101 protein-coding genes and 1 tRNA gene (2 of these 102 only partly in view) are annotated in these 113,695 nt (G+C 68.2%); 58 read left to right on the top strand and 44 right to left on the bottom strand.

The window, feature by feature from the left end:
- The 3 genes from BAMB_RS13770 to BAMB_RS13760 all read left to right on the top strand — a co-directional run.
- Nucleotides 1-1,223: the 3' portion of a gamma-glutamyltransferase family protein gene (locus BAMB_RS13770; protein ID WP_011657854.1), read on the top strand. 418 nt of this gene lie to the left of the window's left edge; only the last 1,223 of its 1,641 coding nucleotides appear in the window; its start codon lies beyond the left edge, outside the window; the stop codon is at nt 1,221-1,223.
- Nucleotides 1,224-1,537: 314 nt separating this feature from the next.
- Entirely contained in the window at nt 1,538-2,365 is an 828-nt protein-coding gene (locus BAMB_RS13765; protein WP_011657853.1) for a ferritin-like domain-containing protein, read from the top strand.
- 66 nt (nt 2,366-2,431) lie between these two features.
- Nucleotides 2,432-2,941 carry a hypothetical protein gene (locus BAMB_RS13760; RefSeq protein WP_011657852.1) on the top strand — a complete coding sequence of 170 codons (510 nt, stop codon included), beginning with the start codon at nt 2,432-2,434 and terminating at the stop codon, nt 2,939-2,941.
- Here the strand turns inward: BAMB_RS13760 and BAMB_RS13755 are convergent.
- From BAMB_RS13755 to BAMB_RS13745, 3 genes are all read right to left on the bottom strand, one after another.
- Nucleotides 2,935-4,377, bottom strand: coding sequence for a DEAD/DEAH box helicase (locus tag BAMB_RS13755; RefSeq protein WP_011657851.1), 1,443 nt, complete (start codon nt 4,375-4,377; stop codon nt 2,935-2,937). The genes BAMB_RS13760 and BAMB_RS13755 overlap by 7 nt on opposite strands.
- A 129-nt stretch (nt 4,378-4,506) precedes the next feature.
- The gene (locus tag BAMB_RS13750; protein WP_006757973.1) at nt 4,507-5,805 is read right to left on the bottom strand and encodes a c-type cytochrome; all 1,299 of its coding nucleotides are present in this window, start codon (nt 5,803-5,805) and stop codon (nt 4,507-4,509) included.
- A 19-nt stretch (nt 5,806-5,824) separates the two neighbouring features.
- Nucleotides 5,825-6,589 carry a c-type cytochrome gene (locus BAMB_RS13745; protein WP_041489853.1) on the bottom strand — a complete coding sequence of 255 codons (765 nt, stop codon included), beginning with the start codon at nt 6,587-6,589 and terminating at the stop codon, nt 5,825-5,827.
- Between the two features lie 380 nt (nt 6,590-6,969).
- Between BAMB_RS13745 and BAMB_RS13740 the strand changes: the two genes are divergently transcribed.
- Nucleotides 6,970-7,902: a CopD family protein gene (locus BAMB_RS13740; protein ID WP_011657850.1), complete on the top strand. Its 933-nt coding sequence runs from the start codon at nt 6,970-6,972 to the stop codon at nt 7,900-7,902.
- Nucleotides 7,903-8,062: 160 nt separating this feature from the next.
- Here the strand turns inward: BAMB_RS13740 and dgoD are convergent, their stop codons facing one another.
- Complete coding sequence (dgoD, locus tag BAMB_RS13735) at nt 8,063-9,211, bottom strand: galactonate dehydratase (RefSeq protein ID WP_006751313.1); 1,149 nt, start codon at nt 9,209-9,211, stop codon at nt 8,063-8,065.
- 133 nt (nt 9,212-9,344) lie between these two features.
- Here dgoD and BAMB_RS13730 point away from each other — a divergent pair, with 133 nt between their 5' ends.
- Nucleotides 9,345-10,049, top strand: a complete 705-nt coding sequence (locus BAMB_RS13730) for a FadR/GntR family transcriptional regulator (protein ID WP_041491394.1) — start codon at nt 9,345-9,347, stop codon at nt 10,047-10,049.
- A 27-nt stretch (nt 10,050-10,076) separates the two neighbouring features.
- Here the strand turns inward: BAMB_RS13730 and BAMB_RS13725 are convergent, their stop codons facing one another.
- A complete protein-coding gene (locus BAMB_RS13725) occupies nt 10,077-10,325 on the bottom strand; it encodes a DUF1272 domain-containing protein (RefSeq protein WP_011657848.1) in 249 nt (82 codons plus the stop codon).
- 153 nt (nt 10,326-10,478) lie between these two features.
- Here BAMB_RS13725 and BAMB_RS13720 point away from each other — a divergent pair, with 153 nt between their 5' ends.
- Complete coding sequence (locus BAMB_RS13720; RefSeq protein WP_011657847.1) at nt 10,479-10,826, top strand: GFA family protein; 348 nt, start codon at nt 10,479-10,481, stop codon at nt 10,824-10,826.
- A 34-nt stretch (nt 10,827-10,860) separates the two neighbouring features.
- Here the strand turns inward: BAMB_RS13720 and BAMB_RS13715 are convergent, their stop codons facing one another.
- From BAMB_RS13715 to BAMB_RS13695, 4 genes are all read right to left on the bottom strand, one after another.
- Nucleotides 10,861-13,968, bottom strand: coding sequence for a transglycosylase domain-containing protein (locus BAMB_RS13715; RefSeq protein WP_011657846.1), 3,108 nt, complete (start codon nt 13,966-13,968; stop codon nt 10,861-10,863).
- 266 nt (nt 13,969-14,234) lie between these two features.
- A protein-coding gene (locus BAMB_RS34900; protein WP_085963142.1) for an IS3 family transposase occupies nt 14,235-15,595 on the bottom strand; the annotation gives its coding sequence in 2 pieces (ribosomal slippage) (nt 14,235-15,133 and nt 15,133-15,595; 1,362 coding nt in all).
- 66 nt (nt 15,596-15,661) lie between these two features.
- Nucleotides 15,662-16,549 carry a LysR family transcriptional regulator gene (locus tag BAMB_RS13700; RefSeq protein ID WP_011657845.1) on the bottom strand — a complete coding sequence of 296 codons (888 nt, stop codon included), beginning with the start codon at nt 16,547-16,549 and terminating at the stop codon, nt 15,662-15,664.
- 289 nt (nt 16,550-16,838) lie between these two features.
- On the bottom strand, nt 16,839-17,759 hold the full coding sequence (locus BAMB_RS13695; RefSeq protein WP_011657844.1) for a LysR substrate-binding domain-containing protein: 921 nt from the start codon (nt 17,757-17,759) through the stop codon (nt 16,839-16,841).
- Between the two features lie 221 nt (nt 17,760-17,980).
- Between BAMB_RS13695 and BAMB_RS13690 the strand changes: the two genes are divergently transcribed.
- From BAMB_RS13690 to BAMB_RS13675, 4 genes are all read left to right on the top strand, one after another.
- Nucleotides 17,981-19,297, top strand: a complete 1,317-nt coding sequence (locus BAMB_RS13690) for an MFS transporter (RefSeq protein WP_011657843.1) — start codon at nt 17,981-17,983, stop codon at nt 19,295-19,297.
- Between the two features lie 32 nt (nt 19,298-19,329).
- Nucleotides 19,330-20,802, top strand: coding sequence for an amidase (locus BAMB_RS13685; RefSeq protein ID WP_011657842.1), 1,473 nt, complete (start codon nt 19,330-19,332; stop codon nt 20,800-20,802).
- A gap of 113 nt (nt 20,803-20,915) precedes the next feature.
- Nucleotides 20,916-22,118: a porin gene (locus BAMB_RS13680; RefSeq protein WP_011657841.1), complete on the top strand. Its 1,203-nt coding sequence runs from the start codon at nt 20,916-20,918 to the stop codon at nt 22,116-22,118.
- A 127-nt stretch (nt 22,119-22,245) separates the two neighbouring features.
- Nucleotides 22,246-22,530 (top strand): PAAR domain-containing protein, encoded by a 285-nt coding sequence (locus tag BAMB_RS13675; protein WP_011657840.1) that lies wholly within the window; start codon nt 22,246-22,248, stop codon nt 22,528-22,530.
- Between the two features lie 43 nt (nt 22,531-22,573).
- On the opposite strand, the gene BAMB_RS13670 is transcribed toward BAMB_RS13675, so the two are convergent.
- Nucleotides 22,574-22,885 (bottom strand): cupin domain-containing protein, encoded by a 312-nt coding sequence (locus tag BAMB_RS13670; RefSeq protein ID WP_011657839.1) that lies wholly within the window; start codon nt 22,883-22,885, stop codon nt 22,574-22,576.
- A 59-nt stretch (nt 22,886-22,944) separates the two neighbouring features.
- Nucleotides 22,945-23,628: a DJ-1/PfpI family protein gene (locus tag BAMB_RS13665; protein WP_011657838.1), complete on the bottom strand. Its 684-nt coding sequence runs from the start codon at nt 23,626-23,628 to the stop codon at nt 22,945-22,947.
- Between the two features lie 114 nt (nt 23,629-23,742).
- On the opposite strand from BAMB_RS13665, the gene BAMB_RS13660 reads away from it, so the two are divergent.
- Both BAMB_RS13660 and BAMB_RS13655 read left to right on the top strand, forming a co-directional pair.
- Nucleotides 23,743-24,711: a GlxA family transcriptional regulator gene (locus BAMB_RS13660; RefSeq protein ID WP_011657837.1), complete on the top strand. Its 969-nt coding sequence runs from the start codon at nt 23,743-23,745 to the stop codon at nt 24,709-24,711.
- 187 nt (nt 24,712-24,898) lie between these two features.
- Complete coding sequence (locus BAMB_RS13655; RefSeq protein ID WP_011657836.1) at nt 24,899-25,870, top strand: LysR family transcriptional regulator; 972 nt, start codon at nt 24,899-24,901, stop codon at nt 25,868-25,870.
- Nucleotides 25,871-25,979: 109 nt separating this feature from the next.
- Here BAMB_RS13655 and BAMB_RS13650 read toward each other — a convergent pair.
- From BAMB_RS13650 to BAMB_RS13635, 4 genes are all read right to left on the bottom strand, one after another.
- Nucleotides 25,980-26,056: transfer RNA gene (locus BAMB_RS13650), tRNA-Met, on the bottom strand.
- A gap of 117 nt (nt 26,057-26,173) precedes the next feature.
- Entirely contained in the window at nt 26,174-27,832 is a 1,659-nt protein-coding gene (locus BAMB_RS13645; RefSeq protein ID WP_011657835.1) for an MFS transporter, read from the bottom strand.
- 240 nt (nt 27,833-28,072) lie between these two features.
- On the bottom strand, nt 28,073-29,626 hold the full coding sequence (locus BAMB_RS13640) for a sensor histidine kinase (RefSeq protein ID WP_011657834.1): 1,554 nt from the start codon (nt 29,624-29,626) through the stop codon (nt 28,073-28,075).
- A 16-nt stretch (nt 29,627-29,642) separates the two neighbouring features.
- Nucleotides 29,643-30,371, bottom strand: a complete 729-nt coding sequence (locus tag BAMB_RS13635; RefSeq protein ID WP_041491392.1) for a response regulator transcription factor — start codon at nt 30,369-30,371, stop codon at nt 29,643-29,645.
- Between the two features lie 186 nt (nt 30,372-30,557).
- Between BAMB_RS13635 and recA the strand changes: the two genes are divergently transcribed.
- The 9 genes from recA to BAMB_RS13590 all read left to right on the top strand — a co-directional run bounded on the left by recA (nt 30,558) and on the right by BAMB_RS13590 (nt 39,723).
- A complete protein-coding gene (gene recA / locus BAMB_RS13630) occupies nt 30,558-31,637 on the top strand; it encodes a recombinase RecA (protein ID WP_011657832.1) in 1,080 nt (359 codons plus the stop codon).
- Entirely contained in the window at nt 31,637-32,518 is an 882-nt protein-coding gene (recX, locus tag BAMB_RS13625; protein ID WP_011657831.1) for a recombination regulator RecX, read from the top strand. The genes recA and recX overlap by 1 nt, the downstream gene beginning before the upstream one ends.
- 145 nt (nt 32,519-32,663) lie before the next feature.
- A complete protein-coding gene (locus BAMB_RS13620) occupies nt 32,664-33,272 on the top strand; it encodes a DUF2889 domain-containing protein (RefSeq protein ID WP_011657830.1) in 609 nt (202 codons plus the stop codon).
- A gap of 68 nt (nt 33,273-33,340) precedes the next feature.
- Nucleotides 33,341-34,507, top strand: a complete 1,167-nt coding sequence (sucC, locus tag BAMB_RS13615; RefSeq protein WP_006755512.1) for an ADP-forming succinate--CoA ligase subunit beta — start codon at nt 33,341-33,343, stop codon at nt 34,505-34,507.
- Between the two features lie 69 nt (nt 34,508-34,576).
- The gene (sucD, locus tag BAMB_RS13610; protein WP_006477916.1) at nt 34,577-35,458 is read left to right on the top strand and encodes a succinate--CoA ligase subunit alpha; all 882 of its coding nucleotides are present in this window, start codon (nt 34,577-34,579) and stop codon (nt 35,456-35,458) included.
- Nucleotides 35,459-35,616: 158 nt separating this feature from the next.
- Nucleotides 35,617-36,321: a TerC family protein gene (locus BAMB_RS13605; RefSeq protein ID WP_041491266.1), complete on the top strand. Its 705-nt coding sequence runs from the start codon at nt 35,617-35,619 to the stop codon at nt 36,319-36,321.
- A 97-nt stretch (nt 36,322-36,418) separates the two neighbouring features.
- Nucleotides 36,419-37,015: a pilin gene (locus tag BAMB_RS13600; protein ID WP_006749939.1), complete on the top strand. Its 597-nt coding sequence runs from the start codon at nt 36,419-36,421 to the stop codon at nt 37,013-37,015.
- Nucleotides 37,016-37,177: 162 nt separating this feature from the next.
- The gene (locus tag BAMB_RS13595) at nt 37,178-38,956 is read left to right on the top strand and encodes a PglL family O-oligosaccharyltransferase (protein WP_011657828.1); all 1,779 of its coding nucleotides are present in this window, start codon (nt 37,178-37,180) and stop codon (nt 38,954-38,956) included.
- A 416-nt stretch (nt 38,957-39,372) separates the two neighbouring features.
- On the top strand, nt 39,373-39,723 hold the full coding sequence (locus BAMB_RS13590; RefSeq protein WP_011657827.1) for a TonB family protein: 351 nt from the start codon (nt 39,373-39,375) through the stop codon (nt 39,721-39,723).
- A 75-nt stretch (nt 39,724-39,798) separates the two neighbouring features.
- On the opposite strand, the gene BAMB_RS13585 is transcribed toward BAMB_RS13590, so the two are convergent.
- The 6 genes from BAMB_RS13585 to moaC form a co-directional block, all read right to left on the bottom strand.
- Entirely contained in the window at nt 39,799-41,007 is a 1,209-nt protein-coding gene (locus BAMB_RS13585) for a hypothetical protein (RefSeq protein ID WP_011657826.1), read from the bottom strand.
- A 30-nt stretch (nt 41,008-41,037) separates the two neighbouring features.
- Complete coding sequence (locus BAMB_RS13580; protein WP_041491265.1) at nt 41,038-42,315, bottom strand: WD40/YVTN/BNR-like repeat-containing protein; 1,278 nt, start codon at nt 42,313-42,315, stop codon at nt 41,038-41,040.
- Between the two features lie 100 nt (nt 42,316-42,415).
- Nucleotides 42,416-43,567 carry a beta propeller repeat protein gene (locus BAMB_RS13575; RefSeq protein WP_041491264.1) on the bottom strand — a complete coding sequence of 384 codons (1,152 nt, stop codon included), beginning with the start codon at nt 43,565-43,567 and terminating at the stop codon, nt 42,416-42,418.
- 79 nt (nt 43,568-43,646) lie between these two features.
- The gene (locus BAMB_RS13570) at nt 43,647-44,513 is read right to left on the bottom strand and encodes a hypothetical protein (protein WP_011657823.1); all 867 of its coding nucleotides are present in this window, start codon (nt 44,511-44,513) and stop codon (nt 43,647-43,649) included.
- Complete coding sequence (locus BAMB_RS13565; protein ID WP_041491263.1) at nt 44,506-47,193, bottom strand: type VI secretion system Vgr family protein; 2,688 nt, start codon at nt 47,191-47,193, stop codon at nt 44,506-44,508. Before BAMB_RS13565 ends, BAMB_RS13570 begins: the two co-directional genes overlap by 8 nt.
- 113 nt (nt 47,194-47,306) lie before the next feature.
- Nucleotides 47,307-47,795: a cyclic pyranopterin monophosphate synthase MoaC gene (gene moaC / locus BAMB_RS13560; RefSeq protein WP_011657821.1), complete on the bottom strand. Its 489-nt coding sequence runs from the start codon at nt 47,793-47,795 to the stop codon at nt 47,307-47,309.
- A gap of 240 nt (nt 47,796-48,035) precedes the next feature.
- Here moaC and BAMB_RS13555 point away from each other — a divergent pair, with 240 nt between their 5' ends.
- A complete protein-coding gene (locus BAMB_RS13555) occupies nt 48,036-49,730 on the top strand; it encodes a M48 family metalloprotease (protein WP_006749965.1) in 1,695 nt (564 codons plus the stop codon).
- Between the two features lie 30 nt (nt 49,731-49,760).
- Here the strand turns inward: BAMB_RS13555 and BAMB_RS13550 are convergent, their stop codons facing one another.
- From BAMB_RS13550 to BAMB_RS13525, 6 genes are all read right to left on the bottom strand, one after another.
- On the bottom strand, nt 49,761-50,378 hold the full coding sequence (locus BAMB_RS13550) for a DUF2946 family protein (protein WP_011657820.1): 618 nt from the start codon (nt 50,376-50,378) through the stop codon (nt 49,761-49,763).
- The gene (locus BAMB_RS13545; RefSeq protein WP_011657819.1) at nt 50,371-51,408 is read right to left on the bottom strand and encodes a hydrolase; all 1,038 of its coding nucleotides are present in this window, start codon (nt 51,406-51,408) and stop codon (nt 50,371-50,373) included. Before BAMB_RS13545 ends, BAMB_RS13550 begins: the two co-directional genes overlap by 8 nt.
- A 33-nt stretch (nt 51,409-51,441) precedes the next feature.
- Nucleotides 51,442-51,888, bottom strand: coding sequence for a nuclear transport factor 2 family protein (locus BAMB_RS13540; RefSeq protein WP_006749968.1), 447 nt, complete (start codon nt 51,886-51,888; stop codon nt 51,442-51,444).
- A 115-nt stretch (nt 51,889-52,003) separates the two neighbouring features.
- On the bottom strand, nt 52,004-53,041 hold the full coding sequence (gene waaF, locus BAMB_RS13535) for a lipopolysaccharide heptosyltransferase II (protein ID WP_041491262.1): 1,038 nt from the start codon (nt 53,039-53,041) through the stop codon (nt 52,004-52,006).
- A 136-nt stretch (nt 53,042-53,177) separates the two neighbouring features.
- Entirely contained in the window at nt 53,178-53,372 is a 195-nt protein-coding gene (locus BAMB_RS13530; RefSeq protein WP_006749970.1) for a zinc-finger domain-containing protein, read from the bottom strand.
- A 50-nt stretch (nt 53,373-53,422) separates the two neighbouring features.
- Complete coding sequence (locus tag BAMB_RS13525) at nt 53,423-54,346, bottom strand: branched-chain amino acid transaminase (RefSeq protein WP_006749971.1); 924 nt, start codon at nt 54,344-54,346, stop codon at nt 53,423-53,425.
- 207 nt (nt 54,347-54,553) lie between these two features.
- Between BAMB_RS13525 and BAMB_RS13520 the strand changes: the two genes are divergently transcribed.
- From BAMB_RS13520 to BAMB_RS13510, 3 genes are all read left to right on the top strand, one after another.
- Entirely contained in the window at nt 54,554-55,309 is a 756-nt protein-coding gene (locus BAMB_RS13520) for an AzlC family ABC transporter permease (protein ID WP_011657816.1), read from the top strand.
- Nucleotides 55,306-55,629, top strand: a complete 324-nt coding sequence (locus BAMB_RS13515) for an AzlD domain-containing protein (RefSeq protein WP_006749973.1) — start codon at nt 55,306-55,308, stop codon at nt 55,627-55,629. The genes BAMB_RS13520 and BAMB_RS13515 overlap by 4 nt, the downstream gene beginning before the upstream one ends.
- Before the next feature lie 280 nt (nt 55,630-55,909).
- Complete coding sequence (locus BAMB_RS13510; protein WP_011657815.1) at nt 55,910-57,106, top strand: phosphoglycerate kinase; 1,197 nt, start codon at nt 55,910-55,912, stop codon at nt 57,104-57,106.
- A 157-nt stretch (nt 57,107-57,263) separates the two neighbouring features.
- Here BAMB_RS13510 and BAMB_RS36095 read toward each other — a convergent pair whose 3' ends face one another.
- A complete protein-coding gene (locus BAMB_RS36095) occupies nt 57,264-57,392 on the bottom strand; it encodes a hypothetical protein (RefSeq protein ID WP_256097633.1) in 129 nt (42 codons plus the stop codon).
- On the opposite strand from BAMB_RS36095, the gene pyk reads away from it, so the two are divergent.
- The 6 genes from pyk to BAMB_RS13480 all read left to right on the top strand — a co-directional run bounded on the left by pyk (nt 57,391) and on the right by BAMB_RS13480 (nt 64,213).
- Nucleotides 57,391-58,827, top strand: coding sequence for a pyruvate kinase (gene pyk / locus BAMB_RS13505; RefSeq protein ID WP_011657814.1), 1,437 nt, complete (start codon nt 57,391-57,393; stop codon nt 58,825-58,827). The genes BAMB_RS36095 and pyk overlap by 2 nt on opposite strands.
- A 296-nt stretch (nt 58,828-59,123) precedes the next feature.
- Nucleotides 59,124-60,188, top strand: a complete 1,065-nt coding sequence (fba, locus tag BAMB_RS13500) for a class II fructose-bisphosphate aldolase (RefSeq protein WP_011657813.1) — start codon at nt 59,124-59,126, stop codon at nt 60,186-60,188.
- A gap of 221 nt (nt 60,189-60,409) precedes the next feature.
- Nucleotides 60,410-61,300 carry a phosphoribosylaminoimidazolesuccinocarboxamide synthase gene (locus BAMB_RS13495; protein ID WP_006749977.1) on the top strand — a complete coding sequence of 297 codons (891 nt, stop codon included), beginning with the start codon at nt 60,410-60,412 and terminating at the stop codon, nt 61,298-61,300.
- A 66-nt stretch (nt 61,301-61,366) separates the two neighbouring features.
- Nucleotides 61,367-61,888 (top strand): 5-(carboxyamino)imidazole ribonucleotide mutase, encoded by a 522-nt coding sequence (gene purE / locus BAMB_RS13490; RefSeq protein WP_011657812.1) that lies wholly within the window; start codon nt 61,367-61,369, stop codon nt 61,886-61,888.
- 88 nt (nt 61,889-61,976) lie between these two features.
- On the top strand, nt 61,977-63,173 hold the full coding sequence (locus tag BAMB_RS13485; RefSeq protein WP_011657811.1) for a 5-(carboxyamino)imidazole ribonucleotide synthase: 1,197 nt from the start codon (nt 61,977-61,979) through the stop codon (nt 63,171-63,173).
- Between the two features lie 11 nt (nt 63,174-63,184).
- Nucleotides 63,185-64,213 carry an L-threonylcarbamoyladenylate synthase gene (locus BAMB_RS13480; RefSeq protein WP_011657810.1) on the top strand — a complete coding sequence of 343 codons (1,029 nt, stop codon included), beginning with the start codon at nt 63,185-63,187 and terminating at the stop codon, nt 64,211-64,213.
- 89 nt (nt 64,214-64,302) lie between these two features.
- Here the strand turns inward: BAMB_RS13480 and BAMB_RS13475 are convergent, their stop codons facing one another.
- The 3 genes from BAMB_RS13475 to dacB form a co-directional block, all read right to left on the bottom strand.
- Nucleotides 64,303-65,439 carry an SGNH/GDSL hydrolase family protein gene (locus tag BAMB_RS13475; RefSeq protein WP_011657809.1) on the bottom strand — a complete coding sequence of 379 codons (1,137 nt, stop codon included), beginning with the start codon at nt 65,437-65,439 and terminating at the stop codon, nt 64,303-64,305.
- 95 nt (nt 65,440-65,534) lie between these two features.
- Nucleotides 65,535-66,449 carry a sterol desaturase family protein gene (locus BAMB_RS13470; protein WP_006749982.1) on the bottom strand — a complete coding sequence of 305 codons (915 nt, stop codon included), beginning with the start codon at nt 66,447-66,449 and terminating at the stop codon, nt 65,535-65,537.
- A 246-nt stretch (nt 66,450-66,695) separates the two neighbouring features.
- Entirely contained in the window at nt 66,696-68,234 is a 1,539-nt protein-coding gene (dacB, locus tag BAMB_RS13465) for a D-alanyl-D-alanine carboxypeptidase/D-alanyl-D-alanine endopeptidase (protein WP_041491261.1), read from the bottom strand.
- 181 nt (nt 68,235-68,415) lie between these two features.
- Between dacB and BAMB_RS13460 the strand changes: the two genes are divergently transcribed.
- The 6 genes from BAMB_RS13460 to BAMB_RS13435 all read left to right on the top strand — a co-directional run bounded on the left by BAMB_RS13460 (nt 68,416) and on the right by BAMB_RS13435 (nt 73,796).
- Complete coding sequence (locus tag BAMB_RS13460) at nt 68,416-69,078, top strand: response regulator (protein WP_011657807.1); 663 nt, start codon at nt 68,416-68,418, stop codon at nt 69,076-69,078.
- 3 nt (nt 69,079-69,081) lie between these two features.
- Nucleotides 69,082-70,419, top strand: a complete 1,338-nt coding sequence (locus BAMB_RS13455; protein ID WP_011657806.1) for an ATP-binding protein — start codon at nt 69,082-69,084, stop codon at nt 70,417-70,419.
- Nucleotides 70,420-70,537: 118 nt separating this feature from the next.
- Nucleotides 70,538-72,022, top strand: coding sequence for a DegQ family serine endoprotease (locus BAMB_RS13450; protein WP_011657805.1), 1,485 nt, complete (start codon nt 70,538-70,540; stop codon nt 72,020-72,022).
- A 94-nt stretch (nt 72,023-72,116) separates the two neighbouring features.
- On the top strand, nt 72,117-72,563 hold the full coding sequence (locus BAMB_RS13445; protein WP_006749987.1) for a carboxypeptidase-like regulatory domain-containing protein: 447 nt from the start codon (nt 72,117-72,119) through the stop codon (nt 72,561-72,563).
- 136 nt (nt 72,564-72,699) lie between these two features.
- Nucleotides 72,700-73,059: a DUF427 domain-containing protein gene (locus BAMB_RS13440; protein WP_011657804.1), complete on the top strand. Its 360-nt coding sequence runs from the start codon at nt 72,700-72,702 to the stop codon at nt 73,057-73,059.
- A gap of 29 nt (nt 73,060-73,088) precedes the next feature.
- On the top strand, nt 73,089-73,796 hold the full coding sequence (locus BAMB_RS13435) for an SRPBCC family protein (RefSeq protein ID WP_011657803.1): 708 nt from the start codon (nt 73,089-73,091) through the stop codon (nt 73,794-73,796).
- 56 nt (nt 73,797-73,852) lie between these two features.
- Here the strand turns inward: BAMB_RS13435 and BAMB_RS13430 are convergent, their stop codons facing one another.
- Entirely contained in the window at nt 73,853-74,854 is a 1,002-nt protein-coding gene (locus tag BAMB_RS13430) for a helix-turn-helix domain-containing protein (RefSeq protein ID WP_011657802.1), read from the bottom strand.
- A 152-nt stretch (nt 74,855-75,006) separates the two neighbouring features.
- Here BAMB_RS13430 and BAMB_RS13425 point away from each other — a divergent pair, with 152 nt between their 5' ends.
- A complete protein-coding gene (locus tag BAMB_RS13425; protein WP_011657801.1) occupies nt 75,007-75,660 on the top strand; it encodes a cysteine hydrolase family protein in 654 nt (217 codons plus the stop codon).
- A gap of 122 nt (nt 75,661-75,782) precedes the next feature.
- On the opposite strand, the gene BAMB_RS13420 is transcribed toward BAMB_RS13425, so the two are convergent.
- Nucleotides 75,783-76,424, bottom strand: coding sequence for a TetR family transcriptional regulator (locus tag BAMB_RS13420; RefSeq protein WP_011657800.1), 642 nt, complete (start codon nt 76,422-76,424; stop codon nt 75,783-75,785).
- A 398-nt stretch (nt 76,425-76,822) separates the two neighbouring features.
- Here BAMB_RS13420 and BAMB_RS13415 point away from each other — a divergent pair, with 398 nt between their 5' ends.
- From BAMB_RS13415 to BAMB_RS35340, 4 genes are all read left to right on the top strand, one after another.
- Complete coding sequence (locus tag BAMB_RS13415; protein WP_011657799.1) at nt 76,823-78,121, top strand: efflux RND transporter periplasmic adaptor subunit; 1,299 nt, start codon at nt 76,823-76,825, stop codon at nt 78,119-78,121.
- A 15-nt stretch (nt 78,122-78,136) separates the two neighbouring features.
- Nucleotides 78,137-81,337 (top strand): efflux RND transporter permease BpeB, encoded by a 3,201-nt coding sequence (gene bpeB / locus BAMB_RS13410; RefSeq protein ID WP_011657798.1) that lies wholly within the window; start codon nt 78,137-78,139, stop codon nt 81,335-81,337.
- A complete protein-coding gene (locus tag BAMB_RS13405; protein WP_011657797.1) occupies nt 81,337-82,860 on the top strand; it encodes an efflux transporter outer membrane subunit in 1,524 nt (507 codons plus the stop codon). Before bpeB ends, BAMB_RS13405 begins: the two co-directional genes overlap by 1 nt.
- 85 nt (nt 82,861-82,945) lie before the next feature.
- Nucleotides 82,946-83,113, top strand: coding sequence for a hypothetical protein (locus tag BAMB_RS35340; RefSeq protein ID WP_158380528.1), 168 nt, complete (start codon nt 82,946-82,948; stop codon nt 83,111-83,113).
- Here BAMB_RS35340 and BAMB_RS13400 read toward each other — a convergent pair.
- The gene (locus BAMB_RS13400) at nt 83,107-84,483 is read right to left on the bottom strand and encodes a nucleobase:cation symporter-2 family protein (RefSeq protein ID WP_011657796.1); all 1,377 of its coding nucleotides are present in this window, start codon (nt 84,481-84,483) and stop codon (nt 83,107-83,109) included. The two genes, BAMB_RS35340 and BAMB_RS13400, sit on opposite strands and share 7 nt — an antisense overlap.
- A gap of 449 nt (nt 84,484-84,932) precedes the next feature.
- On the opposite strand from BAMB_RS13400, the gene BAMB_RS13395 reads away from it, so the two are divergent.
- The gene (locus tag BAMB_RS13395; protein WP_011657795.1) at nt 84,933-86,399 is read left to right on the top strand and encodes a xylulokinase; all 1,467 of its coding nucleotides are present in this window, start codon (nt 84,933-84,935) and stop codon (nt 86,397-86,399) included.
- 90 nt (nt 86,400-86,489) lie between these two features.
- Here the strand turns inward: BAMB_RS13395 and BAMB_RS35335 are convergent, their stop codons facing one another.
- Entirely contained in the window at nt 86,490-86,642 is a 153-nt protein-coding gene (locus tag BAMB_RS35335; protein ID WP_158380529.1) for a hypothetical protein, read from the bottom strand.
- On the opposite strand from BAMB_RS35335, the gene fghA reads away from it, so the two are divergent.
- Nucleotides 86,641-87,489, top strand: a complete 849-nt coding sequence (gene fghA / locus BAMB_RS13390) for an S-formylglutathione hydrolase (protein ID WP_011657794.1) — start codon at nt 86,641-86,643, stop codon at nt 87,487-87,489. The genes BAMB_RS35335 and fghA overlap by 2 nt on opposite strands.
- A 107-nt stretch (nt 87,490-87,596) precedes the next feature.
- Here fghA and BAMB_RS13385 read toward each other — a convergent pair whose 3' ends face one another.
- From BAMB_RS13385 to BAMB_RS13370, 4 genes are read right to left on the bottom strand one after another with little or no spacing between them, the layout of a single operon-like run.
- The gene (locus BAMB_RS13385) at nt 87,597-88,379 is read right to left on the bottom strand and encodes a metal ABC transporter permease (protein ID WP_011657793.1); all 783 of its coding nucleotides are present in this window, start codon (nt 88,377-88,379) and stop codon (nt 87,597-87,599) included.
- Nucleotides 88,372-89,262, bottom strand: coding sequence for an ABC transporter ATP-binding protein (locus BAMB_RS13380; RefSeq protein WP_011657792.1), 891 nt, complete (start codon nt 89,260-89,262; stop codon nt 88,372-88,374). The genes BAMB_RS13385 and BAMB_RS13380 overlap by 8 nt, the downstream gene beginning before the upstream one ends.
- 13 nt (nt 89,263-89,275) lie before the next feature.
- Nucleotides 89,276-90,190, bottom strand: coding sequence for a metal ABC transporter solute-binding protein, Zn/Mn family (locus tag BAMB_RS13375; protein ID WP_011657791.1), 915 nt, complete (start codon nt 90,188-90,190; stop codon nt 89,276-89,278).
- Nucleotides 90,191-90,239: 49 nt separating this feature from the next.
- On the bottom strand, nt 90,240-90,701 hold the full coding sequence (locus BAMB_RS13370) for a Fur family transcriptional regulator (RefSeq protein ID WP_011657790.1): 462 nt from the start codon (nt 90,699-90,701) through the stop codon (nt 90,240-90,242).
- Nucleotides 90,702-91,030: 329 nt separating this feature from the next.
- Here BAMB_RS13370 and BAMB_RS13365 point away from each other — a divergent pair, with 329 nt between their 5' ends.
- From BAMB_RS13365 to BAMB_RS13330, 8 genes are all read left to right on the top strand, one after another.
- Nucleotides 91,031-91,807 carry an L-iditol 2-dehydrogenase gene (locus BAMB_RS13365; protein ID WP_011657789.1) on the top strand — a complete coding sequence of 259 codons (777 nt, stop codon included), beginning with the start codon at nt 91,031-91,033 and terminating at the stop codon, nt 91,805-91,807.
- Nucleotides 91,808-91,879: 72 nt separating this feature from the next.
- Nucleotides 91,880-92,836, top strand: coding sequence for a sugar kinase (locus BAMB_RS13360; RefSeq protein ID WP_041491391.1), 957 nt, complete (start codon nt 91,880-91,882; stop codon nt 92,834-92,836).
- Nucleotides 92,824-94,182 (top strand): D-tagatose-bisphosphate aldolase, class II, non-catalytic subunit, encoded by a 1,359-nt coding sequence (locus tag BAMB_RS13355; RefSeq protein WP_011657787.1) that lies wholly within the window; start codon nt 92,824-92,826, stop codon nt 94,180-94,182. Before BAMB_RS13360 ends, BAMB_RS13355 begins: the two co-directional genes overlap by 13 nt.
- A 95-nt stretch (nt 94,183-94,277) precedes the next feature.
- On the top strand, nt 94,278-95,603 hold the full coding sequence (locus tag BAMB_RS13350) for an ABC transporter substrate-binding protein (protein WP_011657786.1): 1,326 nt from the start codon (nt 94,278-94,280) through the stop codon (nt 95,601-95,603).
- A 102-nt stretch (nt 95,604-95,705) separates the two neighbouring features.
- Nucleotides 95,706-96,653: a carbohydrate ABC transporter permease gene (locus BAMB_RS13345; RefSeq protein ID WP_006759345.1), complete on the top strand. Its 948-nt coding sequence runs from the start codon at nt 95,706-95,708 to the stop codon at nt 96,651-96,653.
- Nucleotides 96,650-97,501, top strand: coding sequence for a carbohydrate ABC transporter permease (locus BAMB_RS13340; RefSeq protein WP_011657785.1), 852 nt, complete (start codon nt 96,650-96,652; stop codon nt 97,499-97,501). Before BAMB_RS13345 ends, BAMB_RS13340 begins: the two co-directional genes overlap by 4 nt.
- Nucleotides 97,498-98,211, top strand: a complete 714-nt coding sequence (locus BAMB_RS13335) for an HAD family hydrolase (protein ID WP_011657784.1) — start codon at nt 97,498-97,500, stop codon at nt 98,209-98,211. The genes BAMB_RS13340 and BAMB_RS13335 overlap by 4 nt, the downstream gene beginning before the upstream one ends.
- A gap of 74 nt (nt 98,212-98,285) precedes the next feature.
- Entirely contained in the window at nt 98,286-99,395 is a 1,110-nt protein-coding gene (locus BAMB_RS13330) for an ABC transporter ATP-binding protein (protein WP_011657783.1), read from the top strand.
- 13 nt (nt 99,396-99,408) lie between these two features.
- On the opposite strand, the gene BAMB_RS13325 is transcribed toward BAMB_RS13330, so the two are convergent.
- Entirely contained in the window at nt 99,409-100,293 is an 885-nt protein-coding gene (locus tag BAMB_RS13325; protein ID WP_011657782.1) for a LysR family transcriptional regulator, read from the bottom strand.
- A 113-nt stretch (nt 100,294-100,406) separates the two neighbouring features.
- On the opposite strand from BAMB_RS13325, the gene BAMB_RS13320 reads away from it, so the two are divergent.
- The gene (locus BAMB_RS13320; RefSeq protein WP_011657781.1) at nt 100,407-101,603 is read left to right on the top strand and encodes a serine hydrolase domain-containing protein; all 1,197 of its coding nucleotides are present in this window, start codon (nt 100,407-100,409) and stop codon (nt 101,601-101,603) included.
- Nucleotides 101,600-102,826, top strand: a complete 1,227-nt coding sequence (locus BAMB_RS13315) for an MFS transporter (RefSeq protein WP_011657780.1) — start codon at nt 101,600-101,602, stop codon at nt 102,824-102,826. Before BAMB_RS13320 ends, BAMB_RS13315 begins: the two co-directional genes overlap by 4 nt.
- Nucleotides 102,827-102,839: 13 nt before the next feature.
- Here the strand turns inward: BAMB_RS13315 and BAMB_RS13310 are convergent, their stop codons facing one another.
- The 4 genes from BAMB_RS13310 to BAMB_RS13295 all read right to left on the bottom strand — a co-directional run bounded on the left by BAMB_RS13310 (nt 102,840) and on the right by BAMB_RS13295 (nt 108,011).
- Entirely contained in the window at nt 102,840-103,796 is a 957-nt protein-coding gene (locus BAMB_RS13310; RefSeq protein WP_041491260.1) for a sugar-binding transcriptional regulator, read from the bottom strand.
- 112 nt (nt 103,797-103,908) lie between these two features.
- Nucleotides 103,909-105,390 carry a xylulokinase gene (gene xylB / locus BAMB_RS13305; protein WP_011657778.1) on the bottom strand — a complete coding sequence of 494 codons (1,482 nt, stop codon included), beginning with the start codon at nt 105,388-105,390 and terminating at the stop codon, nt 103,909-103,911.
- Between the two features lie 130 nt (nt 105,391-105,520).
- Nucleotides 105,521-106,915: a D-arabinitol 4-dehydrogenase gene (dalD, locus tag BAMB_RS13300; RefSeq protein ID WP_011657777.1), complete on the bottom strand. Its 1,395-nt coding sequence runs from the start codon at nt 106,913-106,915 to the stop codon at nt 105,521-105,523.
- Between the two features lie 175 nt (nt 106,916-107,090).
- Nucleotides 107,091-108,011, bottom strand: a complete 921-nt coding sequence (locus tag BAMB_RS13295) for a LysR family transcriptional regulator (RefSeq protein ID WP_011657776.1) — start codon at nt 108,009-108,011, stop codon at nt 107,091-107,093.
- Between the two features lie 99 nt (nt 108,012-108,110).
- Here BAMB_RS13295 and mdlC point away from each other — a divergent pair, with 99 nt between their 5' ends.
- The 4 genes from mdlC to BAMB_RS13275 all read left to right on the top strand — a co-directional run.
- On the top strand, nt 108,111-109,718 hold the full coding sequence (gene mdlC / locus BAMB_RS13290; RefSeq protein ID WP_011657775.1) for a benzoylformate decarboxylase: 1,608 nt from the start codon (nt 108,111-108,113) through the stop codon (nt 109,716-109,718).
- 29 nt (nt 109,719-109,747) lie between these two features.
- Entirely contained in the window at nt 109,748-111,199 is a 1,452-nt protein-coding gene (locus tag BAMB_RS13285) for an aldehyde dehydrogenase (RefSeq protein ID WP_011657774.1), read from the top strand.
- Between the two features lie 13 nt (nt 111,200-111,212).
- Entirely contained in the window at nt 111,213-112,157 is a 945-nt protein-coding gene (locus BAMB_RS13280; protein WP_011657773.1) for a ketopantoate reductase family protein, read from the top strand.
- 259 nt (nt 112,158-112,416) lie between these two features.
- Nucleotides 112,417-113,695 carry the 5' portion of an MFS transporter gene (locus BAMB_RS13275; RefSeq protein WP_011657772.1) on the top strand. Its footprint extends 119 nt past the window's final position, so only the first 1,279 of its 1,398 coding nucleotides appear in the window; its start codon is at nt 112,417-112,419; its stop codon lies beyond the right edge, outside the window.

Here is a 113,695-nt window from a genome sequence, read left to right as displayed (position 1 = left end):
TCGCGGACCTCCTTGAGCCGGCGATCGAGCTTGCCGAGCGCGGCTATTCGGTGTCGCCGATCGTCGCGCACAAGTGGGCGGCCGCGGTGCCCGAGCTGCAGGGGCTGCCGGGCTTCGCCGATACCTTCATGCCGCGCGGGCGCGCGCCGCTCGTCGGCGAGCGCATGTGCCTGCCGGGCCATGCGCGCACGCTGCGCACGCTCGCGAAGGACGGCCCGCGCGCGTTCTACGAGGGCGCGCTCGCCGCGCAACTCGCGGTGTTCGCGCGCGAAGGCGGCGGCGCATTGACCGAAGCCGATCTGCACGGCTACCGCCCGGAATGGGTCGAGCCGATCGGCAAGCGCTTCGGCCGTCACACGATCCACGAGATCCCGCCGAACGGGCAGGGCATCGCCGCGCTGATCGCGCTCGGGATCGCCGAGCACGCGGGCGTGACCGAATGGCCCGTCGATTCGGTCGACTCGCAGCACCTGCAGATCGAGGCGATGAAGCTCGCGTTCGCGGACGTCTATCGCTACGTCGCCGATCCGCGTGCGATGGAACTGACGCCCGAACAGATGCTCGACGACGCGTATCTCGCCGAACGCGCGAAGCTGATCGATCGCACGCGCGCGACGCACTTCGCCGCCGGGCGGCCGCATTCGGGCGGCACGATCTATCTGTCGGCGGCGGACGAGCGCGGGATGATGGTGAGCTTCATTCAGTCGAACTACATGGGCTTCGGCTCGGGGCTCGTCGTGCCCGGGACGGGCATTGCGTTGCAGAACCGCGGGCACGGCTTCTCGATGGACCCGCGCTCGCCGAACGTCGTCGCGGGCGGCAAGCGGCCGTTCCACACGATCATCCCGGCGTTCGTCACCGAGGAGATCGACGGCCGCACCGAGGCCGTGATGAGCTTCGGCGTGATGGGCGGCGACATGCAGCCGCAGGGCCATCTGCAGACCATCATTCGGATGCTCGGCTACGGACAGCAGCCGCAGGCCGCGTGCTGCGCGCCGCGCTGGAAGGTCAATCGCGACTTCACGCTCGACGTCGAGGCGACGATGAACCGCGACACGGTCGACGCGCTCGCCGCGCGCGGCCATACGATCAAGTCGGTCGACGATCCTTACATGGATTTCGGCTCGGGGCAGTTCGTGTGGCGCCTCGATCCCGACGATCCCGACCGCGGCTACGTGGCCGCGAGCGACAGCCGTCGCGATGGCCTCGCGGCCGGTTTCTGACGGAACGCTTCCACTTTTTGCGTGCGACGGGCGGCCGAATGGCCGCCCGTCTTGCCTGATGCCGCGCATGCCACCGAGCGCGCGCAGCCGGTTCGAAGAACTCGTCTAACGAACCGCAACACCCGCGGCGGAACTGCGCCAGCCGGGCATGGTCAGTGCTTTGAAGCACGAACATTCAAGTGCGGCTAAGATGCCAGCATGGTTCGGCCGGACCAATCCACTATAAATGCAAGCAACACGTCGCCTGCGGGCGCGCCGGGCCCGTGCCGAGGGCATCGGCCGGGCGGCCGCGCGACGACTGGGAGCGCATCACCATGCCTACTGAAACGACGCATGTCATGCCGTGGCGTATCGAGGACATCGACCTGAACCGGATCGATCGTCAGCGTGCCGCCGCAAACGAGGATCTGCTGCTGCTGCTGTGCGCGTCGTCGTTCATCGAAAGCGGCTCGGATCTCTACACGAGCAACCTGAGCGAGTTCTTCAACGACGACCCGGAAGTGTCCGCGTGGCTCAACACGGCGTGGGAGCCCGAGGAACTGCAGCACGGGCGCGCGCTGAAGGCGTACATCGCGCACGTGTGGCCCGAGTTCGACTGGGACACCGCGTTCGCGAATTTCTTCGCCGAGTATTCGAAGACCTGCTCGGTCGACGCGTTCGAGAAGACCCGCGCGCTCGAGATGGTCGCACGCTGCGTCGTCGAGACGGGCACGGCCACGCTCTATCGTGCGATCAACGAATGCTCGGACGAGCCGGTGCTGAAGGAAATCACCGACAACATCCGCACCGACGAAGTGCGTCACTACAAGCACTTCTTCAAGTTCTTCAAGAAGTACAACAAGCTCGAAGGCAACGGCCGGCTCGCGGTGCTCGGCGCGCTGATGCGCCGCGTGATGGAAATCAAGAACGAGGATTCGGAGATCGCGCTGCGCCACGTGTTCGCGATCCGCTATCCGGAGCGCGTCGGCGACAGCCAGTACAACCGCGAGCGCGTCGCCCGCATCAGCTCGCTCGTGCGGCGCAACCTGTCGGCCGACATGTGCGTGAAGATGCTGCTCAAGCCGCTCGACCTGCCCGCGAAGATCCAGCCGGGCGTCCACTATCCGCTGACGAAGATCACGCGGCACGTGTTCATGCGCTGATCGTCACCGCGCGGCCCAGCGCGTATGCTGCGGCATCATCGTCTGCTTTTCACCGGGGCCGCCATCATGACCGATTCCCATCGCCACGCGCTCGAACAATGGACGTTCGACGCGTGGCCGCCGGCCGTCGTCGCGCTGTTCGACGGCACCGCGCTCGAGCGCCATGCCGACTTCGCCGCGTCGCTGATCGTCGCGACCGACGACGACCAGCTGCGCACGACGCTGCTCAGTGTCGGCGAGATTCATGCGCGCGACGCGCATATGCTGCTGCTCGCGCTATGGCCGCAATCGCGCGCGGCGCGTGCGATCGCGCAGCGCCGCGCGGCCGCGCTGACGCTCGTCGCGGACGGCGCATTTTTTCAGGCACAACTGAGGATCGAGCCGCTCGAAGGAGACTTCGGCGGACTGGCCGGCTTCGCCGCGACGATCGCGCACGGCGATGCGCAGCGGGTCGGCTATGCGCGTCTCGCGACGGGTGTCACGTTTGCGCTGGAAGGAGAGATGCGCGCCGAGGTGCTCGCGCGCTGGCAAAGCCAGGTCGAGCACCTGCGGCGCGCGGCCGCGCGGCTTCAGTGACCGCGCTGGCCGCTGCGCGACGAACGGTTGCGGTTCGGGTGCGCGGCGTTGCCGCTCGCGGGGCGTGCGGCGTTGCCGCCGGACGGACGGCCGCCGCCGGCATTGCCGCCCGCGCCGCCGGCCGTGCGCGGCTTGGCTGCCTTCGCGGCCTTCGGCTGAGCACCGCCTTCACGCTTCGCGGCCGGCTGGCCTGAGCCGCCTGCTCGCGGCTGGCGATTGCCACCGCCGCCGCCGGCATTGCCGCCACGCGGCTGCTGGCCGCGGCGCTGCTGGATCGGTTCCGGCTTCGCGCTCGGATCGGGTTCGAAGCCCGCGATCACTTCCTGCGGAATCTCGCGCTTGATCAGCCGCTCGATGTCGCGCAGCAGCTGCTTCTCGTCGACGCACACGAGCGACACGGCTTCACCGGTCGCGCCCGCGCGGCCCGTGCGGCCGATCCGGTGCACGTAGTCTTCCGGCACGTTCGGCAGGTCGAAGTTGACGACGTGCGGCAGCTGGTCGATGTCGATCCCGCGTGCGGCGATGTCGGTCGCGACCAGCACCTGCAGCGTGCTGCTCTTGAACTCCGCGAGCGCGCGCGTGCGGGCCGACTGGCTCTTGTTGCCGTGGATCGCCATCGCGCTGATGCCGTCCTTCGTCAGCTGTTCGGCGAGCCGGTTCGCGCCGTGCTTGGTGCGCGTGAACACGAGCACCTGGAACCAGTTGTGTTCGCGGATCAGGTGCGTGAGCAGCTCGCGCTTGCGATCGCGATCGACCGGGTGGATCTTCTGCGCGACGCTTTCCGCGGTGGTGTTGCGGCGCGCGACTTCGATCAGCGCCGGCGAATCGAGCAGGCTGTCGGCGAGCGACTTGATCTCGTCGGAGAACGTAGCCGAGAACAGCAGGTTCTGGCGCTGCGGCGGCAGCTTCGCCAGCACGCGCTTGATGTCGTGGATGAAGCCCATGTCGAGCATCCGGTCGGCTTCGTCGAGCACGAGGATGTCGAGATTCGACAGGTCGATCGTCTTCTGCTGCATGTGATCGAGCAGACGCCCCGGCGTCGCGACGACGATGTCGACGCCGCGCTTGAGTGCGTCGATCTGCGGATTGATGCTGACGCCGCCGAACATCACGGTCGAGCGCAGCTTCACGTACTTGCTGTATGCGCGCACGCTTTCCTCGACCTGGGCGGCGAGTTCGCGCGTCGGCGTGAGGATCAGCGCACGCACCGCGCGCTTTGCACCGCGATGCTCGGCGTAATACGTGTGCAGACGCTGCAGGATCGGCAGCGTGAAGCCGGCGGTCTTGCCGGTGCCGGTCTGTGCGCCGGCGAGCAGGTCGCCGCCGCCGAGGACGGCGGGGATGGCCTGCTGCTGGATGGGGGTCGGCGATGTGTAGCCGAGCTCATTGACCGCCTTGACCAGCGGTTCGGCCAAGCCGAGAGATTCGAAAGACATAGATACCACTCTTGAGTTTTATGATTTGCGACGCCTCGCGCGGCCTGCGCGGGGAATGGCGTCGCAAAAAGCAAAGGGGCGCGGCTGCGGTTTTCCCGCAGCCGCGCCCCCGTCTGTGTCGCGCGTTATTTAGTCAAGCGGCGCGGAACGCAGGTCGCTCACCTGTTGCGGCGAGATCGGCGTACCGTTGTTGCCCCACGACATCCGGATATACGTGACGACTGCCGCAACTTCCTGGTTCGACAGCGACTGTGCGAACGGCGGCATCCCGTACGGACGGGGATTCTTGAACGTGCTCGGCGGGTAGCCACCGTTCAGCACCATGCGGATCGGGTTGACTGCCGATTCCATCACGATCGAATGGTTGCCCGCGAGCGGCGGATACGCGGGCGGCTTGCCTGCGCCGGTTTCGGCGTGGCAGGTCGCGCAATTGTCCGCGTAGATCTTCTTGCCCTGGTCGAACAGCGTGTTGCCGAACTGCTTCGACGGCTCGTACTGCATGTTCTTCGGCGCTTCAGCCTTCTGCGGGATCGACTTCAGGTACGTCGACATTGCGCGCGTATCTTCGTCGTTCATGTACTGGAGGCTGTTGTGCACGACGTCGGCCATCGGGCCGAATACCGCGCCCTTGTTCGACACGCCGGCCTGCAGCAGGTCGGACAGCTCCTGCACGTGCCAGTCGCCGAGGCCGAGTTCCTTGTCGTTCGTCAGCGACGGAGCATACCAGTTCTGCAGCGGGATCAGGCCGCCCGCGAAGGCTGCCGAGTTCACCGGGCCGCCCATCATGTTGATCGACGTGTGGCACATCGAGCAGTGGCCGAGGCCTTCGACGAGGTACGCGCCGCGGTTCCATTCGACCGACTTGGTCGGATCCGGCTTGTATTCGCCTTCCTTGAAGAACAGCGTGCGCCAGCCGATCAGCAGGTTGCGGTTGTTGAACGGGAACTTCAGTTCGTGCGGACGGCTCGGCACCGAGACCGGCGGGACCGAACGCAGGTACGCGTAGATCGCGTCCGAATCGGCGCGCGTGACCTTCGTGTAGCTCGCGAACGGGAAGCCCGGGTAGAGCAGGCTGCCGTCCTTCGAACGACCGGTGTGCATCGCGCGGTAGAAGTCGTCCGACGTCCACTTGCCGATGCCGTCCTTGTCGTCCGGCGTGATGTTCGGCGTGTACATCGTGCCGAACGGCGTCGCCATCGGCAGGCCGCCCGCGAACGACTTGCCGCCGCGCACGGTGTGGCACGCGATACAGTCGCCGACGCGCGCGAGGTATTCGCCCTTCTTGATCAGCGCGGCCTGGTCGGCCGGCGTGGCTGCGACGGCAGCAGCGCCGTGCAGCGTGTCGTTGCCCGGCCACAGGACCGGCACGAGGGCGACTGCCGCGACGATCGCGACAGCCGAGAGTGCAAACAGGGACTTGCGTTTCATTGTGTCTGTCTCCCTTGCCTTATTGCGGTTCGCTGCCGCAGGCGAGCGGAGTCTTCATCGAACGCGCCGGGGCCGGCACGGGGTTGGCGGGCGCCGGTTGCGCGGCGAGCCACGCGGTCACGGCCGTGACGTCTTCATCCGACAGCTTCGACGCGATGTCGTGCATGCAATCCGGTGCCTTCGCGTGGCGGTTGCCCGAGCGCCATGCGCCGAGCTGTGCGCTCAGGTAATCGGCGTGCAGGCCGACGAGGCCCGGGATCGCCGGCTGCATGCCGGTCAGCCCGGCGCCGTGGCAGGCCACGCAGGCCGGCAGCTTGCGCGACGGATCGCCTTGCGTGACGAGCTGCTTGCCGCGCGCGAGCGTGGCGGCCGGCAGCGTCGGCTTGGCGGGCGTCGGGTACGGCGGACGCTCGGCCGAGAAGTGCTCGGCGATCTCTTTCAGGTAATCGTCGTTCAGGTACGTCAGCAGGTAGTTCATCGGCGGGTACTTGCGCCGTCCGTCACGGAAGTTGACGAGCTGGTTGTACAGGTACTCGGCCGGCTTGCCGGCAAGACGCGGGAAGTAGTCGTTATCGGTGCCCTGGCCGTGAACGCCGTGGCATGCGGTACAGCCGCGCACACGCTCGGCCATCGTATCGGGTGCCTTGAGCGGCGCCTGCTGGGCGTGCGCTTGCTCCGTGGGCTTGGTCTGCGCTTGAGCAGCGCTCATAAGGCCCGCGCCACCGATCAAGAGAACGGCGAGCAACGGACGGAAGAGGCGTCTTGAAGACACACGAGACTCCATGTTTATTCGTCGGGGACCTGTCCGGGCTACGATCGGCTCGGCGCATGGATGGCAGGGCAGCCGGGCTGCTGCGACGCGGCATTCTATCATCGATGGGTAATGACGGCTATTTGGCAAAAGGACATCGGTTCCTGTCTGTTTGCGACTTGCGACAATTTGCCGCGCGATATGTACGGATGATGTGAACCGGCGTGCGCTTTGACCATCGAAGACCGTACACTCGCGGGTCGCGCGGCGCCGCCTCCGCCGCAGACCCAGTCATTTCTCCCGTTTCCGGATTCATCGATGACGTTCCCTACCGTGCCGTTGCCGTCTCCCCGCTGTCGTTCCACTTGCTGCCGCCGCGTCGCCGGCCGGCCGTTTCCGGGAGGGCGCGCGCGATGAGGATCGACAGCTTGTGGATCGGGCAGGTCGCGCTTGCGGCCTTGATGGACGCGACGTTCGCGATGGCGGTCGGCTCGGCGCTGCTCAAGGCGTGGCTCGGCAAGGACGGCGCGCGGCCGGTCGTCGCGCCGTCGCATCATGCATGGCTGCGCGCGCAACATTCGCTGGTCGCGGCGGCGCTGGCGCTCGTGCTCGCCGATCTCGGCTGGCTCGTGTATGAAGCCGCGTCGATGAGCGGCGCGGGGCTCGGCGGCGCGTTCGATGCGATCCCGACCATGCTGATGCAGACGCATGCGGGCTTTGCGTGGAGCGTCGCGTTCGCCGGTGCCGTGCTGCTCGCGATCGTCGCGCTGGCGAAGCCCGAGGGCCCGGTCGCGCACGCGGTGCTGTGGCTCGCGGTGATCGTGGTCGCGGCCGGCAAGGCGTCGCTCGGCCATGCGGCCGACACGGGCCCGCTGTCGGCAGCGGTCGGCGTGCAGACGCTGCACCTGCTCGCCACCGCGGTGTGGGGCGGCCTCGTGCTCGCGGCCGGGCTCGCGGTGCTGCCGGTGCTCGGTTCGTCGGTCGCGCGCGGCGCGCTGATCCGGATCGGCCAGCAACTGTCGCGAACCTCGGCGATCGCGGTCGTCTTCGTGCTCGGCACCGGCGTGCTCAATGCGCTGCGCGGGCTCGGCGGCTCGCTCGCACCGCTCGACGGCAGCACGTGGGGGCGCGTGCTGTTGCTCAAGCTGCTGCTCGTCGCGCTCGCGCTCGTACTCGGCGGGCTGAACCGCTTCTCCGCGCTGCCGCGCCTGCGCCGTACCGCGTCGACCGAAGACGCGCACACGTTCCGCAACATCCTGCATCTCGAAGCGCTGACGATGATCGCGGTGTTCGTCGCGGCCGCGGTGCTGTCGTTCTGCGTGCCGGGGTTCGCGGCGCTCGGCTGACGGCAGGTTCGGAGCGGGGTGCCGTTTCCGCGTGAGCTGCGTGAGCCGCATGAGCCGCATGCCGCGGATGTAAAAGCGGCCGCCTGTCGGGCGGCCGTCTCGACCTGCAATGCGCGGGTGGTCCGCCGCGCAATGCATCTCCTCTCACTTCACCTCCGCATCACCACTCGGCGACGCTGCCGTCCGCATGGCGCCACACCGGATTGCGCCAGCGATGGCCCGTCTTCGCCATCTCGCGCACCTTCTCCTCGTTGACGTCGATGCCGAGCCCCGGCCCTTGCGGGATCGCGACGAAGCCGTCTTCGTAGCGGAACACCTCGGGGTTGCGCAGGTAGTCGAGCAGGTCGTTCCCCTGGTTGTAGTGGATGCCGAGGCTCTGTTCCTGGATGAACGCGTTGTAGCTGACCGCATCGAGCTGCAGGCACGCGGCCAGCGCGATCGGGCCGAGCGGGCAGTGCAGCGCGAGCGCGACGTCGTAGCTTTCCGCGAGCGTCGCGATCTTGCGGCACTCGGTGATGCCGCCCGCGTGCGACGCGTCGGGCTGGATGATGTCGACGTAGCCGCCCGCGAGGATGTGCTTGAAGTCCCAGCGCGAGTAGAGCCGCTCGCCGAGCGCGATCGGCGTGTTGGTCTGGTTCACGATGTCGCGCAGCGCCTCGGCGTTCTCCGACAGCACCGGCTCCTCGATGAACATCAGCTTGTACGGATCGAGCTCCTTCGCGAGCACCTTCGCCATTGGCTTGTGCACGCGGCCATGGAAGTCGACGCCGATCCCGACGTGCGGGCCGACCGCGTCGCGCACCGCCGCGACGTTCGCGATCACCTGCTCGACCTTGTCGTAGGTGTCGACGATCTGCAGCTCCTCGGAGCCGTTCATCTTCACGGCCTTGAAGCCGCGCTCGACCACCGCGCGCGCGTTGTTCGCGACATCGCTCGGCCGGTCGCCGCCGATCCACGAATACACCTTGATGCGGTCGCGCACCTGTCCGCCGAGCAGCGCGTGCACCGGTACGCCGTGATGCTTGCCCTTGATGTCCCACAGCGCCTGGTCGACGCCCGCGATCGCGCTCATCATGATCGGGCCGCCGCGGTAGAAGCCCGCACGGTACATCACCTGCCAGTGATCCTCGATCAGCAGCGGATCCTTGCCGACCAGATAGTCGGCGAGTTCCTGCACGGCGGCTTCGACCGTGTGCGCGCGGCCCTCGACCACCGGCTCGCCCCAGCCGACGATGCCCTCGTCGGTTTCGATCTTGAGGAACAGCCAGCGCGGCGGGACGACGAAGGTTTCGAGGCGGATGATTTTCATGTCGCGAGTCTCCTGGGTTGCGCGGCGCGGACGTGCGGATGCGGCGCCGTCGAGTACGTGACGGTTATCCTAGCGTAGCGTGATAAAAAATAGTATTAATAGCACTATTGTGCAGATAGTGGACAGCCGCGGCGTGCCCGGCCAACGGAGAACGATCATTCAACGCGACCTGCATGGACAGACGTCCTTCCGCCTTGCGACGGCGATCCTGCGCGGCGACTATCCGCCCGAATCACTGCTGCCGCGGGAGCCGGACCTGATGGAGATGTTCGGCGTGAGCCGCACGGTGCTGCGCGAGGCGCTGCGCACGCTGACGTCCAAGGGGCTGGTCGAGTCGCGGCCGAAGGTCGGCACGCGGGTGCGGCCGCGCCGCGCATGGAACCTGCTCGACGCCGACCTGCTCGACTGGTACGCGCGGGTCGCGCCGCCGCTCGCGTTCGCGCTCAAGCTGCAGGAGATGCGCGAAATGATCGAGCCCCACGCGGCCGCGCTGGCCGCGCGTTCGCACGGGGCGGGCGCGTTCGACGCGATCGATGACGCGGTGCGCGCGATGGCCGCCGCGCGCAACGTCGACGAATGGGTGCGCGCGGACCTGCGCTTTCACCTGAGCGTGCTGGAGGCTGGCGGCAACGAGCTACTGGTGCCGCTCGGCGCGCTGATCGACCGCACGCTCGAGGCGCAGCTGCACCTGAACGCACGCCGGGCGCACGTGTTCAATGCGTCGCTCGCCGAGCATGCGGCCGTGGCCGACGCAATCGGCGTGCGCGACGAGGACGGCGCGCGCCGCGCGATGGCGTCGCTGCTCGCGATCACGCGCGCGCGCATCGAGATGTCGTAACGGGAAGCGGCGCGCGATGCGGCGCCGTCAGGCGGCGTTCGCGCAGCCGCCCGGCTTGTGGATGCGCTCCGTCGACGCCGGATACTTCGCGAGCAGGCTCGCCGGCCGGCGCGGGCGAGCGACCAGGTCGCCGCCGCAGTTCGGGCAGCGGCCCTTCAGCACCTCGTCGGTGCAGGTCGCGCAGAACGTGCAGTCAAACGTACAGATGCGGGCTTCCGCCGAATCGGGCGGCAGGTCCTTGTTGCAGCATTCGCAGCCGGGGCGCAGTTCGAGCATGACGGTTTTCCTTGGTTGGGACGGGTCGGGACGGGCGCCGCCGGACATTGCGTGCGGCGCATGTGCGCGCTACTGTACCTGCATGGATCGGCCCGGCCAACGGTGTCCCGCCCGGGCGCCGTCGTCGTGCACGGGCCGCACCGGGAGACGACCATGCTCTATCGCGGAAGCTGCCATTGCGGCGACGTGAAGTTCGAGGCGGAAGGCGACCTGCAGGGCGTGATGGCCTGCAACTGCTCGATCTGCCGGCGCAAGGGCGCGCTGATGTGGTTCGTGCCGCGCGACCACATGACGCTTCTCACGCCCGACGACAATCTGTCGACCTACATGTTCAACAAGCACGTGATCCGCCATCGCTTCTGCAAGCGCTGCGGGATTCACGCGTTCGGCGAGGGGACGCATCCGAACGGCACCGAGATGGCCGCGATCAACGTGCGATGCCTCGAGGATGTCGATATCGACGCGCTGCCCGTCACGCATTTCGACGGCCGCTCGCACTGAGCGGCGCGTCGTCGCGTGAGCCCGCGGGCCGTGCTCAGGACGGCGAGACTGGCGCAGCCTGCGGCGTGGGCGTTTCCGCCTGCGGCGCGGGGCCCGCCGTGCGCGTGCCGGCTTCGACCGGGCGCTCGATCAGCGGCGCGAGCGCCGGGGCCATCGACTTCAGCAACTGCACGGCCATCGCGCTCGTGAAGTCGTAGCGCGCCGCGTACGGCTCGTGCGCGGTCGCCGTCAGCACGCCGAAGAAGCGGTCGCCGAGCACGAACACGAACGTGCCGCTGCGGTTGACCTTGCGCGACTCGATCAGCCGCGCGCCGCGTGCGTACACATTGAAGCGCTGGTCGCCCGTCCCGGTCTTGCCGTACACCGGGAGCGTCTTGCCGTCGGGCAGCGTGAAGCCGCCCGCGAGGCGCCGCGCGGTGCCGTGCTGCACGACGTCGCCCAGCAGCGTGCGCGCCACGTTGACGATCTCGGGCGACAGCAGCGGCTGCGGCTGCGCGGCCGCGCGCACGAAGCGCGTTTCGTACGGCGTGCCCTTCGCGAAGTCGAGGCGCGTGATCGTCTCGGTCGGCGCCTTCTGGCCGCCGTTCGCGATCAGGCCGATCAGTTTCGCGAGCGCGTCCGGCTGGTCGCCCGACGCGCCGATCGCGGCCGCAAACGACGGCGTGACTTCCTCGAACGGATAGCCGAGCGCGCGCCACGCCTTCGTGATTTCCCCATACGCGCGCAGCTCGACCATGTGGCGGATGCGCCGGTCCTGGGTCGCGTGGTAGCGGGTCTTGTACAGCCACGAGTACGTGTAGAAGCGCGCATCGCGGCTGTCGCGCTGGACGTCGGCGAGCGGTGCGTTCGGGTGGGCGCGCAGGTAATTGAGCGTCCACAGCGCGAGCGGGTGGACGCTCGCGATGTAGCCGCGATCGTTGAGGTTGAAGCGGTCGATCGCGTACTTCGCGTACAGCGCGGCGAGATCGTAGTCCGACATCGTCGCGGCCGGCGTGCCCTTCAGCTGCGCGCGCATGTGCGCGCTGAACCACGCGAGCGACTCGTTCGGCGCGACGCTGCGCAGCACCGTCGCGATCTTCGGCGGCGACTTGCGCACGTCCTGCAGCATCAGCGCGAGCGCGTCGTCGGGCGTCTTGCCCGCGTAGCGCGTGTAGTAGCGCTTCACGTACACCTTGCTTTCGCCGTCGACGAACTGCTCGAGGTAATGCTTGCGCTGCTCCGGATCGCCGAGCCACGACGTCGACGGGCCGGCCGCCTTCAGCATTTCATAATGGACGATGTCGCGCATCAGCCGCACGAACACCAGGTTGACCGAATGCTCGAACGCCGTATGCAGCGTCAGAATGCGGCCGTTGTCCGACTTTTCGAAGTTCGAGAACACCTGCGCGCCGCCGCCCGTGTAGAACACGTCGGGGCTCGCCGAGTACTTGCGTTCGACCGCCGCATCGAGCATCGCCTGCAGCGAGCGGTCGCGCGTGTGCGACAGGTAGTCGAGCGCCCAGCGCGACAGCCCGTCGATCGGATCGGGCTTCACGTGCGCGAGTTGCGCGTTCGGCAGGTTGCCGTAGCGCGCGTGCAGCTCGGAGACGATCTGCAGGTAGGTGATCAGCGTGCGCAGCTTCGCGGTCGAGCCGAGGTTGATGCGGCCGCCGCGGTTCACGTCGAACGGCTGGTTCACGCTGTCGGTCTGCACGCGCAGCATGTTCGCGCCGTTGCGATGCTCGTACAGCGTGAAGCTGTACGTCAGATGAGACGGGTCGTCCTTCGGCGCGAGCATCTCGAAGCCGTACAGGCCGGCGGCCTGCGCGCCGTCGCGGGTCGACGCCAGCGCGAGCCGGTTGGCGACCGCTTGCTGCACGCCGTTGTCGAGCGTGCTCGTGGCTTCCAGATCGAGCTGGTCGAGCTGGTACAGGTCGCTGATGCCGAGCGCCGAGAGCAGCGACGCGCGCGCGGACGACACGGCCTTGCGCGACACGAACGACTGCACGCGCGCGGCGGCCGGGGGCGCGGCGCGCTCGATCTGCGCGGCGAGCGCCGCATCGCGCAGCGCGGGAGAGATCACGCCGCCGTTCGACAGCAGCCGCAGGTAGCTGTCGGTCAGCTTCTGCAGCGCCGGATAGCCGCGATTCAGGAAGTACGACGGCGCGCGCTGCGCGATGATCAGCGACAGCACCTCGCGGAATGCCTTGCCCTGTTCGTCGACGTTGTCGCCGGTGGTCGGCGCGGACAGGATGCGGTTCACGTCGTTGAAGTCGCGGCCGTACCACGCGGCGAGACCGTCGCCGATACCGTTGATTTCACCCACGTGCGGCCGCGCGGCGAGCGGCACCGAGTTCAGGTAGCGCACCAGGATCGTGCGCCGCGCGAGCATCGTCTGCGGGCCGTTCAGGTACGCGAGGATCGACGCGGACGCGATCTGGCGCAGCTTCTCCGGCGGCGTCGCGGTGCGGCCGTCGGGCGAATGGCGGAACTTCTCGATCTGCGTCGCGAGCGTGCTGCCGCCCGGGCGCGCCTGGTGATGGTTGACGACGTGCAGCGCCTGATCGGCGAGCGCGCGGCTGAAGCGTCCCCAGTCGATCGCCGGATTGCGGTTCGGCTGGTTCGGGTCGAGCAGGTAGCGATCCTCGATGAACATCAGCGAATCGGCGACCACGCGCGGCACCGTGTCGAAGTCGGCGTACACGCGCTGCGGGAACACGGTCGCGAACAGCGGCGATCCGGTCGAGTCGAACAGCATCAGCCCGGCCTGATCTTTCTCTTCGTAAGGAAGGAACAGGCCGCGATCGGCGAGCGACAGCATTCGGTCGGAATCGCGCGCCTGCTTGCCGACGACGAAGCCGCGTGCGAGCAGGCGCTCCTGGAACGCGGGAATCATCGAATAACCGAGGCGCTCGTCGTACGGCCCGTTCGCAGGGAAACGGATGTGGTCGCTCGCGCCCGCCTCGACCGTGTAGCCGACATCGCGCGTGAGTTCGGACAGGTAGTGCGCCTGCATGCGCGACGTCGCGATCTCGGTCATCACGAGCCGCACAAGGATCGCCACGGCGATCACCAGCGCGGCCAGCAACGACCACTTGACCCACGTCCAGACCGATGCACTACCGGTCATGCGCGGCAGGATGCGATTCAGTGGCCGATTCATGGCGGCGTCTCCCTGGAGGCACGGGCTCCGGCCGCACCTCATTAAGGATTAGTGTAGTCCTCAACGGCCGGCTGCCAAGAGCGGTTCACTACTGAGATGCAGCCGCGCAACAGGTGTGCCCGCACCGTGCGTGGGCGGCGATGCGGCCGCCCGCGGCCCGGCTGGCGCGGCTGCGCGGCGGGCCGCGGGTTCGCCGACGGCGCGGGGCGTCGATGCAAAAAAGGTGCGCGCGATGAACTGACCCCGCAAAGTTGGACAGTTGAAGGCTAGGCGCTCAAGGGCTGAGTTCTGTATTGCACGGGACTCAGCCCTTTCAATTTGAGCTTGATGCGTTCGTGGTTGTAGTAGTGGATGTAGTGATTGAGCGTGTCGCGCAAATGCTCCACGCAAGTGAAGCGATGTCCCTTGTAGCACTCGGACTTGAGCGTGCCGAAGAAGCTTTCCATCGCAGCATTATCGAGGCAGTTCCCCTTGCGGGACATGCTTTGAGTCAGTTTGCGCCGCTTCAGTTGCCGGCGAAACGCCGGCATTCGGTATTGCCAGCCTTGGTCCGAATGCAATAGCGGTCTGTCCGTGCGTTTGAGTTTGGTCAGCGCCTTCTTGAGCATGCCGCTGACCAACTCGAAGCTTGGGCGTCGATCCATCTGGTAAGCCACGATCTCGCCGTTGTACAGATCCATCACCGGCGACAGGTACAGCTTCTGACCGCCGACGTTGAATTCCGTCACATCCGTCACCCACTTCTGATTGGCCTGTGCGGCACTAAACTGACGTTGCAGCAGGTTGGGTGCGGCTTTGCCGACTTCGCCTCGCCAGGAGCGGTATTTCTTCGGGCGCAGCAGGGATTTCAACTGCAATTGCTGCATCAGCCTCTGCACGGCCTTGTGGTTGACGAGATGCCCGGTTTGCCGAATCGCAGCCGTGACGCGTCGATAGCCGTAGCGGCCCTTGTGATGGTCGAACACCGCCCGGATCTTCGCCTTGAGATCGGCACGGCGATCGTCGACGCTCAGCGTCCCAAGCTGGTAATAGAACGTGCTACGCGCCAAGCCGGCCGCCTTCAGAAGTGCCGCTACCGGATGGTGCTGCCTAAGCTCGTGCACTATTTGCGCTTTTTCTTTTGCGCTGCCTGCTTCTTCGCCAGCAGCGCATCGAGCTTTTTTAGGTAGGCCACCTCCGCACGCAAATACTCGTTTTCCTTGAGCAATTCTTCGCGCGAGCGTTCATCCGGTGTGCCGGGTTCGGTGGGTTTGGGCGGAAGTGAAGTGGCCATCTTTCGGGGGCGCCCTCGTCGGCGAGGGGACAGTGCATCGATACCGCCCTCATGATACAGGCGCTCCCAGCCGGCTACGCAGCCCGCGCCGCGAATATCGAACAAGGCCGATACCTGGCCGTATGACAACTCGTCTCGCCACATGCGCTGCAGTACCGATAGCTTGAACTCAGCGTCGTAGCAAACGTGTTTCTTGCGTAACCCCGCGCTGCCATGCTCCCGATAGCTCGCCACCCAGCGCCCCACGACCGAGCGGCCCACTCTGTACCGATGCGCCAGCGATTCGATGCCGATTCCGCCGGCCAGATACTCGTCAACGATGCGTTGCTTGAACTGCTCGTTGTACTTCGTCATGAAAAACACCCCAAAGGTTGGACGGGTGTCCAACTTTTGGGGTGCAGTTCAGATTGAACCCTTCTTTCACCTGACGAAATACTCGACCAGGTGATCGACGAAAAGCCGCGTCTTGCGCGGAAAGTGCCGTCGGCTCGGGTACGCGATATTCATCTCGAGCTCCTCGAGCCGATAGTCGGGCAGCAGCGCGAGCAGCCGTCCGTCGGCGAGATCCGCTTCCACTAGGAAGTCGGGCAGCACCGCGATGCCCATGCCCGACAGCGCCCAGTTCCGGATCAGCCCGATGTTGTTCGACGATGCGGATTTGTTCGGCCGCACCGCGACGCGTGTCGGCTCGTGATCGAACGACAGGTATTCGCCCGCGAAGTCGGCATGGAACGTCAGGCACGAATGGGACGCGAGATCGTGCGGATGGATCGGTGCACCGTGAGCTTCGACATACCGGGGCGCCGCGCAGACGATCCGCTTGAGCCGCGTGAGCGGGCGCGTCACCAGCGTGTTGGTGCTGATGCGCTGCGACAGCAGCAGCCCGACGTCGAAGCCCTCCGATACGAGATCGACATGGCGGTCGACGATCGTGACTTCCGGCACGATGGCCGGATGCTGCGTCTTGAACGCATCGATCGCCGGGGCGAGCACGTGCATGCCGAACATGACCGGCGCGGCGATCTTCAGCGATCCGATCGGCTCGTGATGCATCGACGCGATCGTGTCCTCGACGCGGTCGATTTCCTCGATCACGTGACGGATCTGCGCGAGATACAGATGACCGGCATCGGTGAGCGACAGGCTGCGCGTCGTGCGGTTCAGCAGGCGTGCGCCGAGCCGATCCTCGATGCCCATGATGAGGCGGGTGGCCGACGAGTTGGAGATGTTCAGTTCCGTGGCTGCACGCGCGAAACTGTGAAGTTCGGCTACCTTGATGAATAGCCGCATTGGCAGGAGTTCGTCCATTTTTTTATCGGTAAATAGAATTGTTTGTTTAATTCTATCTGTCGACGCGTCGTATTTGAACGAATGACTCACGCGAATAAGTATTACGAAATGATGTGTTGATCGACAGCGCGAAGGGTCTCAAAATAACGGGTTCCGGGCCCGTTGCGTTGTTGAATCTTATCGGCAGGATTGGTCCTATATAAACCTTCTGCCTCGATTTGTATTTAGTAATTGTACGAAATTAGACGTGATTTTTCTTATAAAGAAAATCGATATTCGTAGTGCGATTCGAATCGAATAGGACAGGTCACGATCGCCACAGCAGTTTCGCGGGATCGTACCGGCGCACGGCCTCGACGAAGCAGTGGATCAGGTAGTCGCATGCGACCGTGTTCAGCGCATCGCGCCGCGTGAGCACACCGGCCGATACGGTCGGAATCGTCTCCTTCACATCGATCGTGACCATCCGTTCGCGTATCCAGTCGATCTCCATGAAGAGCTGCGGCACGCACGACACGCTGTCGGTATGCACCGACAGCGCGAACGCCGCGCTGAACGACGTGCATTCGACGATCGGCTGCGGCGCCGCGTAGCCGTGCGCGACGAACATGTTCTGCAGCAGCCGGCCGATGCTTTCCGGCGACGTGTTGAGCACCCACTGCGCATCCTGCAGCTGCGCGAGCGACGTGCAGTGGCGTAGCGGATTGCTCGCGCGCGTCATCAGGATCAGCGCCGATTCGATGAGCGGCCGGAACGTGAATTCGGGCGACAGCCGCGTCGCATCGACGATCGCGATCACGAAGTCGAGCGTGCCGTCGCGCAGGCGCGGCAGCGCCGTGTCGAGAAAGCCTTCGCGCACGTCGAGGCGGATCGTCGGCATGCGCTGACGGAACGCGTCGAGCGCGGCCGGCAGGAAGCCGAGCGACATCAGCGGCGTCAGCGCGCACGCGAGCGCGCCTTCCTTGCCGCCCGACAGATGGATCACGTCGTCGCGCGCGTGCTGGATCTCCGCGAGGATCAGCCGCGCGCGTGCATAGACCGCCTGGCCGAAGCGCGTGAGCTGCGCGCCGCGCGCGTTGCGCGTGACGAGCGGCACGCCGAGGTCCTGCTCGAGTTCGCGGATGGCCTTGGTGAGTGCGGGCTGGGACAGATGGATCGCACGCGCGGCGGCGCGCAGGCTCCCGTGTTCGGCGATGGCGGCAAGCGCCCGGAGCTGATGGTGTTTCACGGCGTGGCGGGGCGCGGCGGCAGTAGCGACGTTCGTATCCTACACCGCGATCGCGCGGGCAAAGCGCGCGATAACCAGGCGTTATCACGATCGAAAAATGTCGCTCCGGGCTGCGTATTTTGAATGCCTAGACTGCATGCGCAGGCCGTCGAACGGGCCGCGCACCACACACGCACCACACACGCAACCGATACGCACAACCAGTACGGAGACATACCTTCATGAAGGCGCCCCGAGCGGACAGCACGTTCGGCGGGCATGTCGGCACCGTTGCCGCATCCCCGTCCAATCGCCAGCTGATCGTCGCGATCACGATCGGCAACGGCCTAGAATTCTTCGATCTCACCGTGTTCAGCTTCTTCGCGGTGCTGCTTGGAAAACTGTTTTTCCCGGCCGCGTCCGCGCAGCAGCAATTGCTGATGTCGGTCGCGACGTTCGGCGTCGGCTTCATCGCGCGGCCGATCGGCGGCGTCGTGATCGGGCTGGTCGCCGACCGCTTCGGCCGCGTGCCGGCGATGAACCTCACGCTCGTCACGATGGCGATCGGCACCGGGATGATCGGCGTCATGCCGACCTACGCGCAGATCGGCGCCGCGGCGCCCGTGCTGGTCGTGCTCGCACGGCTGCTGCAAGGCTTCTCCGCCGGCGGCGAAGTCGGCGTATCGACGTCGCTGCTCGCCGAGCGTGCACCGCCCGGCGAACGCGGCTACTACACGAGCTGGCAGTTCGCGAGCCAGGGCGCGGCGGCGCTGGCCGGTTCGTTCGTTGGCTTCCTGCTGTCGTATTTCCTCGAACCGGCCGCGCTCGAGTCGTGGGGCTGGCGCGTGCCGTTTCTCGCCGGCGTGCTGATCGCGCCGGTCGGCCTGTACCTGCGCGCGCGCTTCAATGCGCTCGAACAGCACGCGCCGGCCGCGGCCGCACGGCGCTCGTCCGCGGTGCTCGGCACCGTGCTGCGGCGCGACGGCGGCGCCGTGCTGACAGCGCTCGGCCTCGTGGTCGGCGGCACCGCCGCGCACTTCATCGTCCTCTATTACATGTCGACGTACGCGATCCGCGTGCTGCACCTGTCGATGGATACCGCGCTGTGGTGCGGGATTCTCTCCGGTGCGGTGATGTTCGTCGCCGCGCCGATCGGCGGACGCCTGTCGGATCGGCTCGGCAGCAAGCGCGTCGCGCTGTGGACGCGCGTTGCGCTGACCGTGCTGATCCTGCCGGGCTTCTGGCTGATCGGCGCGGTGCCGTCGATCGCGACGATGTACGCGGTCGTGATGCTGCTCGCCGCGCTGCACTCGGTCAATGCGGGCGCGAACGGCGTGATCCTCGCGGAGCTGTTTCCGAAGAGCACGCGCGCGACCGCGCTGTCGATCGCGTATGCGGGCGGCGTGTCGATCTTCGGCGGCTTCGCGCAGTTCATCGTCACCTGGCTGATCGGGGCGACCGGCAATCCGGCCGCGCCGGCGTGGTACGTGATCGTCTGCGGCCTGCTGTCGCTCGTCGCGCTCGCGTTCGCATCGGACCGAAGCGATCAGGATCACTGACCGACTGACTTCCATCTTCTTCGATCCATTCCATGACCACCACCGTTTCGTTTTCGCCGTCGCCGGCCGACCTTGCCGCCGGCGATCTGTGCGACCTGCCCGCGCGCACCATGCTCGAATTGCTGAAGTCCCGGCAGATCAGCGCCTGCGAGCTGCTCGATGCGCATCTCGCGCGCATCGCGACGATCAACCCGCGCGTGAATGCGCTCGTCACCGTGGTCGACTCCGATGCGCTGCGCACCCGCGCACGCGAGCTCGACACGCACTGGGCGCGCGGCGAATGGCAGGGGCCGCTGCACGGGCTGCCGGTGTCGCAGAAGGACCTGACCGCGACGCGCGGCGTGCGCACGACCTTCGGTTCGACGCTGTTCGCCGAGCACGTCCCGCAGCACGACGCGCTGATCGTGCGGCGCTGCGCGAGCGCCGGCGCGCTGATGATCGGCAAGTCGAACACGCCGGAGTTCGGCGCCGGCTCGCATACGTTCAACGAGGTGTTCGGCGCGACGCGCAACCCGTGGGACCTGACGCGCTCCGCCGGCGGCAGCAGCGGCGGCGCGGCCGCGGCGCTCGCCTGCGGGATGAATCCGCTCGCGTGCGGCAGCGACATGGGCGGTTCGCTGCGCAACCCGGCCGCGTGGAACAACGTCGTCGGGCTGCGGCCGTCGCCCGGGCGCGTGCCGCGCGCGCCGGACCTGAACGGTTGGGCGACGCTCGGCGTCGACGGGCCGATGGCGCGCGATGTCGCCGACACGGCGCTGCTGCTGTCCGCGATCGCCGGGCCGAGCGGCGAAACCGCGACCGGAATCGCCGAGCCCGGCGCGTGCTTCGCGCAGCCGCTCGAACGCGATTTCCGCGGCACGCGTATCGCGATGTCGCGCGGCTTGCCCGGCGTGCCGGTCGATCCCGAGATCCGGCGCGCGGTCGATGCGCAGGCGCGCGTGTTCACATCGCTCGGCTGCGAAGTCGAATTCGACGACCCCGATCTCACCGAAGCCGAAGACCTGTTCCGGATCGAGCGCGCGTGGATGATCGGCACGCTGCTGGACGGCTTCGACGAGCGGCAGCGCGCGGCGCTCAAACCCGAACTCCACGACGAATACCGGCTGCATCGTTCGCTCTCGGCCGCGGATCTCGGCCGCATGTTCGTGCGCAAGACGCGCCTGTTCGAGCGGATGCGCGCGTTCCTGCAGCGCTACGCGTTCTACGTGCTGCCGACGACGCAGGTGATGCCGTTCGACGCCGCGCTGCGCGCGCCTGCCGATGTGCTCGGCGTCGAGAGCACGACCTACATCGACTGGATGCGTGTGTGCTGGCTGCTGTCGTCGACCGAGGCGCCGATCCTGTCGGTCCCGTGCGGATTCTCCGAAGCCGGCTTGCCGATCGGCATGCAGATCGTCGGCGGCTACCGCGACGACTGGGGCGTGCTGCAGTTCGGCCATGCGTACGAAGTCGCGGCCGGCCGGCGCTGGACGCCGCCGCCCGTCGTTGCCGACGCACTGCGTTGACCATCTTTCCCGGCTGACCCCGACCGTTCCGGCTTGCACCGGAGCAGGCCGCGCGCCTGCGGGCGGCGTGCGCCCGTGTATCGCCATTCGACCCGCGCACTGGAGATCGTTCGATGAAGAAGAAGCTGTTGGCCGGCGCGGGTGTCGCGCTGATCGCGGGTGCGGCGCACGCCCAGAGCAGCGTCACGCTGTACGGGATTATCGATGAAGGGCTGACCTATGCGAGCAACATCGCGACGCCCGGCCCGCACGGCGCGGTGAGCGGCAAGCCCGCGTTGCGAATGCTCGGCGGCGTGCAGCAGGCGAGCCGTTGGGGGCTGCGCGGCAGCGAGGATCTCGGCGGGGGGCTGGCCGCGGTCTTCACGCTCGAGAACGGTTTCGATCCGAGCACCGGCAGGCTCGGGCAGGGCGGGCTGATGTTCGGCAAGAAGGCGTTCGTCGGGCTGTCGGGGCCGTTCGGCACCGTCACGCTCGGGCGGCAGTACGACACCAACGTCGACATCCTCGGGCCGCTCGAGGCCGCCGCGCTGTTCGGCGGCTACATGGTCGCGCATCCCGGCGACCTCGACAACGTGAACAACGCGAACTCGACCAACAACGCGATCAAGTTCACCAGTAAAGACTACGGCGGGGCTCGCGTCGCGGCGATGTATGGGGTGGGCGGCGTCGCCGGCGCGGCGACGCGCAATCAGGTGTGGTCGGCAACAGTTGCCTACACGCGCGGGCCGCTTGCGGTGGCGGCCGGCTATCTGAATGCGCGCAATCCGAACGTGTCGTTCTTCGGCACGACCGGCAGCCCCGCGCCGAGCGTCGGCGGCGTGCCGGGCAGCAACATGCTGTCGCCGGTGTATTCCGGCTATGCATCCGCGCGCACGCTGCAGGTCGCGGTGGTGGGCGGCACCTATGCGATCGGCGCGATGACGCTTGGCGCGATGTATACGAACACGTCGTTCCGTCAGCTCGGCGACCTGTCGTCCGGGCCGAACCCGGGCGGCGTGTCCGGCAACGCGGTGTTCAACAACGCGGAGGCGAGCGTGCGCTACCAGTTCATGACCTCGCTGTTCGGCGGCGTGGCGTACGACTACACGCGCGGCGGCGGCGTGAACGGCCGCGACGGCGCGACGTATCACCAGGTCGCGGCGGGGCTCGACTATTTCCTGTCGAAGCGCACCGACGTCTACGTGAGCGCCGTCTATCAGCGCGCATCGGGCACCGACTCGACGGGGCATCTGGCCGTCGCGGCGATCAACGGGCCCGGTGCATCCGCGAACGATCGGCAGCTGCAGGCGCGCGTCGGCATGCGGCACAAGTTCTGATCCGTACGACGGCGCCCGAGCGCGCGGTGATATCCTCGCGAAACGCCCGCGACCGACGGGCGGATATCGACTGCGCGTACGCGGCCCGACGCCGTGCCGCGCGGCATTTCCGAGGGAGAGCCGAACCATGAGCCGCAAATTCATTCTGAAGGGCGACACGACCGACCATGGCGGCGTCGTGCTCGACGGCATCGCCAATTCGTCGTTCGACGGCCGCGAGCTCGCCTATCTCGGCGCGCCCGTGTTCTGCGCCGCATGCAAGACGCAGGGCGTGATCGTGTCCGACGGCGGCGAGCGCACGATGACCGTGATGGGCAAGGTCGTCGCGCTCGAACACGACCTGTGCCAGTGCCTGTGCACGCCGCAACCGAAGCTGATCCCGTCGCAGGGCACGGGCACCATCTCGGGCTGATGCCCGTCGAATCGGCGCGACGCGCGCCGCTGGGTTCCCGTCGTCAGACGCTGCCTTCGGTCTCGATCACCAGGATGCGTGCTTCGCCGAGCGGGTGCGCGACGTGTTCGGTGCCGATCGTCGCGTGGAATACGTCTCCCGTTTCGAGCACCGTCGCGTGCTCGATGCCTGCTTCCCGGTAGCGCATCTCGACACGGCCGTCGAGCACCGCGAAAATTTCCTCTCCGTCGTTCACGTGCCACCGGTACGGCTGATCGGTCCAGTGCAGGCGCACCGTGATGCCGTTCAGGTTCGCGATGTCCAGCGCGCCCCATGGGCGCTCGGCGGTGAACGCGGTGCTGCGGATGATGTTCATCGATAGGTCCGTGAGTGTGGAGGCCGCGCAAGGCGGGCGGTGTGGTCGAATGCGCGGGATCAGCGCGCCATCGCACGCAAGGCCGCGTCGATCGTCTGCCTGCGCTTCTCCAGCCCCGCCGCCGAGCGCTCGGTCACGCGCTTCAGCACCGACGCGGGCGCGGTATCCGGCGAGCCCGCGTCGAACGGCGGCGCCGGCGCGTATTCGAGCGCCAGCTGGATCGACTGCGCCTCTTCGTCGCCCGCGAGTTCGGCGGCGATCGTCAATGCGAAGTCGATGCCGGCCGTCACGCCGCCGCCGGTGATCAGGTTGCCGTCGCGCACCACGCGCTCGCGCACCGGCACCGCACCGAGCGGTTCGAGCAGTTCGTGAAACGCCCAGTGCGTCGTCGCGCGGCGTCCGCGCAGCAGGCCGGCCACGCCGAGCAGCAGCGCGCCCGTGCAGACCGACGTCACATAGCGCGCGGTGGCCGCGCGGCGCTGCACGAACGCGATCGTTTCCGCATCGAGCAGCAGGTCGTTGATGCCGATGCCGCCGGGCACGCAGATCACGTCGAGCGGCGGGCAGTCGTCGAACGTGCAGGTCGGCGCGAGCGCGAGGCCGCTGCTCGATGCGACGGTGTCGCGCGATTTCCAGACCAGATGGACAGCCGCGTCGGGCAGCGACGCGAGCACGTCGTGCGGGCCGGTGAGATCGAGTTGCTGGACGCCCGGAAACACGAGAAGGCCGATATGCAGGGTCATGCGAACGCTCCGTAGGGAAGGGGGCGCCGCGATCGGCGCACGATGGACAGATCGATTCTAGGCGCGTAGTGTTTGGCGAAATTGCCATATCACCCACGTTTTCAGCCAATCGCCATGCCTACCGCGCCGCGCTCGATCCTGATTCTCGCGTTCCCCCGTGCGCAGCTGCTCGACGTGAGCGGGCCGCTGCAGGTGTTCGCGTCCGTCAACGAACTCGCCGAGGAAAGGGGTCAGCCCGCGCCGTACGCGCCGCGTGTCGTCGCCGCCGAGGCCGGGCCCATCGAGACGTCGTCCGGCCTCGTCGTGATGGCCGATTCGCTGCGCTCTGCGGGACGGCCGGATACGGTGATCGTGGCCGGCGGCAAGGGCGTGCGCGCCGCGTCGCAGGATGCGCGGATGGTGCGCTGGGTCCGGCAGCAGGGGCAGCGCGCGCGACGTGTCGCATCGGTGTGCACCGGCGCGTTCCTGCTCGCCGAGGCCGGCCTGCTCGATGGGCGGCGTGCGGTCACGCACTGGGCGCGCTGCGACGAATTCGCGGCGCGCTACCCGAACGTGCGCGTCGAGCCCGATCCGATCTTCATCCGCGAAGGCGGGCTGTGGACGTCGGCCGGCGTGACGGCCGGCATCGATCTCGCGCTCGCGCTCGTCGAGGAGGATCTCGGTCGCGCGGTCGCGCTCGACGCCGCGCGCGAGCTCGTCGTGTTCCTGAAGCGGCCGGGCGGGCAGGCGCAGTTCAGCGCGATGCTGTCGATGCAGCGCACCGACGATCGTTTCGGCGAACTGCATGCATGGATCGCCGACCACCTGACGGCCGACCTGTCGGTGCCCGCGCTCGCCGAGCGCGTCAGCATGAGCGAGCGCAGCTTCGTGCGCCACTACCGCGCGGGCACCGGCCGCACGCCCGCGCGCGCCGTCGAGCAGATTCGCGTGGAGGCCGCGCAGCGTTTGCTCGGCGAAACCGCGTGGCCCGTCAAGCGGATCGCCACGCGGTGCGGCTTCGGTTCGGAAGAGACGCTGCGGCGCAGTTTCGTGCGCGTGCTCGGCGTGTCGCCGCAGGGCTATCGCGAGCGGTTCGTGCGGTAAGGGGCGGGCATGCCGCGGGCGGCGGGCGGGGACGGAACGAATCGTCGTGCCGAACTGAACGAAAGCCGGTTACTTTCCAGTCCGAAGTGCGTTCACTATTCAGAAGTTGAGAACAATGGGCGGGGGCTTGTGCCGCGCCCGTTGCGCGCTCTATTCTGTCCTGTTGGCGATTCGAAGGGGGCGCAGCATGGACCGCATCCAGGCAATGGAAGTTTTCACCCGCGTGGTCGACGCGAACAGCTTTACGCGCGCGGCCGACACGCTCGCGATGCCGCGCGCGTCGGTCACGACCATCATCCAGAATCTCGAGGCGCTGCTCGGCGTGCGGCTGATGCACCGGACAACGCGCCGGCTGTCGCTGACGCCGGAGGGCGCCGCGTACTACGAGCATTGCATGAAGATCATCTCGGAGATCGCGGAGGCCGACGCGAGTTTCCAGTCCGGCAACCGCAAGCCGAGCGGCGTGCTGCGCGTGCACATGCCGAGCTCGCTCGGGCGGCGCGTCGTGTTGCCGGCGCTGTCGATCTTCCGGCAGCGCTATCCGGACATCACGCTCGACCTCGGCTTGTCGGACCGCTACGTCGATCCGGTCGAGGAGGGCATCGACTGCATGATCCGGGTCGGGCCGCTCGAGGATTCGTCGATGGTCGCGCGGCGGATCGGGATGCTCAAGCGCGTGACCTGCGCGTCGCCCGACTATCTGGCGCGTCACGGCGAGCCGCAGGAGATCGCCGACCTGGCCGATCATCATGCGGTCAATTTCCGCGCGAGCCACGGTGCGCGGGCGATTCCGTGGGTGTTCATGATCGACGGCAAGCCGCTCGAGGTGCGGATGAACGGCAGTGTCACCGTCAACGATTCGGATGCGTACGTGACGTGCGGGCTCGAAGGGTTCGGGATGATCCAGCCGACGCTGTTCATGGTGCTGCCCAACCTGCGCGACGGCTCGCTGGTCGAGGTCCTGCCCGATTGCAATCCGAAGCCCAAGCCGATCTCGATCGTGTATCCGCACAACCGGCATCTGTCGCAGAAGGTGCGGGTGTTCGCGGACTGGCTCGCGGAGCTGTTCGAGTCGACGCCGGCGCTGGAGGGCGGGGAGAACTGGCGCGGGAAGGTGCGTGCGGATTCTGTCGAGGAGCGTGGATCGGTGGTGGCGTAGCGCCGAGCGCGCGTGGCCTGAAGGACGGGCGACGCGCGATACCGCGTGTGTGCCGGATGAAGCAATGAAAAAAGCCGCTGTTCCTTGCGGAACAGCGGCTTTTCGCATTTGGTGGCGAATCAGGGATTCGAACCCCGGACCTGCGGATTATGATTCCGTCGCTCTAACCGACTGAGCTAATTCGCCGAAGAATTGAATTATGCAGATGTGCCGCCGGGCTGTCAACACCTTTTTCATCTTCCCCGAAAAAAGTTGCCGGCGGCCCGGGTTGCAGGCGGGGTGCCCCCCACCTGCCCGACCTCATCAATCCTGCGCGTAGATGTTCGAGTCCTTCGTCTCCTTGACGAACAGCAGACCGATCACGAACGTGGCCAGCGCGATCACGATCGGATACCAGAGCCCCGAATAGATGTTGCCCTTCGCCGCGACGATCGCGAACGCGGTCGCCGGCAGGAAGCCGCCGAACCAGCCGTTGCCGATGTGATAGGGCAGCGACATCGACGTATAGCGGATCCGCGTCGGGAACATCTCGACCAGCATCGCGGCGATCGGGCCGTAGACCATCGTCACATAGATCACGAGGATCGTCAGTATCACGATCGTCATCGGCCAGTTGAGCTGCGCCGGGTCGGCCTTGGCCGGATAGCCGGCGCCCTTCAGCGTCGACGCGAGCGTCTTGTCAAACGCCGCGCCCTGCGCCTTCGCATCGGGCGCCTTGCCGTCATAGGCCGGGATCACCGTGTCGCCCACCTTGATCTGCGCGGTCGAGCCTGCCGGCGCCGCGACGTTCTCGTAGTTCAGGCCGGCCTTTGCGAGCGCGCTCTTCACGATGTCGCACGAGCTCGTGAACTTCGACGTGCCCACCGGGTTGAACTGGAACGAGCAGGTGGCCGGATCGGCGATGACCGAGATCGGTGCCTTCTGCGTCGCGAGTTCGAGCTGCGGGTTCGCGTAGTGCGTGAGCGCCTTGAACAGCGGGAAGTAGGTGAGCGCCGCGATCAGGCAGCCGGCGAGGATGATCGGCTTGCGGCCGATCCGGTCCGACAGCGAGCCGAAGAACAGGAAGAACGGCGTACCGATCAGGAGCGCGATCGCGATCAGGATGTTCGCGCTGGCACCGTCGACCTTCAGCGTCTGCGTGAGGAAGAACAGCGCGTAGAACTGGCCCGTGTACCAGACGACGGCCTGGCCGGCGGTCAGGCCGACGAGCGCGAGGATCACGATCTTCAGGTTCTTCCACTGGCCGAACGCTTCGGTCAGCGGCGCCTTCGACGTCTTGCCCTCGGCCTTGATGCGCAGGAACACCGGCGATTCGTTCAGCTGCAACCGGATCCACACCGACACCGCGAGCAGCAGGATCGACGCGACGAACGGCACGCGCCAGCCCCAGTTGCCGAACGATTCCTCGCCGATGAGCGTGCGCACGCCGAGGATCACGAGCAGCGACAGGAACAGGCCGAGCGTCGCGGTCGTCTGGATCCACGCGGTGTAGAAGCCGCGCCGGTTCGCCGGTGCATGCTCGGCGACGTAGGTCGCCGCGCCGCCGTACTCGCCGCCGAGCGCGAGGCCCTGCAGCAGCCGCATCGCGATGAAGATCACGGGCGCCGCGATGCCGATCGTCGTGTAGCCGGGCAGGAAGCCGACCACGAAGGTCGAGATGCCCATGATCACGATCGTCACGAGGAACGTGTGCTTGCGGCCGACGAGGTCGCCGAGCCGGCCGAACACGATCGCGCCGAACGGTCGCACGGCGAAGCCGGCCGCGAAGCCGAGCAGCGTGAAGATGAAGGCGGCGGTCGGATTGACCCCGGAGAAGAAGCTCTTGCTGATGTAGGCCGCGAGTGACCCGGCCAGGTAAAAGTCGTACCACTCGAACACGGTGCCGAGCGACGACGCGAAGATTACCTTCTTTTCTTCGGCCGTCATCGGCGAGTGCGAAATTTGCCCGCCTAAGGTTGCCATGAATCGTCTCCAAGTCCCTTGATATAAATATGCGGCCGCCTTGGGTGGGCGGGCCTGTCGACGATTATTGGCACGGAAACTTACGGCGCACTGACTTGCGGGCACAAAACCACTGCGCGTTAACCCGCGCCGAATCGGCCGCTTCGCCCCTCGATCAGGTCGCAAACGGGCGGTAAAGCACCGGTTTCGATGCGATCGCGGCGGGGTGCGCGGTGCGGGTGAGGTGAGGGCCTGCGCGTGTCAGGCTGGATCCGCGGCGGGCTCCGACAGCGGCAGGCTGATGCTCACGAGCGTGCCGGCAAGGCGCGGCGCCTGTTGATAGACATGATCGTCGAGCGTCAGCGTGCCGCCGTGCTGCGTCGCGATCTCGCGCACGATCGCGAGCCCGAGGCCGCTGCCGTCGCCTTCGCGGCCGAGGATCCGGTAGAAGCGCTCGACCACGCGCTCGCGTTCGGCGGCCGGGATGCCGGGCCCGGTGTCCTCGACTTCGAGATGCACGCGCCGCGCCGCCTGCTCGGCCCGCACGCGCACGGTGATGCGGCCGCCTTCGGGCGTGTAGCGGATCGCGTTGTCGACCAGGTTGCCGAGCATCTCGCGCAGCATCACGGGATTGCCGTCGACGTCGAGCGGCGCGTCGTCCTCCGGGCCTTCGTAACCGAGATCCATGCGCTTCGCGAGCGCGGCCTGCACCCAGTCGCGCACCGTGCGGCGCGCCAGCGCGCCGATTTCGACCGGCTCGAAGGTCAGCCCGCTCGCGCGGTTCTCGGCGCGCGCGAGCGCGAGCAGTTGCGTGACGAGCCGCGCGGCCTGCTCGGAACTCGTCGCGATCTGTTCGAGCGAGCGCTGCACGTCGGGCGGCACGGGGTGGCGCAACGCGAATTCGGCCTGCGTGCGCAGGCCCGCCAGCGGGGTCTTCATCTGGTGCGCGGCGTCGGCGATGAAGCGCTTTTGCAACGCCATGTTCTGCTCGAGCCGCGCGAGCAGGTCGTTGAACGACGTGACGAGCGGCTCGATCTCGGGCGGCGCGCGCTGCGCCTCGACGGGCGACAGGTCGTCGGGCCGCCGCGCGCGGATGTGCGCCTGCAGCGCGTTGAGCGGCGCGAGCCCGCGCGACAGCCCGAACCAGACGAGCAGGATCGCGAGCGGCAGGATCACGAACTGCGGCAGGATCACGCCCTTGATGATGTCGTTCGCGAGTGCGTTGCGCTTGTCGAGCGTCTCGCCGACCTGCACGAGCACGGGCTGTGCGCCGCCCGGCTCCGGCAGTGCGACGGTCGTATACGCGACGCGCACGTCGTTGCCGCGCAAAAGGTCGTCGCGGAACACGACGACGCCCGGCGGCGGGCGGTCCTCGTCGCGCGGCAGCGGCATGTCGGCCTCGCCCGCGACCAGCTCGCCGCGGGTGCCGAGCACCTGGAAGTACACGCTGTCGACGTTGTCCGCGCGCAGGAAGTCGCGCGTCTGCTGCGGCAGCGTCAGCTCGGCGACGCCGTTGACCGGATGGATCTGCCGCGCGAGCACGTATGCGTTGGTCTCGAGCGCGCGATCGAACGGGCCGTTCGCGATCGTCTTCGCGACGAGATAGGTGACGGCGATGCTCATCGGCCACAGCAGTAGCAGCGGCGCGAGCATCCAGTCGAGGATTTCGCCGAACAGCGAGCGTGGGCGCGGCGCCTCGGGCGCATCGGTTTCATCGGGCGGCGCGAACGGGTTCTCGTAGCGCGCGTCGCGTGCATCGTCGGCGGCCGACGCCGGCGCGCCGCTCGGGCGGCGGGAATGGGCCGGGGTGGCCATCGCGGCGCGCCCGGCTTCAGCGCAGCGGCGTGCCGGCCACCACGGGCTGGGGCGCTGCCGTATCGGTCGGCGCGGCGGGCGCGACCTTCTCGAGGCAATAGCCGAGGCCGCGCACGGTCGAGATCCGCACGCCGCTCGGTTCGATCTTCTTGCGCAGCCGGTGCACGTAGACTTCGATCGCGTTGTTGCTGACTTCCTCGCCCCATTCGCACAGGTGATCGACGAGCTGCTCCTTCGACACGAGCCGGCCGATCCGCTGCAGCAGCACCTCGAGCAGGCCGAGCTCGCGCGCGGAGAGATCGAGCACGTGATCGTTCGCATATGCGATGCGGCCGACCTGGTCGAACGCGAGCGAGCCGTGGCGCACGACGGTCGGGCCGCCGCCCGCGCCGCGCCGGGTCAGCGCGCGCACGCGCGCTTCCAGCTCGTTGAGCGCGAACGGCTTGGCCATGTAATCGTCGGCGCCGAGGTCGAGCCCCTTCACGCGTTCGTCGACGCTGTCGGCGGCGGTCAGGATCAGCACGGGGAGGTTGGAATTGCGGGCGCGCAGGCGCTTGAGCACGTCGAGCCCGGACATTTTCGGCAGCCCGAGATCGAGGATCAGCAGGTCGAATGTCTGCATCGACAGCGCCGTATCGGCGTCGACGCCGCTCTTCACGTGGTCGACCGCATAGCCCGATTGGCGGAGTGACCGGGTGAGGCCGTCCGCGAGTATGCTGTCATCTTCGGCGATGAGAATTCGCATGGTGCTGACCGATGGCCGGCGGGCATTCGCGCCGGCGCGGCTGTCTCCGAAGTTATTCGTGTACAACGCTCTGCATTGCGGGCTTGCACAAAACACTGTTTTTTTATACAGTGTCTGCATTCATGGGCAGCGCTTGAAGTGGGCGCGCCTCTAACAGACGCTGCTCATCATAGCAAAGGACGATTCATGGAAGATAGCAAGAAGGGCTCCGGGATGACCGCCGAGAAGAGCAAGGCGCTGGCGGCCGCACTCGCACAGATCGAGAAGCAGTTCGGCAAGGGCTCGATCATGCGCATGGGCGACGGCGAAGTGGCCGAGAACATCCAGGTCGTGTCCACGGGCTCGCTCGGTCTCGATATCGCGCTCGGCGTCGGCGGCCTGCCGCGCGGCCGGGTCGTCGAGATCTACGGTCCGGAATCGTCGGGTAAAACCACGCTGACGCTGCAGGTCGTCGCCGAGCTGCAGAAGCTGGGCGGCACGGCGGCGTTCATCGACGCGGAGCACGCGCTCGACGTTCAATATGCGGCGAAGCTCGGCGTGAACGTGCCGGAACTGCTGATCTCGCAGCCGGACACCGGCGAGCAGGCGCTCGAAATCACCGACGCGCTGGTGCGCTCGGGCTCGATCGACATGATCGTCATCGACTCGGTTGCGGCGCTCGTGCCGAAGGCCGAAATCGAAGGCGAGATGGGCGATTCGCTGCCGGGCCTGCAGGCCCGCCTGATGTCGCAGGCGCTGCGCAAGCTGACGGGCACGATCAAGCGCACGAACTGCCTCGTGATCTTCATCAACCAGATCCGGATGAAGATCGGCGTGATGTTCGGCAACCCCGAAACCACGACGGGCGGCAACGCGCTGAAGTTCTATTCGTCGGTGCGTCTCGACATCCGCCGGATCGGCTCGATCAAGAAGAACGACGAGGTGATCGGCAACGAAACCCGCGTGAAGGTCGTCAAGAACAAGGTGTCGCCGCCGTTCCGCGAAGCGATCTTCGACATCCTGTATGGCGAAGGCATTTCGCGTCAGGGCGAGATCATCGATCTCGGCGTGCAGGCGAAGATCGTCGACAAGGCCGGCGCCTGGTACAGCTACAACGGCGAGAAGATCGGTCAGGGCAAGGACAACGCGCGTGAATTCCTGCGCGAGAATCCGGAAATCGCGCGCGAGATCGAGAACCGTATCCGCGAATCGCTCGGCGTGGTCACCATGCCTGAAGGTGCGGCTGCGGTCCACGACGAAGCCGAGGCGATGGACGAAGAAGAGTGATGGTCGGGCGCCGAGGTCAGGCAGGCAAGCCGGAGGAGAGCGACGCGCCCGAAACGGCGGGTCGCTCCGGTCGGCGAGCCGGATCCTCGGCTGCCGACCGGTCGGTCGCAGGCGGCAACGCCACGAACCGCACCGCGACGAGGGCATCCGACGATGCCCTCGTTTCGTTTGAGATTGCCGCGCCGGACGATCCGTTCGACGACGACGAATCGTTCGACGCGCACGATCGCTCCCGCCGTCGTGTTTCCGGTGTCAGCTTCCCCGGCGAGCGCGCAGCCGCTGCGGCGGCGCCGGCCAGGGAAGACGTCTATACCCGCAGCAGCCAGCATCCGCGCCGCACGCGCCGGGCGTCCGGCGCATCTTCAAGCACGTCATCAAGCACATCTGCCGCCGACGATCCGGGCGCCGGCAAGCGCAAGTCGTCGAAGCCGCCGCGTTCGTTGAAGGGCCGCGCGCTCGGTTATCTGTCCAGGCGCGAATACAGCCGCGCCGAACTCGCGCGCAAGCTTGGGCCGTACGTCGGCGAAGACGAATCCGTCGAGCCGGTGCTCGATGCGCTGGAAAAGGAAGGCTGGCTGTCCGACGCGCGCTTTGCCGAGAGCCTCGTGCATCGCCGCGCGTCGCGCGTCGGCGCCGCGCGCATCGTCAGCGAACTGAAGCGTCACGCCGTCGGCGACACGCTCGTCGAGGAAGTCAACGCGCAGTTGCGCGAGACCGAATGGACACGTGCGCAGGCCGTCTGGCGCAAGAAATTCGGTGCACTGCCGCAAACGCCGGCCGAGCGCGCGAAGCAGGCGCGCTTCCTTGCCGCGCGCGGCTTCTCGAGCGGGATCATCGTGAAGTTGCTGAAGGTCGGCGACGATTTCCTGGTCGACGACTGACCGGCGCGTCACGCGCGCTGCGCGCGATTTTGCTGCAATGCAACCGTTTCCGGACAGGCGGGAATACCCGCCGTCGCGGCCGGCTGCCTCAAATACCCGATATGCTAAAATCCACGGGTTTTCCTCTTCGGCCTCAACCTCCAGCATGCCGCTATCCGAGCCCGTGCCCCGTCAGTTGCGACATCGACGCGCAATCCGAGCGGAAGCCTACGAGCGCGGCGACGGCTTGTGGGACATCGAAGCCTGCCTGACCGACCACAAGCCGCGCGATGTCGCGCTTGCGTCGGGCATCCGGCCCCAGGGCCTGCCGATCCACGAACTCTGGCTGCGCGTGACTATCGATCGTGATCTCAACGTCGTCGACGCCGAAGCGTCCTCGGAATGGGTTCCGTATCCCGGTCACTGTCAATCCGCCACTCCTGCCTATCGGGCCCTCATCGGGCTCAATCTCTTCCGCAATTTCCGCCGCAACGCGAACCGGCTGCTCGCCGGCGTCGCAGGCTGTTCCCATCTCACCGAACTGTGCGCCGTGCTGCCGACGGCAGCGATTCAGGCGTTCGCCGGCGAGGTGTGGAACGTGCGCGAGGAAGGCGGCGAAGGGCCGGATCATGGCGGCGCGCACGACGACGCGCCTTTCCAGCTCGGCCGCTGCCGGGCGTTGCGGTTCGACGGCGAGGTCGTGCGGCAGTACTACCCGCGCTGGTATGGCGCGAGCCGGCCGGACGTGCCCGGTGAAGGCAGCACGAAGGAATGAACGGAAATCATTCGAAGAAGCGTCTTAAGCGACTTTTCATCCAACTCTCAGACTGAAGGGAATCACGCATGAAGATTCACGAGTACCAGGGTAAGGAAATCCTGCGGAAATTCGGAGTCGCGGTACCGCGCGGCAAGCCGGCGTTCTCGGTTGACGAGGCCGTCAAGGTGGCAGAAGAGCTCGGCGGCCCGGTGTGGGTCGTGAAGGCTCAGATTCACGCGGGTGGCCGTGGCAAGGGCGGCGGCGTGAAGGTGGCGAAGTCGATCGAGCAGGTCCGCGAATACGCGAACCAGATCCTCGGCATGCAGCTCGTCACGCACCAGACGGGTCCGGAAGGCCAGAAGGTCAACCGTCTGATGATCGAAGAAGGCGCCGACATCAAGCAGGAACTGTATGTCAGCCTCGTCGTGGATCGCATCTCGCAAAAGATCGTGCTGATGGGTTCGAGCGAAGGCGGCATGGACATCGAAGAAGTCGCCGAAAAGCACCCGGAACTGATCCACAAGGTCATCGTCGAGCCGTCGACGGGCCTGCTCGACGCGCAGGCGGACGACCTCGCCGCGAAGATCGGCGTGCCGGCTGCTTCGATCCCGCAAGCGCGCGCGATCCTGCAAGGCCTGTACAAGGCATTCTGGGAAACCGATGCGTCGCTGGCTGAAATCAACCCGCTGAACGTTTCCGGCGACGGCAAGGTCATCGCACTCGACGCGAAGTTCAACTTCGACTCGAACGCGCTGTTCCGCCACCCGGAAATCGTCGCGTACCGCGACCTGGACGAAGAAGATCCGGCTGAAATCGAAGCGTCGAAGTTCGACCTCGCGTACATCTCGCTCGACGGCAACATCGGCTGCCTCGTGAACGGCGCAGGCCTCGCGATGGCGACGATGGACACCATCAAGCTGTTCGGCGGCGAGCCGGCGAACTTCCTGGACGTCGGCGGCGGCGCCACGACCGAGAAGGTCACGGAAGCGTTCAAGCTGATGCTGAAGAACCCGGACCTGAAGGCGATCCTCGTGAACATCTTCGGCGGCATCATGCGCTGCGACGTGATCGCGGAAGGCGTGATCGCCGGTTCGAAGGCCGTGAACCTGAACGTGCCGCTCGTCGTGCGCATGAAGGGCACGAACGAGGACCTCGGCAAGAAGATGCTGGCCGATTCGGGCCTGCCGATCATCTCGGCGGACAGCATGGAAGAGGCTGCGCAGAAGGTTGTCGCGGCTGCCGCAGGCAAGTAAGCGCGCGCTAATGAACACGCATGGCGGCGCGGTTTGCACGCGACGCCAATCGAACAGAGGTCAAAATACATGTCGATTCTGATCAACAAGGACACGAAGGTCATCACGCAGGGCATTACCGGCAAAACCGGTCAGTTCCATACGCGCGCCTGCCGTGAATACGCAAACGGCCGCGAAGCATTCGTCGCGGGCGTGAACCCGAAGAAGGCCGGCGAAGATTTCGAAGGCATTCCGATCTACGCGAGCGTCAAGGAAGCGAAGGCAGAAACCGGCGCGACCGTGTCGGTCATCTACGTTCCGCCGGCAGGCGCAGCCGCAGCGATCTGGGAAGCCGTCGAAGCCGACCTGGATCTCGCGATCTGCATCACGGAAGGCATCCCCGTCCGTGACATGATCGAAGTGAAGGACCGCATGCGTCGCGAAGGCCGCAAGACGCTGCTGCTCGGGCCGAACTGCCCGGGCACGATCACGCCGGACGAACTGAAGATCGGCATCATGCCGGGTCACATCCACCGCAAGGGCCGCATCGGCGTCGTGTCGCGTTCGGGCACGCTGACGTATGAAGCTGTTGCCCAGCTGACGGCACTCGGCCTCGGCCAGTCGTCGGCAGTCGGTATCGGCGGCGACCCGATCAACGGTCTGAAGCACATCGACGTGATGAAGATGTTCAACGACGATCCGGATACGGATGCGGTCGTGATGATCGGCGAAATCGGCGGTCCGGACGAAGCCAATGCCGCCGAGTGGATCAAGGACAACATGAAGAAGCCGGTCGTCGGCTTCATCGCTGGCGTCACGGCGCCTCCGGGCAAGCGCATGGGCCACGCCGGCGCGCTGATCTCGGGCGGTGCGGATACGGCCGAAGCGAAGCTGGAAATCATGGAAGCGTGCGGCATCACCGTCACGCGCAACCCGTCGGAAATGGGCCGTCTGCTGAAGAAGGCGCTGTAATTTCCGCGTGGTTCGTCCTGCAAAAAACGCCGGCTTAGCCGGCGTTTTTTGTTATGCTCGCGCAATGAATTTGTAAGCCCCGGGCATGCGCGACGCATGTGCCGGTAATGAACCGGGCCGCCCGTCAGAGGGTCGTCGCCCCGCACCTATATCCACACATGCTTGAATTCCTGACGTCGCTGCACTGGGGCGCCGTGCTCCAGATCGTCATCATCGACATCCTGCTCGGCGGCGACAACGCTGTCGTGATCGCGCTCGCGTGCCGCAACCTGCCGGCCAACCAGCGGCTGCGCGGCGTCGTGTGGGGCACGGCCGGCGCGATCCTGTTGCGGGTGGTGCTGATCGCATTCGCGGTCGCGCTGCTCGACGTGCCGTTCCTGAAGTTCGGCGGCGGCCTGCTGCTGCTGTGGATCGGCGTCAAGCTGATGGCGCCGGATGCCGACGCGCACGACAACGTGAAGCCGGCCGACCGGCTGTGGGACGCGGTGAAGACGATCGTGATCGCCGACGCCGTGATGAGCCTCGACAACGTGATCGCGATCGCCGGCGCGGCCGAGCAGGCCGATCCGTCGCACCGGCTGGCGCTGGTGATCTTCGGGCTCGTCGTCAGCGTGCCGATCATCGTGTGGGGCAGCACGCTGGTGCTGAAGCTGCTCGACCGGTTCCCGATCGTCGTCGCACTGGGCGCGGGGCTGCTCGGCTGGATCGCAGGCGGCCTGATGGTGCACGACCCGGTCGGCGATCGCTGGCCGGTGCTCGATACGCAGGCCGCGATCTACGGCGCGAGCATCGCCGGCGCGCTGTTCGTCGTTGCCGCAGGATACGCGCTCCGGCGCCGCCGCAGCGGTCCGCATCCACAATGACGTTGGCCGTCCGGCCGACTGCCGGGGCCGCGGCCCACTGGCTACGATCGAAACGCCTGCCTGATTCGGCAGGCGTTTTTCGTTTCCGGAGCCAGTCATGTTCGAAGCCTTTTCAGTTTCCCTGTTCCGTCGCGTCGCCGCCGATCTGCGGCGCGCGCGCCGGCCGGTGCCGCGTTGGCGGCCGGCCGGCTTCACGCTGATCGAGTTGATGATCGTGCTCGCGATCGTCGGCGTGATCGCTGCCTATGCAATTCCCGCGTACCAGGATTACCTCGCGCGGTCGCGCGTCGGCGAGGGGCTCGCGCTCGCGTCGTCCGCGCGGCTCGCGGTTGCCGACAATGCCGCGAGCGGCGCGGGCCTCGATGGCGGCTACAGCCCGCCGGTCGCCACCCGGAACGTCGAATCCGTCCGGATCGACGCCGATACGGGCCAGATCACGGTGGCGTTCACCACCCGCGTCGCCGCGGCCGGCGCGAATACGCTCGTCCTGGTGCCGTCCGCGCCGGACAAGGCCGATACACCGACCGCACGGGTGCCGCTGAAAAAGGGCGCGATGCAGGCCGGCGCGATCGCCTGGGAATGCTTTGCCGCCGGCAAGGCCGCGTCATCGCTGCCGGCGCCGGGCGCCGGACCGTTGCCGGCGGAGGCGGCGACGTTGCCCGCGAAATACGCGCCGGCGGAATGCCGCGCATAGTGCAGGCGGCCCGCGGGCCGCTGCGTGGGCGCGCGCACGGCGCCGCGCACGCATTGCCGGCCTGCCGAGCCGGCCCGGCCGTATCGGGTGACGGGGCGGCGGGGCCGCACAGACGGGGGAAAGTTTTGTATAGTGCGCCGGTTGCTGACATCCGGTTCGCTCATGCCTTCTACTTTTTCCCGTTCGTTGCCGCTCGTTGCGCTGGCTGTCGCCCTGATCGTGCCGTACGCGATCACGAATCACACGTATCCGATCCCGACCTTCTATTCCGAGTTTGCCGCGCTGGTGCTGTATCTGCTGGTGGGGCTCTCCGTCGTCCTGCTCGCGCGCACGGGCCGCCCGGCCGAGCCGTTCGCGGCGCCGGCCGCGTTCGTCGCGCCGCTCGGGTTCGCGGCGGTGCTGCTCGCGCAGGTCGCGCTGATGCCGCTGAAAGTGCCGTCGATGAACTGGCTGGCGCTCGGCTATCTGGCCGCCGCGCTGGTCGCGATGCAGGCCGGCTACACGCTCGCGCGCGAGGGGCTCGCCGAAGCCACCGCGCGAATGATGGCCGGCGCGCTGCTCGTCGGCGGCGTGTTCGCGGTCGCGAGCCAGGTCGTGCAGTTGTTCCATCTGGAAACCGCGGTGTCGCCGTTCGTCGTGGTCTACAACATCGCGGTCGATCGCCGTCCCTACGGCAACATGGCGCAGGCGAACCACCTGGCGACCTACATCGCTTTTGCGCTCGCGGGCGCGTTGTATCTGGTGCAGACGCGCCGGCTCGCGGTATGGGCCTGGTTCGCGCTGTCGATCGTGCTGTCGGTCGGTCTCGCGCTGACGGTGTCGCGGGGCCCGTGGCTGCAGGTCGCGGTGATGGTCGTCGCGGGCTTCTGGATGGCGTGGCTCGAGTCGCGCCGTGCGCCGGCCAACCGCCGCGCATGGCTGATACCGGCCGCGCTCGCGGTGGCCTTCGTCGCGGTGAACGTCGCGGTGCGCTGGGCCAACGTGCATTTCCACCTGGGGCTTGCCGAGTCGGCCGCCGAGCGGATGCGCGACGCGGGGCAGATCGCGCCGCGGCTCGCGCTGTGGAAGTATGGGCTCGCGATGTTCCGCGAGCATCCGCTGCTTGGCGTCGGCTGGGGCGAATTCCCGTCGCACCAGTTCGCGCTCGTGCGCACGCTCGGCGGTGTCGAGATCGCGAACAACTCGCACGACATCTTCATCGACCTGCTCGCGAAGTCCGGTCTGCTGGGTCTCGGCGTGCTCGTCGTCGCGCTCGTGACGTGGTTCGTGCGCGCGGTGCGTGCGCCGCAGTCGAGCACGCGCGTGTTCGGCCTCGCGCTGATCGGCATCCTGCTGATGCATGCGCTCGTCGAATATCCGCAGCAGTACATGTTCTTCCTGCTGCCGGCGATGTTCGTGATCGGCCTGCTCGACGTGAAGCCGCTGCGCGTCCTGCCGGGCCGCGCGGCGTTCGGGCTGTTCGCGGTGCTGTCGGTCGGCGGCGTGCTGGCGGTGGTACCCGTGCTGCGCGACTACCAGCGCGCGGAAGTGCTGTATTACGGCAGCGATCCGGCCGCGCAGTACCGCGATGCGCCGTCGCAGCTGTTCGGCGCGTGGGGCGATTACGGGGTGGCCACGCTGCTGACGATTTCGCCGGAGAACCTGCCGCTCAAGCTCGCCGCGCACGAGCGCGCGATCGCGCTGCTGCCGGGCGAGACGGTGCTGCGCCGCTATGCGGCGCTGCAGGCGCTGGCCGGCCGGGACGCCGATGCGCTCGATACGGTCGCGCGCCTGCATGTGTTCGCGAAGGAATTGAAGGACTGGCCGCAGCAGTTGGCGTTGCTGTACAAGCTGTGCGACCAGCAACCGGCGCTGAAGGCGTTCAAGGCGGCCGTCGTCGCGAAGTACGGGGAAGTGCCGGCCGATGCGGACGAGGACGACTCCGACGACGATTCCGAGTGACACCCCGCTGAACACCGTGCCGACACCGCGCGGCGCCGGGCGGGGAATCCCGGCGCTGGCCGCATTGCGGTGAGGCGGTGGGCGATGGCGGGGCGGGAGGGGGCGGCGATTGCTTCCCCCGGAGAATGGATGCCGGCCGAATCCGGTGTGATTCGCGTCAACCATTGTCAAATCGCGGCCACGCGCAAGGCGGCGCGTGCACAATGCGGCAAAGCGTTCGCGTGCGCGGCCGCCCGCTGCGGGCCGCTACCGCGAACGCCGCCCCCGGATCTCCGGGAACCCGTCAAGCAGGATCGCGACCGGGCAGCCGTCGGTCGTGCGGCCGTAACGGCGCGCCGGTCCGATGGCCGCGGCGCAGGGCGATCTCCGCCGGCGCGGCGTTCGTCCGCAACAGTACTGAAGAACGATATTCGACCATGGCCCTTCGCTCGACCCTCCTGATCCTGCCTGCCGTCGCCGTGCTGGTTTCCGGCTGCGCGATGCTGTCGTCGTCGCAGGAAAGCAAGCTGACCTGCCACATTCCGCGCGCCGTCTATCCGGATAGCGCGAAGCCGCTCACGCGTCCGGTCACCGTGCTCGTGCGCGCGCTGATGACGACCTCGGGCGAAGCGCAGAACGTCACCGTGACGACGAGCAGCCGCAATGCGGCGGCGGATCGCGCGGCCGTCGACGCGATGACGCACGCGACCTGCGCGCAGACCGGCGCCACCGCGAATCCGTTCCTGCTCACGCAACCGTTCGTGTTCGAGCCGCGACGCGCGCAATGACGGGCGGCCGGGCACGCCGCGTCGCGCGTGCCGCTTGCCGTCGATTCCTGTCCGGCGCCGCCGTGCCGCCGACGTTCAGTGCCGCGGCATCAGGTTCGCGCCGTGGCACGCCGGCTCGGCCGCCTTGCGCAGCCCGAGCATCGTGAACCCGTTGCGCTCCTGGCGGATCAGCGCGTAGCGTCGCGCAACCGTGTTGCCGTCCTTGCCCGTCAAATCCAGTTCGACCTGGAAGCGATCCTTGCTGTCCGAGCAGCCGCGTACCGGTCCATAGGCGAACCCGGTATCGGGCGCCTTGCTTTCCGCAATGAATCCCTGCCGCGCTTGCAGCGCCGCCCCAGCGGCCGCGGGTTCGCTCCAGGCGCCCGCGAGCGCATCGTCCACGCCCAGCCATTCGTCGACGAAATCGCGGCCGTTGACCGCGACCGGCTGCACGCGTTGCACGGTGTCGCCGTCGACGCGATAGCGGAAGATGCCCGGCCGTGTCATCACGTCGCTGTCGCGCGAGCCGACCGTCGTGCGCAGCTCGAAGCCATCGGGGCGCACCTTGAAGCGGATCGCGTCGTCGTCGATCACGTAGCCGTGAGCCGTATGGAACAGCGTGCGTTGCGCGGCCGCGCCGTTTGCCGGCGCGACCACGTCCGCGCCGAACCGGCTCCAGCGCGACGAGCACCACGGCGTGCCGTGGACGATCGCCACCTGGCCGCCGGGCAATGCGCCGAACCAGAAGCCGCCGCCGTAGGCGCCGCCGATGTCCTTGTAGTCGTCGGCCTGCCAGCGCAGCACGCGTCGCCAGCCGCCGTTTTCCCACGCATAGGCCGTGAGCAGGTTGTCGTCGCCGCATGGGATGTCGAAGCCGGCGCGCACGAAGAGGAGCGGGCGGGACGTGCCGTCGCGTTGAACGTCGACGTCCGGGTTGCGGCCGAATGCCGATTCGCCGTTTTTCGGCTCGGCGGATTGGGTGGATTGGGCGGGTACGCCGAGCGTGGCCGCAAGCGTGCGTTTCAGCGCAGCCGGCTCGACGTGTTCGTCGCTGCACGCAAGCCGCGCGTCGATCGCGCCGACGAGCGCCTGCTTGTATGCGCGAAGCGCGTCGCGCAAGAGCGGCGAGACGTCGACGGTACCGCCGCCGTCGCCTTGCGGATTACGGACTTGCTGTACGCGGTGCTGCGCGTCGAGCGCCGCGCGTGCGGCGGTGTCGGCGGCGGGGCAGGGGCTGGCGGCGGAGGCGGTGGCCGCCGCGGCAGCGCACAGTACGAATGCGGCGCGATGCAGCGCTTTTTTCATCGAATAGGTCTCCGGATGTAGCGAGGGGATTCAGTCTTGTGAGGCGGGGGAATGTCGGATGGGGAATGACAGCTTCTTCAGTCTTTCATCGAGCAGCGAGTAGAGCGTGTTCGTATCCTGGTCGAAGTACCGGTTGTGATAGACGATCCCGTCGGCATTCTGTTTCCAGGTCCTGCCTGCGTCAGTGCTGCTCATCATCAGGGGGATTGGTGGATCGTCGATTGCTTGCCCGGGATCGGTGGCATATACGAGTAACAGGCCGTCGCGGCCCACGTCGAGGCCGCTCACGATGAGCTTCATGTCAAACGTCATCACTTGCCGGACGCGCGCGGGTTGCGTGTCCGTCCACGTCGAAAGCACGCCGGCCCGGCGTGCGCGATCCGGTGCCGTATCTTTGCCGCCCTCGTCGTCGAGGAGAGACAGTGCGTAAAGCGCGTAACCGCTGGTCGTGGCCGGCGTCGAAGCGAGTCGGATGACGGTCTGGTTCGGCAGAACGATATGGGGAACGAACGTCTGCTGATTCGGCGGAAGCCCGTATACCATGCTGCGAGCGGGCCCCGTTGCCGACGGATCGACATGGTAAGCCACTCGCAGGGTGCCGTCGGGACCAAGATTCACCGCTCTGAGGTTGCGCCGACGGCCACTGGGGACGACTGCATCCGGCGGTAGTGCGATCAGTTGCCAGGACTCGCCGCCGTCGGATGTTCGCCGGACGGTGGGGCCGCGGCCAATCGCATAGCCGTGCTGCGCGTCGATGAAGAGCAGGTCGTCGATATCTTCGTGCTCCGGCCATGCCATCTGCGACCAGTGGCGGCCGCCGTCGAGCGATTTCCAGACACGGGTTTGCCGCGAGACGAGGTCGTCCTCGGAATGCTGCGACGTATAGTCCAGCCAGCCGATGCTGATCAAGTGGACCTGACCGTCTCGCGAATGCCACCACGCGGTGTGTTGGCCGGGCGCTTGCAAGAAGCGCTGCAGTCCGTGATCGAGCGTGCCGCGGAAGAAATTCACGGTTCGTCGATTGAGGGTTTCTCCCGCACTGTTCATCCATGCTTCGGTGGGTTCGGCGACCGTCGGAACCTTCCACTCGCCGGCCGGCTTCAGCGTCACGACAGGATCGGCAAACGTGAGCGACATGATTTCGTTGCCGGCGATGTAGAAATCACCCACACCTGCTGGCGGGTCGGACCATGTGATCTGCGACGAAACGGTCTTCCAGTGAGGACCGGTGCTCTCGTAAAACAGATTCAATACGATGCCGCCGATCGCGATGACGGCCAGCCCCTTCAGTCGAGATCGATGGCGCATGGGATTGGCTGAAGTCGATAGAGGAATCTCGTTGCTGGCCGTGCCGCGGACGTCGTTCGTTTCCGCGGACACGGCCTGCGACAAACGCATCGGGCGCCGATCAGAATTGCCGTTTCCGCAGCGTATAGGCGAACACCGAATAGAGCGTGTTCGTTTGTGGATCGAAGTAGCCGCCCTGTGAAGCCTTGTCGGCGGTCTGCTGCCATGTCTTTCCACCGTCGGTGCTGCTGATCGTCAGGTCGATCGGTGCGCCGCCGCCGTTTGCGGTGTTCGGGTCGGTCGCGTGGACCAGCAGGACGCCGTTGCGACCCGCGCTCAGTCCGTTGAGCGTCAGCGGGCTGTCAAACGCATGCAGTTCCTGGATGTGTTCGGGGTGCTCGCTAGTCCAGGTCGAAATGACGCCCGCACCATGACCGCTGCCGGATTCGCCGCTTGTACGCGACAACGCATACAGTGCGTAATTCCGGACGGGGGCCGGCGACGATTCGAGGCTGACGATGACTTGTCCGGGGAGCACCGCTTCCCGGATGAAATCCTGCTGATTCCAATCGAGCCGCCAGACCACCGTTGCCGGTTGCGGATGCTCGGCGTCTTCAACCTGATAGGCAATGCGCAATACACCGTCGGGACCGAGGTTGGTCCCGTCGAAAGTCCGGCGTGGCTTGTCCTGAAGGGCGGCACCCGGCGGTTCCTTGATTTCCTGCCACGATTGCCCGCCGTCCGCCGTTCGCCACACGCGGGGTCCCCATCCGATGGCGTAGCCCCGTTGCGCATCAATGAACAGCAAGCGGTTGATGTTGCGCTCCATCGGCCATTCGAGCTGGGCCCAGTGCTGGCCACCGTCGCTCGACTTCCAGAGTCGGGTTGTCTGAGGGGACGCACCGTCGACGGTGCGCGGCGCCGCGTAATCCATCCAGCCCGTACTGACGTACAGGACCTGCCAGTCAGGCGAGTACCACCATGACGCGGTCTGGCCCGGTTGCTGGAAGTGGCGCACGGCGCTCCCGTCCAGCGTGCCGCGCAGGAAACTGACGGTCGACCGGTTCAGCCGCTGGTTCGAATCGTCCATCCAAGCTTCGGTGAATTCCGCGAGGTCAGGGTTCTTCTGCTCGCTCTCCGGCTTGAACTTGAGTTCCGGTCGCGCAACCTTCAGTGACATGAAATCGTTGCGTTGCACGCGAAATGCGCCCGCACCGTACGGCTTGTCGTTGCGCATGAATTCGGTCGATACCGTGTCCCACCCTGATGTCATTTCCGTATATCCGTAAATAGCGATCGGGAGAACAAGCACGCATCCCGCGACCCAAAGCCATCGTTTGCCTTTTCGCATGTCACTTCGCCAGCAGCCTTCCGAGCGCCTTGCCGACCGGATCGTCGGCGTCCGATTCCTCGGCTTTTTTCCGGAGAACAGGGATGGCGGAATCGAAAGCCTGCCCCCACGTTCTTCCGTCGCCCCATTCCTGAATGTTCGGGCGCATCCCGATCCTGACGAGATCCATGATTGGCAGGTCGGCCAATCCTCCGTCGAGGTAGGCCATCGGGTGTGTCTTGAATGCAAATTCCTTGAACTTTTCGGTGTTTATTTCCAGCTCGAACTGTGGCCACGTCATATCGACGCTACCGTTTCCCGGCGTCGGGCTGGCCATCTGGATCGTGTTGCCCATCATGTTCTGATTCAACCCGTCTTCCATGTTGACCTGGAGCAGCTTGCGCGCTTTGTTCAGCCACGCTTTCCCTTGGGGGCTGAGGCTCGGATAGAGATTCGCTCCATAGTCGGAGCAGTAGTAGTAACCGTAGCTGATGTAGTAATCGGGCGGCTTATGTCCGCACCCGATGTGACGCATCATGAAGTTGCCATGACGAGACCAGTCGGAATTCGTGCTGTCTATCTTGATCAATTCTTCACGGCGGTGCAGGAGTCGGTGCGCGACGTCCGAGTCGGTCCACGGATCCCACGATAGGGCGAAACCCTTGATGGTCGACCAGATGCTCGACATGCTGACCTTCTCGACCGTCTCCATATACGCCCCGTGAAGCGGCCGATAGTAGAACGGACAGGTGCCGACGATCCATTTCGGTGCCGGCGTCACATGCTTGTCGCAGATATTGATCGCCACCTTCGGCCGATCCTGGTATCCCGTCGGGGTCAGCATCGCCGCACCGGTCCCGAGCACCTTGTCCTGTTGTCCGTCAGCCATTCGATTTCCCTAGAAACTTGACGACGACGTCGTGCGGCACGTGGCTCTGCGTGAGCCCCGTCTCACCTGCCGCATTGGTGACGCCTTCCGAGAGCAGCTTGCCGTTCGAGAACATCTGGTATCGCGTGTTCGCTACCGGAATGTCGGTGCCGGCCCAGTGCGCGATGAACGCCTGATCGTAGTTGCCGGTCGAGTTCGGCAGGGTCGGCATCGTTTGCGACAGGTGCGTGGGGCCGCTGAACACGTGCTGCGCACCCTTGATGTCGATCTTGCCGGGTGCGTGCACTTCGATGTTGCCGTTCGCGATGCGGATGTACGCGCCGCCGGAAGTCAGCAGGATTTCCTTCGCCGCGGCGCCTTCGATCGACTCGGTGACCGCCATCAGCTTCAGCGCCTTCTGGGCGGTCAGTTCGATGTTGTCCGCGTGCGCCTGCACTTCGACCTTGCCCTTGCCGGCGAACAGCTTGATCCCGGAGTTCTGCGCGAACAGGCTGATCCGGTCGAGGACGCTCGCGATCAGCGACTTTCCGGCGGCCACGTGCGTGCTTTGCCCGCTGACGAGGTTGACGTGCTGGTCCGCGGCAAGCTGCACGGACTGTTGTGTCGACATCCCGATACCGGCCGGGCTGCCGAACAGCATCACGGGCTCCTTGAACGCATTGGCGCTACCGGTTCCGCCGGCGGCGGTCCGGCCGCCCGACGCGCTGCCGCTCGCGCTGCTCTGCGTTGCGTCGGTGAACTGCTTCAGCGCCGAGTGGCCGGGGTCGAGCGACTCGGCCTGATGCTGGGCGCTGACATCCGACATGGCCTCCAGCAGGCCTTCGGCGCGAACGAGCTGCTGCTGTGTCTCGCCGACGTCGAGCGGCTGGCTCGCCGGCTGTTTCGGATGCGTCGTGACGTACAGGCCGCGGTTCGCGCGCACGGCGCCGTATGCGTCGGAGCGCAGGTCGAAACCACTGCCGAGATAGCTGCCGCGGTTGTTGCCCGTGTGGTCGATCAGGTAGCCGAGATGCAGGTGCGCGTTGGTCTGGCTGCTGTACAGGTGCACGCGGTTCTGCGAGGTCGCGTCGTCGAGCACGAGCTGGTTGTAGCCGGCGCCCGCGTATTCTTTCGACCGGTATCCGGACAGAATGCCGTTGCTGTGCCATTGCGGACTGGTCGCGCCGTTGTAGACCTTGCCGACGATGATCGGGCGATCGCAGTCGCCGCCGAGGAAATCGACCAGCACCTCCTCGCCGCTGCGGTGCGGGTGAACGGCCCCATAACCATTGCCCGAATCCGACGCGGTGGCACGCAGCCAGCACGACGCCTTTTCGTCGCCGTCGTTCAGGCGGTCCCAATGGAAGCGAACCTTGACCCGGTTGAGTGCGTCGGTATGGACTTCTTCGCCCTGCGGCGCGACGACGATCGCCGTTTGCAAATGCATCGCGGGTTTCGCATGCTCGAGCGGGCTGCGGAACGGTACGGTCGTGCGCTGGGCTTCGACGCGGATCTGAAAGAAGCCTTCGCTGCCGTCGGGATGACGCACGCGCGACTGGCCCGTATTGGTTGCCAACACGATGCTGCCGACCTCGGCTTGCAGGCTGTGCGGGAAAACCGCCTGTTCGTCCGCAACGGGCAGGTTGTTGACGATGACCCACGCCGTCTCGATCACGGCGAATTCGCGCTGCCCGGCATCGTCCTTGTCGTGTTCGGCGTGATCCGCCAGCTCGAAGGTCCGCCCGGCATCCATGCGCCGCACGCCGCCGACGCCATGAAAGCGTTTCGCGCGCGACTCCTGTTCCTCCATCCATATCTTCGACAGATGGTCACCGCGGGACTGTTCGGGATACGTGTACGCACCGGTGTATTCGTAGACCTCGAGCTGCGGCGGCAGGTCGCCCTGATTGGCGATCGTCGGCGTATGGGTCGCCTTCGGATTGGCCGCGCTCGGCGGCTGCTTATAGTCGAACGTGCGTGTCGCGCGGGCGACGCTTCGCAGCGTGCGCGTGCCGGAGAACTGGACGAACGTGTCGGCCTCGTCACCCGTGCCCGCATGATGAAAGCGCACCGTTCGCGGCGATAGCGCGGGCAATGCGTCGACGCGGTCGACGACGACGAGCCGGTGCGACTTGCCGTCCTGGTCCTGTTCCCAGAAGCCATACAGGCCTTCGGATTCCATCAGGCGATGCACGAAATTCCAGTCATCCTCGTACTGCATGCAGAACGAGCGGAGCGGCAGCGGCTGGTGGAGCTTGAAGGTGAAGCGACCCTTGGCCTGCGGATGCTGGTTCAGCACGTCGGCAATGATGTCGTCCGCGGACTGGTCCTGCCAGATTCGCTGGTCGCGGCGGAACTTCAGGAAGTGCAGGAACGAAGCGAAGACGATCTGGTAGTGCGTGACGCCGCTGTCCGAGCCGAGCCTGCGGGCGCAATGCACGTAGCCGTGGTGAGGCGCATAAGACTGGTCGGCCTGCAGGATCCACAGCGTGACGGGCTGCGCGATCAGCTTCTTGAGCTCGAGGTTGTCGGATACCGACACGGTATCGACCGTGAACTCGAAGTGACGCCCGAGCCGTGATCGGCCGATGACGCGATGCGGCAGCAGCACGTTGGGGCCCAGCGGCGTATCCAGTTTGACAAGGCGCTCGTGCTGAACCGGTCCGGCCAGCAATGCGCTTCTTAACATTTGCGAATTCATCACCCGTGCTCGCTTTTTTTGTGCTGGGTCGCACGCTCTCCCGTGCGGAATCCGGTAATTGTATGAGATAAACGTGCGCTATCCCGAATTTACCGGCCGGTAGGTGCCGACCGTCAGCCGGCGGTGTCCTCGGCCTTCCAGTCCCCCGACTTCCCGCCACGCTTTTCTCTCACGCTCACCTCGGTGATCACCATCCCCCGATCGACCGCCTTGCACATGTCGTACACGGTCAGCAGCCCGACCTGCACGGCGGTCAGCGCTTCCATCTCGACACCGGTGCGCCCGAACGTCTCGACCTGCGCGACGCAGTGCACGCCCGGCAGCGCGTCGTCGAGTTCGAAGTCGACGGCCACGCGCGTCAGCGCGAGCGGATGACACAGCGGAATGAGGTCGGCGGTGCGCTTGGCGCCCTGGATCGCGGCGATGCGCGCGACGCCGAGCACGTCGCCTTTCTTCGCCTTGCCGTCGCGGATCAGCGCGAACGTCGCCGGCAGCATCCGGATCGTGCCGCGCGCGATCGCGATGCGTTGCGTTTCCTGCTTGCCGCCGACGTCGACCATGTGCGCGTGGCCGGCGGCGTCGAAATGGGTAAGTCCTGACATGTCCTGCTCCGATCTCTTGTGTCGCGGCCGGTCGATTCACCGCGTCGGGCACCGTGCCGCAACCATCTGCAACGTTTCAACGGGCGCCTATCATAGCAGCGGCCTGCGCGACGCCGGGCGTGCAGACGGCGCATCCGCCGCAGCGAACAGTCGCGATCCCGCCGGTACAATGGCCGGGATCTTCAGACCAAACGCCGCGATGCGCGCCCGGCGCGCGGGACGCGTCGCTTTCATCCTGCCATGCGTGTCAAACAGTTGCTTGCCGTGTTGCTGTCGACGGCGCTCGTGCTGCCGCCGAGCGGCCATGCACAGCGCCTGTCCGCGCTGCCGCTCGAGCCGGCGGCCGGCGCTTCGCCGTCGATTTCCACGGTGCCGTCCGGCATCGCGACCGGCGTATTCGGCACCTACGGCGGCGCGGAAAGCCGGTTCTCCGGCGGCGACGGCGCGTCCGCGCCGGTCGCGAGCCTGCGCGCACCGCTGCGCGCGCTGGAACTCCCCGACCTCGGCGACGGCTCCGGCGGTTCGCTCACGCCGCAGGCCGAGCGCCGTCTCGGCGAGCGCGTGATGCGCGAGGTGCGGCGCGACCCGGACTACCTCGACGACTGGCTCGCGCGCGACTACCTGAACGCGATCGCGAAGCGGCTCGCGGCTGCCGCCGCGGCGCGCTACATCGGCGGCTACACGCCGGACTTCGAGCTGTTCCCGGTGCGCGATCCGCAGATCAACGCATTCTCGATGCCGGGCGGTTTCATCGGGATCAATAGCGGGCTGGTCGTCACGACGCAAACGGAATCCGAACTCGCATCGGTGGTCGGCCACGAGATGGGCCACGTGCTGCAGCGGCACATCGCGCGGATGATCGGCGCGAACGAGAAGACCGGCTACACCGCGCTCGCGACGATGCTGCTCGGGGTGCTGGCGGGCGTGCTCGCGCGCAGCGGCGATCTCGGCAGCGCGATCGCGATGGGCGGGCAGGCGTTTGCGGTCGACAACCAGCTGCGCTTCTCCCGGTCGGCCGAGCGCGAGGCCGATCGCGTCGGTTTCCAACTGCTCGCGGGCGCCGGCTACGACCCGTACGGGATGCCGGGCTTCTTCGAGCGGCTCGAGCGCGCGTCGATGGGCGACGCGGGCGTGCCGGCCTATGCGCGCACGCACCCGCTGACGGGCGAACGGATCGCCGACATGGAGGATCGCGCGCGCCGCGCGCCGTACCGGCAACCGCGCCAGTCGGCCGAATACGGCTTCGTGCGCGCGCGGCTGCGCATCCTGCAGAACCGTGCGCCGAACGACATCGCGGCCGAGGCGCGCCGGATGCAGCTCGAGATCGACGATCGCACGGCGCCGAACGTCGCGGCGAACGAGTACGGAATCGCGCTCGCGAACACGTTGCTCGGCCAGTACGACGCGGCCGACAAGGCGCTGGCGTCGGCCCGTGCCGCCTTCGACGCGCGAGAGCGGCGCGCGGACGATCCGCAGACGAGTTCGCCGAGCCTCGACGTGCTCGCTGCCGACCTCGCCCGCCGCGCGGGCCGGACCGACGACGCGGTGCGGCTCGCGGCGCTCGCGCAGCGGCGCTGGCCGGCGTCGCACGCGGCGATCGTCGCGCACCTGCAGGCGCTGATCGCCGCGCGCCGCTTCGACGAAGCGCAGACGCTCGCACGCCAGCAGGCGAAAGCGGACCCGGAGCAGCCGGACTGGTGGGACTACCTCGCGAAGGCGAGCGACGGCAAGGGCGACGTGCTCGCGCGGCGCCGCGCGCTCGCGGAGAAGCTGGCGCTCGACGGCGCGTGGCCGTCGGCGATTCGCCAGCTGAAGGAGGCGCGCGACGCGAAGGACGTGTCGTTCTACGACCAGTCGATCATCGGCGCGCGGCTGCTGGAATTCGAGGCGCGCTACAAGGAAGAGCGCGAGGACGAGAAGAACGGCCGCGGATAACGGCAGTCAGGTGGGCAGGGCGGCGGCGCTTCAGCTTGCGGCGCCGTCGTTGCTGTTGCCGTTGCCACCATCCGGCGCGTCGCACCGCGCCCGCTGCGCGGGGCTCGCGACGAAGCCGAACGTTGCCGGCACATCGGCACACGCCAGGTTGCCGAGCGCCAGCGTGCGCCCATCACGCCAGCGCAGCATGGGCGGCATCGCGTCGAAGTCCGCATGATCGGCGAACAGGCCGAGGTCGTGGTCGTGCAGCGCCGCGATGCGCGGCGGCGTGCCCGCCGCGCGGAACAGCACGCCGCCCGCATCGTCGAGCCATGCGGCGTCGGGCTCGAACGGCGCGCCGGTCTGGTCGGCCAGCGTGAGCTGCCCGTCGCGTTCGGCCAGGCGCACGACCCACGGCGTGTACGCGAGTTCGACGTACACGCGCTGCGGCCCGTTCTGGAAGAACCACTGGCCGTGCGCGTCGCATTCGTAGTTGCGTCCGATGAACGCGTTGAGCGCCGCATGCCGAATCGGCGAGCCGAGCTCTCCGGCGGCCTGCGCGGCGTCGTCGCGCAGCCGCCACTCGCCGCGCCGGTCGAGCAGCAGCCAACCGGTGCAGTCGGGTACGTTCGGCCACTTGGCGAGAGCCTGCCTGACGATGTCATCCATGATCGACGAATTTCGAGCAATAGCCGAACACCCGCGCCGACAGCCAGTCGAGGCGGCCGGGGAACGGTCCGGTCATGAATCCCGCATGGCCGCCGTCCATGGGCTGGTCGAGCTCGACGGCCGGCGACACGTCGGCGGCGCTCGGCAGCGCGGATTCCGGCAGGAACGGATCGTTGCGGGCGTTGAGGATCAGCGTGGGCACGTCGATGGCCGGCAACAGCGGGCGCGTGGTGGCCTGGGTCCAGTAGTCGTCGGCGTCGGCGAAGCCGTGCAGCGGCGCGGTCACGACCTCGTCGAAGTCGCGCATCGTCACGGCGCGCAGCATCGCGTCGCGGTCGAACAGGCCCGGATACTGGTCGAGCTTCGCGAGCGCCTTGCGCTTGAGCGTCTTCAGGAAGCTGCGCGTATAGACCATCGCGAAGCCCTGCGACAGCGCGCGGCCGCCCGCATGCACGTCGATCGGCGTCGAGATCGCGGCGGCCGCGTGCACGATCGACGTGTCGCTGCGGTGCTCGCCGAGCCAGCGCAGCAGCACGTTGCCGCCGAGCGACACGCCGGCCGCGACGATCGGCCCGCGATGCTGCGCGGCGAGCCGCTGCAGGATCCAGTCGACTTCGGCGCTGTCGGCGAGATGGTAGAAGCGCGGCTGGCGGTTCAACTCGCCGCTGCAGCTGCGAAAGTGCGGGACGACCGCGTGCCAGCCCTTCGCGCGCGCGGCGGCCATCATCGCCAGCGCGTAGTGCGAGCCGGAACTGCCTTCGAGGCCGTGGAACAGCACGAACAGCGGTGCGTCGGGCGGCGGCGCGGCACTGTCGAGGTGCGCGACCCAGTCGAGATCGATGAAGTCGTGGTCAGGGGTTTCCCATCGCTCTCGTCGGTAGGCGACAGCCGGACGCCGTGCGAACAGCGCGGGCACGATGGTTTGCACATGGCTGTTCGGCAGCCAGCGCGGTGCGCGATAGCGCAATGAATCGTCGTCGGGGGCCGGGGCCCCGGTCAGCGGCGAGGTGGGCGGAGAAGCCGTACTCATGATCGCCCCGCTAATGCGTTGCTTCGTTGTTCGTCAGTGCAGCGGACCCTGCCCGTGACGGATCTTCGCGGCGAATTGTCCGGCCGCCTGTTCAGGAATCGGGCTCGCGTGGATATGCGCGATGCGCCACTCGCCGCGTTCGTGGATCATCACGTACGTCGCGAAAACCATGTCGGGTTCGGCCGTCAGGTCGGCCTGCTGATGCGCTTCGGCGATCGTATAGACGACGGTGCCGAGACTGTCGTAAACACGGATGTCGAGCGGTTCGATCGTGACCGGGCGCGTCGCGAGCCGGTTGGCCAGCCCGCTGCGGATCTGGTCGAGGCCGTGCAGATGCTCGCCGTCGGCCCAGACGCAGCTGGCGAAGTCCTCGTCGATCCACAACCCCAGCAGCGCGTCGAGATTGGCATCGGCGACGGCCTGGTAGTAGGCGTTCAGCGTATCGGCAGCGGCTTCGAACAGGCGGGCAAAACGTGGCATCGGGGTTATCTCTCGCGCGCGTCGCGCGCCGTATTCAGCACGGCGGCCCGGGTGGGGCCGCCTTGCACCGGTGAATCGGATTGCCCGGCGCGTCGTGCGACGCTGCCGGTCAGGGTCAGCGCTGCCCGACGAGCATGCCGCGCAAATCGCCGAATACCTGCTCGGGACCGAGTTCGCGCAGGCATTTCAGATGGCCGAGCGGGCACTCGCGTTCGAAGCAGGGACTGCATTCGAGATGAAGCCATTGTACCTTCGCCAGGTCCGACAGCGGAGGGGTGTGGCGCGGATCAGTCGATCCGTACAACGCGACGAGCGGCCGCCGCAGCGCGGCGGCGACGTGCATCAGCCCGGAATCGTTGGTCACGACCGCGTTCGCGCGCGCGATCAGCGCGCACGCCTCGGACAACGACGTCTGCCCGCACAGGTTGCGCACGTTCGGCGCGTGGTCGGCGATCGCCTGCGCGGCGGCGGCGTCCTTCTGCGAGCCGAGCGCGACGATCTGCGTATACGGGAAAGACTGATGGACGATCGTCGCGAGCGTCGCGAAGTGCTCGGGTGGCCAGCGCTTGGCCGGGCCGTATTCCGCGCCGGGGCAGAACACGACGAGCGGCTTGCGTGTATCGAGATTGAAACGCGCGGAGACGCGCGCCGTCTCGTTCAGGTCGGCGTCGAGGCGCGGCGGCGGCAGCATCTTCATCGACTCGGGCAGCTTCGCGCCCGGCGCATACGCGAGCGCCGCGTAGTGGGTCGTCATCGGCGGCCGCTCGGCCGATTTGTCGGGGTTCGCGTGCCGCACGTTGAGCAGCCCGTAGCGGTGCTCGCCCGTGTAGCCAATCCGCAGCGGAATGTTCGCGAGCCACGGAATCACCGCGGATTTCAGCGAATTCGGCAGCACGTACGCCGCGTCGTAGCCGACGTCGCGCAGGTCGCTCGCGAGCTGCCAGCGGCGCAGCAGCTGCAGCTTGCCGTGCGCGAGGTCGGTCGCGTAGACATCGTGGATCTCGGGCATCCGCTCGAGCACCGGCGCGACCCAGGTGGGTGCGACGGCATCGATCACGATGCGGGGATGGATTTTTTTCAGCAGCGCAAAAAGCGGCTGCGCCATCAATGCGTCACCGATCCAATTCGGTGCGATAACCAGCGCTCGACGCATCAGGTCGACTTCCGATGTCGTAATGAAGCACGGCGCGCATGCACCGCGTTCGGGTTGTCAGAACAGGAAAAGGGCGGCGCGCCGGAGTTCCGGCTGCGCCGCCTCGCGTGCGGCGGGCCCGCGGGCCCGGTCGGGCTCAATGGCCCTTGACCACCTCGCCGTCGCGCAGCTTGTAGCGCGTGCCGCAGTACGGGCAGCGCGCCTCGCCGTGCGAGACGTCGATGAACACGCGCGGGTGCGCGCTCCAGCGCGCCATGGCCGGGTTCGGGCAGTAGGCGGGGAGATCCTTGGCCGTCAGTTCGACCAGCGGCATTTCCTTGATTTCACTCATGAGACTTTCTCTTATCACTCTGTGGTGGGGCGGTCGGTCGCGCGGCGCGCTCAGACCTTCGTCAGCCAGTGCGCGTACTTCGCGTTCTTGCCGGACACGATATCGAAAAACGCCGACTGGAGCTTTTCCGTCACGGGGCCGCGCGCGCCGCTGCCGATCGTGCGGTTGTCGAGTTCGCGGATCGGCGTGACTTCGGCGGCCGTGCCCGTGAAGAACGCTTCGTCGGCCGTGTAGACCTCGTCGCGCGTGATGCGCTTCTCGATCACCTGGATGCCTGCGTCCCGCGCGAGCGTGATGATCGTGTCGCGCGTGATGCCGTCGAGGCACGACGACAGGTCGGGCGTATACAGCTTGCCGTTGTTCACCAGGAAGAAGTTCTCGCCGGAGCCTTCCGACACGTAGCCGTCGACGTCGAGCAGCAGCGCTTCGTCGTAGCCGTCGGCGGTCGCTTCCTGGTTCGCGAGGATCGAGTTCACGTACCAGCCCGACGCCTTCGCGCGCACCATCGACACGTTCACGTGGTGGCGCGTGAATGATGACGTCTTCACGCGGATGCCCTTCGCGAGGCCTTCCTCGCCGAGGTACGCGCCCCACGGCCACGCGGCGATCGCGACGTGGATCGTGTTGCCCTTCGCGGACACGCCGAGCTTTTCCGAGCCGACCCAGATGATCGGGCGCAGGTAGCCCGACTCGAGCTTGTTCTCGCGCACGACGTCGAGCTGCGCGGCTTCGAGGGTTTCCCGGTCGAACGGCACGTCCATCTGGAAGATCTTCGCCGAATTCAGCAGACGTTTGGTGTGCTCGTGCAGGCGGAAGATCGCGGTGCTGCCGTCGGCCGTCCGGTACGCGCGCACGCCTTCGAAGACGCCCATGCCGTAGTGCAGCGTATGGGTCAGGACGTGAATCGTGGCATCGCGCCAGTCGATCAGCTTGCCGTCCATCCAGATCTTGCCGTCGCGGTCGGCCATTGACATGGGGTTCTCCTGTGAAGCAATTGGTACAGCGGCTTGTGTGCAGCATTGAGCCGGAAAGACGCTTATTTTAGCGTCATTTGGTGTCGAGCCGGTCGGTCGCCGCAGGGCCGGCGCTATAATCGTCCGGTACCGATTCCAATAACGACGGGCCGTGCCGGCAGGAGACGCCGGAGCCCGCACGAACCGCCCGCCGCGGCCCGCTTTCCGATGCTCGCTCGATTGTCCGCCACCGACCGCTTCGCGCTGATCCAGGGCGCGCGCGACTATTCCCCGACACTGATTGCGATCCTCTCCTGGGGGCTCGTGACCGGCATCGCGATGAGCAAGTCGGTGATGACGCTCGGGCAGGCGAGCGCGATGTCGATCCTGGTCTACGCGGGCTCGTCGCAGCTCGCGGTGCTGCCGCTCCTGGTCGCGAAGCTGCCGATCTGGACGATCCTGCTCACCGCCGCGATGGTCAACCTGCGCTTCGTGATCTTCAGCGCCGGGCTTGCTCCCCATTTTTCCTACCTGCCGCTGTGGCGGCGTCTCGCGATCGGCTATTTCAACGGCGACGTGATCTACCTGCTGTTCCAGAAACAGGCCTTCGCGTACGGCCACGTGCCGGGCAAGGAAGCCTACTTCTGGGGGATGGCGCTCGCGAGCTGGCTGTCGTGGCAGGTGTCGTCGCTCGCCGGCATCCTGCTCGCGAGCGTCTTTCCCGCGAGCTGGGGGCTGGAGCTGGCCGGCACGCTTGCGCTGATCCCGATCATGGTGTCGGCGGTCGCGAACCGCTCGACGCTCGCCGCCGTCGCGGTCGCGGGCGTCGTGTCGCTGATCGCCTTCGACCTGCCGTACCGGCTCGCGCTGCCGATCGCGGTGCTGGCCGCGCTCGCGGCCGGCTGCACGGCCGATTTCTTCGTCGAACGCGCCGACTGGCGCCGCATCCGCACCGAAACCGTGCACGAGAAGGAAATCGAATGAGCGCGACGGACATCTGGATCGTGATCGTCGGGATGACAATCGTCACGGCGGTCACGCGCGCGCTGTTCCTGCTCGGCGGCGAACGCACCGTGCTGCCCGAGCGCGCGCAGCGCGCGCTGCGCTACGCGCCGGCCGCCGCGCTCGTCGCGGTCGTGCTGCCCGACGTGCTCGAAACGCCGGCCGGGCTGTCGTTCGCGCTGTCCAACCATCCGTTCTACGCGGCGCTCGCCGGCCTCGGCTGGTTTTTGTGGCGGCGCAGCATGCTCGGTACGATCGTGATCGGGATGCTGGTCTTCACCGTGCTGCGCCTGATCTTCTGACGAATCGCGGCGCCGGCCGGCCGGGCATCGGCCGCTTGCGCGTGTACATTGCTGCGATGCAGCAATGTGTCGGCGGCCGCGTGCGATCCCAAATAGGCGGAATTCGCCGCCGCACGGGTCAGTCTGCCGGATGGATCGGCTAGAATGCCCGTTCAAGATTTTTTACCCGTGCGCGTCATGCGAACCGCCAGCCACGGCCGCATCCGGCGCCCTTTCGCGGCTGCCCGCGCACGTCCAGCGTGAACCCCCTTTCCCCATCCACTACTTCAATCTGTTCGACATGAGCCAAGTCAAGCGTCTTACCGACCTGATCGCCGCCGGCCAGCTCGCCGGCAAGCGGGTGTTCATCCGCGCCGACCTGAACGTCCCGCAGGACGATCACGGCAACATCACCGAAGACACGCGCGTGCGCGCGTCCGTGCCGGCCATCCAGGCCGCGCTCGACGCCGGCGCGGCCGTGATGGTCACGTCGCACCTCGGTCGTCCGACCGAAGGCGAATTCAAGCCCGAAGACTCGCTCGCGCCGGTCGCGAAGCGCCTCGCCGAACTGCTCGGCCGCGACGTGCCGCTGGTTGCGAACTGGGTCGAGAACGGCGTGAACGTCGCGCCGGGCCAGGTCGTGCTGCTCGAGAACTGCCGCGTGAACAAGGGCGAGAAGAAGAACTCGGACGAGCTCGCGCAGAAGATGGCGAAGCTCTGCGACGTGTACGTGAACGACGCGTTCGGCACCGCGCACCGCGCGGAAGCGACCACCCACGGGATCGCGAAGTACGCGCCGGTCGCGTGCGCGGGCCCGCTGCTGGCCGCCGAACTCGACGCGCTCGGCAAGGCGCTCGGCAATCCGGCCCGCCCGCTGGTGGCGATCGTCGCCGGTTCGAAGGTGTCGACCAAGCTGACCATTCTCAAGTCGCTCGCCGGCAAGGTCGACCAGCTGATCGTCGGCGGCGGCATCGCGAACACGTTCATGCTCGCGGCGGGCCTGTCGATCGGCAAGTCGCTCGCGGAAGCCGATCTCGTCGCCGAGGCGAAGGCGATCATCGACGAAGCGCGCGAGCGCGGCGCGTCGGTGCCGATCCCGTCCGACGTCGTGACGGCCAAGGAATTCTCGCCGACGGCCGTGGCCACGGTGAAGCAGGTCGCCGACATCGAAGCGGACGACATGATCCTCGACATCGGCCCGGATACGGCCAAGGCGCTCGCGAGCCAGCTCGAGAAGGCCGGCACGATCGTGTGGAACGGTCCGGTCGGCGTGTTCGAGTTCGACCAGTTCGGCAACGGCACCAGGACGCTCGCCGAAGCGATCGCCAAATCGTCCGCGTTCTCGATCGCGGGCGGTGGCGACACGCTCGCGGCCATCGCGAAGTACGGCATCCACGACCAGGTCAGCTATATCTCGACCGGCGGCGGCGCGTTCCTCGAGTTCCTCGAAGGGAAGAAGCTGCCGGCGGTGGAAGTGCTCGAAACGCGGGCGGCCTGAGCGTGGCGGCGCGCGCAGGGGTGACCAGGGCCGCGCGCTCCGCTAAAGCGGAGCAGCCGGCCGGCGCGGGCAAGCGCAAACGCGCGCCCGCGCGGGCGAACTCAGCCCCGCGCGCACCGGCGGCCGCCGGCGACGCGGCCGTGCAGCACCACGAGATTCAGAACAAAGCGATGCCGGGCGCAAGCACCGGCACGCCCCCCGGAACGGCGGCCGCTGGGCCTGCCGATTCCGGCTCTCGCAGCGTTTCACCCAGCGCATCCACCTTGATCCAGATGAGGAGTTTCATGCAGCGCGCCACCAAGATAGTCGCCACGATCGGCCCGGCTTCCAGTTCGCCGGAGATTCTGCTGCAGATGATGCAGGCGGGCCTCGACGTCGTGCGGCTCAATTTTTCGCACGGTACGGCCGACGATCACCGCCAGCGCGCCGAGATGGTGCGCGAGGCCGCCCGCAAGGTCGGCCGCGAGATCGCGATCATGGCCGACCTCCAGGGCCCGAAGATCCGCGTCGGCAAGTTCGAGAACGGCAAGACCACGCTCGAGCCGGGCCAGGCCTTCATCCTCGACGCGGGCTGCGAGCTCGGCAACGACGAGCGCGTCGGCCTCGACTACAAGGAACTGCCGCGTGACCTGAAGCCGGGCGACCTGCTGCTGCTGAACGACGGCCTGATCGTGCTGACCGTCGAGCGCGTGCTCGGCGACGAGATCCACACGGTCGTCAAGGTGGGCGGCGAGCTGTCGAACAACAAGGGGATCAACCGGCAGGGCGGCGGGCTGTCGGCGCCCGCGCTGACCGCGAAGGACATGGAGGACATCCGCACGGCGATGTCGCTCGGCGCGGATCTCGTCGCGGTGTCGTTCCCGAAGAACGCGACCGACATGGAAATGGCGCGCCAGCTCGCGAACATCGCGGGCGCGCCTTACGGCATCAAGCCGAAGATGATCGCGAAGATCGAGCGCGCGGAGGCGATTCCGGCGCTGCAGAGCATCCTCGACGCATCCGACGGCATCATGGTCGCGCGCGGCGACCTCGCGGTGGAAGTCGGCAACGCGGCCGTGCCGGCGCTGCAGAAGCGGATGATCCGGATGGCGCGCGAGTCGAACAAGCTCGTGATCACCGCGACGCAGATGATGGAGTCGATGATCCTCGCGCCGGTGCCGACCCGCGCGGAAGTGTCGGACGTCGCGAATGCGGTGCTCGACGGCACCGACGCGGTGATGCTGTCGGCCGAGACGGCCGCCGGCAAGTATCCGGTCGTCACGATCGAGACGATGGCGGCCGTGTGCGTCGAGGCGGAAAAGTCCGAGCACGTCGAGCTCGACAAGGATTTCCTCGACCGCACGTTCACGCGGATCGACCAGTCGATCGCGATGGGCGCGCTGTTTACCGCCTATCACCTCGGCGCCAAGGCGATCATCGCGCTGACCGAATCGGGCGCGACCGCGCTGTGGATGTCGCGGCACTACACGCACGTGCCGATCTTCGCGCTGACGCCGCGCGTCGGCAGCGAGCGTACGATGGCGCTGTACCGCAACGTGACGCCGCTGCACGTCGACTTCAACAGCGACCGCGACTCGGCGCTGCAGGCGGCGCTCGAGATCGTCGTGAAGCAGGGCTACGTGCAGCACGGCGACATGGTCGTGCTGACCGTCGGCGAGCCGATGGGGCAGGCGGGCGGCACCAATACGCTGAAGATCGTGCGGGTCGGCGAGCATTACTGATCGCTAGGCGCCGGCGTGCGCCGGGGCGGCCGTCCGAGCCGATCCGGCACCGTTTATTGACGAAAAGCCGCGCGGGGTCCGATACCCCGCGCGGCTTTTTTTCTGTTTTTTGCCCGCATTGTGCCGTGCGAAGGTAACAAATTGCGAGCAGGCGCCACCGGGCGGTCGGAATCGGAGGCGCTTCGCGATAAAATGCCGCTATTCGACGCTCAGCCGCGCCGTGCCCCCCGATCGAACGGGAGCGAGCGCCGCGCCGGCGTCAGGGCGCACCGGTTTTCATTCCAAGGAGTTCCACAATGCCTCTCGTATCAATGCGTCAATTGCTGGACCACGCGGCAGAGCACGGTTACGGCCTGCCGGCCTTCAACGTGAACAACCTGGAGCAGGTCCAGGCGATCATGGCGGCGGCGGATCAGGTCGGCGCGCCCGTGATCATGCAGGCATCGGCCGGCGCGCGTAAGTACGCGGGCGAGCCGTTCCTGCGCCACCTGATCGAAGCGGCGGTCGAGTCGTATCCGCACATCCCGGTCGTGATGCACCAGGACCACGGCCAGTCGCCGGCAGTCTGCATGGGCGCGATCCGCAGCGGCTTCACCAGCGTGATGATGGACGGTTCGCTCGAAGCCGACGGCAAGACGGTCGCCTCGTACGAGTACAACGTCGACGTGTCGCGCAAGGTCGTCGAGATGGCGCACTCGATCGGCGTGACGGTCGAGGCCGAACTCGGCGTGCTCGGCTCGCTCGAGACGATGAAGGGCGACAAGGAAGACGGCCACGGCGCGGAAGGCACGATGACCCGCGAGCAGTTGCTGACCGATCCGGAGCAGGCGGCCGACTTCGTGAAGCTCACGCAGTGTGACGCGCTCGCGATCGCGATCGGCACGTCGCACGGCGCGTACAAGTTCTCGAAGAAGCCGACGGGCGACATCCTGTCGATCCAGCGCATCAAGGAAATCCACGCACGCATCCCGAACACGCATCTGGTGATGCACGGTTCGTCGTCGGTGCCGCAGGAGCTGCTGGAAGAAATTCGCCAGTTCGGCGGCGACATGAAGGAAACCTACGGCGTGCCGGTCGAGGAAATCCAGGAAGGCATCAAGCACGGCGTGCGCAAGATCAACATTGACACCGACCTGCGTCTCGCGATCACCGGTGCGATCCGCCGCTACCTGTTCGAGAACCCGGGCAAGTTCGATCCGCGCGACTACCTGAAGCCCGCGCGCGAAGCGGCGAAGAAGGTGTGCGTCGACCGCTACCTCGCGTTCGGCTGCGAAGGCCAGGCCGCGAAGATCAAGCCGGTGTCGCTCGACAAGATCGCCGAACAGTACAAGTCCGGCGCGCTCGCGCAGGTCGTGCGCTGAGACTGTAGTACGATTGCCCCCGCCGAAAGGCTGGGGCCGGTTGCCCGGTGCCGGACTGATCCGGCCCCGGCAGCCGTTCCGTCCGGCCGAACGAGGGCCGGCCGGCAACTGGCGGGCACGATCGCCCGCCGGTTCGCCGACGCATTGCAAGACCGCCGTTCCCGCCTGCCGCGGGGAACGGCGTTTCCCTTTTTGTTTGGCTCCTTATCTGCGAAAAGACGATGTCTACCCTTTACGAATCCACGCTCCGCTCGCTGCCGCTCCTCGGTCGCGGCAAGGTCCGCGATAACTACGCGGTCGGCAACGACAAGCTCCTGATCGTCACGACCGATCGCCTGTCGGCATTCGACGTGATCATGGGCGAGCCGATTCCGAACAAGGGCCGCGTGCTGAACCAGATGGCGAACTTCTGGTTCGACAAGCTCGCGCACATCGTGCCGAACCACCTGACGGGCGACGCGCCGGAAGCGGTCGTCGCGGCCGACGAGGTCGAGCAGGTCAAGGGCCGCGGCGTGGTCGTCAAGCGCCTCGAGCCGATCATGATCGAAGCGGTCGTGCGCGGCTACCTGGCCGGCAGCGGCTGGAAGGAATACCAGGCGTCGGGCGCCGTGTGCGGCGTGCAGTTGCCGGAAGGCCTGCAGAACGCGCAGAAGCTGCCCGAGCCGATCTTCACGCCGGCCGCGAAGGCCGAACTCGGCGAGCACGACGAGAACATCACGTTCGAGGAAACCGAGCGCCGCATCGGCACCGAGCTGGCTGCGACGATTCGCGACATCTCGATCCGCCTGTACAAGGAAGCGGCCGACTACGCGGCGACGCGCGGCATCATCATCGCCGACACGAAGTTCGAATTCGGCCTCGACAATCACGGCAAGCTGTACCTGATGGACGAAGTGCTGACGGCCGATTCGTCGCGCTTCTGGCCGGCCGACCAGTACCAGGTCGGCACCAACCCGCCGTCGTTCGACAAGCAGTTCGTGCGCGACTGGCTCGAGACGCAGCCGTGGGGCAAGACCGCGCCGGCGCCGGCGCTGCCGGCCGACGTCGTCGAGAAGACGGCCGCGAAGTACCAGGAAGCGCTCGAGCGCATCACCGGCCAGCCGCTCGCCTGAGCGAGCTTTGCATGGGACCCGAGTAAGCGCTGAAGCGCTAACTCGGGTCGACAAGGACATACGAAAATGAGTGAAGTCCAGACCGCCCACACGCACAGCGCGCCGCTGATCGGCGTGCTGATGGGTTCGAGTTCCGACTGGGACGTGATGAAGAACGCGGTCGCGATCCTGCAGGAATTCGGCGTGCCGTACGAAGCGAAGGTCGTGTCCGCGCACCGGATGCCCGACGAGATGTTCGACTATGCGGAGAAGGCGCGCGAGCGCGGGCTGCGCGCGATCATCGCGGGCGCCGGCGGCGCCGCGCACCTGCCCGGCATGCTGGCCGCGAAAACCACGGTGCCGGTGCTCGGCGTGCCGGTCGCGAGCAAGTACCTGAAGGGCGTCGATTCGCTGCACTCGATCGTGCAGATGCCGAAGGGCGTGCCGGTCGCGACGTTCGCGATCGGCGAGGCCGGCGCCGCGAACGCCGCGCTGTTCGCGGTGTCGATCCTGTCCGGCACGTCGGCCGACTACGCGAACCGGCTCGCCGCGTTCCGCGTGCGCCAGAACGAAGCCGCGCACGCCATGGTGCTGCCGCCGCTGGCATGACGGCGCACCGGCGGCCGCACTGTCATTCCGGCGGCCGCCTGACTTTCCTCACTGCGGCGGGCAGCGCCCGCCGCGACCGACCACTGACATGACCGCAACTCCTGATTCCGTTTCCCCGATCCTGCCCGGCGCGTGGCTGGGCATGGTCGGCGGCGGCCAGCTCGGCCGCATGTTCTGCTTTGCCGCCCAGTCGATGGGCTATCGCGTCGCCGTGCTCGATCCCGATCCGGCGAGCCCGGCCGGCGCGGTCGCCGACCGCCACCTGCGCGCGGCCTACGACGACGAAGCCGCGCTCGCCGAGCTGGCCGGGCTGTGCGAGGCCGTGTCGACGGAATTCGAGAACGTGCCGGCCGCGAGCCTCGACTTCCTCGCGCGAACGACGTTCGTCGCGCCGGCCGGCCGCTGCGTCGCGGTCGCGCAGGACCGGATCGCGGAGAAGCGTTTCATCGAGGCCTCCGGCGTGCCGGTCGCGCCGCACGTCGTGATCGAATCGGCGGCGGCCCTCGCCGCGCTCGACGATGCCGCGCTCGACGCGGTGCTGCCGGGCATCCTGAAGACGGCGCGTCTCGGCTACGACGGCAAGGGCCAGGTGCGCGTGAGCACCGCGCGGGAAGCGCGCGATGCGCATGCGGCGCTCGGCGGCGTGCCGTGCGTGCTCGAAAAGCGCCTGCCGCTGAAGTACGAAGTGTCGGCGCTGATCGCGCGCGGCGCGGACGGCCGCTCGGCCGCCTTCCCGCTCGCGCAGAACGTGCATCACAACGGCATCCTCGCGCTGACCATCGTGCCGGCGCCGGCCGCCGATGCCGCGCGTGTCGAAGAGGCGCAGCAGGCGGCCGTCCGGATCGCCGATACGCTCGGCTACGTCGGCGTGCTGTGCGTCGAATTCTTCGTGCTGGAAGACGGCTCGTTCGTCGCGAACGAAATGGCGCCGCGCCCGCACAACTCCGGCCACTACACGGTCGATGCGTGCGCAACGAGTCAGTTCGAGCAGCAGGTGCGCGCGATGACGCGCATGCCGCTCGGCAACCCGCGCCAGCATTCGCCGGCCGCGATGCTGAACATTCTCGGCGACGTGTGGTTCCCCAATGGTGCGGCGGCCGGGGCCGTCACGCCGCCGTGGGACACGGTCGCCGCGATGCCGGCCGCGCACCTGCATCTGTACGGCAAGGAAGAAGCGCGCGTCGGCCGCAAGATGGGCCACGTGAACTTCACGGCCGAGACGCGCGACGACGCCGTCGCCGCCGCCACCGCTTGTGCGCAGCTGCTGCGCGTGCCGCTCGACTGAGGCGCCAGCCGATGTCCATCGATCTCCCGAACTCCGTGACGCGCGCGCAGATCGACGCGGCCGCCGCGCTGCTCGACGCGGGGCAGCTCGTCGCGTTCCCGACCGAAACCGTGTACGGGCTCGGCGGCGACGCGGCGAACCCCGAAGCCGTCGCGCGCATCTACGCGGCGAAAGGGCGCCCGGCGAACCATCCGGTGATCGTGCATCTGCCGCCCGGCGGCGATCCGGGCTACTGGGCCGACGACCTGCCGGCCGATGCGCAGGCGCTGATCGATGCATTCTGGCCGGGCCCGCTCACTTTGATCCTGAAGCGCCATGCGCGCATTCCGGACGCCGTGAGCGGCGGGCAGGATTCGGTCGGCCTGCGTTGTCCGTCGCATCCGGTCGCGCAGGCGCTGCTGGCTGCGTTCAGCGCGCGGCGCGGCGGCCACGGCGGCGTCGCCGCGCCGTCCGCGAACCGCTTCGGCCATGTGAGCCCGACGACCGCTCAGCATGTGCGCGACGAATTCGGCGACACGGTGCACGTGCTCGACGGCGGCGCGTCCGAAGTCGGCATCGAATCGACGATTCTCGACCTGTCGCGCGGCTTCCCGGCGCTGCTGCGTCCGGGCCACGTGACGCCGCAGCAGATCGCCGACGTGCTCGGCCGCGCGCCGCGCCTGCCCGACGGCGGCGACGCGACCGCGCCGCGCGCGTCCGGCACGCTGAAGGCGCATTACGCGCCGCGCACGCCGCTCTCGCTCATGCCGTTCGACGCGCTCGAGCCGCTGCTCGCGGCCGCGCAGACCGACGGCGAACGCGTCGCGCTCGTCGCACGCGCGTCGCGCGCGGGACGCTGGGCGCAGGCTGACGGCGTGCATTTCGTCGCGGCGCCGGAAGATCCGCAGGCGTATGCACGCGACCTATACGGGATGCTGCGCGCGCTCGACCGCGCGCAGGTCGCACGCATCCTCGTCGAGAAGCTGCCCGAGACCGTCGAGTGGATCGCGGTCAACGATCGTCTCGGTCGCGCGGCCGCGGCATTCGAAGCGCGCGACTGACGCAGCGTCGCGCATCCGATGCGGAATAAAAAACGCCCGACCGGCGAAAAACCGGTCGGGCGTTTGCGTTTCAGCGCGTGGCGGGCGGCTTACTTGCCGACGCCCGATGCCGCGATCTGCTTCTCGACGAATTGCGAGAACAGCAGGTGCAGGCGCGTCGTCGGGTGGACCAGGTCGGCGAACATGTAGGTCTGGTCCGCGTTCGCGACCGTGTAGGTCTGCGGCGAGCAGAACAGCGACGAGCCGAATGCGGTCGCGTTCGCGACGCCGTACTGGGTGGCCGCCGCGACCATCGCCTTCAGGTTGCACCCGGTGTCGGTGTTCGACACCGCGAAGCCGTTCGCCTGGTAGTTGGCCGCGACGCCGTCCTGCCACGTGAACGTGTCGAGCAGCGCGTACTTGGTCTTGTCGACCTTCAGCGCGGCCAGCGTGCCGGCGAGCGTCTGGTTGAACAGCCCCGACAGTTGCGTGAACGCGGCCTGCGTGCCGCCTTGCAGCGCGAGCGGCGTGCCGCCGATGTCCGGCACGTTCGACACGAATACGTGCGTCGCGCCTGCCGCGACGATCTGCTGGACGAGGCCGCCGAGCTGCTGCGCGGCCAGGCCGATCGCCTGCGCCGCCGCGAGTTGCGCGGCCGGCGTGTTGCCTTGCGCCTGCGCGACCTGCGCCTGGTAGAAGATGTCGTTCGCGCCGCCGTTGATCAGCACGATCTGCCCTGAGTTGAAGCTGCCGTGCTGCGTCAGATACTGCTTGACCTGATCGGCGATCGGCGTCGTCGTGGCCTGCGCGTAGTCGGCGTTCGGCACGCTGGCGTCCGCATGGCCGATGCCCGGCTGCAGCGTCACGCGCGAGCCGCCCTGTGCATAGCCGAGGCCGCTGGTCGCCTGCAGCGGGATGCCGAAGCCGCCCTGGTTCGCGGGCTGCAGCGTGTCGCCGTAGTACTGCGCGACGTTCTGCGTCCACACCTGGCCGGGGTTGGTCGTGAAGCGGCCGCCGCCGAAGCCGAGCTTGATCTGCGAGTAGGTGCCTGCGTCCGACAGGCTGTCGCCGAACGACACGATCTGCATTTTCACGCCGGATGGCGGCGTGTTCGACGCGCTGTTGTTGTTGTCGTCACCGCCGCCGCACGCGGCGAGCAGCGCGAGCGCGGCGCCCGCGATCGCGACCTGTGCGGTGCGCAGCAGACGTTGACGGTGGCGCGAAGGTGCATGTTGTCGTGATTGCATCGTTCTATCTCCTCGTAGATATGGCCTGATGTATTTCTCATCTGCCGCGTGCCTGCCCGGTTCCGGGCTGCGCGGCGGCCGTTGGCTGAAACGGTTTATTGGTCACGCGCAGCCGCAAGCGGCACGGCGCGCGGATCCTGGTTCGCGGCCTCTGCAATCTGCGCATGATAAGCGCTCGCCCATTCGGGCGGGCCGAAAATCGCGCGCAGCTTGTTGCGCCATCCGTCGATGCGCAACGCGTCGGCCGCCATCGACACCCACTCGTGGAACGTCGCGACGAGCGGGTTGTTCGAGCCGAGCGGCTCGACGATTCCATAGCGCGGCGGATCGTCGGGCGACTCCTCGACGTAGCTGCCGAACAGGCGATCCCAGATCACGAGCACACCTGCGTAATTGCGGTCGATGTAGCGCGGGTTGCGGGCATGGTGCGCGCGATGGATCGACGGCGTGTTGAACACGTATTCGAGCCAGCCGAGCTTGCCGATCGCCTGCGTGTGCACGAAGAACTGGAACGCGAGGTTGATCAGCACGACGCCGACGATCTGCTGCGGCGGAAAGCCGACGAACGCGAGCGGCAGCCAGAACGCCCACATGCCCGCGACGGGATACATCAGGCTCTGCCGGAACGCGGTCGAGAAATTCATCCGCTCGGACGAGTGGTGCACGACGTGCGCGGCCCACAGCCAGCGCACGCGATGGCTCGCGCGATGGAACACGTAGTAGAGGAAGTCCTGGCCGATGAACAGCACGGCGAACGACAGCCAGCCGTCGTGCCACGTGAACAGCCGGAAATGTGCGTAGCAGTACGCATAAACGGGGATCACGAACAGCCACGCGAGCTTGTCGGCGCCCTGGTGCATCAGCGCGAGCGCCGCGTTGCACAGCGTGTCGCGCCACGCATAGACATGGTCGTGCGCACGCGTGCGGGCGAGGTGCCAGGCCTCCCACGCGATGCAGAGCAGGAAGACGGGCGCCAGCGCGAGCAGAAGCAATTCGACGTCGAATCGCATGGACGTGTCTCCTCCTTTCCCCTGCAAGCCGTGAGGCCGGGCCCATGGCCCGTTGTAGATATCGGTCAGGCCAACAGCCTACGCAATCGCCACGCGCTAGGCGAGGGGGCAGCGTAGAGGGTTCCCTCAGAGGACAGGGTTTCTACGGAAAACCATGTGCAACGGGGCCGCGCGGTGCGGCCCCGTTTTGTGGCGCGATGCGCCGGCGGTGCGTGGGGGGGCCGCGTCGCGGCGCGCGTCGTCCCGTCAGTGCGCGCCCGCGTAGATCCATTCGAGCAGCGTGTCGTGCGCGGCGCGCGCGGCTTCCGCGTGATCGTCGTTGATGAAACTGACGACGACGTAGCTCTGGCCGTCCGCGCCCGCGACGTAGCCCGCGATCGCGCGCACGTCGCGCAGCGTGCCCGTCTTGATGTGCGCATTGCCGAGCACGCCGGCGTTGGTCAGGCGGTTCTTCATCGTGCCGTCGATGCCGGCGACCGGCAGCGAATCGACGAACGCCTGCGCGACCGGGCTCGCGTTCGCGGCCTGCAGCAGCGCGGCGAGCGACAGCGCGCTCACGTGCTCGTCGCGCGACAGGCCCGAGCCGTTCTCGAGCGCGAGGTCGGGCATCGCGATCCCGCTCTTGCGCAGGAATGCCTGAATCGCGCGGCTCGACTGCTCGGGTGTCGCAGGCGGCTTGCCGGCGACCGCGCCGATCGTCAGGAACAGGTTGCGCGCCATCACGTTGTTGCTGAACTTGTTGATGTCGTAGACGATGCTGCCGAGCACCGGGCTGTGATGGACGGCGAGCGGGCGCGCGGTGGTGGGCACCTTGCCTTCGCTGACCGGGCCCGCGATCGTGCCGCCGTCCTGCTGCCACAGCGCGAGGAAGCCGCGCGCGAAGAACGTCGTGTGATCGAGGATCGCGAGATTGGTCGTGCGCGCGCCGCAGCGCAGCGGATAGTCGCCGGCGAACGACGCGGTCATGATCCCGCTGCCGGCCGTCAGCGTCGGACGCGCGGCCGCGGCGGCCGCGCCGCACGATCCGCTGCCTTCGTACAGCTGGTTGTCGATCGACAGATTGGCGAGCGGCGGCAGCACATCGACGGCGATCTTGCCGTCGTCGCCCGGCGTCACCGTGAACGACACGGCCTTGAACGCGTACAGCAGCGGATCGGGGCCGACGTTGTACGGTGCGCTCACGTCGTCGTCGAACGACGGCAGGTCGCGCGTCGACGCGGCGAAATAGCTCTTGTCGAGCACGAGGCCGCCGGCCACGCGCTTGACGCCCGCCTTGCGGAGCTTGTCGACGAGGTCGATCAGCTCCTCGGGCACGAGCTTCGGATCGCCGGTGCCCTTGATGTACAGGTTGCCTTGCAGCGTGCCGTCCGGATCGACCGGGCCGTCCGCATACGCGGTGGTGCGCCAGCGGAAGTCGGGGCCGAGGATCGACAGGCCCGAGAAGGTCGTGACGAGCTTCATCGTCGACGCCGGCAGCATCGGCCGGTTCGCGTTCCATTCGATCAGCGGCTCGGGATCGCCGACGCGCTCGACGACGACGCTCATCGCCGATGCCGGCACCTTCGCGCGCTGCAGCGCGACCAGCACGGACGCCGGCAGGCCGGCCGCGCGCGCGGCGGGCGACACGACGGCGGTCTTGCGCGCTTCCTTGTGAAGCTTCTTGCGGGCCTGCGCGGAAGGTGCGAACGCAAGGGCCGTGCAGGTGGCGACGACGGCGGCCGCCCGCAGGCAGACGCGGGCGCGGGCGCGGGGGGCGAACCGGGCGGAGAGATCGGAAATCGGCATGGGCGAATACGGGAAATGCAGGGGTTCGGGCGGGGCGCGCGGCGCGCCGGAGCGCACATTGTAGAGACAAGTGCGCACACGCTCCTTGCAATCCGCCTTTCTGTTGCATTGCAGGCGGCGCGCGCGATTCGCGGCGCTACAATGGTCGCCATGTTGACTCGCCCCATGGGTTCCGGTTCCGATGCGGATTCTCCTCGTTGAAGACGATCGAATGATTGCCGAAGGCGTACGCAAGGCCTTGCGCGCCGACGGCTTCGCGGTCGACTGGGTGCAGGACGGCGACGCCGCGCTCACGGCGCTCGGCGGCGAGGCGTACGACCTGCTGCTGCTCGATCTCGGCCTGCCGAAACGCGACGGCATCGACGTGCTGCGCACGCTGCGTGCGCGCGGGCTGTCGCTGCCGGTGCTGATCGTCACCGCGCGCGATGCGGTCGCCGATCGCGTGAAGGGGCTCGACGCGGGTGCCGACGACTACCTCGTCAAGCCGTTCGACCTCGACGAACTGGGTGCGCGGATGCGCGCGCTGATCCGCCGCCAGGCCGGGCGCAGCGAGTCGCTGATCCGCCACGGCGCGCTGACGCTCGATCCCGCGTCGCACCAGGTGACGCTCGACGGCGCGCCCGTCGCGCTGTCCGCGCGCGAGTTCGCGCTGCTCCAGGCGCTGCTGGCGCGGCCCGGCGCGGTGCTGTCGAAGAGCCAGCTCGAGGAGAAGATGTACGGCTGGGGCGAGGAGATCGGCAGCAACACGGTCGAGGTCTACATCCACGCGCTGCGCAAGAAGCTCGGTTCGGACCTGATCCGCAACGTGCGCGGGCTCGGCTACATGGTCGTCAAGGAAAGCTGACGCGTGAGGTCGATTCGTCATCAATTGCTGATCTGGCTGCTCGCGATCGTCGTCGCGGGCGTGGGCCTCGCGGGCTGGCTGATCTACCGGCAGGCGCTCGCCGAAGCGAACGAGCTGTTCGACTACCAGCTGCAGGAAATCGCCGCGGCGCTGCCGTCCGAGCCGTTCTCGCAGGTGTTCGGTTCGCGCACCAACGGCGACGAAGGCATCGTGATCCAGATCTGGAACCGCAACGGCGTGCTGATGTACTTCTCGCATCCGCGCGCGCCGATCGCGCCGCGTGCGGAACTCGGCTTCTCGACCGAGCGCACCGATCGCGGCGAATGGCGCGTGTACGGCGCGATCGTCGGCGACAACGTCGTGCAGCTCGCACAGCCGCTGTCGGTGCGCAACCGGCTCGCGGCGAACGTCGCGCTGCGCACGCTGTGGCCGTTGATCGTGCTGCTGCCGTTCCTCGGCGCGGCGGTCTGGATGATCGTCGGGCGCGGGCTCGCGCCGCTCGCCCGCGTGACGCGCGCGGTCGAGGCACGCCGGCCGGAAGCGCTCGATCCCTTGCACGATGCGGGCCTGCCGCTCGAGGTGCAGCCGCTCGTGCGCGCGCTGAACGGGCTGCTCGCGCGGCTGTCGGCGGCGCTCGACACGCAGAAGGCCTTCGTCGCCGATGCCGCGCACGAACTGCGCACGCCGCTCGCGGCCGTGCAGATCCAGGCGCAGCTCGTCGCCCGCGCGAAGGACGATACCTCGCGTCGCGAGGCGATTGCGGATCTCCAGGACGGCGTGTCGCGCGCGACGCGTCTCACCGAGCAACTGCTCGCGCTCGCGCGCGCCGAGCCGGACGGCGCGACGATGCGCGAGCCGGTCGATCTGCAGGCGCTGCTCGTCGAATGCGTGGCCGCGCATGCGCCGCTTGCGCAGCGGCACGACATCGATCTCGGCTTCGAGGAGAGTTCCGCTGCGACCGTCGTCGCCGACGTCGGCGCGCTGCGCGTGATGTTCGGCAACCTGCTCGACAACGCGGTGAAGTACACGCCCGACGGCGGCCGCATCGACGTGTCGCTGACGCGCGACGCGGCCGGCCGCGCGTGCGTGCAGATCGGCGACAGCGGGCCCGGCATCCCGGCCGACGAGCGCGAGCGCGTGTTCGACCGCTTCTACCGCGACAGCTCCGCGCGGGCGCGCGCCGACGTGTCGGGCAGCGGGCTCGGGCTCGCGATCGTCAAGCGCGTGGCGGCGCAGCAGGGCGCGACGGTGTCGCTCGGCGACGCGGCCGCGGGCGGCCTGCTCGTGAGCGTCGTGTTCGGCGACGCCGAGATGCCGGCGCAGGCTTCCGAATCCGCGTGATGCAAGGCGCCGGGCCGTGGGCGGCGCCCAAACCGGGTCTAGGCCTCGCTCGAAGTCGATTAAGCCTCCTTTAAGTCAGGGTCGTTACGCTGCGTCCTAACAAAGAGGAGGTCCTACGATGAACACTCGATTCCTTGCGCGCGGCGCCGTCGCGGTCGCCGTGGCGGCCGCCCTGTCCGCCGGCTATGTCGCGGGCACGCGCCACGCCGATCCGCAGATCATCACGCCTGCGCAGGCCGCTGCGCTGATGCCGGCCGAGGCCGCGGCGAAGACGGGCATTCCCGATTTCTCCGGGCTCGTCGAAACCTACGGCCCGGCGGTCGTCAACATCAGCGCGAAACACGTCGTGAAGCAGGTGTCGCGACGCGTGCAGCAGCCGCAACTGCCGATGGATCCGAGCGATCCGTTCTACCAGTTTTTCAAGCATTTCTACGGCCAGGTGCCGGGCATGGGCGGCGACGCGCAGCCGGACGACCAGCCGAGCGCGAGCCTCGGTTCGGGCTTCATCGTCAGCGCCGACGGGTACATCCTCACCAACGCGCACGTGATCGACGGCGCGAACGTCGTCACGGTCAAGCTGACCGACAAGCGCGAGTACAAGGCGAAGGTCGTCGGCTCCGACAAGCAGTCCGACGTCGCGGTGCTGAAGATCGACGCGAGCGGCCTGCCGACCGTGAAGATCGGCGACCCGGGCCAGAGCAAGGTCGGCCAGTGGGTCGTCGCGATCGGCTCGCCGTACGGCTTCGACAACACGGTCACGTCCGGCATCATCAGCGCGAAATCGCGCGCGCTGCCCGACGAGAACTACACGCCGTTCATCCAGACCGACGTGCCGGTGAACCCCGGCAACTCGGGCGGCCCGCTGTTCAACCTGCAGGGCGAGGTAATCGGCATCAACTCGATGATCTACTCGCAGACGGGCGGCTTCCAGGGCCTGTCGTTCGCGATCCCGATCAACGAGGCGATCAAGGTCAAGGACGAGCTCGTGAAGACGGGCCACGTGAGCCGCGGCCGCCTCGGCGTCGCGGTGCAGGGGCTGAACCAGACGCTCGCGAGCTCGTTCGGACTGCAGAAGCCGGACGGCGCGCTCGTCAGCTCGGTCGACCCGAACGGCCCGGCCGCGAAGGCCGGCCTGCAGCCGGGCGACGTGATCCTCGGGGTGAACGGTTCGCCGGTGGCCGACTCCACGTCGCTGCCCGCGCAGATCGCGAACCTGAAGCCGGGCTCGAAGGCCGACCTGCAGGTGTGGCGCGACAAGTCGAAGAAGACGATCAGCGTGACGCTCGGCGCGATGACCGACGCGAAGCTGGCGTCGAACGACGGCGGCCCGGTCGAGCAGGGGCGCCTCGGCGTCGCGGTGCGGCCGCTCACGCCGCAGGAGCGCAGCGCCACCAACCTGTCGCACGGGCTGATCGTGCAGCAGGCAGGCGGGCCGGCCGCGACCGCGGGCATCCAGCCCGGCGACGTGATCCTCGCGGTCAACGGCCGCCCGGTCACGAGCGCCGAGCAATTGCGCGAGGCGGTCAAGGGAGCGGGCAACAGTCTTGCTCTCCTGATTCAGCGCGATAATGCACAGATCTTCGTGCCGGTCGACCTGAGCTGACCGGCGGCCGTTGCGGGCCGGCTTCGCCGGCCCTCGCGGGCGCTGCTGGCGTTCGGCCCCGTGGTGCTGTGTTCCGACCCGAAAGGAGAGAGCCATGCAATATCTACGCAACGTGTCCCGAATTGCCGCCGCCGCGGCACTGGCCGCCGGCCTCGCCGGCGCCGCGCCCGGCGCCTACGCGCAATCGGAGGGCTCGGACGGCTTGCCCGCAGCGAGCCAGCAGGGCGATGTCAGCTACGTATCGGGCGGCATCGGCAAGGATCAATCGACGGCATTCGAGCATAGCGAAGCGGCGTGGCCGCTGGCGCTGCGTTTCACCGGCCAGGGCGGCGAATTCCTGGCCGACGTCCATGTGCGGATCGTCGATGCCAAGGGCACCGAAGTGCTGAAGACGGACGCACGCGGGCCGTACATGCTCGTGAAAGTGCCGCCGGGGCGCTACACCGTTCATGCGTCGTACCAGGGCAGCGACGAATCGCGCGCGGTCACGGTCGGGGCGAAGGGCGGCGCGAAGGCCGCGTTCCGATGGAATACGCAATAGCGGATTGCGCGGGCCCGGTCCGGTCGCGCAATCGGGTGCAGTTTCGCCCATAATGAGAGCCACGGCCCCTGTGCCGTGGCTTTTTCGTTTCCTGCACCCGGCTTGCCCGCCGGGGCCGCCGCCCGGAGAAGAAACGATGTCCGATGCCGCCGACCCTCGCCTAGAAATCGTGCCGAACCGCCATCGCGTGCGCGTGATCCATCGCGGGATCACGTACGCCGACTCGCAGGGCGCACTGACCGTGCGCGAAACGGGCCTGCCGGACATCCATTACCTGCCGCGCGGCGACGTCAACATGCAGCGGCTCGTGAAGTCGAGCGTCACGACGGCGTGTCCGCTGCGGGGCCAGGCCGTGTATTTCCATCTGCAGACCGAAGACGGCGTGATCGAGAACGCCGCGTGGAGTTACGAGGAACCGGGGGAGGCCGCGTCCGCGCTTGCGCACTACGTCGCCTTCGATGTCGCACGGGTCGACAATCTCATCGAGACGTCCTGAGACGGCGTGGGTTCATCGGGGGAGGCATCATGGAACTGACCGACACGTTACGCGTACCGCTCGCGCCGGCCGTCGTGCGGGAGGCGCTCGAGGATCTCGCGTTGCTGCGGGCGAGCTTCGACCATTGCGAATCGTTCGTGAAGCTCGCGCACGGGGAGTTCGCGCTGACGATCACGGTCCCGCTCGGCCCGCTGCGTGCGCGCTACGACGTGCGTGCGCATTCGGCGAGCGAACAGGGCGACGCGGAAGGGCAGCCGCGCCGCGTGCTCAACTTCAAGGCGCGGGCCGACGGCCTCGGCGCGCTGCGCGGGCAGGTCGAGCTCGTGCTGCTGCCGGACGACGACGAGGCCGCGACGCGCATCGAATACGTGGTGTGGGCGACGGCGAGCGGGCCGCTCGCCGAGCTGCCGGCGCGGCAGATCGAGAATGCGCTGCACGAGTGGACCGACGATTTCTTCCGCGAATTCTGCGCGGTCGTGCAGGCGAAGCACGGCCTCGTGCCGAACCGCGCGCGCGCGAGTCCGGCGCGTCGCCAGCATGTGTTCCTGCGGCCCGCGTCGCTGATGGCCGCGGCGAAGCGTCCGCTGCCGTCGCACCTCGGCGGCGCGCTGAGCGGCCGCGCGGCGAGCGCCGTTCATCATCGCGAATCCGGCCCGCTGCCCGTCTGGGCGTGGGCGGCGATCATCGTGTTCGTCGCGTTGCTGCTGTATGCGGCGCGCTGGATCAACGGCGCGTGAGCGTTCGCGCCCGCTAGCGAGTTACCCGGCCGAGCGCCGGCGGCGCGGCGCCCACGCTAGCGCCGCGCGTCGGGCCCGGCGCCGCGAAATTCCCTCCGATAGGCCGACGGCGACGTGCCGAGCGCGCCCGCGAAATGCTGGCGCAGCGACACGCTCGACCCGTAGCCGGCCGCCTGCGCGATCGCGTCGATCGATTGTCCGGTGGTTTCCAGCAGATGCTGCGCACGCGTGAGCCGCTCGGCCTGCAGCCATGCGGTGACGGTCATGCCCGTCGCCTGGCGGAAGTGGCGCGTGAACGTGCGCCGGCTCATCAGCACGCGTTCGGCGAGCGAATCCACACTGTGCGCGACGTCTAGATGCGCGCGCACCCAGTCGAGCAGGCCGGCGAGCCGCGCGTCGCGCGGATGCGCGGCGACCGGCTGCGGCACGTACTGCGCCTGTCCGCCCTGCCGGTGCGGCGGGATCACGAGACGGCGCGCGATCTGGTTCGCGGCGTCCGAGCCGAAGCGCCGCCGCACCACGTGCAGGCAGCAGTCGAGCCCTGCGGCCGTGCCGGCCGACGTCATCAGGTTGCCGTCGTCGACGTACAGCACGTCGGGGTCGAGCTTCACGCGCGGAAAGCGCTGCGCGAAGTCGTCGGCCCACGCCCAGTGCGTGGTGGCCGGGCGCCCGTCGAGCAGTCCGGCCGCGGCGAGCACGTACGCGCCGAGGCACAGGCCGACGACCTGCGCGCCGCGCGCGGCCGCCGTGCGTACCGCGTCGACCAGCACGTCCGGCGGCGCTTCGGCCGGGTCGCGCCATGCGGGCACGATGACGATGTCCGCGTCGTCGAGTGCGTCGAGCCCGTGCGGCGCGGTGATCGTGAAGCCGCCCGTCGTCGACAGCGGGCCGCGCTCGGCCGAGCACACGCGGAACTCGAACGCGGGCGCCGCGGCCGCATCGCGCTCCTTGCCGAACACGACGGACGGCACCGACAGGTGGAACGGGCTGATGCCGTCGTACGCGATCACGGCGACGACGGTCGGGGCGGGGGTAACGGACGACGCAGCGGCGCGCATGACGGGCTCCGGAATGGCGATGGCCCGATTCTATCGAAGAATGGCTATCGGGCCACTGTCGGCAAGCGCGATGCGATCCGACAATGCATCGCATCGCGCTGCTGTCCGCCCCGTTCCGGAGCGGGGCGGCGCGGCCAAACCCGGAGCCTGCCATGTCGAACGCCGTATCGTCTTCCGCTTCCCGCCGTGCCCTGATCGTGATCGATGTCCAGAACGAATACGTGACGGGCAACCTGCCAATCGAGTATCCGCCCATCGACACCTCGCTCGCGAACATCGGTCGCGCGATCGACGCCGCGCATGCGGTCGGCGTGCCCGTGATCGTCGTCCAGCACGTCGCGCCGGCGGGCGCGCCGATCTTCGCGCCCGGCACGGACGGCGTCGCGCTGCATCCGGTCGTCGCCGACCGCCCGTATGCGCACCTGATCGTGAAGGCACAGGCCAGCGCGTTCGCCGGCACCGATCTCGCCGCGTGGCTCGACGCGCACGGCATCGACACGCTGTCGGTCGCCGGCTACATGACGCACAACTGCAATGCGGCGACGGTCTATCACGCGGCGCACGCGGGGCTCGCCGTCGAATACCTGACGGACGCGACCGGCGCGTTGCCGTACGAGAACGAAGCGGGCGCGGTGAGCGCCGAGGAGATTCACCGCGCGTACACGGTGGTGTTCCAGTCGAATTTCGCGGCCGTGATGTCGACCGATGCATGGATCGCGGGGCTCGGCGGCGCGGCGATGCCGACGCGCGATTCGGTGGCCGCGTCGAACCGGCGGGCCCGCGCGCAACGCGCGAAGGCGGCCTGACAAGCGCGGGGGAAAGTAGAGGAATCGCTCGGGCGGCGCGGCGCTGACTACCGCGCGCATGGCCGGATCGCCCGGCCGCAGACGATGAAACGGCGCACGTCGCGCCGTCGGCGGAGCGCCCGTCAGTCGCCCGTCTTCAGCATCGCCGGGCTGTAGCGCAGCATGTCGAAGCAGCCGTCGACGAGTTTTTCCGCATGCTGCTCGGCGTCGATTTCGTCGGGCAGCATCAGCATGTCGCGCACGAAACCGCTGACGAGCGTGTGCAGCATCAGCGTCGCGCGCCATGTGTCGAGCCGCTCGGGCAGCAGCTTGAGCCGGACGGCGACCGCGAGATCGGCATCGATCGCGTGCAGCGCCTCGCTCATCCCCGCGCGGTTGCGCTGCAGCAGCGGCTCCATGTCCGCGACGTATTCGCACTTCATGAACAGGATGCTGAACACGCGTCGCAACTGCGAGTCGCGCTGCACGCCGAGCAGGCACCAGATCAGAATCTTGCGAATCGTGTCGAGCGGATTGCCGCCGGGCGCGTCGTGCGGCATTCGCTTGAGCTCGTCGATCGGCAGGAACACGCGGTCGAACATCGCATCGAACAGCTCGCTCTTGTTCGCGAAATGCCAGTAGATCGCGCCGCGCGTCACGCCGGCGTGCTGGGCGATGTCCGCGAGCGACGTGTGCGACACGCCCTTCTCGAAGAACACGTGCTCGGCGGCATCGAGAATGCGGTTGCGCGTCTCGAGCGCCTCCTCCTTGGTACGTCTGACCATGTGCAGGCCTGAATGGAACGATCGTAGGTGAATATAGGGTCTGCAACCCTCGTCGCCGTCTCCGGGAGCCGCTATGCTCTCGATTGGAAATAATTCGTAAGATTGAGCAGGTCGCGGCGGGCGATCGGGCTTTTTACATACATTCGTGAATGTATATACAATACCACCCTACGATCGAATGACCCAAGTGGCAATCAGTTAATATCCCACTCTGCTGATTCCCGCCAAAGTACCATCCGCAGTTCGCGGCATCTCGTCGGCATGGAGGTCCTCATGCCGACTTGCTGTATCCAGCAGTCCCGTAATTCAGGTGTTCGATCTGCGCCGCGAGGCGCATCCGTGTTGCGCTCCCGCGGGGCGCTGCACTCATTCCATTGGTTACAAACAGAGGTCGCTCCATGCGCGTCGAACGGGTTCCATACCGCTTGATCACTGTCGCGGCAGCCGCGGTTTTCCTGGCTGCCTGCGGAAAAAAAGAATCGGCACCGCCGCCGCAAACGCCGGAAGTCGGTGTCGTCACCGTCCAGCCGCAAGCCGTCCCGGTCTTCACCGAACTGCCGGGCCGCACCAGCGCCTTCCTCGTCGCGCAAGTGCGCGCACGGGTCGACGGCATCGTGCTGCGCCGTGAATTCACCGAAGGCGGCGACGTCAAGGCCGGCCAGCGCCTCTACAAGATCGACCCGGCACCGTACATCGCTCAACTGAACAGCGCGAAGGCGACGCTCGCGAAGGCGCAGGCGAACCTCGTCACGCAGAACGCGCTCGTCGCGCGCTACAAGGTGCTGGTGGCCGCAAACGCGGTCAGCAAGCAGGAATACGACAACGCGGTGGCCACGCAAGGTCAGGCCGCGGCGGACGTCGCGGCCGGCAAGGCAGCGGTGGATACCGCGCAGATCAACCTCGGCTATACGGACGTCGTGTCGCCGATCACCGGCCGCGTCGGCATTTCGCAGGTCACGCCGGGCGCCTACGTGCAGGCGAGCCAGGCGACGCTGATGTCGACGGTGCAGCAGCTCGATCCGGTCTATGTCGACCTGACGCAGTCGAGCCTCGAGGGGCTGAAGCTGCGCCAGGACGTGCAGAGCGGCCGCCTGAAGACGAGCGGGCCGGGCGCGGCGAAGGTGTCGCTGATCCTGGAAGACGGCAAGACCTATTCCGACGCCGGCAAGCTGCAGTTCTCCGACGTGACGGTCGACCAGACGACGGGCTCGGTGACGATCCGCGCGGTGTTCCCGAACCCGGGCCGCGTGCTGCTGCCGGGGATGTTCGTGCGCGCACGGATCGAGGAAGGCGTGAACGAGAACGCGTACCTGGTGCCGCAGATCGGCGTCACGCATGACGCGAAGGGCCAGCCGGTCGCATTGGTGGTGAACGCGAGCAACAAGGTCGAGCCGCGTCCGCTGAAGACGACCGGCATGCAAGGTCAGAACTGGATCGTCGAAGGCGGCCTGCAAGCGGGCGACCGCGTGATCGTGCAGGGCGTCGAGAAGGTTCGTCCGGGCGCGACGGTGAAGTCGGTCGCCGCGCAGTTGCCGGCCGCCGACGCCGCATCGGGTGCAGCCGCATCCACCGCGCCGGCCGCTGCCGCCTCGGGCGCCGCTGCGTCGGGTGCTGGTGCGTCGGGCGCTGCCGCGTCGGGTGCCGCCGCCTCGGGTGCAGCGCCGGCGAGCGCCGCCGCCGCTTCGAGCGCGAAATAACAGGGAGCCTGTTTCATGGCAAAGTTTTTTATCGATCGCCCGATCTTCGCGTGGGTGATCGCCATCATCCTGATGCTGGCCGGGGTCGCGGCGATCTTCACGCTGCCGATCTCGCAGTATCCGACGATCGCGCCGCCATCGATCCAGATCACCGCGAACTACCCGGGCGCTTCCGCGAAGACCGTGGAAGACACGGTGACGCAGGTGATCGAGCAGCAGATGAGCGGTCTCGACAACTTCCTGTACATGTCGTCGACGAGTGACGACTCGGGCAACGCGACGATCACGCTGACCTTCGCGCCGGGCACCAACGCCGACATCGCGCAGGTCCAGGTGCAGAACAAGCTGTCGCTCGCGACGCCGGTTCTGCCGCAGGTCGTGCAGCAGCTCGGTCTGTCGGTGACGAAGTCGAGCAGCAGCTTCCTGCTGGTGCTCGCCTTCAACTCCGAAGACGGCAGCATGAACAAGTACGACCTCGCGAACTTCGTGGCGTCGCACGTGAAGGATCCGATCAGCCGGTTGAACGGCGTCGGTACCGTCACGCTGTTCGGCTCGCAGTACGCGATGCGGATCTGGCTCGACCCGACCCGCCTGACGAACTACGGCCTCACGCCGGTCGACGTGTCGAGCGCGATCGCCGCGCAGAACGTGCAGATCGCGGGCGGCCAGATCGGCGGCACGCCAGCCAAGCCGGGCACCGTGCTGCAGGCGACGATCACCGAATCGACGCTGCTGCAGACGCCCGAGCAGTTCGGCAACATCCTGCTGAAGGTCAACCAGGACGGCTCGCAGGTTCGCCTGAAGGACGTCTCGAAGATCGAGCTCGGCGGCGAAAACTACAACTTCGACACGAAGTACAACGGTCAGCCGACCGCGGCACTCGGTATCCAGCTCGCGACCAACGCGAACGCGCTCGCAACCGCGAAGGCCGTGCGCGCGAAGATCGACGAGCTCGCACCGTTCTTCCCGCACGGCCTCGTCGTGAAGTATCCGTACGACACGACGCCGTTCGTGAAGCTGTCGATCGAGGAAGTGGTCAAGACGCTGCTCGAAGGCATCGTGCTCGTGTTCCTCGTGATGTATCTGTTCCTGCAGAACCTGCGGGCGACGATCATCCCGACGATCGCGGTGCCGGTGGTGCTGCTCGGCACGTTCGCGATCATGTCGATGGTGGGCTTCTCGATCAACACGCTGTCGATGTTCGGCCTCGTGCTGGCAATCGGCCTGCTGGTGGACGATGCGATCGTGGTGGTGGAGAACGTCGAGCGCGTGATGGCGGAAGAGGGGCTGTCACCGAAGGAGGCGACCCGCAAGGCGATGGGCCAGATCACCGGCGCACTCGTCGGCGTGGCGCTCGTGCTGTCGGCGGTGTTCGTGCCGGTCGCGTTCTCCGGCGGGTCGGTCGGCGCGATCTATCGTCAGTTCTCGCTGACGATCGTGTCGGCGATGGTGCTGTCGGTGCTGGTCGCGTTGATTCTGACGCCCGCCCTGTGCGCGACGATCCTCAAGCCGATCCCGCAGGGCCATCACGAAGAGAAGAAGGGCTTCTTCGGCTGGTTCAACCGCACGTTCAACAACAGCCGCGAGAAGTACCACGTCGGCGTGCACCACGTGATCAAGCGCTCGGGCCGCTGGCTCATCATCTATCTGGTCGTGATCGTCGCGGTCGGGCTGCTGTTCGTGCGCCTGCCGAAGTCGTTCCTGCCCGATGAAGACCAGGGCCTGATGTTCGTGATCGTGCAGACGCCGTCGGGTTCGACGCAGGAAACGACCGCGCGCACGCTCGCGAACATTTCCGACTACCTGCTGAAGGACGAGAAGGAAATCGTCGAATCGGCGTTCACGGTCAACGGCTTCAGCTTCGCCGGCCGCGGCCAGAACTCCGGTCTGGTGTTCGTGCGACTGAAGGACTACTCGCAGCGTCAGCACGCGAACCAGAAGGTCCAGGCGCTGATCGGCCGGATGTTCGGCCGCTACGCGGGCTACAAGGACGCGATGGTGATCCCGTTCAACCCGCCGTCGATTCCGGAACTCGGCACGGCCGCCGGCTTCGACTTCGAGCTGACGGACAACGCCGGTCTCGGCCACAACGCGCTGATGGCCGCGCGTAACCAGCTGCTCGGGATGGCCGCGAAGGATCCGACGCTGCAGGGCGTGCGTCCGAACGGGCTGAACGATACGCCGCAGTACAAGGTCGACATCGATCGCGAGAAGGCGAACGCGCTCGGCGTGACGGCGGAGGCGATCGACCAGACGTTCTCGATCGCATGGGCGTCGAAGTACGTGAACAACTTCCTCGACACCGACGGCCGGATCAAGAAGGTGTACGTGCAGTCCGACGCGCCGTTCCGGATGACGCCGGAAGACCTGAACGTCTGGTACGTGCGCAACGGGTCGGGCGGGATGGTGCCGTTCGGTGCGTTCGCGACCGGTCACTGGACGTACGGTTCGCCGAAGCTCGAGCGCTACAACGGCGTGTCGGCGATGGAAATCCAGGGTCAGGCCGCACCGGGCAAGTCGACCGGTCAGGCGATGACCGCGATGGAAGGGCTCGCGAAGAAGCTGCCGGTCGGTATCGGCTATTCGTGGACCGGCCTGTCGTTCCAGGAAATCCAGTCCGGCTCGCAGGCGCCGGTGCTGTACGCGATCTCGATCCTGGTCGTGTTCCTGTGTCTCGCGGCGCTGTATGAAAGCTGGTCGATCCCGTTCTCGGTGATCATGGTGGTGCCGCTCGGCGTCGTGGGCGCACTGCTCGCGGCGACGATGCGCGGCCTCGAGAACGACGTGTTCTTCCAGGTCGGCCTGTTGACCACGGTGGGCTTGTCCGCGAAGAACGCGATTCTGATCGTCGAGTTCGCGCGCGAACTGCAGATGACGGAGAAGATGGGGCCGATCGAGGCCGCGCTGGAAGCAGCGCGCCTGCGGCTGCGTCCGATCCTGATGACGTCGCTCGCGTTCATTCTCGGTGTGATGCCGCTCGCGATCAGTAACGGCGCGGGTTCGGCGAGCCAGCACGCGATCGGTACCGGCGTGATCGGCGGGATGATCACGGCGACGTTCCTCGCGATCTTCATGATCCCGATGTTCTTCGTGAAGATTCGCGCGATCTTCAGCGGCGAGAAGGAAGACGTCGACGAGGCGCTGCGCCTGGCTCAGGAGCACTCGCACCACGAAGAGAAGCCGGGCAACGGCGACGAAGGCAACAAGGGACAGTGATGATGCAAAAACACGCTTTGACTGCAATCGCGGTCGCGCTCCTTGCCACGGGCTGCACGATGGCGCCGCATTACAAGCGGCCCGACGCACCCGTCGCGCAGGCGTACCCGGCCGACGGCGTCTATGCGACGCAGCCGGGTGCTGCCGGCGCGCGCAGCGCCAACGGCCAGGCGGCGACCGCCATCGGCTGGCGCGAATTCTTCGTCGATCCGCGCCTGCAGCGGCTGATCGAGATCGCGCTGAAGAACAACCGCGACCTGCGCGTCGCGGTGCTGAACATCGAGGCGGCCCGCGCGCAGTACCAGATCACGCGCGCCGGCCTGTTCCCGACGCTCGACGGCACGGGCACCGGCACTATCCAGCGCGTGCCGCAGGGCCTTTCGCAGACCGGTGCGCCGTACATCTCGCGCGCCTACAACGTCGGCCTGTCCGCGTCGTGGGAGCTCGACCTGTTCGGCCGCGTGCAGAGCCTGAAGGACCAGGCGCTCGCGCAGTACCTGTCGACGTCGTATGCACGGCAGGCCACCGAGATCTCGCTGGTGTCGCAGGTCGCGGATCAGTACCTGACGCTGCTGTCGACCGACGATCTGCTGAAGGTCACGGAAAACACGCTGAAGACCGCGCAGGCGTCGTACGACCTGACCAAGCTGCAGTTCGACAACGGCACGGGCTCCGAGCTCGAGCTGCGTCAGGCGCAGACGGTGGTCGAGCAGGCGCTGTCGAACCAGCAGGCGCAGGCGCGCGCGCGTGCGCAGGCATTGAATGCGCTGGTGCTGCTGATCGGCGAGCCGCTGCCGGACGATCTGCCGGCGGGCATGCCGCTCGACGCGCAGAACCTGCTGACGGACGTGCCGGCCGGCCTGCCGTCGGACCTGCTGACGCGTCGCCCCGACGTGATGCAGGCCGAGCAGACGCTGCTGGCCGCGAACGCGAACATCGGCGCGGCACGCGCGGCATTCTTCCCGCGCATCTCGCTGACGGGCGCGTTCGGCACCGGAAGCCCGACGCTCGGTGGGCTGTTCAAGGCCGGCACGGCGGCGTGGTCGTTCGCGCCGCAGATCACGATGCCGATCTTCGAAGGCGGGCAGAACATCGCGAACCTGAACCTCGCGAACGTGCAGAAGCGCATCGAGATCGCCAACTACGAGAAGGCGATCCAGTCGGCGTTCCGCGAAGTGTCCGACGGGCTGGCGGCACGCGGCACGTACGACCAGCAGATCGCCGCGCTCCAGCGCAACGAGCACGCGCAGCAGCGTCGTTTCGATCTGTCGGACCTGCGCTACAAGAACGGGGTCGACAGCTACCTGTCGGTGCTGACCGCGCAAACCGACCTGTACACCGCGCAGCAGACGCTGATCAACGCGCGTCTGGCCCGCTGGACGAACCTGGTCGACCTGTACCGCGCACTGGGCGGCGGATGGATCCAGCAAGCCGGCGAGACGCCGCGCGCGCCGGACCAGACGGTCGACTACGACAAGGCGGCCGCACCGGCGCCTGCGTCGGCGGCGGCGACGAACGGGTAAGCACGACGGCGGGCAGGGGCGGGCGACCGCTCCGGTTCGCTGAAGTCGCGGTTCCCAGATGCGACAACGCCACGGACGAAAGTCCGTGGCGTTTCTTTTTGGGCGGCCGGTTTGTCGCGACCGCATCGCCATCCCCGGCATTACCATCATCTCCGCTGCGGTTCTCCGCAGCAAAGCAAAACGCCACGGCTTGCCGTGGCGTTTTTCGTTTGCCGTGTCGCGCCGTGCATCCGGCGCGCGGACCGATCAGTGATGCACGTCGGCCGGGCGCCCGTCGAAGTCATGTCCTGCGCGACGGATCTCGCAACGCGCATCCTTCTCGCCCTTCACGCCGTTGAACACGATGTTCAGGATCACGGCGGAGGCCGACGCGAGCAGGATGCCGCTGTGCAGGATCGGTGCGAGCGCGGGCGGCAGCTTCGAGAAGAAGTGCGGCGACACGACCGGCACGAGGCCCATGCCGACGCTCACCGCGACGATGAACAGGTTGTGCGTGTTGTTCACGAAGTCGACCTTCGACAGCACCTTGATGCCGTTGGCCGCCACCATCCCGAACATCACGATGCCCGCGCCGCCGAGCACGAACGGCGGCACCGACGCGACAACCTGCGCCATCTTCGGGAACAGGCCGAGCAGCACCAGGATCACGCCGCCCGTCGCGCAGACGTACCGGCTCTTCACGCCCGTCACGCCGATCAGGCCGACGTTCTGCGAGAACGACGTGTGCGGGAACGAGTTGAAGATGCCGCCGATCAGCGTGCCGAGGCCGTCGACGCGCAGGCCGCGCACGAGACGGTCCTGGTTGACCGGACGATCGACCATGTCGCCGACCGCGAGGAACATGCCGGTCGATTCGATGAACGTGACGAACATCACCGTCACCATCGTCGCGATCGACAGCGGGTCGAAATGCGGCATGCCGAAGTGGAACGGCATCACGAAGCCGACCCACGGCGCGAGCGCCACGCCGTCGGTATTCACGCGGCCGACCGCAAACGCGATCACGAAGCCGGCGACGATGCCGAGCAGCACCGAGATGTTCGCGAGGAAGCCGCGGCCGAACTTGTTGATCAGCAGGATCAGCGTGAGCACGAGCAGCGACAGGCCGAGGTAGACGGGGCTGCCGTATTCGGGATTGCCGACGCCGCCGGCCGCCCAGTTGATCCCGACTTCCATCAGCGACAGCCCGATCACCGCGATCACGGTGCCGACCACTACCGGCGGGAAGAACCGCAGCAGCTTGCCGATCATCGGCGCGAGCACGATGCCGATGATGCCGGCCGCGATGGTCGAGCCGAAGATGTCGAGAATGCCGAGGCCGGGGTTGGTCCCGATCGCGATCATCGGGCCGACCGCGGCGAACGTGCAGCCCATGATGACGGGCAGGCGGATTCCGAAGATCCACAGGCCGAGCGTCTGGATCAGCGTGGCGATGCCGCACGAAAACAGATCGGCGCTGATCAGGAACGCGATCTGGTCTTTCGGCAGCTTCAGCGCGCCGCCGACGATAAGCGGCACGGCGACGGCGCCGGCGTACATGACGAGGACGTGCTGCAGACCAAGCGTTACAAGCTTGCCGGTCGGCAGCACCTCATCGCACGGATGGACCGTGTTCGATTGCATCTGTCTCACTCCATGATCTTGTTTTCGGGGTGGTACGAAGTTATGCGGAATGCACCATCGCAACAAGAGCACTGGGTTCTATTCCGCTCTTTGCAGGTTCGATATGCCGGTTCGGCATGCAACAGGGGGAAGATCATCGGGAAACACCGCTGGAGTGAGGTTCCCCGGTTTTATAGCCCTTCAAAATAGTGCGGGCCCCCATGTCAAATATCGTCGGCTTTATGGTGTGTATCGGCGCGCCGGCATAGTGGCAAAAACGACCTGCGAAAAATCGCGCCGGGTTAACCCGCGAGCGGCCGTTTCCACGCGCAAGATGCAGCCTCGTGAAGCCCGCCGCACGCGGCCGCGTTTTCGTGTTCCCGGGGCGGCAAATACGCCGCGCAAATCGGGGCCGCGTGCCGCGATCCCGCTATCATCGACATCCGTTTACTCGACTACGCCACCCAGCCATGCGCCTGCTCGGAATCGACCTCGGTACCGGCTCCATCAAACTCGTCACGCTCGATGCCGACGGCATCGAGCGCGCGGTTGCGAGCGAACCCTATGCATTGTCTTCGCCGCAGCCCTGCTGGGCCGAAATCGCGCCCGACGTGTGGTGGCAGGCGCTCGTGCGCGCCGCGGCCGGGCTGCCGGCCGCCGAGCGCGAGCAGGTCGCCGCGATCGGCTTCTCCGGCCAGATGCATGGCGTCGTGCTGATCGACGCGGCCGGGCAGCCGGTGCGGCCCGCGCTGTTGTGGCCCGACACGCGCGCGGTGCGTGAAGCGGACGCGGCCGACTGGCCGGGCGCCGGTGTGCCCGTCGCCGGTGTGCCCGTCGCACCGAATCCCGTCGCGCCCGGCATGGCGGGCCCGCTGTTGCGCTGGCTCGCCGCACACGAGCCGCAGGCGCTGCAGGCCGCGCGCTGGGCCGTACAGCCGAAGGACTGGCTGCGCATCGCGCTGGGCGGCGACGTCGCGGCCGATCCGAGCGATGCGTGCGCGACCGCGCTCGCGACGCCGGACGGCGCGTGGGATACGGCGCTGATCGATTCGCTGGGCCTGTCGGCCGACCGCTTCGCACCGGTGCAGCCGTCGAGCGCGCGCTGCGGCGTGCTCGCCGCGACGGCCGCGGCGGCGCTCGGGCTGCCGGCCGGCGTGCCGCTGGCGACGGGGGCGGCCGATACCGCGTGCGCGGCGCTCGGCAGCGGGCTCGTCGCGGCCGGCGACGCGCTGCTGACCACCGGCAGCGGCGGCCAGATCGTCGTGCTCGCCGATCGCTTGCCGCCCGCGCGGCGCGGGCTGCATCGCTATCGCACGGCGGCCGGCGGCGGCTATTACACGATGGCCGCGATGCAGAACGTCGGCATCGCGCTCGAAGCGGTGCGCGGCTGGCTCGGCTATGACGGCTGGCCGGCGGCGTACGACGACGCGTTCGCGCAGCCGCCGTCCGAGCGGCTGTGCTTCCTGCCGTACCTGACGGGCGAGCGCTCGCCGTTGATGAATCCCGATGCGCGCGGCGGCTGGCTCGGTCTCGGGCTCGGTGACACGCGCGGCGCGATGATGCGCGCCGCGTTCGAAGGCGTCGCGTTCGCGTTGCGCGCGGGGCTCGATGCGATCCGCGACGCGAACCCGGCCGATCCGGTGACGACGCTGCGCCTGGCCGGCGGCGGCTCGGTCGATCCGCGCTGGCGCCAGTTGCTCGCGGATGCGCTCGGCGCCTCGCTCGACGCGGTCGATTGCCCGAACGCCGCGACGCGCGGCGCCGCGCTGCTCGCGGGCGTCGCGATCGGGCACTGGCGCGAAGATGCGCTGCGCACGCTGGCGCCGACTGCGTCGCCGGTCGCCGCGCCGCGCGACGATCGCGCGCTGGCCGCCCGCCATGCGCGTTTCGTCGATCTGTATGCGCGAACGGATGCGTGGTTCACGACCGGCGTTTAAACTCGGGCACTTGTCCTGTTGCGACGGCGGTGACGCATCGCGGCAAGCCGGCGACTGTTTCGCGCACGCGACGGGCGGCGGGATCGGGGATCATGGCGGGCACGGTTTCGCCGTGTCGCGCGGCACGGCCTGACCTGACACGCACGCGCTGCCGCTCGGGAAGCTCGACGACGGCTTCGACTCGATGAAGACGGGCGAATCGATTCGCCCGATCGTGCTGTATTGAACGGAAGGGAACCCCATGCTCGAACTCGTTTCTTCGCATGCTTGCCACGGTGGCGAGCAACGCTTCTATCGCCACGATTCGAAGGCGATCGGCCTGCCGATGAAGTTCTCGGTGTACCTGCCGCCGCAGGCGGCGCACGGCCGCGTGCCGGCGCTGTTCTACCTCGCGGGGCTTACGTGCACCGAGGAGACGTTCGCGATCAAGGGCGGCGCGCAGCAGTACGCGGCGCAGCACGGCCTCGCGCTCGTGATGCCCGATACGAGCCCGCGCGGCGCGGACGTGCCGGGCGAGTCCGACGCGTGGGATTTCGGCGTCGGCGCGGGCTTCTATGTCGACGCGACGCAAGCGCCGTGGTCGACGCATTACCGGATGGAATCGTACGTGACGGGCGAGCTGCGCGAACTCGTCGCGGCCGAGCTGCCGATCGACGGCGCGCGGCTCGGGATCTTCGGCCACTCGATGGGCGGGCACGGTGCGCTGACGCTCGCGCTGCGCCATCCCGACCTGTACCGCTCGGTGTCGGCGTTCGCGCCGATCGCCGCGCCGACGCGCTGCCCGTGGGGCGAGAAGGCATTCTCGGGCTACCTGGGCGCCGACCGTGACGCGTGGAAGCAGCACGACGCGAGCGAACTCGTCGCGCGTGCGGATGCGCCGAAGTTCGCGGACGGCATCCTCGTCGACCAGGGCCTCGCCGACCAGTTTCTCGCGAACCAGCTGAACCCCGACGTGTTCGAAGCCGCATGCGCGAAGGCCGGCCAGCCGCTGACGCTGCGCCGACACGCGGGCTACGACCACGGCTACTACTTCATCTCGACGTTCATCGCCGATCACATCGCGCATCATGCGCGCGTGCTGGCGCGATGAACGGCGCACGAAGGCTGTAACCCGCGGCGCGGGTCGCACGTCGCGCTCGCGTGAAGCATGAAAAAACGCCGGCTGAGCCGGCGTTTTTCATTTGTGTCACTCGACGCTCAATGACGCCGCAACAGGCTCGCGCCGTACACGAGCGCGGACAGCGCGGTAATCCAGAAGCTCGTCGGCCAGTCGGTGTGATACGCGAGCGCGATCCCGAGCCACGCTTCGAACAGCGCGAACAACGCGGCGAGCAGCACGCCGGTCGACAGCCGCGTCGACACGTTCTGCGCAGCCGCGGCCGGCCCGACCAGCAGCGTGAACACCAGCAGCACGCCGACGATCTGCGTCGCCGCGGCCACCGCGAGCGCGCATACCGCGAGGAACAGCATCGACACCGTGCGCAGCGACACGCCCTTGGCTTCGGCCAGTTCGGGCTGCAGCGACGCAAACAGCAGCGGCCGCGCGATCAGTGCGAGCGCGACGAGGCTCACCGCGCCGATGCCGGCCAGCACCGCGAGCGTGTCGCGGCTGACCGCGAGCACGTTGCCGAACAGCAGCGCGGTGACCTGCGTCGCGAACGACGTGTAGAAGTGCAGGAACAGCAGCCCGAAGCCGAGCGCGCCGGACAGCACCACGCCGATCGCGACGTCGCGGCCCGCGAGCCGTTCGCCGAGCGCGCCCATCCCGATGCCGGCCGCGAGCGTGAAGCCGACCATCCCCCACATCGGCGAGATGCCGAGCAGCACCGCGCCGGTCGCGCCGGTGAAGCCGACGTGCGACAGCGCGTGGCCGGCGAAGGTTTGTCCGCGCAGCACCAGGAAGTAGCCGACGATGCCCGCGAGCACCGCGACGATCCCCGACGCGGCGAACGCGTTGATCATGAAGTCGTATTCAAACATCGTGCGAATGCCCGGGATGAGCGTGTCCGTGGTGGTGATGGCCGTGGCCGCCGCCACCGCCGTGCGAGTGGCCGTCGTCGTCCTCGTGTTCGTGATCGTGCTTCTCGACTTCGACGTCGCCCGACATCACGAAGATCTTGCCGTTCACGCGCATCACGTCGATCGGCGAACCGTAGAGTCGCGACAGCACCGGCTTGGTGATCACCTCGTCGACGGTGCCGAGCGCGGCGACGCCGTTGCCGAGATACAGCACGCGGTCGAGCGCGTTCAGCAGCGGATTCAGTTCGTGCGCGGAAAACAGCACGGTGATGCCGAGCTCGCGCTGCACGTTGCGCACGAGCTCGACGACGCCGCGCTGGTGGTTCGGGTCGAGGCTGATCAGCGGCTCGTCGAGCAGCAGCAGCTTCGGGCTGCCGAGCAGGCACTGCGCGAGCAGCAGCCGCTGCCGCTCGCCGCCCGACAGTTCCGACAGCGGTCGGCGCGCGAGCGCCGCGCCGCCGACGAGCTCGAGCACGCGCTCGACGTCGCGCCGCGTCGCCGCGCTCGGGTGCGGCAGCCCCCAGCGATGGCCGTCGGCGGCCATCGCGACGAAGTCGTAGCCGCGCATCCGGCGATTCGCGAGGCCGCTGCGGATCTGCGGCATGTAGCCGATCGACGCGTTGCCGCGCACGACCGGCACGCCGCCGACCGACAGCGTGCCGCCCGAGACGGGCACGAGGCCGAGCACCGCGCGCATCAGCGTCGTCTTGCCCGCGCCGTTCGGCCCGAGCACGCCGACGAATTCGCCGGGTTCGATCGAGAAGCTGACGTCGCGCAGGATCGTGCGGCCGCCCAGTTCGAGCGTGACGCGATCGAGTGCGAGTGCGTGGGGAGTGGGGCTCATGTCGTTGCGTCGATCATTTCTTGCTGGCGGAAAGCGCGGCCGCGAGCGCGTCGAGCTGGCCGGTCATCCATTGCTGGAAGGTCTTGCCGGCCGGTTGCGTCTCGGTGACGCTCACGCTCGGCACGCCGCCGTCGCGCGCGATTTTCAGCAGGCGCTTGGTCATCGGCGCTTCGGCCTGGCTGTTGTAGATCAGCACGCGCACCTGCTTCTTGCGCAGGTCGTTCTCGAACGCGGCGACGTCCTGCGCGCTGGCTTCGGTGTCGTTCATCGTCGCGAGCTGGAAGCGCTGGTTGCGCATGTCGAGGCCGATCGCGTCGGACATGTAGCCGAACACGGGCTCCGTGGCCGTCACCGGCACGCCCTTGTACTGCGCGCGCAGCGCGGCGACCTTGTCGTCGACGGGTTTCAGCGACGCGACGAACTTTTGCAGGTTCGCGTCGTAGTCGGCCTTGTTCGCCGGATCGGCACGGCCGAATTCGGCCGCGATCGCGCGCGCGGCGGCCGGCATGGTCGCCGGGTCGTACCAGACGTGCGGGTTGTCGCCGGCCTTCTTGCCGACGAGATCGGCGACGACGATCGTCGCGCGCTTCGCCTGCTTCGACGCGCCGAGCAGCTTGCTCATCCACGGATCGTAGTTCGCGCCGTTGTAGATCACGACCTGCGCATGCTGCAGCGCGCGCGCGGTCTTCGGGCTCGCTTCGAACAGGTGCGGATCCTGGTCGGGATTGCTGAGGATGCTGGTGACCGCGACATGGCGGCCGCCGATCTGCGATGCGACGTCGCCATAGAAATTCTCGGCGGCGACGACGTTGACGGTCGCGGCCTGCGCGCAGGCGGGCGCCGCGATCGACAGCGCGGCAGCCGAGGCGGCCAGCAGGCGAACAAGCGGCTGGGCGCGTCGTGGCGCGCGCTTCAGGGCAATGGACATGGAACTCCTCGTTGGAAGGGGGCGGCGCCGAGCGCCGCGCGGGGCGGCGTCAGCGATGCGCGGGCTTGCCCTTGCAGTGCCCGCACAGGCCGTTCAGCTCGACGACCTGGTGATGGACTTCGAACCCGTGCGCGGGCGCGCTCGCGGACAGCTGCTTCGCGAGGTCGCTGCCCGGGATCTCGACGGTCTCGCCGCACGAATCGCAGATCAGGAACTGGCCTTCGTGCGGCACGCCGATCTCGCAGCACGCGAAGAACGCGTTCTTCGATTCGATCCGGTGGATGAAGCCGTGCTCGACGAGGAAATCCAGCGCGCGATAGACGGTCGTGGGCGGCACGCGGCCGCGCTGCGGCTCGAGCTCGGCGAGCAGGTCGTACGCGCCGATCGGGCGCTGCGCGGCCAGCACGCGTTCGTAGACCTGGCGGCGCAGCGGCGTCCACGCGAGTCCGTGCTCGGCGGCGAATGCGTCGGCCCGGGATAGCCGGGCGTCGATGGGCGATGAGGTGGCCATGGCGTGAAGCAGGCATGAGAAACGAAGTATGGCGATGATATAACGTATCTCCCTGCCGTGCAGCCCGAATTCCGTCCCGCGCACACGCTCCGTCCCCTTCATCACTGTTTCAGCCGCGCCGCACCCGGTGCGCCGCGCCTTGCGGGACGCGGGTCACAAGCCAGCGCGGCGCTGCGCCTTGCCGCAGCGCATCATCGAAAGCCGCCGCGTCGCCTTGACAGCGTGAATCGCGTATCCGATCATTCGATCACTAACAGAGCAATTGATCGGTCAGCGAGCGTTCGCTCACCTCGCGACCTTCGAGCAGCAGAACGAACCGGAGACAACCAGTGAGACTGGAACAGAAGGTCGCGATCCTGACGGGCGCGGCAAGCGGCATCGGCGAGGCGGTCGCGCAACGCTATCTGGACGAAGGCGCGCGCTGCGTGCTGGTCGACGTGAAGCCGGCGAGCGGCTCGCTCGCACGGCTGATCGAGGCTAGCCCGGGCCGAGCAGTGGCGGTCACCGCGGACGTCACGCGCCGCGACGACATCGAGCGGATCGTCGCCACCGCGGTCGAGCGCTTCGGCGGCGTCGACATCCTGTTCAACAACGCGGCGCTGTTCGACATGCGCCCGCTCCTCGACGAATCCTGGGACGTGTTCGACCGGCTGTTCTCGGTCAACGTGAAAGGGCTGTTCTTCCTGATGCAGGCCGTGGCGCAGCGGATGGTCGAGCAGGGCCGCGGCGGCAAGATCGTCAACATGTCGTCGCAGGCAGGGCGTCGCGGCGAGGCGCTCGTTTCGCACTACTGCGCGACCAAGGCCGCGGTGATCAGCTACACGCAGTCGGCCGCGCTCGCGCTCGCGCCGCACCGGATCAACGTGAACGGCATCGCGCCGGGCGTGGTCGACACGCCGATGTGGGAGCAGGTCGATGCGCTGTTCGCGCGCTACGAGCAGCGTCCGCCCGGCGAGAAGAAGCGGCTCGTCGGCGAGGCCGTGCCGCTCGGCCGGATGGGCGCGCCGGGCGACCTGACGGGCGCCGCGCTGTTCCTCGCGTCGGCCGACGCCGACTACATCACCGCCCAGACGCTGAACGTCGACGGCGGCAACTGGATGAGCTGACGTGGCGATGCTCGCACGCGCAACTCAGGCGGGGTCGCTAAACGCGGCCGCCGCCGCACGAGGGCCCGCATGATGGCCGAGATCGTGGTCGCCGGCGAACTGCTGGCCGAATTCGTCGCCGCCGAGCGCGGCCAGGGTTTCGACACGCCGGGCCTGTTCGCGGGCCCGTTTCCGAGCGGCGCGCCGGCGATCTTCGCCGACCAGGCCGCGCGGCTCGGCGCGCGGGTCGCGTATGCGGGCTGCGTCGGCCGCGATGCATTCGGCGACGCGATCGTCGCGCGGCTCGAGCGCGACGGCGTCGACGTCGCGCGCATCCGCCGCGTCGCCCGCCCGACCGGCACCGCGTTCGTCGCGTATCGCGACGACGGCTCGCGCAGCTTCGTCTTCAGCCTGTCCACCAGCGCGGCCGCGTGCGTCGACGCATCCGACGTCGACACCGCGATATTCGACGGCTGCCGCTACTTTCACGTGATGGGCTCGTCGCTGACGAGCGAATCGGCGATCGCGGCGGTGCAGCGCGGCGTGATCGAAGCGGCGCGCGTCGGCGCGAAGGTGTCGTTCGACCCGAACGTTCGGCCGGAGATGCTGAGCTTCCGGCCGATGCGCGCGGCACTCGACGCGATGCTCGCCGCGTGTCACCTGTTCCTGCCGAGCGAGGCCGACCTGCCGTTCTTCTGCGGGCCGCAGCCGGCCGAGCGTGCGATCGCGGGGCTGCTCGCGACGCATCCGCTGCTCGAGCGCGTCGTGCTCAAGCGCGGCGCGGCCGGCAGCACTGCATTCGATCGTGCGAGCCGCATCGACGCGCCGGCCTGGCCGGTCGACGAACTCGATCCGACCGGCGCCGGCGACTGCTTCGGCGGCACGCTGGTCGCGAGCCTCGTCGCGGGCCTGCCGATCGACGTCGCGCTGCGCCGCGCGAATGCGGCCGGTGCGATCGCCGTCACGCGGCGCGGTCCGATGGAGGGCAACAGCAGCGCGGCCGAGATCGATGGCTTCCTGACCGAACGAGGTGTCGCATGTCCGGCCTGACCTCCACCGCCGAACGCCCGCGCCACGCGCACGCCGACACCGTGCTGCGGATGATCTTCGACGCGAATCGCGCGGATGCGCAGCGCGGCATCTATTCGATCTGCAGCGCGCACCGGCTCGTGCTGGAGGCCGCTTGCGAAGCAGCCCGCGCGGACGGGTCGCCGCTGCTGATCGAGGCGACCTGCAACCAGGTGAACCATCTCGGCGGCTATACGGGCATGACGCCGGCCGATTTCCGGCGCGACGTCGATGCGATCGCGCAGCGCTGCGGGCTTGCGCCATCGGCGCTCGTGCTCGGCGGCGACCACCTCGGCCCGAACCCGTGGCGGCACCGCCGCGCGGCCGACGCGATGCGCGAAGCGGCCGCGATGGTCGCCGCGTATGTCGAAGCCGGGTTCGAGAAGATCCACCTCGATGCGAGCATGGCGTGCGCGGACGATCCGCCGCGGCTCGACGACCGGACGATCGCCGCGCGCGCGGCCGAGCTGTGCCGCGCGGCCGAAGATGCAGCGGCGCGCGCCGGCGTCGCGCCCGTCTACGTGATCGGCACCGAAGTGCCGACGCCGGGCGGCGAAGTGGCCGGCGATGCGGATGGCGATGGCGATGCGATCGCGCGGATCGCGGTCACCCGCAGCGACAGCATCGCCGCGACGCTCGATGCGCACCGCAGCGCATTCGCCGCAGCCGGGCTCGATGATGCGTGGTCTCGCGTGGTCGCGATCGTCGCGCAGCCGGGCGTCGACTTCGACGATCGCCACGTGCTCGACTACGACAGCGCGAAGGCCGCGTCGCTCGGCGCGAGCATCCTGCGCACGCCGCGCCTCGTGTTCGAAGCGCATTCGACCGACTACCAGACCGAAGACGCGCTCGCCGCGCTCGTGCGCGACCACTTCGCGGTGCTGAAGGTCGGCCCCGCGCTGACCTTCGCGCTGCGCGAGGCGCTGTTCGCGCTCACCTTCATCGAGGACGCGCTGATCGGCGACGTCGCGCAGCGCTCGCGCCTGCGCGACGTGGTCGACGCCGCGATGCGCGCGCAGCCCGAGCACTGGGCGCCGTACTACCGCGGCGACGAAACCGAGCAGCGGCTCGCGCGCCAGTTCAGCTACAGCGACCGGATCCGCTACTACTGGCTGCAGCCGGCCGTCGCGGCGGCGGTCGAGCAGCTGTTCGACAATCTCGCGCGGCAGCCGGTGCCGGAGACGCTCGTCGCGCAGTGGCTGCCTGACGTGTACGCGGCGTGCCGCGCGGGCGGCCTCGCGAAGGAACCGCGCGCGTGGGTGCGCCACCGGATCCGCGAGGTGATCGCGCACTATGCGCGCGCGTGCGGCATGCAGCGGCCGGCGTGACGGGCGAGAAGGGAACGCAGCAACGCGACACACGCAATACGTAATCAGTAATACGCAACACCGACGACAGTTCGAACAATCACAGGAGACATGCCATGCAACGAAAGATGCTCGATGCCGCCGCACGCTGCTTCGCCGGAGCCGCGCTCGCGACGGCCGCGTGCGCGGCGTCCGCCGGCACGCTGACGATCGCGACGCTGAACAACCCGGACATGATCGAGTTGAAGAAGCTGTCGCCGGCGTTCGAGAAGGCGAACCCCGACATCAAGCTGAACTGGGTGATCCTCGAGGAGAACGTGCTGCGCCAGCGCGCGACCACCGACATCACGACCGGCAGCGGCCAGTTCGACGTGATGGCGATCGGCACCTACGAGACGCCGCAGTGGGGCAAGCGCGGCTGGCTCGCGCCGATGACGGGGCTGCCCGCCGACTACGACCTGAACGACATCGTGAAGACCGCGCGCGACAGCCTGTCGTACAACGGCCAGCTGTATGCGCTGCCGTTCTACGTCGAGAGCTCGATGACGTTCTACCGCAAGGACCTGTTCGCGGCGAAGGGGCTCAAGATGCCCGACCAGCCGACCTACGACCAGATCGCCGAGTTCGCGGACAAGCTCACCGACAAGGCGAAGGGCACCTACGGGATCTGCCTGCGCGGCAAGGCCGGGTGGGGCGAGAACATGGCGTACGTGTCGACGGTCGTGAACACGTTCGGCGGGCGCTGGTTCGACGAGAACTGGAACGCGCAGCTGACGTCGCCGGAATGGAAGAAGGCGATCGGCTTCTACGTGAACCTGCTGAAGAAGGACGGGCCGCCGGGAGCGAGCTCGAACGGCTTCAACGAGAACCTGACGCTGACCGCCTCGGGCAAGTGCGCGATGTGGATCGACGCGACGGTCGCGGCCGGGATGCTCTATAACAAGCAGCAGTCGCAGGTCGCCGACAAGATCGGTTTCGCCGCCGCGCCTGTGGCCGCCACGCCGAAGGGCTCGCACTGGCTGTGGGCGTGGGCGCTGGCCGTGCCGAAGACGTCGAAGCAGCAGGACGCCGCGCGCAAGTTCATCGCGTGGGCGACGTCGAAGCAGTACATCGAGATGGCCGGCAAGGACGAAGGCTGGGCATCGGTGCCGCCGGGCACCCGCACGTCGACCTACCAGCGTCCCGAGTACAAGGCCGCCGCGCCGTTCTCGGATTTCGTGCTGAAGGCGATCGAGACGGCCGACCCGAACGATCCGTCGCTGAAGAAGGTGCCGTACACGGGCGTGCAGTACGTCGGGATTCCTGAATTCCAGTCGTTCGGCACGGTGGTCGGCCAGGCGATCGCGGGGGCGGTCGCCGGCCAGACGACGGTCGACCAGGCGCTCGCCGCCGGGCAGGCCGCCGCCGACCGCGCGGTCCGGCAGGCCGGCTACAAGAAGTAACGCGGCCCGCACCGTGCGCGCCGCCGCGCACGGTGCACGTGGCCGAAGCACCAACGCGGGCCGGCCGTTCGCGCCCGCGCCTCAACCGGAGGGACTCCGATCATGCGTCATTTGCGTCTTCCCCTGAGCCACGCGCCGTCGGTCGGCGATGCGTCGTCGCCGCCGGGCGCGCCGCGCCGCGCGCGCGGCGGCCCGAGCTGGCTCGTGTCGCCGTCCGTCGCCGTGCTGCTGCTGTGGATGTCGATTCCGCTCGCGATGACGATCTGGTATTCGTTCTCGCGCTACAACCTGCTGAATCCGGACGTGAAGGGCTTCGCCGGGCTCGACAACTACCGCTTCCTCGCGACCGATCCGTCGTTCCTGCCCGCGATCTGGCACACGCTCGTGCTGATCGGCGCGGTGCTTGCGATCACGGTGGTCGGCGGCGTGCTGATGGCCGTGCTGTTCGATCGCAAGTTCTACGGGCAGGGCATCGCGCGGCTGCTCGCGATCGCGCCGTTCTTCGTGATGCCGACGGTCGCCGCGCTGATCTGGAAGAACATGATCCTGCATCCGGTGTACGGGCTCGTCGCGAACGCGATGCGCGCGCTCGGGATGACGCCGGTCGACTGGTTCGCCGACTACCCGCTCACCGCCGTGATCATGATCGTCGCGTGGCAGTGGCTGCCGTTCGCGTTCCTGATCCTGTTCACCGCGATCCAGTCGCTCGACCAGGAGCAGAAGGAAGCCGCCCGCATCGACGGCGCGGGCCCGATCGCGATGTTCTTCTACATCACGCTGCCGCACCTGAAGCGCGCGATCGCCGTGGTCGTGATGATGGAGACGATCTTCCTGCTGTCGATCTTCGCGGAGATCTACACGACGACGGGCGGCGGCCCGGGCAATGCGACGACCAACCTGTCGTACCTGATCTACGCGCTCGGCCTGCAGCAGTTCGACGTCGGCCTCGCGTCCGCGGGCGGGATCATCGCCGTCGTGGTCGCGAACGTCGTGTCGTTCTTCCTGGTGCGGATGCTCGCGCGCAACCTGAAGGGGGAGTACGAGAAATGAGCGACCTGACTCTGGAAGGCCGGCGCGCGCCGGCCGCATTCGACCTCGTGCGGCGTGCGCTGCCCGGCGCGCTGGCGTGGCTGATCGCGCTGCTGCTGTTCTTCCCGATCTTCTGGATGGCGATCACCGCGTTCAAGACCGAGCAGCAGGCCTACGCGTCGACGCTGTTCTTCGTGCCGACGTTCGACAGCTTCCGCGAGGTGTTCGCGCGCAGCAACTACTTCGGCTTCGCGTGGAACTCGGTGCTGATCTCGGCGGGCGTCACGGCGATCTCGCTGCTGCTCGCGGTGCCGGCGGCCTACGCGATGGCGTTCTTCCCGAACCGCCGCACGCAGAAGGTGCTGCTGTGGATGCTGTCGACCAAGATGATGCCGTCGGTCGGCGTGCTCGTGCCGATCTACCTGCTGTGGAAGAACGCCGGGCTGCTCGATACCGTGTCGGGCCTCGTGATCGTGTACACGCTGATCAACCTGCCGATCGCGGTATGGATGACCTTCACGTACTTCAACGAGATTCCGAAGGACATCCTCGAAGCGGGGCGCATCGACGGCGCGTCGACGTGGCAGGAGATCGTCTACCTGCTGATGCCGATGGCGCTGCCGGGCCTCGCGTCCACCGCGCTGCTGCTCGTGATCCTGTCGTGGAACGAGGCGTTCTGGAGCATCAACCTGTCGAGCTCGAACGCCGCGCCGCTCACCGTGTTCATCGCGTCGTACTCGAGCCCCGAGGGCTTGTTCTGGGCGAAGCTGTCCGCGGCTTCCCTGCTCGCGGTCGCGCCGATCCTGATCGTCGGCTGGCTGTCGCAGAAGCAGCTCGTGCGCGGGCTCACGTTCGGGGCGGTCAAATGACGGCGGCCGGCAAAGGCGTGGTCGGCCACGGGGTGAACGTGCTGATCTGCGATTGCGACGGCGTGCTGATCGACAGCGAGGCCGTCGCCGCCGACGTGATCGTGCGCGAGCTCGACGCGCGCTGGCCGGGCGTGGACGCGCGGCCGGCCGTGATGCCGCTGCTGGGGCTGCGCATCGAGCGCGTGCTGGCGGGCGCGAGCGAGGCCGTCGGCCGCACGCTGTCGGCCGACGACGTCGATGCAATCCGCCGCGCGGTCGAGGCGGCGGCCGTCAACGCGCCGGTGGTCGACGGGATCGAGGCGGCACTTGCGGCGATCAGCCTGCCGACGGCGTGCGCGAGCAACAGTTACCGCGCGTATGTCGAGACGGCGCTCGCGCGCACCGGCCTCGCGCGCTTCTTCGGCGACCGGCTGTTCTGCGCGGACGCCGTCGCGCGGCCGAAGCCCGCGCCCGACGTGTATCTCGCGGCCGCGCGCGCGCTCGGCGCGGTGCCCGCGCAATGCCTCGTCGTCGAGGACAGCGTGACGGGCATCACCGCGGCCGCCGCGGCCGGCATGACCGTGCTCGGCTTCGTCGGCGGCGGGCATGCGTCGGCCGCGCAGATCGACGCGCTGCGAGGGATCGGCGCGCGTCACGTATTCGACGACATGCACGAGCTGCCCGGCTACGTCGCGCGCTGGCAGGCGACGGGCGCGGTGCTGCCGGGCTAGCGCAACAGACCCTCACCACGAACGATTGCGCGCCGCGTCGGACGCGGCGCATCACGAACGAACGGAGACAGACCATGGCAAGCGTGCTCCTGCGCAACATCGCGAAGCGCTACGACGACACCGAAGTGCTGCGCAACGTGAACCTCGACATCGCCGACGGCGAATTCGTCGTGTTCGTCGGCCCGAGCGGCTGCGGCAAATCCACGCTGATGCGGATGATCGCCGGGCTCGAGGACATCTCGAGCGGCGAGCTGCTGATCGACGGCGCGAAGGTCAACGACGTGCCGAGCGCGAAGCGCGGCATCGCGATGGTGTTCCAGTCGTATGCGCTGTATCCGCACATGACGCTGTACGACAACATGGCGTTCGGCCTGAAGCTCGCCGGCGCGAAGAAGCCCGAGATCGACCAGGCGGTGAAGCAGGCCGCGAAGATCCTGCACATCGATCACCTGCTCGAGCGCAAGCCGAAGCAACTGTCGGGCGGCCAGCGGCAGCGCGTCGCGATCGGCCGCGCAATCACGCGCAAGCCGAAGGTGTTCCTGTTCGACGAGCCGTTGTCGAACCTCGACGCGGCGCTGCGCGTGAAGATGCGGCTGGAATTCGCGCGGCTGCACGACGAGCTGAAGACGACGATGATCTACGTGACGCACGATCAGGTCGAGGCGATGACGCTCGCCGACAAGATCGTCGTGCTGTCCGGCGGCGCGGTGCAGCAGGTCGGCACGCCGAACACGCTGTATCACGCGCCGGCGAACCGGTTCGTCGCGGGCTTCATCGGCTCGCCGAAGATGAACTTCCTGAAGGGCACGGTCGAGTCGGCCGATGCGACCGGCGTGCTGGTGCGCTTCGACAGCGGCGAGACGCAGCGCGTGGCGGTCGATGCGGCGGGGCTGCAGGCCGGCGCGGCCGTGACCGTCGGCGTGCGGCCCGAGCATCTGCTGGTGGGCGCGGCGGGCACCGGTGTCGCCGCGCGGACGATGGCCGTCGAATCGCTCGGCGATGCCGCGTACCTGTATGCGGAGTCGGCGGTCGCGCCGGATGGATTGATCGCGCGGATTCCGCCGCTCGACACGTACCGCACCGGCGAGGCGCTGCACGTGCATGCGCAGCCCGAGCATTGCCACCTGTTCGACGAGCAGGGGCAGGCGTTCCGGCGGCTGAGCGCGCACGCGAAGGCGGCGTAACGGCTTGCGCCGGTTACAGGCGCAAGTGCTCGGCCATGTGGTCGACGAATGCACGCAGCTTCGGCGTCGGATGGCGGCCTGATGGCCACAGCACGTAGAACGGCGTGCGGCTCACGATGTGTTCGGCGAGTACCGCACGCAGCGTGCCGTCGTCGAGCGCGTCACGCACGAAGAATTCGGGCAGGCACGCGATGCCGAGCCCGCGCCGCGCGAAGCACAGACGCGTCTCCGCGCTGTTACTGACCATCGAGACCGGCACCGCCGGTGGCGTGCCCGAGCGCGACGCGCGCAGCGGCCAGATCTCGAGCTTGCCGCTGCTCGGGAAGCGGTAGTGCAGGCAGCGGTGCCGTGCGAGATCGGTCGGCGTGCGCGGCGTGCCGTGCCGTTCGAGATAGTCGGGCGACGCGACGAGGTGCTGGCCAAAATGGCCGAGCAGCCGCGATGACAGCCGCGAATCCGTCGGCTGGCCGGTGCGCAGCACCGCGTCGAAGCCTTCTTCGACGACGTCGACCAGGCGGTCGCTGAAATCGATGTCGAGTTCGATCTCCGGATACGCTGCCATGAAATCGGCGAGCAGCGGCAGCAGCAGCGTGCCGATCGTCGGCAGGCTCACGCGCAGGCGCCCGCGCGGCGCTTCGGCGCTGTGCGTCAGTTCCTGCTCGGCCGCGTCGATCTCGGCGATCACGCGCCGGCATCGCTCCAGGAAACGCGTGCCTTCCGCGGTCAGCGTGATGCTGCGCGTGCTGCGGTGAAACAGCCGCACGTTCAGCCGGGCCTCGAGCCGCGCGATGCGCTTGCCGATCGCGGACGCCGACAGCCCGAGCGCGCGGCCGGCCGCGACGAAACTGCGCGTTTCCGCGACCTGGACGAACACGACGAAGCCGCCAAGATTTTCCATGCAGGTTCCCGATTGCGGACATCGATGTCCGGAGTGTCCGGAACTCTAACCCGGTTTTTCTTCTTGCGCCGGCTCCCTACGATGGGCGTTCCTTCACTGTTCGAGGTCACGCCATGTCATCCCTGCCTGTCACCGCTCACCGCGCAGAACCGGACGCCGCGCTGCCCGAGCGCCTCGACGCGGTGCTCGATCGCACGCTGGCCGACGCGCGCGTGGTCGGCGCGGTCGTGCTGGTCGCCCGCGACGGCGAACTGCGCTACGCGCGCGCGGCCGGCCTCGCCGATCGCGAGGCCGGCACGCCGATGCGGGAGGACACGCTGTTCCGGCTCGCGTCGGTGTCGAAGCCAATCGTGACGGCCGCCGCGATGCGGCTGGTCGCGGCGGGACGCATCGAACTCGACGAGCCGGTCGCGCACTGGTTGCCCGCGTTCCGGCCGACGCTGCGTGACGGCACGCCCACCGACATCACGTTGCGTCATCTGCTGTCGCATACGGCCGGGCTCGGCTACCGCTTCCTCGAAGCCGACGCCGACGGCCCGTATGCGCGTGCCGGCGTGTCCGACGGGATGGATCGCGCGGACCTGTCGCTCGCGGAGAACGTGCGGCGCATCGCCGGCGTGCCGCTGCGGTTCGCGCCCGGCACGTCGTGGGACTACTCGCTCGCGATCGACGTGGTCGGCGCGCTGATCGAGGCGGTCGACGGCCGGCCGCTCGGCGAGGCCGTGGCCGCACTCGTCACGACGCCGCTCGGGATGTCGGACACCGCGTTCTTCTCGCACGACGCCGCACGCTTCGCGACGCCGTACGTCAGTACGCCGGTCGCGCCGCGCCGGATGGCCGACGACGATCTCGCGCCGGTGTACGACGGCACGGTCGGCATCCGCTTCGCACCGGCGCGCGCGTTCGACGCGGCCGCGTGGCCGTCGGGCGGCGCGGGGATGGTCGGCACCGCACGCGACTGCCTGACGCTGCTCGATACGTTGCGCACCGGCCGCGACGGCTGGCTCGAACGCCGCTGGATCGACGAGATGTCCCGCGTGCAGCCGGGGGCGAACGACTTGCCGGACGCGCCGGGATTCGGCTTCGGACTCGGCTTTTCGGTGCTGCGCGATCCGGCGGCCGCGCGGTCGCCGGAGTCGGTCGGCACGTGGCGCTGGGGCGGTGCGTACGGGCATGCGTGGTTCGTCGACCGCGCGGCCGGGCTGACGGTCGTCGCGCTGACCAATACGTTGTACGAAGGGATGCACGGGCGTGTCGTCACCGACGTGCGCGATGCGGTGTACGGTGTCGACGACCGGGGCGCGGCATGAGTGAGTGCGTATCCGTCTCCGACCGGGTTGCGGACCGCGCGTCCGACCCGTCCGCGCAGGTGCGCGAACGCCTGCCGGTCGCGAACCTGCTGGCGCTCGCCACCGCCGGTTTCATCACGATCCTCACCGAGGCGCTGCCGGCCGGCCTGCTGCCGTTGATGAGCGTCGACCTGCGCGTGACCGAGGCGCTGATCGGCCAGCTCGTGACCGTCTATGCGCTCGGCTCGATCGTCGCAGCGATTCCACTCGTCGCCGCGACGCGCGCGATGCGCCGGCGCCGGCTGCTGCTCGCGGCGCTGGCCGGGTTCGTCGTGTCGAATGCGTTGACGGCCGCGTCGCCGTACTACGCGCTCACGCTCGCCGCGCGCTTCGTCGCGGGCATGTCGGCCGGGCTGCTGTGGGCGCTGCTGGCCGGCTATGCGAGCCGGATGGTCGACGCATCGCTGCGCGGCCGGGCGATCGCGGTCGCGATGCTCGGCGCGCCGGTCGCGATGTCGATCGGCATTCCGGCCGGCACCGCGCTCGGCGCGATGTTCGGCTGGCGTATTGCGTTCGCGGGCATCACGGTCGCGGCGCTCGCGCTGATCGGCTGGATCCGGCTGCGCGTGCCCGACTATCCCGGGCAGCCGGCCGGCGCGCGCGAGCCCGTGCTCGGCGTGCTCGCGCTGCCCGGCGTGCGGCCGGTGCTGGTCGTGATGTTCGCGTACGTGCTCGCGCACAACATGCTGTACACCTACGTCGCGCCGTTCCTCGCGGGCGTGCGGATGGGCGCGCAGGTCGATGCGGTGCTGTTCGTGTTCGGCGTCGCGTCGCTGGTCGGCATTGCGTTGACGGGCGCATGGATCGGCGCCGCGCAGCGGCGGCTGACGCTCGCGAGCATCGCGCTGTTCGCGCTTGCGGCGGCGATGCTCGGCGCCGGGTCCGGGATGGCGATCGTCTATGCAGGCGTCGCGCTGTGGGGGCTCGCGTTCGGCGGCGCGCCGACGCTGTTCCAGACGGCCACCGCGAACGCGGCGGGCGATGCGGCCGATGTCGCGCAGTCGATGCTCGTGACGGTGTGGAACCTCGCGATCGCGGGCGGCGGCATCGTGGGCGGGATGCTGCTCGGCGCGACGGGCGCGGGGGCGATTCCGTGGGTGCTCGTCGCGCTGCTGGCGGCGGCGTGGGTCGGCGCGTGGCGCGCGCGCCGGCATGCGTTTCCGGCGCCGCGCGCGGCCGTGTGAGCGTTCCGCGGCGTCAGGCCGCCTTCGCCTCGAGTGCCGCGCGCGCGCAGGTCTCGTCGGTGACGAGCCCCGACAGCCAGCCGCCGCGCAGCGCGGCGATCACCGCGTCGCGTTTCTTCGGGCCGCCCGCGAACGCGATCGTCGGACGTTTCGGCGGCGCGTCGAGCGCGACGCTCGTCACGCGCGCGCTCGTCGACACGTCGACCAGCCTGCCCCGCGCATCGATCGGCACACCGAGCAGCTCGGCCACCGCGCCGAGCGCGGTCATCTCGTCGCGTTCCTGTTCGGTGATGAAGCCGTCCTCGTAGAGCGGGCAATGCGGGCCGATGTTGCCGATCCCGACGAACGCGACGTCGGCCTGCGCCGACAGCGCATCGACGATCCGGTACAGACGGTGGTTGCACCATTGCGCGCGCTCGGCGTCGCTGTCGGCGAACAGCGGCGCGGGCAGCAGGAAGTGCTTGCCGCCCGTCTTCTCGGAGATGTACTGCGCGACGTCGTAGCGGTTCGACGAGCCGTCGGCCGCGATCGCGCCGACCATCGACACGAGCCGGTGCTGCGGCCGCTCGATCTGCGCGATCTGCGCGACCGCCGCCTTCAGCGTGCGGCCGCTGCTGACCGCGATCACCATCGGCCGCGTTTCGTTCAGGTAGCGCTCCATCACCTGCGCGCCGGCGACCGCGAGCTTGCGGTCGATCGCTTCGGGCGCGTCGGCATCGACCGGCACGACTTCGCACATCGCGAGCCCGTAGCGTTTCGACAGTTGCGCGCCGAGATCGAGACAGTCGGCGAGCTGGTGATCGACGCGCACGCGGATCAGGTTCTTCTCGACCGCGAACGCGACGAGGCGCTGCGCGACCGGGCGCGACACCTGCAGCTTCTCGGCGATTTCATTCTGCGTGTCGCCCGCGACGTAGTAGAGCCACGCGGCGCGTGTGGCGAGATCGAGTTTTTCTGAGGACTTGGACACGATAGCGGTTCGGTTTGGATCTGGGGGCCGCCCCCGCGGGCCGGCCGTCAGGGGCGCCGACGGCATCCACTGTAACGCATGCCGGGCGCGCGGCCGACGGCCGCTGCGGCGCTTACGCGAGCCGCGCGCGCGACGGTTCGTAAAGCGGGCGCACGTGGCGATACAGCGCGCGGAACGCGTCGAGGCGCTCGCGCAGCTGCGCATGGCGCGTGGCGTCGGGCGTGTATTCGGCGCGCACCGGCGGCTTGGTCAGCACCACCTGCGGATCGCCGCCGACGGCGAGCCAGCCCAGGCGCGCCGCACCGAGCGCCGCGCCAGTTTCGCCGCCGCCGTGCTGGCGCGTGTGCACGTTCAGCGCATCGGCGATCAGCTGCGCCCAGAACGCGCTGCGCGCGCCGCCCCCGATCAGCGATAGCCGGTCGGTTTCGACGCCGGCCGTGTGCAGCGCGTCGAGGCCGTCCGCGAGGCCGAGCGTCACGCCTTCGAGCACCGCGTAGCCGAGATGCGCGCGTTCGGTCGCGTGCGTCATCCCGAAGAACACGCCCTGCGCATACGGATCGTTGTGCGGCGTGCGTTCGCCGGACAGGTAGGGCAGGAACAGCGGCGCGGTGGCGAGCGCGTCCGCGTCGAGCGCCTCGATTTCGGCGAGCAGCGCCGGCTCGTCGGTGCCGGTCAGCATGCAGACCCAGCGCAGGCAGCTCGCGGCCGACAGCACGACGCTCATCAGCTGCCAGCGATCGGGAATCGCGTGACAGAACGCATGCACGGCCGATGCGGGATTCGGCATGAAGCGGTCGCCGACCACGCTCAGCACGCCCGACGTGCCGAGCGACACGAAGCCGTCGCCCGCGTGGATCGCGCCGATGCCGAGCGCGCTCGTCGCGTTGTCGCCGCCGCCGCCCGCGACCACGACAGCCTCCGACAGTCCGAGCTCGCGCGCGACGTCCGCACGCAGCGTGCCGGACGGCGCGTTGCCTTCGACGATGCGCGGCATCTGCTCGCGCGTCATGTCGCACGCGGCGAGCAGCGCGTCGGACCAGTCGCGGCGCGCGACGTCGAGCCACAGCGTGCCGGCCGCGTCGGACGGGTCGGACACCTTCGCGCCGGTGAGCCGGAAGCGCAGGTAGTCCTTCGGCATCAGCACGCACGCGGTCGCGGCGAACACGTCGGGTTCGTGCTTCGCGACCCACAGCAGTTTCGGCGCGGTGAAGCCGGGCATCGCGAGGTTGCCGGCCAGCGCGTGCAGATCGGGTGCGCGTTCGGTGAGCAGCGCGCATTCGTCGGCGCTGCGCATGTCGTTCCACAGGATCGCGGGGCGCAGCACGCGATCGTCGCGGCCGAGCAGCACCGCGCCGTGCATCTGGCCCGACAGGCCGATCCCGCGCACCTGCGCGAACGCCTGGGGGTGCCGTTCGCGCAGCGCCGCGAGCGCGGCGAGCGTGCCTTGCCACCAGTCGTCCGGATGCTGTTCAGCCCAGCGCGGGTGCGGCCGCGACACGCCGAACGGCGTGCCCGCGGTGCCGACCACGGTGCCGTCCGGGGCCAGCAGCAGCACCTTCACTTCCGAGGTGCCGAGGTCGATGCCGAGATACATGAGCGATCCGTTCCGTCAGTGAGGAGCCGCTACTTTAGCTGCACGCACCCGCGCATGCCAACGCAGGTTCGCCCGGATGCGCGGCCGCTGGCGAGCGCGGGCCGCCGGGAGAGGGCCAAGGGGCTGTGAATCAGCGCTGCGCGAGCCACGCGTCGACGCGCGCGAGCCCGGCGCGCAGCGCGTCGAACAGCGCGGCGTTGCCGGCGAGCGAGCCCCACAGCGCGCGGCTTGCGCACAGCGCGACGACCGGGTCGTCGGCCTCGACGATCGCCCGCGCGGTGCCGTCATCCATTACGCCGTCCTGGTACGCATACGGCAGCAGCCCGCGCGCCCAGCGTTCGAGAAAACGCAGGAACAGCGCCGGCAGCACCGCGGTGGCGACCGGCGCCGCGCCGCGCGCGAACGATTCGACGAGCGTCGGCGCGATGAAGCCGGGAATCTTCGAGAAGCCGTCGGCCGCGACGCGCTGGTTCGTGTCGAGCACGTACGGGTTGCCGAAGCGTTCGAGCACGACGTCGCGATAGCGTTCGAGGTCGAGCGGGCTCGGGCTGAGGCACGGGATCACGTCCTGCGTCACGTAGTCGTGCGCGAAGCGGCGGATCGCCGCGTCGTGCGTGCCCTCGTGGATGTACGTGTGGCCCGCGAGCGTACCGGCCCACGCGATGCAGCTGTGCGTCGCATTGAGGATGCGGATCTTCGCTTCCTCGTACGGGTGCACGTCGTCGACCAGTTCCGCGCCGGCCAGCTCCCAGCGCGGCCGGCCGGCCGCGAAGCGGTCCTCGATCACCCACTGGATGAACGATTCGCCCATCACCGGGCACGCATCGTCCGCGCCGGTGGCCGCGCGCACGCGTTCGCGCACGTCGTCGGTCGGGCGCGGCGTGATGCGGTCGACCATCGCGCTCGGCGTCGCGACGTTTGCATCGAACCACGCGAGCAGGCCGGCCTCGCCGCGCCGTTCGAGGAATTCGCGCATGCCCGCGCGAAAGCGCGCGCCGTTGTTGCGCAGGTTGTCGCAGCTCTGCAGCGTGAGCGGGCCCGCGCCGCGCGCGACGCGTTCGGCGAGCAGCGCCGCGAGCGCGCCGTACAGCGTCGTGCGCGCGCCCTGCAGGTCGGCCGCGAGATCGGCGTTCGCGATATCGAGCCGGTTGTGTTCGTCGAGGTAGTAGCCGCCTTCGGTGACGGTGAACGACACGATGCGGCACGCCGCGTCGGCGCCGGCCTCGATCAGCGCGGCGAGGTCGATCGACCACGGCAGCACGCGCGAGATCGCGCGGATCGTCTCGTATGCGCGCTCGCCTTGCGGCGTGACGGTCTCGAGCGTGTACGCGCCGTGCTGCGCGGCGAGCGCGTCCATCGTCGCGCGCATGTCGTCGCGGATGTTGCCGACGGTCAGCGACCAGCGCTCGCCGGCCGGCACGGCCGCGTTCACGCGATGCAGATACCACGCCTGGTGCGCGCGGTGGAACGAGCCTGCGCCGATGTGCAGCAGCACGGGCGTGCGGGCGGAGGGCGATTCGGTCATCCGGTGTCTCCTGTCGCGATCGGATCCCGGCCGGCCTGGCTGCAGCACCCGCGATCCGCGTCGTCGAATACGATCATTTGCTCGTCATGTGAGCGAATGATCGTATTCGGGCGAGCGAAAGTCAAGGCGGCGACGCGGCATTTCGATGGTGCGCTGCGGGGCGGGAGGGCGGGTGTCAGCGTGCGTCGCGCGCGTCGCGAGTGAGCGCGACGAGTTCGTCGAGCAGCTTGCCGGCCGGCCCCGGCAGGATCCCGTGGCGGCGGCGAAACGCGGTGAGCGTGCGCACCGCCACCACTTCGCGCACCGGCAGCGTGTCGATCGTGCCGGCGCGCTGTTCGGCGCCGTACATCGGTTCGGCCATCCAGCTCAGGAAGCCCGCGTGCGCGACGAGACTCTTCAGCGTCGTGACCGAGCGCGTCTCGACCGAGATGTCGGGTAGCGCGAGCCCGTGCGCGTCGAAGGTCGCGCGCATGTGGTCGAACGGCGCGGTGCCGCGCGGCGGACTCGCCCAGCGCGCGTGCAGCGTGTCGGCGAGTGTGGGCGCGCGTCCGAGCGCGCGCAGCGGATGGTGCGGCGCCGCAACGATATGGCTGCGATCCTCCCAGCGGCACTCCGGAATCGCGACGATCTCGTCGGTGTCGGGCCCGTGCGCGGACAGCGCGAGATCGATCTCATGCTTGTTCAGGCCATCCGCGAGCCGGTCCCACACGCCTTCGAGAATCTCGACGCGCAGGTTCGGCCAGCGGTCGAGCACGCGGCCGACCGCGACCGGCAGCACGAGGCTCGCGATGCTGCCCACCGTGCCGACCTTGATCGTGCCCTTCGCGAAGCCGCGCATCGCGTCGAGCTCCTCGCGCGCGTGCTCGGCCTCGTGCTGCAGCAGCGTCGCGTGCGGCAGCAGTGCCTCGCCGAACGCGGTCAGCTGCACGCCTTTCGAGTGACGCTCGAACAGCGGCGCGCCGACCTGATCCTCGAGCCGCTTCAGGATGCGGCTGAGCGCCGGTTGGGTCACGTGCAGCGCGTCGGCCGCGCGGCCGAGGCTGCCGCACGTGACGATGGTCGTGAAAGCACGCAATTGCCGGAGATCGAAAGTCATGCCGAATCGTAATGGCTTTTCTCAGAAAATACAGTATCCGAGAATGACTCCCGCTTCAATACTGTGGAAACCGCCAAGCCACCGAGGAGACGCCCGAGCATGTCCGGCACCCCGTCCCAATCCGCCGCCCCGATCACCGTCCGCGACGCGGTCATCGACCTGTTTCGCCAGTTCGGCATCGATCGCGTGTTCGGCAACCCCGGCTCGACCGAGCTGCCGATGTTCCGCGATTTCCCCGCCGATTTCCGCTACGTGCTCGGCCTGCAGGAGGCCGTCGTGGTCGGGATGGCGGACGGTCATGCGCAGGCCACCGGCAATGCGGCGGTGGTCAACCTGCATTCGGCGGCCGGCGTCGGCAACGCGATGGGCAACCTGTTCACCGCGTTCCGGAACCGCACGCCGCTGATCGTCACCGCCGGCCAGCAGGCCCGCGCGATCCTGCCGTTCGATCCGTTCCTCGGCGCGACCCAGGCCGCCGAAATGCCGAAGCCGTACGTGAAATGGAGCATCGAGCCCGCGCGTGCGCAGGACGTGCCGGCCGCGATCGCGCGCGCCTACCGGATCGCGATGCAGGAGCCGCGCGGGCCGGTGTTCGTGTCGATCCCGGTGGACGACTGGGACCAGCCGGCCGAGCTGCTGCCGCGCCGCGACGTGAGCAGCGTCGTGCGGCCCGATCCCGACGCGCTCGCGCGGCTCGGCGACGCGCTCGATGCCGCGCGGCGCCCGGCGCTCGTGGTCGGCGCGGCCGTCGATCGGGCCGGTGCGTGGGACGACGTGGTGCGGCTCGCCGAGCGGCACCGCGCAAGCGTGTACGCCGCGCCGATGTCGGGGCGCTGCAGCTTTCCCGAGGACCATCCGCTGTTCGCCGGCTTCCTGCCCGCGATCCGCGAGAAGATCGTCGCGCGGCTCGACGGGCACGATCTCGTGTTCGCGTTCGGCGCGCCTGCGTTCACCTATCACGTCGAAGGCTTCGGCCCGCATGTGCCGCCGGGCGCCACGCTTGTGCAGCTCGTCGACGATCCGGGCGTCGCCGCGTGGACGCCGTCGGGCGACGCGGTCGTCGGCAACCTGCGGCTCGCGGCGCGCGACCTGCTGGCCCGGCCAGCGCCGGCCGAGCGGCCGATGCCCGCGCCGCGGCCGCCGCGCCCGCGCGCCGAAGCGCCGGCCGCCGGCGAGCGGATGTCGGTGGCGTTCGCGCTGCAGACGCTCGCCGAGCTGCGCGACGCGCACGACATCGTCGTCGAGGAAGCGCCGAGCGCGCGGCCGGTGATGCAGACGCATCTGCCGTTCACGCGCAGCGGCACGTTCTACACGATGGACAGCGGCGGGCTCGGCTACGGGATGCCGGCCGCGGTCGGCGTCGCGCTCGCGCGGCCGGGGCGGCGCGTGATCGCGCTGATCGGCGACGGGTCGAGCCTCTATTCGGTCCAGGCGTTGTGGAGCGCCGCGCAGCAGAAGCTGCCGATCACGTTCGTGATCCTGAACAATCGCCGCTACGCGGCGCTGCAGGAATTCGCGTCCGTGTTCGGTTTCGGTCCCGACGATCCGGTGCAGGGCACCGATCTGCCCGACCTGGATTTCGTCGCGCTCGCGCAAGGGATGGGATGCCGCGGCATCCGCGTCACCGATGCCGCACGCCTGCGCGACACGCTGACGGATGCGCTGCGGGCCGGTACGCCCGTCGTCGTCGACGTCGAGGTGGCCTGACGCGCAGCGCGCGTCGTTCCGGAGAATTCATGCAAACCGTATCGATGCTGATCGGCGGCCAACGCCGTCATTCGTCCAGCGGCGCGACCTTCGTGCGCCGCAACCCGCTCGACGGCGAAGTCGCGTCGGCCGCGCCTGCCTGTACGGTCGACGATGCGCGCGCGGCGGCCGACGCGGCCGCGCGCGCGTTGCCCGAATGGGCGGCGCTTGGCCCCGGCGCGCGCCGCGCGCTGCTGCTGAAGGCGGCCGCCGCGCTCGAAGCGAAGCACGAGCAGTTCGTCGCCGCGATGGCGGCCGAAACCGGCGCGTCGGCGCTGTGGGCCGGCTTCAACGTGCAGCTTGCCGCGAGCGGGCTCGTCGAGGCCGCGTCGCTGACCACGCAGGTTGGTGGCGAGTTGATCCCGTCGGACGTGCCCGGTTCGCTCGCGATGGGCGTGCGACAGCCGGCCGGCGTCGTGCTCGGCATCGCGCCGTGGAACGCGCCGGTGATCCTCGCGACGCGCGCGCTCGCGCTGCCGCTCGCGTGCGGCAACACGATCGTGCTCAAGGGCTCCGAACTGTGCCCGGTCACGCACGGGCTGGTGGTCGAGGCGCTGCAGGAGGCCGGGCTGCCGGCGGGTGTCGTGAACTTCGTGACGAACGCGCCCGAGGACGCGGGCGCGGTCGTCGACGCACTGATCGCGCATCCGGCCGTGCGCCGCGTGAATTTCACCGGATCGACACGCGTCGGGCGGATCATCGCCGAAGCGTGCGCGCGTCATCTGAAACCGTCGGTGCTCGAACTCGGCGGCAAGGCGCCGTTCGTCGTGCTCGACGATGCGGATCTCGACGCGGCGGTCGCGGCGGCCGCGTTCGGCGCGTTCGCGAATTCCGGGCAGATCTGCATGTCGACCGAGCGGATCATCGTCGACGCATCGATCGCCGACGCGTTCGTCGCGAAGCTCGCCGCCCGGGCCGCGTCGCTGCCGCTGGGCGACCCGCGCCACGGGCCCGTCGTGCTCGGCTCGCTGATCGACATGAAGGCCGTCGAGCGCTGCAACACGCTGATCGACGATGCGCTCGCGCACGGCGCGACGCTGCTGTGCGGCGGCCGGTCCGACACCACGCTGTTCCCGGCGACGCTGCTCGATCGCGTGACGCCCGCGATGCGGATCTACGCGGAGGAGTCGTTCGGGCCGGTGAAGGGCATCGTGCGGGTCGACGGCGAGGCGGCCGCGATCGACTGCGCGAACGACAACGCGTTCGGGCTGTCGTCGGCGGTGTTCAGCCGCGACGTCGCGCGCGCGATGCGCGTCGCGGCGCGCATCGAGTCGGGCATCTGCCATGTGAACGGCCCGACCGTGCACGACGAGGCGCAGATGCCGTTCGGCGGCGTGAAGGACAGCGGCTTCGGGCATTTCGGCGGCAAGGCCGGCATCGCCGCGTTCACGGACCTGCGCTGGATCACCGTGCAGACCACGCCGCGCCACTATCCGTTCTGAGAGGCGACCGACGATGAGGATTGCGATTCTGGGTGCCGGCGCGATGGGTTCGCTGTTCGGCGCGCGGCTGGCCGAGCACGGCGAAGCCGTCACGCTGATCGACGTGAACGATGCGCATCTCGATGCGATCCGCCGCGACGGGTTGCGCATCGACGATGATCGCGGCGAACGCCGCATCCGCACGCTGCAGGCCGTGCGGCCGGAAGCCGCGAATGCGGCGGCAGGCGCCGCGCCCGATGCCCCGTTCGACTTGCTGATCGTGTTCACGAAATCGCTGCACACGTGCGCGGCGCTCGAAGGCGTGCACGCATTGCTGACGCCGCGGACATCCGTGCTGACGCTGCAGAACGGTCTCGGCAACGTCGAGGCGCTGAATACGTACGTGCCGCTGGAGCGCATTCTGGTCGGCGTCACGACGTGGCCGGCCGACTTCGCGGGCGCCGGGCACGTGCGCTCGCACGGTACCGGCACGATCCGCATGATGACGGCGGACGGCGCGCCGCGCCCGTTCGCGGCGGCCGTGGCCGACGCGCTGTCGCGCGCGGGGCTCGCGTGTTCGCTCGATGCGGACGTCTGGGCCGCGATCTGGGAGAAGGTCGCGTTCAATGCGGCGCTCAACACGCTATGCGCGGCGACGGGCTGCACGGTCGACCAGCTCGGCCGCGATCCCGAAGGTCCGCGGCTCGCGCTCGCGATCGCGGCGGAGACGGCGGCCGTCGCGCGCGCGAAAGGCATCGCCGTGGACGGCGAGCGGATCGCGCGCAATGTCGAGCATGCGATTGGCGAGCATCGCGGCCATCGGCCGTCGATGCTGCAGGACGTGCTCGCGGGCCGCCGCACCGAGATCGGCGCGATCAACGGTCAGGTCGTCGCGGCCGCGCGCGAGACGGGCGTCGCGGTGCCGCACGTCGAGACGCTGCTCGCGCTGGTCCGGCTGATCGACGCGCAGCTCGACTGAGCATCGGGCCGGCGGCCGGCTTGCGCCGCACGACGATACGCGCGCGCCGCGTGACGCGATGCCGCCGGATCGGCGCAGATTGAACAGGATGCCGGCGCCGATGCATCGGCATCGACCGCCCGCGCAGCACGAGATCCGGGGCACGCGCCAGCGCGTCAGCCCGGGCAACAGGAGACGCCATGAAATTCATCGAATACCGTTGTCTTGTCGCGCGCCGTTCGCGCACCTTGCCGCCGATGCGCGGCAGCCGGGAGGTTGCATGAGCACGCACGACGGAGTGCAGCCGCCGGCCGTCGACATCGGCGCGACGCTCGACGACGGGCCGTTCACGACGATGCAGCGTTGCGTGGTGCTGCTCGCCGCGCTCGCGATCGTGCTCGACGGCTTCGACGGGCAGTTGATCGGCTTCGCGATTCCGGTGCTGATCCGCGAATGGGGGATCACGCGCGGCGCATTCGCGCCGGCGGTGGCCGCCGGGCTGATCGGCATGGGCATCGGCAGCGCGTGCGCGGGAATCGTCGCGGATCGTTTCGGCCGCCGCCAGGCCGTGATCGGCAGCGTGTTCCTGTTCGGCGTCGCGACCTGCGCGATCGGCTTCGCGCCGGATGTCGCGACGATCGCGCTGCTGCGCTTCTGCGCGGGGCTCGGAATCGGCGGCGCGCTGCCGACCGCCACGACGATGACGGCCGAATACACGCCCGCGCGGCGCCGTACGATGATGGTGACGGCGACGATCGTCTGCGTGCCGCTCGGCGGCATGCTGGCCGGACTGTTCGCGCACGAGGTGCTGCCGCGCTATGGCTGGCGCGGGCTGTTCTTCGCCGGCGGCGCGCTGCCGCTCGTGCTCGGTTTCGTCCTGATGCGCGCGCTGCCCGAATCGCCGCGCTATCTGGCGCGCCGCCCCGCGCGCTGGCCGGAACTCGGCGCGCTGCTCGCGCGCATGCAGCGGCCGGTCGCGCCGGGCACCGTGTTCACCGATCTGCGCGATGCACGCGCACCCGGCGCGCGCGGCGGGTTCGGCGCATTGTTCGCCGGCCATCAGGCGCGCGACACGATCGCGCTGTGGTGCGCATTTTTCATGTGCCTGCTCGCCGTGTATGCGGCATTCAGCTGGCTGCCGACGATGCTGGCCGCGAGCGGGTTGAGCGTGTCGGTCGCGGGCTCGGGGTTGACCGCGTACAACCTCGGCGGCGTGATCGGCGCGCTGCTGTGCGCATGGGCGATCACGCATGCCGGTTCGCGCTGGCCGCTCGCGCTGTGCAGCATCGGCGGCGTGGCGAGCGCGATATGGCTGATGGGTATCGATGCGGGACGCCACACGGGCTGGCTGATCGTCGGGCTCGGCCTGCACGGTTTGTTCGTCAACGCGGTGCAGTCGACGATGTATGCGCTCTGCGCGTACATCTATCCGACGGCGGTGCGTGCGACCGGCACCGCGAGCGCGCTCGCATTCGGCCGGCTCGGCGCGATCCTCAGCGCGTTCGCTGGCGCGATCGTGATCACCGCGGGCGGCGCGACGGCGTACCTGATGATGCTGG

This window comes from Burkholderia ambifaria AMMD (assembly GCF_000203915.1).
Lineage (GTDB): Bacteria > Pseudomonadota > Gammaproteobacteria > Burkholderiales > Burkholderiaceae > Burkholderia > Burkholderia ambifaria.
This window is presented reverse-complemented; position numbering and strand designations above follow the sequence as displayed.

Excerpts from the sequence above, each read along its gene's own strand:
- moaC (WP_011657821.1), bottom strand. The coding sequence starts at position 47,795 with ATGTCAGGACTTACCCATTTCGACGCCGCCGGCCACGCGCACATGGTC.
- BAMB_RS13600 (WP_006749939.1), top strand. The coding sequence starts at position 36,419 with ATGTTCGAAGCCTTTTCAGTTTCCCTGTTCCGTCGCGTCGCCGCCGAT.
- BAMB_RS13670 (WP_011657839.1), bottom strand. The coding sequence starts at position 22,885 with ATGAACATCATCCGCAGCACCGCGTTCACCGCCGAGCGCCCATGGGGC.
- BAMB_RS36095 (WP_256097633.1), bottom strand. The coding sequence starts at position 57,392 with ATGAAACTCCTCATCTGGATCAAGGTGGATGCGCTGGGTGAAACGCTG.
- BAMB_RS13520 (WP_011657816.1), top strand. The coding sequence starts at position 54,554 with ATGCTCGCTCGATTGTCCGCCACCGACCGCTTCGCGCTGATCCAGGGC.
- BAMB_RS13725 (WP_011657848.1), bottom strand. The coding sequence starts at position 10,325 with ATGCTCGAACTGCGCCCCGGCTGCGAATGCTGCAACAAGGACCTGCCG.
- recA (WP_011657832.1), top strand. The coding sequence starts at position 30,558 with ATGGAAGATAGCAAGAAGGGCTCCGGGATGACCGCCGAGAAGAGCAAG.
- BAMB_RS13745 (WP_041489853.1), bottom strand. The coding sequence starts at position 6,589 with ATGGAGTCTCGTGTGTCTTCAAGACGCCTCTTCCGTCCGTTGCTCGCC.
- BAMB_RS13480 (WP_011657810.1), top strand. The coding sequence starts at position 63,185 with ATGTCCATCGATCTCCCGAACTCCGTGACGCGCGCGCAGATCGACGCG.
- BAMB_RS13655 (WP_011657836.1), top strand. The coding sequence starts at position 24,899 with ATGGACCGCATCCAGGCAATGGAAGTTTTCACCCGCGTGGTCGACGCG.
- sucC (WP_006755512.1), top strand. The coding sequence starts at position 33,341 with ATGAAGATTCACGAGTACCAGGGTAAGGAAATCCTGCGGAAATTCGGA.
- BAMB_RS13675 (WP_011657840.1), top strand. The coding sequence starts at position 22,246 with ATGAGCCGCAAATTCATTCTGAAGGGCGACACGACCGACCATGGCGGC.
- BAMB_RS13595 (WP_011657828.1), top strand. The coding sequence starts at position 37,178 with ATGCCTTCTACTTTTTCCCGTTCGTTGCCGCTCGTTGCGCTGGCTGTC.
- BAMB_RS13545 (WP_011657819.1), bottom strand. The coding sequence starts at position 51,408 with ATGAGTACGGCTTCTCCGCCCACCTCGCCGCTGACCGGGGCCCCGGCC.
- BAMB_RS13750 (WP_006757973.1), bottom strand. The coding sequence starts at position 5,805 with ATGAAACGCAAGTCCCTGTTTGCACTCTCGGCTGTCGCGATCGTCGCG.
- BAMB_RS13620 (WP_011657830.1), top strand. The coding sequence starts at position 32,664 with ATGCCGCTATCCGAGCCCGTGCCCCGTCAGTTGCGACATCGACGCGCA.
- BAMB_RS13435 (WP_011657803.1), top strand. The coding sequence starts at position 73,089 with ATGGAACTGACCGACACGTTACGCGTACCGCTCGCGCCGGCCGTCGTG.
- BAMB_RS13440 (WP_011657804.1), top strand. The coding sequence starts at position 72,700 with ATGTCCGATGCCGCCGACCCTCGCCTAGAAATCGTGCCGAACCGCCAT.
- BAMB_RS13495 (WP_006749977.1), top strand. The coding sequence starts at position 60,410 with ATGTCTACCCTTTACGAATCCACGCTCCGCTCGCTGCCGCTCCTCGGT.
- dalD (WP_011657777.1), bottom strand. The coding sequence starts at position 106,915 with ATGACCGAATCGCCCTCCGCCCGCACGCCCGTGCTGCTGCACATCGGC.
- mdlC (WP_011657775.1), top strand. The coding sequence starts at position 108,111 with ATGTCCGGCACCCCGTCCCAATCCGCCGCCCCGATCACCGTCCGCGAC.
- BAMB_RS13685 (WP_011657842.1), top strand. The coding sequence starts at position 19,330 with ATGACCACCACCGTTTCGTTTTCGCCGTCGCCGGCCGACCTTGCCGCC.
- BAMB_RS13760 (WP_011657852.1), top strand. The coding sequence starts at position 2,432 with ATGACCGATTCCCATCGCCACGCGCTCGAACAATGGACGTTCGACGCG.
- BAMB_RS13285 (WP_011657774.1), top strand. The coding sequence starts at position 109,748 with ATGCAAACCGTATCGATGCTGATCGGCGGCCAACGCCGTCATTCGTCC.
- BAMB_RS13405 (WP_011657797.1), top strand. The coding sequence starts at position 81,337 with ATGATGCAAAAACACGCTTTGACTGCAATCGCGGTCGCGCTCCTTGCC.
- BAMB_RS13575 (WP_041491264.1), bottom strand. The coding sequence starts at position 43,567 with ATGACATCAGGGTGGGACACGGTATCGACCGAATTCATGCGCAACGAC.
- BAMB_RS13755 (WP_011657851.1), bottom strand. The coding sequence starts at position 4,377 with ATGTCTTTCGAATCTCTCGGCTTGGCCGAACCGCTGGTCAAGGCGGTC.
- BAMB_RS13360 (WP_041491391.1), top strand. The coding sequence starts at position 91,880 with ATGGCCGAGATCGTGGTCGCCGGCGAACTGCTGGCCGAATTCGTCGCC.
- BAMB_RS13315 (WP_011657780.1), top strand. The coding sequence starts at position 101,600 with ATGAGTGAGTGCGTATCCGTCTCCGACCGGGTTGCGGACCGCGCGTCC.
- BAMB_RS13485 (WP_011657811.1), top strand. The coding sequence starts at position 61,977 with ATGACCGCAACTCCTGATTCCGTTTCCCCGATCCTGCCCGGCGCGTGG.
- BAMB_RS13280 (WP_011657773.1), top strand. The coding sequence starts at position 111,213 with ATGAGGATTGCGATTCTGGGTGCCGGCGCGATGGGTTCGCTGTTCGGC.
- fba (WP_011657813.1), top strand. The coding sequence starts at position 59,124 with ATGCCTCTCGTATCAATGCGTCAATTGCTGGACCACGCGGCAGAGCAC.
- BAMB_RS13550 (WP_011657820.1), bottom strand. The coding sequence starts at position 50,378 with ATGGATGACATCGTCAGGCAGGCTCTCGCCAAGTGGCCGAACGTACCC.
- BAMB_RS13400 (WP_011657796.1), bottom strand. The coding sequence starts at position 84,483 with ATGCAATCGAACACGGTCCATCCGTGCGATGAGGTGCTGCCGACCGGC.
- BAMB_RS13660 (WP_011657837.1), top strand. The coding sequence starts at position 23,743 with ATGCCTACCGCGCCGCGCTCGATCCTGATTCTCGCGTTCCCCCGTGCG.
- waaF (WP_041491262.1), bottom strand. The coding sequence starts at position 53,041 with ATGCGTCGAGCGCTGGTTATCGCACCGAATTGGATCGGTGACGCATTG.
- BAMB_RS13355 (WP_011657787.1), top strand. The coding sequence starts at position 92,824 with ATGTCCGGCCTGACCTCCACCGCCGAACGCCCGCGCCACGCGCACGCC.
- BAMB_RS13475 (WP_011657809.1), bottom strand. The coding sequence starts at position 65,439 with ATGCAATCACGACAACATGCACCTTCGCGCCACCGTCAACGTCTGCTG.
- BAMB_RS13470 (WP_006749982.1), bottom strand. The coding sequence starts at position 66,449 with ATGCGATTCGACGTCGAATTGCTTCTGCTCGCGCTGGCGCCCGTCTTC.
- BAMB_RS13415 (WP_011657799.1), top strand. The coding sequence starts at position 76,823 with ATGCGCGTCGAACGGGTTCCATACCGCTTGATCACTGTCGCGGCAGCC.
- BAMB_RS13605 (WP_041491266.1), top strand. The coding sequence starts at position 35,617 with ATGCTTGAATTCCTGACGTCGCTGCACTGGGGCGCCGTGCTCCAGATC.
- BAMB_RS13665 (WP_011657838.1), bottom strand. The coding sequence starts at position 23,628 with ATGACCCTGCATATCGGCCTTCTCGTGTTTCCGGGCGTCCAGCAACTC.
- BAMB_RS13450 (WP_011657805.1), top strand. The coding sequence starts at position 70,538 with ATGAACACTCGATTCCTTGCGCGCGGCGCCGTCGCGGTCGCCGTGGCG.
- BAMB_RS13715 (WP_011657846.1), bottom strand. The coding sequence starts at position 13,968 with ATGAATCGGCCACTGAATCGCATCCTGCCGCGCATGACCGGTAGTGCA.
- BAMB_RS13540 (WP_006749968.1), bottom strand. The coding sequence starts at position 51,888 with ATGCCACGTTTTGCCCGCCTGTTCGAAGCCGCTGCCGATACGCTGAAC.
- xylB (WP_011657778.1), bottom strand. The coding sequence starts at position 105,390 with ATGTATCTCGGCATCGACCTCGGCACCTCGGAAGTGAAGGTGCTGCTG.
- BAMB_RS13325 (WP_011657782.1), bottom strand. The coding sequence starts at position 100,293 with ATGGAAAATCTTGGCGGCTTCGTCGTGTTCGTCCAGGTCGCGGAAACG.
- recX (WP_011657831.1), top strand. The coding sequence starts at position 31,637 with ATGGTCGGGCGCCGAGGTCAGGCAGGCAAGCCGGAGGAGAGCGACGCG.
- BAMB_RS13530 (WP_006749970.1), bottom strand. The coding sequence starts at position 53,372 with ATGAGTGAAATCAAGGAAATGCCGCTGGTCGAACTGACGGCCAAGGAT.
- BAMB_RS13740 (WP_011657850.1), top strand. The coding sequence starts at position 6,970 with ATGAGGATCGACAGCTTGTGGATCGGGCAGGTCGCGCTTGCGGCCTTG.
- BAMB_RS13700 (WP_011657845.1), bottom strand. The coding sequence starts at position 16,549 with ATGGACGAACTCCTGCCAATGCGGCTATTCATCAAGGTAGCCGAACTT.
- BAMB_RS13380 (WP_011657792.1), bottom strand. The coding sequence starts at position 89,262 with ATGAGCCCCACTCCCCACGCACTCGCACTCGATCGCGTCACGCTCGAA.
- BAMB_RS13590 (WP_011657827.1), top strand. The coding sequence starts at position 39,373 with ATGGCCCTTCGCTCGACCCTCCTGATCCTGCCTGCCGTCGCCGTGCTG.
- bpeB (WP_011657798.1), top strand. The coding sequence starts at position 78,137 with ATGGCAAAGTTTTTTATCGATCGCCCGATCTTCGCGTGGGTGATCGCC.
- BAMB_RS13335 (WP_011657784.1), top strand. The coding sequence starts at position 97,498 with ATGACGGCGGCCGGCAAAGGCGTGGTCGGCCACGGGGTGAACGTGCTG.
- BAMB_RS13720 (WP_011657847.1), top strand. The coding sequence starts at position 10,479 with ATGCTCTATCGCGGAAGCTGCCATTGCGGCGACGTGAAGTTCGAGGCG.
- BAMB_RS13350 (WP_011657786.1), top strand. The coding sequence starts at position 94,278 with ATGCAACGAAAGATGCTCGATGCCGCCGCACGCTGCTTCGCCGGAGCC.
- BAMB_RS13565 (WP_041491263.1), bottom strand. The coding sequence starts at position 47,193 with ATGAATTCGCAAATGTTAAGAAGCGCATTGCTGGCCGGACCGGTTCAG.
- BAMB_RS13430 (WP_011657802.1), bottom strand. The coding sequence starts at position 74,854 with ATGCGCGCCGCTGCGTCGTCCGTTACCCCCGCCCCGACCGTCGTCGCC.
- BAMB_RS13765 (WP_011657853.1), top strand. The coding sequence starts at position 1,538 with ATGCCTACTGAAACGACGCATGTCATGCCGTGGCGTATCGAGGACATC.
- BAMB_RS13425 (WP_011657801.1), top strand. The coding sequence starts at position 75,007 with ATGTCGAACGCCGTATCGTCTTCCGCTTCCCGCCGTGCCCTGATCGTG.
- fghA (WP_011657794.1), top strand. The coding sequence starts at position 86,641 with ATGCTCGAACTCGTTTCTTCGCATGCTTGCCACGGTGGCGAGCAACGC.
- BAMB_RS13580 (WP_041491265.1), bottom strand. The coding sequence starts at position 42,315 with ATGCGCCATCGATCTCGACTGAAGGGGCTGGCCGTCATCGCGATCGGC.
- BAMB_RS13370 (WP_011657790.1), bottom strand. The coding sequence starts at position 90,701 with ATGGCCACCTCATCGCCCATCGACGCCCGGCTATCCCGGGCCGACGCA.
- BAMB_RS13510 (WP_011657815.1), top strand. The coding sequence starts at position 55,910 with ATGAGCCAAGTCAAGCGTCTTACCGACCTGATCGCCGCCGGCCAGCTC.
- BAMB_RS13690 (WP_011657843.1), top strand. The coding sequence starts at position 17,981 with ATGAAGGCGCCCCGAGCGGACAGCACGTTCGGCGGGCATGTCGGCACC.
- BAMB_RS13420 (WP_011657800.1), bottom strand. The coding sequence starts at position 76,424 with ATGGTCAGACGTACCAAGGAGGAGGCGCTCGAGACGCGCAACCGCATT.
- BAMB_RS13635 (WP_041491392.1), bottom strand. The coding sequence starts at position 30,371 with ATGCGAATTCTCATCGCCGAAGATGACAGCATACTCGCGGACGGCCTC.
- BAMB_RS35335 (WP_158380529.1), bottom strand. The coding sequence starts at position 86,642 with ATGGGGTTCCCTTCCGTTCAATACAGCACGATCGGGCGAATCGATTCG.
- BAMB_RS13345 (WP_006759345.1), top strand. The coding sequence starts at position 95,706 with ATGCGTCATTTGCGTCTTCCCCTGAGCCACGCGCCGTCGGTCGGCGAT.
- pyk (WP_011657814.1), top strand. The coding sequence starts at position 57,391 with ATGCAGCGCGCCACCAAGATAGTCGCCACGATCGGCCCGGCTTCCAGT.
- purE (WP_011657812.1), top strand. The coding sequence starts at position 61,367 with ATGAGTGAAGTCCAGACCGCCCACACGCACAGCGCGCCGCTGATCGGC.
- BAMB_RS13385 (WP_011657793.1), bottom strand. The coding sequence starts at position 88,379 with ATGTTTGAATACGACTTCATGATCAACGCGTTCGCCGCGTCGGGGATC.
- BAMB_RS13525 (WP_006749971.1), bottom strand. The coding sequence starts at position 54,346 with ATGTCAATGGCCGACCGCGACGGCAAGATCTGGATGGACGGCAAGCTG.
- BAMB_RS13645 (WP_011657835.1), bottom strand. The coding sequence starts at position 27,832 with ATGGCAACCTTAGGCGGGCAAATTTCGCACTCGCCGATGACGGCCGAA.
- BAMB_RS13680 (WP_011657841.1), top strand. The coding sequence starts at position 20,916 with ATGAAGAAGAAGCTGTTGGCCGGCGCGGGTGTCGCGCTGATCGCGGGT.
- BAMB_RS13320 (WP_011657781.1), top strand. The coding sequence starts at position 100,407 with ATGTCATCCCTGCCTGTCACCGCTCACCGCGCAGAACCGGACGCCGCG.
- BAMB_RS13555 (WP_006749965.1), top strand. The coding sequence starts at position 48,036 with ATGCGTGTCAAACAGTTGCTTGCCGTGTTGCTGTCGACGGCGCTCGTG.
- dgoD (WP_006751313.1), bottom strand. The coding sequence starts at position 9,211 with ATGAAAATCATCCGCCTCGAAACCTTCGTCGTCCCGCCGCGCTGGCTG.
- BAMB_RS13330 (WP_011657783.1), top strand. The coding sequence starts at position 98,286 with ATGGCAAGCGTGCTCCTGCGCAACATCGCGAAGCGCTACGACGACACC.
- BAMB_RS13585 (WP_011657826.1), bottom strand. The coding sequence starts at position 41,007 with ATGAAAAAAGCGCTGCATCGCGCCGCATTCGTACTGTGCGCTGCCGCG.
- sucD (WP_006477916.1), top strand. The coding sequence starts at position 34,577 with ATGTCGATTCTGATCAACAAGGACACGAAGGTCATCACGCAGGGCATT.
- dacB (WP_041491261.1), bottom strand. The coding sequence starts at position 68,234 with ATGCCGATTTCCGATCTCTCCGCCCGGTTCGCCCCCCGCGCCCGCGCC.
- BAMB_RS13515 (WP_006749973.1), top strand. The coding sequence starts at position 55,306 with ATGAGCGCGACGGACATCTGGATCGTGATCGTCGGGATGACAATCGTC.
- BAMB_RS13460 (WP_011657807.1), top strand. The coding sequence starts at position 68,416 with ATGCGGATTCTCCTCGTTGAAGACGATCGAATGATTGCCGAAGGCGTA.
- BAMB_RS13570 (WP_011657823.1), bottom strand. The coding sequence starts at position 44,513 with ATGGCTGACGGACAACAGGACAAGGTGCTCGGGACCGGTGCGGCGATG.
- BAMB_RS13395 (WP_011657795.1), top strand. The coding sequence starts at position 84,933 with ATGCGCCTGCTCGGAATCGACCTCGGTACCGGCTCCATCAAACTCGTC.
- BAMB_RS13640 (WP_011657834.1), bottom strand. The coding sequence starts at position 29,626 with ATGGCCACCCCGGCCCATTCCCGCCGCCCGAGCGGCGCGCCGGCGTCG.
- BAMB_RS13445 (WP_006749987.1), top strand. The coding sequence starts at position 72,117 with ATGCAATATCTACGCAACGTGTCCCGAATTGCCGCCGCCGCGGCACTG.
- BAMB_RS13375 (WP_011657791.1), bottom strand. The coding sequence starts at position 90,190 with ATGTCCATTGCCCTGAAGCGCGCGCCACGACGCGCCCAGCCGCTTGTT.
- BAMB_RS13295 (WP_011657776.1), bottom strand. The coding sequence starts at position 108,011 with ATGACTTTCGATCTCCGGCAATTGCGTGCTTTCACGACCATCGTCACG.
- BAMB_RS13340 (WP_011657785.1), top strand. The coding sequence starts at position 96,650 with ATGAGCGACCTGACTCTGGAAGGCCGGCGCGCGCCGGCCGCATTCGAC.